The sequence below is a fragment of the Nocardia vulneris genome (genome assembly GCF_001613425.1).
GTDB classification, from domain to species: Bacteria; Actinomycetota; Actinomycetes; order Mycobacteriales; family Mycobacteriaceae; genus Nocardia; species Nocardia vulneris.
On record NZ_BDCI01000002.1, the window covers coordinates 455,793 to 571,135 of the forward strand.

General features: G+C 68.3%; 68 protein-coding genes and 2 pseudogenes (2 of these 70 cut by a window edge). 18 read left to right on the forward strand and 52 right to left on the reverse strand.

The window, feature by feature from the left end; genetic code table 11:
* The 3 genes in view from NVU01S_RS03855 to NVU01S_RS03865 are tightly spaced (at most 23 nt apart) and all read right to left on the reverse strand, a layout consistent with a single transcriptional unit that may run on beyond the window.
* On the reverse strand, positions 1-24,012 hold the 5' portion of the coding sequence (locus tag NVU01S_RS03855; RefSeq protein ID WP_043664931.1) for a non-ribosomal peptide synthase/polyketide synthase. The gene continues 1,863 nt to the left of window position 1, outside the view; the window shows 24,012 of its 25,875 coding nt (coding positions 1-24,012); the start codon lies at positions 24,010-24,012; its stop codon lies beyond the left edge, outside the window.
* 23 nt (positions 24,013-24,035) lie between these two features.
* Positions 24,036-25,364: a MupA/Atu3671 family FMN-dependent luciferase-like monooxygenase gene (locus tag NVU01S_RS03860; RefSeq protein ID WP_043664933.1), complete on the reverse strand. Its 1,329-nt coding sequence runs from the start codon at positions 25,362-25,364 to the stop codon at positions 24,036-24,038.
* The gene (locus NVU01S_RS03865) at positions 25,361-27,055 is read right to left on the reverse strand and encodes a fatty acyl-AMP ligase (protein WP_043664937.1); all 1,695 of its coding nucleotides are present in this window, start codon (positions 27,053-27,055) and stop codon (positions 25,361-25,363) included. Before NVU01S_RS03865 ends, NVU01S_RS03860 begins: the two co-directional genes overlap by 4 nt.
* A gap of 692 nt (positions 27,056-27,747) precedes the next feature.
* Between NVU01S_RS03865 and NVU01S_RS44745 the strand changes: the two are divergent.
* From NVU01S_RS44745 to NVU01S_RS03875, 3 genes and pseudogenes are all read left to right on the forward strand, one after another.
* A pseudogene (locus tag NVU01S_RS44745) lies at positions 27,748-28,749 on the forward strand (class I tRNA ligase family protein); the annotation flags it as partial.
* Positions 28,750-28,852: 103 nt separating this feature from the next.
* Positions 28,853-29,746, forward strand: coding sequence for a class I tRNA ligase family protein (locus tag NVU01S_RS44750; RefSeq protein ID WP_244467116.1), 894 nt, complete (start codon positions 28,853-28,855; stop codon positions 29,744-29,746).
* A gap of 176 nt (positions 29,747-29,922) precedes the next feature.
* Positions 29,923-32,625 (forward strand): ATP-binding protein, encoded by a 2,703-nt coding sequence (locus NVU01S_RS03875; protein WP_043664939.1) that lies wholly within the window; start codon positions 29,923-29,925, stop codon positions 32,623-32,625.
* Positions 32,626-32,643: 18 nt separating this feature from the next.
* Here the strand turns inward: NVU01S_RS03875 and NVU01S_RS03880 are convergent, their stop codons facing one another.
* Complete coding sequence (locus tag NVU01S_RS03880; protein WP_043664940.1) at positions 32,644-33,600, reverse strand: GlxA family transcriptional regulator; 957 nt, start codon at positions 33,598-33,600, stop codon at positions 32,644-32,646.
* 93 nt (positions 33,601-33,693) lie between these two features.
* Here NVU01S_RS03880 and NVU01S_RS03885 point away from each other — a divergent pair, with 93 nt between their 5' ends.
* The gene (locus NVU01S_RS03885; RefSeq protein WP_043664943.1) at positions 33,694-34,305 is read left to right on the forward strand and encodes an HD domain-containing protein; all 612 of its coding nucleotides are present in this window, start codon (positions 33,694-33,696) and stop codon (positions 34,303-34,305) included.
* Here NVU01S_RS03885 and NVU01S_RS03890 read toward each other — a convergent pair.
* Together NVU01S_RS03890 and NVU01S_RS03895 are read right to left on the reverse strand one after the other, a co-directional pair.
* Entirely contained in the window at positions 34,292-35,005 is a 714-nt protein-coding gene (locus NVU01S_RS03890; RefSeq protein ID WP_244467117.1) for a class I SAM-dependent methyltransferase, read from the reverse strand. The genes NVU01S_RS03885 and NVU01S_RS03890 overlap by 14 nt on opposite strands.
* 237 nt (positions 35,006-35,242) lie before the next feature.
* A complete protein-coding gene (locus NVU01S_RS03895; protein WP_043665159.1) occupies positions 35,243-36,112 on the reverse strand; it encodes an SGNH/GDSL hydrolase family protein in 870 nt (289 codons plus the stop codon).
* A 133-nt stretch (positions 36,113-36,245) separates the two neighbouring features.
* Here NVU01S_RS03895 and NVU01S_RS03900 point away from each other — a divergent pair, with 133 nt between their 5' ends.
* Positions 36,246-36,779 (forward strand): QsdR family transcriptional regulator, encoded by a 534-nt coding sequence (locus tag NVU01S_RS03900; RefSeq protein WP_043664946.1) that lies wholly within the window; start codon positions 36,246-36,248, stop codon positions 36,777-36,779.
* 35 nt (positions 36,780-36,814) lie between these two features.
* Here NVU01S_RS03900 and NVU01S_RS03905 read toward each other — a convergent pair whose 3' ends face one another.
* From NVU01S_RS03905 to NVU01S_RS03915, 3 genes are read right to left on the reverse strand one after another with little or no spacing between them, the layout of a single operon-like run.
* Positions 36,815-37,807, reverse strand: a complete 993-nt coding sequence (locus NVU01S_RS03905) for an ABC transporter substrate-binding protein (RefSeq protein WP_082031838.1) — start codon at positions 37,805-37,807, stop codon at positions 36,815-36,817.
* On the reverse strand, positions 37,804-39,546 hold the full coding sequence (locus NVU01S_RS03910) for an ABC transporter ATP-binding protein (protein ID WP_043664949.1): 1,743 nt from the start codon (positions 39,544-39,546) through the stop codon (positions 37,804-37,806). The genes NVU01S_RS03905 and NVU01S_RS03910 overlap by 4 nt, the downstream gene beginning before the upstream one ends.
* Positions 39,543-41,333 carry an ABC transporter ATP-binding protein gene (locus tag NVU01S_RS03915; protein ID WP_052280205.1) on the reverse strand — a complete coding sequence of 597 codons (1,791 nt, stop codon included), beginning with the start codon at positions 41,331-41,333 and terminating at the stop codon, positions 39,543-39,545. Before NVU01S_RS03915 ends, NVU01S_RS03910 begins: the two co-directional genes overlap by 4 nt.
* 123 nt (positions 41,334-41,456) lie before the next feature.
* Between NVU01S_RS03915 and NVU01S_RS03920 the strand changes: the two genes are divergently transcribed.
* On the forward strand, positions 41,457-42,086 hold the full coding sequence (locus tag NVU01S_RS03920; protein WP_052280227.1) for a helix-turn-helix domain-containing protein: 630 nt from the start codon (positions 41,457-41,459) through the stop codon (positions 42,084-42,086).
* On the opposite strand, the gene NVU01S_RS03925 is transcribed toward NVU01S_RS03920, so the two are convergent.
* The 10 genes from NVU01S_RS03925 to NVU01S_RS43115 form a co-directional block, all read right to left on the reverse strand.
* Positions 42,083-49,504, reverse strand: coding sequence for a non-ribosomal peptide synthetase (locus tag NVU01S_RS03925; protein ID WP_043664951.1), 7,422 nt, complete (start codon positions 49,502-49,504; stop codon positions 42,083-42,085). The two genes, NVU01S_RS03920 and NVU01S_RS03925, sit on opposite strands and share 4 nt — an antisense overlap.
* The gene (locus NVU01S_RS03930; protein ID WP_082859539.1) at positions 49,501-59,910 is read right to left on the reverse strand and encodes a non-ribosomal peptide synthetase; all 10,410 of its coding nucleotides are present in this window, start codon (positions 59,908-59,910) and stop codon (positions 49,501-49,503) included. Before NVU01S_RS03930 ends, NVU01S_RS03925 begins: the two co-directional genes overlap by 4 nt.
* Positions 59,897-60,742: a 3-hydroxyacyl-CoA dehydrogenase family protein gene (locus NVU01S_RS03935; protein WP_043664953.1), complete on the reverse strand. Its 846-nt coding sequence runs from the start codon at positions 60,740-60,742 to the stop codon at positions 59,897-59,899. Before NVU01S_RS03935 ends, NVU01S_RS03930 begins: the two co-directional genes overlap by 14 nt.
* A gap of 73 nt (positions 60,743-60,815) precedes the next feature.
* Positions 60,816-65,141: a condensation domain-containing protein gene (locus tag NVU01S_RS03940; protein WP_043664956.1), complete on the reverse strand. Its 4,326-nt coding sequence runs from the start codon at positions 65,139-65,141 to the stop codon at positions 60,816-60,818.
* A gap of 7 nt (positions 65,142-65,148) precedes the next feature.
* Positions 65,149-67,005 (reverse strand): non-ribosomal peptide synthetase, encoded by a 1,857-nt coding sequence (locus tag NVU01S_RS03945; protein ID WP_043664958.1) that lies wholly within the window; start codon positions 67,003-67,005, stop codon positions 65,149-65,151.
* Positions 67,002-68,024, reverse strand: a complete 1,023-nt coding sequence (locus tag NVU01S_RS03950; protein ID WP_043664960.1) for an HAD-IIIC family phosphatase — start codon at positions 68,022-68,024, stop codon at positions 67,002-67,004. Before NVU01S_RS03950 ends, NVU01S_RS03945 begins: the two co-directional genes overlap by 4 nt.
* A complete protein-coding gene (locus NVU01S_RS03955; RefSeq protein WP_043664962.1) occupies positions 68,024-69,007 on the reverse strand; it encodes a beta-ketoacyl-[acyl-carrier-protein] synthase family protein in 984 nt (327 codons plus the stop codon). Before NVU01S_RS03955 ends, NVU01S_RS03950 begins: the two co-directional genes overlap by 1 nt.
* The gene (locus NVU01S_RS03960; protein ID WP_043664966.1) at positions 69,004-70,098 is read right to left on the reverse strand and encodes an acyl-CoA dehydrogenase family protein; all 1,095 of its coding nucleotides are present in this window, start codon (positions 70,096-70,098) and stop codon (positions 69,004-69,006) included. The genes NVU01S_RS03955 and NVU01S_RS03960 overlap by 4 nt, the downstream gene beginning before the upstream one ends.
* On the reverse strand, positions 70,098-70,373 hold the full coding sequence (locus NVU01S_RS44450; protein WP_226887313.1) for an acyl carrier protein: 276 nt from the start codon (positions 70,371-70,373) through the stop codon (positions 70,098-70,100). Before NVU01S_RS44450 ends, NVU01S_RS03960 begins: the two co-directional genes overlap by 1 nt.
* Before the next feature lie 234 nt (positions 70,374-70,607).
* Positions 70,608-70,748 (reverse strand): hypothetical protein, encoded by a 141-nt coding sequence (locus NVU01S_RS43115; protein ID WP_156161426.1) that lies wholly within the window; start codon positions 70,746-70,748, stop codon positions 70,608-70,610.
* Positions 70,749-71,244: 496 nt separating this feature from the next.
* On the opposite strand from NVU01S_RS43115, the gene NVU01S_RS03975 reads away from it, so the two are divergent.
* On the forward strand, positions 71,245-71,976 hold the full coding sequence (locus tag NVU01S_RS03975) for a cyclase (protein ID WP_156161427.1): 732 nt from the start codon (positions 71,245-71,247) through the stop codon (positions 71,974-71,976).
* A 61-nt stretch (positions 71,977-72,037) separates the two neighbouring features.
* On the opposite strand, the gene NVU01S_RS03980 is transcribed toward NVU01S_RS03975, so the two are convergent.
* Positions 72,038-72,739: a GntR family transcriptional regulator gene (locus NVU01S_RS03980; protein ID WP_043664968.1), complete on the reverse strand. Its 702-nt coding sequence runs from the start codon at positions 72,737-72,739 to the stop codon at positions 72,038-72,040.
* Between the two features lie 122 nt (positions 72,740-72,861).
* Here NVU01S_RS03980 and NVU01S_RS03985 point away from each other — a divergent pair, with 122 nt between their 5' ends.
* From NVU01S_RS03985 to NVU01S_RS03995, 3 genes are read left to right on the forward strand one after another with little or no spacing between them, the layout of a single operon-like run.
* Positions 72,862-73,398, forward strand: a complete 537-nt coding sequence (locus NVU01S_RS03985) for a YbhB/YbcL family Raf kinase inhibitor-like protein (RefSeq protein WP_043664971.1) — start codon at positions 72,862-72,864, stop codon at positions 73,396-73,398.
* The gene (locus NVU01S_RS03990; protein ID WP_052280209.1) at positions 73,395-74,351 is read left to right on the forward strand and encodes an MBL fold metallo-hydrolase; all 957 of its coding nucleotides are present in this window, start codon (positions 73,395-73,397) and stop codon (positions 74,349-74,351) included. The genes NVU01S_RS03985 and NVU01S_RS03990 overlap by 4 nt, the downstream gene beginning before the upstream one ends.
* Positions 74,348-75,226: a fumarylacetoacetate hydrolase family protein gene (locus tag NVU01S_RS03995; RefSeq protein WP_043664972.1), complete on the forward strand. Its 879-nt coding sequence runs from the start codon at positions 74,348-74,350 to the stop codon at positions 75,224-75,226. Before NVU01S_RS03990 ends, NVU01S_RS03995 begins: the two co-directional genes overlap by 4 nt.
* Here the strand turns inward: NVU01S_RS03995 and NVU01S_RS04000 are convergent.
* On the reverse strand, positions 75,213-76,016 hold the full coding sequence (locus tag NVU01S_RS04000; protein WP_043664975.1) for an LLM class flavin-dependent oxidoreductase: 804 nt from the start codon (positions 76,014-76,016) through the stop codon (positions 75,213-75,215). The genes NVU01S_RS03995 and NVU01S_RS04000 overlap by 14 nt on opposite strands.
* A gap of 190 nt (positions 76,017-76,206) precedes the next feature.
* Between NVU01S_RS04000 and NVU01S_RS43120 the strand changes: the two genes are divergently transcribed.
* Both NVU01S_RS43120 and NVU01S_RS42255 read left to right on the forward strand, forming a co-directional pair.
* Positions 76,207-76,545 (forward strand): hypothetical protein, encoded by a 339-nt coding sequence (locus tag NVU01S_RS43120; protein WP_156161428.1) that lies wholly within the window; start codon positions 76,207-76,209, stop codon positions 76,543-76,545.
* Between the two features lie 365 nt (positions 76,546-76,910).
* The gene (locus NVU01S_RS42255; RefSeq protein WP_167829345.1) at positions 76,911-77,369 is read left to right on the forward strand and encodes an ATP-binding protein; all 459 of its coding nucleotides are present in this window, start codon (positions 76,911-76,913) and stop codon (positions 77,367-77,369) included.
* Here NVU01S_RS42255 and NVU01S_RS04025 read toward each other — a convergent pair.
* Together NVU01S_RS04025 and NVU01S_RS04030 are read right to left on the reverse strand one after the other, a co-directional pair.
* Positions 77,366-77,821: an anti-sigma factor antagonist gene (locus tag NVU01S_RS04025; protein ID WP_156161429.1), complete on the reverse strand. Its 456-nt coding sequence runs from the start codon at positions 77,819-77,821 to the stop codon at positions 77,366-77,368. The genes NVU01S_RS42255 and NVU01S_RS04025 overlap by 4 nt on opposite strands.
* Before the next feature lie 42 nt (positions 77,822-77,863).
* Complete coding sequence (locus tag NVU01S_RS04030) at positions 77,864-78,562, reverse strand: TetR/AcrR family transcriptional regulator (RefSeq protein WP_052280228.1); 699 nt, start codon at positions 78,560-78,562, stop codon at positions 77,864-77,866.
* Positions 78,563-78,854: 292 nt separating this feature from the next.
* On the opposite strand from NVU01S_RS04030, the pseudogene NVU01S_RS04035 reads away from it, so the two are divergent.
* A pseudogene (locus NVU01S_RS04035) lies at positions 78,855-79,283 on the forward strand (TetR/AcrR family transcriptional regulator C-terminal domain-containing protein); the annotation flags it as partial.
* Positions 79,284-79,369: 86 nt separating this feature from the next.
* On the opposite strand, the gene NVU01S_RS04040 reads toward NVU01S_RS04035, so the two are convergent.
* From NVU01S_RS04040 to NVU01S_RS04080, 9 genes are all read right to left on the reverse strand, one after another.
* Positions 79,370-80,332, reverse strand: coding sequence for a TIGR03619 family F420-dependent LLM class oxidoreductase (locus tag NVU01S_RS04040; protein WP_244467118.1), 963 nt, complete (start codon positions 80,330-80,332; stop codon positions 79,370-79,372).
* Between the two features lie 51 nt (positions 80,333-80,383).
* Positions 80,384-80,713 (reverse strand): hypothetical protein, encoded by a 330-nt coding sequence (locus NVU01S_RS04045; protein ID WP_228831871.1) that lies wholly within the window; start codon positions 80,711-80,713, stop codon positions 80,384-80,386.
* Positions 80,714-80,800: 87 nt separating this feature from the next.
* Positions 80,801-81,304: an SRPBCC family protein gene (locus NVU01S_RS04050; protein WP_043664995.1), complete on the reverse strand. Its 504-nt coding sequence runs from the start codon at positions 81,302-81,304 to the stop codon at positions 80,801-80,803.
* 100 nt (positions 81,305-81,404) lie between these two features.
* Complete coding sequence (locus NVU01S_RS04055) at positions 81,405-82,655, reverse strand: phthiocerol/phthiodiolone dimycocerosyl transferase family protein (protein WP_043664998.1); 1,251 nt, start codon at positions 82,653-82,655, stop codon at positions 81,405-81,407.
* Between the two features lie 63 nt (positions 82,656-82,718).
* Complete coding sequence (locus NVU01S_RS04060) at positions 82,719-83,210, reverse strand: DUF6841 family protein (protein WP_043665001.1); 492 nt, start codon at positions 83,208-83,210, stop codon at positions 82,719-82,721.
* A 281-nt stretch (positions 83,211-83,491) separates the two neighbouring features.
* Positions 83,492-84,583 (reverse strand): cobalamin B12-binding domain-containing protein, encoded by a 1,092-nt coding sequence (locus NVU01S_RS04065; RefSeq protein WP_052280211.1) that lies wholly within the window; start codon positions 84,581-84,583, stop codon positions 83,492-83,494.
* Positions 84,580-86,241: a PP2C family protein-serine/threonine phosphatase gene (locus tag NVU01S_RS04070; protein WP_043665004.1), complete on the reverse strand. Its 1,662-nt coding sequence runs from the start codon at positions 86,239-86,241 to the stop codon at positions 84,580-84,582. Before NVU01S_RS04070 ends, NVU01S_RS04065 begins: the two co-directional genes overlap by 4 nt.
* Positions 86,242-86,282: 41 nt before the next feature.
* Positions 86,283-86,738: an ATP-binding protein gene (locus NVU01S_RS04075; protein ID WP_043665007.1), complete on the reverse strand. Its 456-nt coding sequence runs from the start codon at positions 86,736-86,738 to the stop codon at positions 86,283-86,285.
* 35 nt (positions 86,739-86,773) lie between these two features.
* A complete protein-coding gene (locus tag NVU01S_RS04080) occupies positions 86,774-87,139 on the reverse strand; it encodes an STAS domain-containing protein (protein WP_052280212.1) in 366 nt (121 codons plus the stop codon).
* 417 nt (positions 87,140-87,556) lie between these two features.
* Between NVU01S_RS04080 and NVU01S_RS04085 the strand changes: the two genes are divergently transcribed.
* Both NVU01S_RS04085 and NVU01S_RS04090 read left to right on the forward strand, forming a co-directional pair.
* The gene (locus tag NVU01S_RS04085; protein WP_082031845.1) at positions 87,557-88,792 is read left to right on the forward strand and encodes a cutinase family protein; all 1,236 of its coding nucleotides are present in this window, start codon (positions 87,557-87,559) and stop codon (positions 88,790-88,792) included.
* Positions 88,793-88,853: 61 nt separating this feature from the next.
* Positions 88,854-90,107 carry a cytochrome P450 family protein gene (locus NVU01S_RS04090; RefSeq protein WP_082031846.1) on the forward strand — a complete coding sequence of 418 codons (1,254 nt, stop codon included), beginning with the start codon at positions 88,854-88,856 and terminating at the stop codon, positions 90,105-90,107.
* Positions 90,108-90,124: 17 nt separating this feature from the next.
* On the opposite strand, the gene NVU01S_RS04095 is transcribed toward NVU01S_RS04090, so the two are convergent.
* The 5 genes from NVU01S_RS04095 to NVU01S_RS04115 form a co-directional block, all read right to left on the reverse strand.
* Positions 90,125-90,532, reverse strand: a complete 408-nt coding sequence (locus tag NVU01S_RS04095) for an SH3 domain-containing protein (RefSeq protein ID WP_156161430.1) — start codon at positions 90,530-90,532, stop codon at positions 90,125-90,127.
* 347 nt (positions 90,533-90,879) lie between these two features.
* Complete coding sequence (locus tag NVU01S_RS04100) at positions 90,880-91,911, reverse strand: CBS domain-containing protein (RefSeq protein ID WP_052280213.1); 1,032 nt, start codon at positions 91,909-91,911, stop codon at positions 90,880-90,882.
* Positions 91,911-93,716: a GmrSD restriction endonuclease domain-containing protein gene (locus tag NVU01S_RS04105; RefSeq protein ID WP_043665015.1), complete on the reverse strand. Its 1,806-nt coding sequence runs from the start codon at positions 93,714-93,716 to the stop codon at positions 91,911-91,913. Before NVU01S_RS04105 ends, NVU01S_RS04100 begins: the two co-directional genes overlap by 1 nt.
* A gap of 351 nt (positions 93,717-94,067) precedes the next feature.
* Entirely contained in the window at positions 94,068-94,469 is a 402-nt protein-coding gene (locus NVU01S_RS04110) for a VOC family protein (RefSeq protein WP_043665018.1), read from the reverse strand.
* A gap of 52 nt (positions 94,470-94,521) precedes the next feature.
* Positions 94,522-96,198 (reverse strand): hypothetical protein, encoded by a 1,677-nt coding sequence (locus NVU01S_RS04115; protein WP_043665021.1) that lies wholly within the window; start codon positions 96,196-96,198, stop codon positions 94,522-94,524.
* A gap of 175 nt (positions 96,199-96,373) precedes the next feature.
* On the opposite strand from NVU01S_RS04115, the gene NVU01S_RS04120 reads away from it, so the two are divergent.
* Positions 96,374-97,045 (forward strand): TetR/AcrR family transcriptional regulator, encoded by a 672-nt coding sequence (locus NVU01S_RS04120; RefSeq protein ID WP_043665024.1) that lies wholly within the window; start codon positions 96,374-96,376, stop codon positions 97,043-97,045.
* A 60-nt stretch (positions 97,046-97,105) separates the two neighbouring features.
* On the opposite strand, the gene NVU01S_RS04125 is transcribed toward NVU01S_RS04120, so the two are convergent.
* The 9 genes from NVU01S_RS04125 to NVU01S_RS04165 all read right to left on the reverse strand — a co-directional run bounded on the left by NVU01S_RS04125 (position 97,106) and on the right by NVU01S_RS04165 (position 106,732).
* Positions 97,106-98,500 (reverse strand): amidase, encoded by a 1,395-nt coding sequence (locus NVU01S_RS04125; RefSeq protein ID WP_043665027.1) that lies wholly within the window; start codon positions 98,498-98,500, stop codon positions 97,106-97,108.
* Positions 98,501-98,684: 184 nt separating this feature from the next.
* Entirely contained in the window at positions 98,685-100,388 is a 1,704-nt protein-coding gene (locus NVU01S_RS04130; RefSeq protein ID WP_052280214.1) for a CocE/NonD family hydrolase, read from the reverse strand.
* Positions 100,389-100,496: 108 nt separating this feature from the next.
* Positions 100,497-101,492, reverse strand: a complete 996-nt coding sequence (locus tag NVU01S_RS04135) for an ABC transporter substrate-binding protein (protein WP_244467119.1) — start codon at positions 101,490-101,492, stop codon at positions 100,497-100,499.
* Positions 101,489-102,310, reverse strand: a complete 822-nt coding sequence (locus NVU01S_RS04140) for an ABC transporter permease (protein WP_043665032.1) — start codon at positions 102,308-102,310, stop codon at positions 101,489-101,491. The genes NVU01S_RS04135 and NVU01S_RS04140 overlap by 4 nt, the downstream gene beginning before the upstream one ends.
* Complete coding sequence (locus NVU01S_RS04145; RefSeq protein ID WP_373864181.1) at positions 102,307-103,023, reverse strand: ABC transporter ATP-binding protein; 717 nt, start codon at positions 103,021-103,023, stop codon at positions 102,307-102,309. Before NVU01S_RS04145 ends, NVU01S_RS04140 begins: the two co-directional genes overlap by 4 nt.
* Positions 103,024-103,080: 57 nt before the next feature.
* Positions 103,081-103,701: a polysaccharide deacetylase family protein gene (locus NVU01S_RS04150; RefSeq protein ID WP_307681307.1), complete on the reverse strand. Its 621-nt coding sequence runs from the start codon at positions 103,699-103,701 to the stop codon at positions 103,081-103,083.
* Between the two features lie 190 nt (positions 103,702-103,891).
* Positions 103,892-104,920, reverse strand: a complete 1,029-nt coding sequence (locus NVU01S_RS04155) for an ABC transporter substrate-binding protein (RefSeq protein WP_043665039.1) — start codon at positions 104,918-104,920, stop codon at positions 103,892-103,894.
* Positions 104,917-105,732, reverse strand: coding sequence for an ABC transporter permease (locus NVU01S_RS04160; protein ID WP_052280216.1), 816 nt, complete (start codon positions 105,730-105,732; stop codon positions 104,917-104,919). The genes NVU01S_RS04155 and NVU01S_RS04160 overlap by 4 nt, the downstream gene beginning before the upstream one ends.
* The gene (locus NVU01S_RS04165; RefSeq protein ID WP_244467120.1) at positions 105,713-106,732 is read right to left on the reverse strand and encodes an ABC transporter ATP-binding protein; all 1,020 of its coding nucleotides are present in this window, start codon (positions 106,730-106,732) and stop codon (positions 105,713-105,715) included. The genes NVU01S_RS04160 and NVU01S_RS04165 overlap by 20 nt, the downstream gene beginning before the upstream one ends.
* A gap of 81 nt (positions 106,733-106,813) precedes the next feature.
* On the opposite strand from NVU01S_RS04165, the gene NVU01S_RS04170 reads away from it, so the two are divergent.
* On the forward strand, positions 106,814-108,451 hold the full coding sequence (locus tag NVU01S_RS04170; RefSeq protein ID WP_052280217.1) for a PucR family transcriptional regulator: 1,638 nt from the start codon (positions 106,814-106,816) through the stop codon (positions 108,449-108,451).
* Positions 108,452-108,848: 397 nt separating this feature from the next.
* Entirely contained in the window at positions 108,849-110,186 is a 1,338-nt protein-coding gene (locus NVU01S_RS04175) for a cytochrome P450 (RefSeq protein WP_082031847.1), read from the forward strand.
* Between the two features lie 156 nt (positions 110,187-110,342).
* On the opposite strand, the gene NVU01S_RS04180 is transcribed toward NVU01S_RS04175, so the two are convergent.
* The 6 genes from NVU01S_RS04180 to NVU01S_RS04205 all read right to left on the reverse strand — a co-directional run.
* On the reverse strand, positions 110,343-111,182 hold the full coding sequence (locus NVU01S_RS04180; protein ID WP_043665043.1) for a hypothetical protein: 840 nt from the start codon (positions 111,180-111,182) through the stop codon (positions 110,343-110,345).
* A complete protein-coding gene (locus NVU01S_RS04185; protein ID WP_043665046.1) occupies positions 111,179-111,916 on the reverse strand; it encodes an ABC transporter ATP-binding protein in 738 nt (245 codons plus the stop codon). The genes NVU01S_RS04180 and NVU01S_RS04185 overlap by 4 nt, the downstream gene beginning before the upstream one ends.
* 16 nt (positions 111,917-111,932) lie before the next feature.
* A complete protein-coding gene (locus NVU01S_RS04190; RefSeq protein ID WP_043665048.1) occupies positions 111,933-112,412 on the reverse strand; it encodes an MTB12 C-terminal domain-containing protein in 480 nt (159 codons plus the stop codon).
* A gap of 108 nt (positions 112,413-112,520) precedes the next feature.
* Positions 112,521-113,333, reverse strand: coding sequence for an SAM-dependent methyltransferase (locus NVU01S_RS04195; RefSeq protein ID WP_043665049.1), 813 nt, complete (start codon positions 113,331-113,333; stop codon positions 112,521-112,523).
* A 331-nt stretch (positions 113,334-113,664) separates the two neighbouring features.
* Entirely contained in the window at positions 113,665-114,732 is a 1,068-nt protein-coding gene (locus tag NVU01S_RS04200; RefSeq protein ID WP_156161431.1) for a hypothetical protein, read from the reverse strand.
* A 72-nt stretch (positions 114,733-114,804) separates the two neighbouring features.
* On the reverse strand, positions 114,805-115,343 hold the end of the coding sequence (locus NVU01S_RS04205; protein WP_043665054.1) for an FAD-dependent monooxygenase. It continues 904 nt past the right edge of the window; 539 of the gene's 1,443 nt are visible here — the last part of the coding sequence; its start codon lies beyond the right edge, outside the window — the gene reads right to left on this strand; its stop codon occupies positions 114,805-114,807.

A 115,343-nucleotide genomic window follows, 5' to 3' on the forward strand; every position in this document is an offset into this window, starting at 1 on the left:
CAGCTGCGCCAGCGGGTCTCCCGCGAAGGCATCGGCGGGAGCCACTACCAATGCGGCACCGGCCGGCACGGCCAGCAGCATTTCCAGCATCGCCGCGTCGAAAGTGCGTGCGGCAACAGCCAATACCCGCGACGCTGCGTCGACCTGGAACCTCGAGCCCTGGACCGTCGCGACGGCCGCCAGGCCCATATGGGTTACGGCCACGCCCTTCGGGGTGCCGGTCGAACCAGAGGTGTAAACGATGTAGGCAGTATTGACCGGCCGAACCGACGCGCCCCGGTCGAGATCGGTGACCGGCGCGGCACTGCACCGGGACACGTCGAGCCGGTCCAGGTCGATCAGCCGCGCGTCAGCAGTGCCCCACTCGACCGCATCCGCAGTGGAACCTGTTGCTTGCGCGATGTTTTCACTGCCACCGAGAACGATCGCGGCTGCACAATCGGCGAGGATGACCCGATTGCGTTCGGCCGGATGCGCGGGATCGATCGATACGAACGCAGCACCGGTCTTGGCGACGGCCCATACCGTGCGGAACCACGCCGCCGAACGCGGAACCACCAGCGCGACCACGGTTTCCGGGCCCGCTCCCGCATCGATCAGGACCCGCGCACATCGGTTCGACCAGTCGTCCAGCTCGCGGTAGGTCCACTCGACCCCGGCGTCGATGACCGCGAGCCGATCCGCGTGCTCGACGGCGGCTCGACCGAGGATCTCGGCCAAGGTGATCGGTTCGGGCCCCGGTCCACCGGCACCCCACGCCGACAGCACCTTTCGCTCACTCGCGTCGAGCACCTCGAGCTCGCGCACCCGCACCGCGGGATCGGCGACCACCGCGTCGATGATGCGCCCGAAGCGCCGCCCCAGTGCGGCAATCGTCGGCTGATCGAAAAGGTCTCGGGCATAGCTCATCCCGATCAGCAGGCCGCCGTCCGCGTCCGGGGTATCGGACACGGTGACGGTGAGGTCGAAACGTTCGACCTCGGCACCGAGATCCATCGGCGTGCATCGGAGCCCCGGCAGTTGCGCGCCGGTCAGTTCGAGGTCGAGGTGCTGGGACGCCAGCATCACCTGGAACAACGGATGGTGCGACTGCGACCGTGGCGGATCGACGGCCTCCACGACTCGCTCGAAGGGGATGTCCGCGTGTGCGAACGCCGCGAGATCGACGCGGCGGCACTGATCCAGCAGATCACCGAACGAGGCGGACGCATCGACCTGAGTGCGCAGCACCAGCGTGTTGACGAACATGCCGACCAAGCCGTCCAATGCGGCGGCACCCCGTCCCGCGATCGGCGTACCGATCGCGATATCGCCGCTGCCCGACAACCGCGCCAGCAATGCCGCCAGAGCCGCGTGCACCACCATGAAGGTCGTCGAGTGCCGCGCACGTGCGACCCGGTGCAGGCCGGCCACCGTATCCGCCGCCACCGCAAACGAATACGTGCCACCGCGGTGCGTGGCCGCGGCGGGCCGGGGCCGGTCGGCGGGCAGCTCCAGCCGATCCGGCAAGCCCGCCAGCTGCTCGGTCCAATACGCGAGCTGGCGGCCCGAGACGCTCGCCGGGTCGGACTCCGCTCCCAGCATTTCCCGCTGCCACAGTGTGTAATCCGCGTATTGCACCGGCAGCGGGCCCGCCCACGCCGGTTCCCGGCCCGCCCGCCGCGCCGCGTACGCCAGCGACAGATCCTGTGCCAACGGCGCCAGGGACCAACCGTCCGCCGCGATGTGATGCAGCACGAGCACGAGCACGTACTCCTCGAAACCGCTGTCCAGCAAGGTAACCCGCAACGGGAACGCACTCGACAGCTCGAAACCTTCCCGCACCAGCGGCAACACGGCATTCTCGAGTTCGGCCGGCTCGACGGTCCGCACCTCGACCGGCAGCACGGCCTCGGCCACCGGCACGATCCGCTGGTACGGATTCCCGTCCCGGTCCGGGAAGACCGTGCGCAAGGTTTCGTGGCGGGCGACGAGATCACCGAGGGCGGCGATCATCGCCGGGACATCCAGCGCACCGGTCAAGCGCAGCACGAGCGGAATGTTGTAGGCCGGTGAGTCCGGTTCGAGCCGGTTGAGGAACCACATCCGCCACTGCGCGAACGACAACGGCAGATACTCGGGCCGTGCGCGCACCAGCAACCGGGGCCGGGCCGGGTCCGCGGCACCGGTCGAGCGCGCACCGAGTATCCGAGCCAGACCGGTGACGGTCGGGGTATCGAACACGTCCCGCACGCTCACCTCGGTGCCCGCCACCGCGCTCACCCGCGCCGCCACCCGGGTCGCCGACAACGAGTGTCCGCCCAGCGCGAAGAAGTCGTCGTCGGCACCGACCCGATCGATGCCCAACACCTCGGCGTACACCGCGATCACGAGTTCCTCGAACGGCGTGGCGGCGGCCCGATACGGCACGGCCGACCGGTCCGGGGCAGGCAGCGCGCGCCGATCCAGCTTGCCGGTCGAGGTCAGTGGCAGTTCGTCCAGTACCGCGACGGAGTCGGGCACCATGTACGACGGCAACCGCTGCGCGACCGACCGCCGGACCGCTTCGGGATCGAGCACGTGCCCGGGCGCCGCGGTGACATAGGCGGCCAAGCGCACTGCGCCGCTCGGCGCATCGACAGCGTTGTCTTCGGCGGTATGCGGCACGACCACCGCATGCCGCACCTCGGCCAATCCGGCCAGCACGCTTTCGATTTCGCCGAGTTCGAGCCGCTGCGCCCGGATCTTGACCTGACGATCGGAGCGGCCGGCGAACATCAACGCCCGCTGCCCGCCCGACCGCGCCCACCGCACCAAGTCGCCCGTGCGGTACATCCGCGATCCGGGCGGCCCGAAGGGGTCTGCGACGAACGACGCCGCGGTCGAGCCCCTCCGCTCGAGATACCCGCGCGCGACACCTGGTCCGGCCGTGTACAACTCCCCCACGACACCTGGCGGCACCGGACGCAGGTACCTGTCCAACACCATGACCTGGGTGCCGGTGATCGGCCCGCCCAACGACACCGGTTCGCCCGCACGCAATTCGGCGGCGGTGACCCAGATCGTGGCCTCGCTCGGGCCGTACAGGTTGTGCAGCGCACGAACACCGGCGTCGTCGGTACCGGACCACTGCCGCACCAGTGCGGGCGGACACGCTTCGCCGGCCACCATCAGTACCCGTAAACCGTTGAGCCGCTCGGCTGCCAACGTGGCGGCCACAGCCGGCGTCAGGCACGCATGCGTGACACCTTCGGCGTCGATCAATTCCGTGAGCGAGTCGCCGGCGAAGACGTCACCCGCGGCAACGACCAGGGTCGCGCCGACCGAGACCACGGACATCAACTCGAAGACCGCCGCATCGAACGTGCGGGCGGACACGGCCAATACCCGCGAGTCCGGGCTGAGATCGAACCGCAGGCGCTGCGCGGCCGCGACGGCGGCGAGACCGGCGTGGGTGACGGCGACGCCCTTCGGCGTACCGGTCGTCCCCGAGGTGTATACGACATAGGCGTTGTTGCCGGGCCGCACCGCAGCGCGCCGGTCGTGGTCGGTCAACGGTGCGTCGCGGTACCCACCGAGAGCGAGCCGCTCCGGATCGAGCACCGCGATGCCGGCCCCACGCAATTCCGCGATAGCCGATCCGGCTGCGGCACCGGCGGATTCCCCGTCGACGAGCACAACGGTCGCGGCGACGTCGTCGAGGACGAAACGGTTGCGCTCCCACAGTTGCGCGGGGTCGATGGACACGAAGGCAGCACCGGTCTTCACGACCGCCCACACCGCCCGCACCCAGGCCGCTGAGCGCGCGATCGCGAGCGCCACCACTGTTTCCGGACCGGCGCCCTGGTCGATCAGTGCCCGTGCGCAGCGGTTCGACCACCGATCCAGTTCCCGATACGTCAGGCGATCGCGCGCGTCCACGACCGCGAGGTGATCGGGGAATTCGGCGGCCACCCCCGCCAGCATCTCGTCCAGCGTCCGCGCGACCGGTCCGGGTCCGCCATCGCCCCACTCCCGCAACGACTCCCGTTCCCGTACCTCGAGCACGGCCAACTCACGCAGCACGCGCGTCGGATCGGCGACGACCGCACGCAGGATCGACTCCAGCCGCCGCGCCATGTCCGCGACCGTCGACCGGTCGAACAGGTCCGTCGCATAACCGACGGTGATCGGGACCGCACCGTTCACGTCCGGAATGTCGGCGACGGTGATGGACAGATCGAACCGTTCGACTCCGGCTTCGAGGTGCACGGGAGTGACCGCGATACCCGGCAACTGCACGGACGTCGGATCCAGGTCGAGATTCTGGAACGCGAGCATTACTTGGAACAGCGGATGGTGGGCCTGAGACCTGGGCAGGTCGACGGCCTCCACCACGCGTTCGAACGGAATGTCCGCATTGGCGAACGCGTCGAGATCCACCTGCCGCACGTGATCGAGCAGGTCCGCGAACGAGTCGGCCTCGACGATCCGCGTCCGCAGCACCAGCGTGTTGACGAACATGCCGACCACGTCGTCCAGCGCGGCCGCGCCGCGCCCCGCGATCGGCGTACCGACCGCGATGTCGTCGGCGCCGGACAATCGCGACAGCAACAGCGCCAGCGCCGCATGGCACACCATGAACACCGTCGTCTCCTGGGCCTGCGCCAGTTCGCCGATCCGGGCGAACAGTTCGGCGTCCAGCGCGAACGAATAGCTGCCGCCTGCTTGCGCAGCCACCATCGGTCGCGGCCGATCGGCGGGCAGCTCCAGCCGTTCCGGCACACCGGCCAAATGCGTTGTCCAATAGGCGAGCTGGCGCGCCATCGCAGACTCGGGGTCGGTCTCCGAACCCAGCATCTCGCGCTGCCAGAGGGTGTAGTCCGCGTACTGGACCGGCAACGGACCCCACTCGGGTGCCCGCCCGGCTCGTCGCGCCGCATAGGCGGTGGACAGGTCGCGCGCCAGCGGCGCGATCGACCACCCGTCGGCGGCGATGTGATGGATCGCCAGCGCCAGCACGTACTCACCGGAACCGCAGTCCAGCAACGTGACCCGCAACGGCAGCTCGGATGACAGGTCGAACCCCTGGCGAACGGCTTCGGCCATCGCAGTGGCGAGCTGGGCCGAATCCACCGGCCGCACTTCGACGGGCACTGCCGCCGCTTCGGCGGGCAACACTCGCTGGAACGGCGTCCCTTCGTCGTCCGGGTACACCGTGCGCAGGCTCTCGTGCCGCTCCAGCACATCGGCGAGCGCCGCGGCCAGGGCCGCCGTGTCCAGATCGCCGGTCAGCCGCAGCACCAGCGGGATGGTGTATCCCGCTGCCGCGCCTTGGAATCGGTTGATGAACCACATCCGCAGCTGCGCGAACGACAGCGGCACCCGGTCGGGTCGTGCCCGGGCAACGAGAGCCGGCTGCGCCGCACCACGGGCCGCGGCATCCAGCACCCGCGCCAGCCGCGCGGGCGTCGGCGCCTCGAACACCTCGCGCACACCGATCCGGACAGCGGCCGTCGCGGACAAGCGCGACGTCACGCGCATCGCCGACAGCGAATGCCCACCGAGCGCGAAGAAGTCGTCGTCCGCACCCACCCGGTCCACGCCGAGCAGCTCGGCGAACACGTCCGCCACCAGTTGTTCGGTCGGGGTCGCCGGCGCACGGTACGCCCGGATGACCTGCTCCGGCTCCGGCAGAGCCGCACGATCCAGTTTGCCGCTCACCGTGAGCGGCAGCTCGGTCAGCACCACACACGCGTCCGGCACCATGTGCGCGGGCAACCGTTCTCCGGCGGCGGCCAGCACTCGGTCCGGCTCGAGCTCGGTACCGACGAGATAGCCGATGAGCCGGTCGGATTCGGCGCGATGCACCACGACGGCTCGGTGCACGCCCGGCTGCGCCGCGAGCACGGCTTCGATCTCGCCCAGCTCGATCCGCTGCCCACGCACCTTGACCTGGAAGTCGTTGCGTCCGAGGAATTCCAGGTCGCCCTGCGCGGTCCAGCAGACCAGGTCGCCGGTCCGGTACAGGCGAGACCCCTTGCGATCGAACGGATTCGCGACGAAGGACGCGGCCGTCAGCGCCGACCGGTTCAGATATCCCCTCGCCTGTTGGACACCGCCGAGGTACAGCTCCCCGCGCACGCCCACCGGCACCGGCCGCAACAACGAGTCCAGCACGACCGCCTCGACACCACGGATCGGCCGGCCGAGCGTCACCGGCGCATCGGGGGCCATCGGCTCGCTGATCGTTGTGACGATGACCGTCTCGGTCGGTCCGTACGCGATGTACAGCTGCCGGTCCGGCGCCCAGCTCGAGACCAGTTCCGCCGGCACTCGTTCACCACCGGTGACCAGTACCCGCAGCGACGCCAACCCGCCCGGCGACATGGTCGCCAGCACGCTGGTCGTCACGAAGGCATGCGAAACCCGATGCCGGGCGATGATTTCCGCGAGCTGCGCGCCGCCGAAGACGTCCGGTGGCGACACCACGAGCGCGGCCCCGTTCGGATGTGCCATCAGCAGTTCCATCATGACCGCGTCGAAACCTGGCGCCGAGACCGCCAACACGCGCGCATTCGTGTCCACCCGGTACCGCGCGCGCTGCTCGGCGGTGAAGTTCGCCAAGCCATCGTGGGTGACCACAACGCCTTTCGGCGTGCCCGTGGACCCGGAAGTGTAGATCACGTAGGCGGCGTGACCGGACCGGAGCGGGCGGACCCGGTCCGCGTCGGTCACGGCGGTCGTGGAGAATTCGGCAAGGCGCGCAGACAGGTCCGGCGCGTCGAGGAGCACCCGATCGAGTGTCTCCGGCACCGTGCCCACCGTGCTCGTCACCGACAGTGCAAGGCGCACATCGGCATCGGCGGTCATGCCCGCCACCCGGTCCGATGGATGGCGCGGATCGATCGGGACGAAGGCCGCACCGGCCTTGGTCACGGCCCACAGTCCGACCAGGAATTCGATCCCTCGCGGCATCGCCAGCGCGACGGCGTCGCCCGGCCCGAGACCGTGTCCGATCAGCAACCGTGCCAACTGGTTCGAACGGCTGTCCAACGCACCGAAACTCAGCAACGTCGTATCCGATACCACCGCCGGTGCGGCGGGATCGATCGCGGCGCCCGCACCGAGCAGGTCCGCCAACACCCGCGCCGGCTCCGCCGGACGGCCGCGCACCGGCACCAGCCGAGCCTGCTCGGCCGGGGTCAACAGCTCGATCGACGCCGCCGAGACCGAGGTGTCGGCCGTGATCGCGGCCAGCACGTGCGCGAGCCGGTCGGCACAGGCCTGCACCTGCGCCTGCTCGAAAACACCGGGACGGTACTGCAATTGCGCCCGGAACGGCTGCCCCTTGACCACCACCAGCGCGAGCGGATAGTGCGCGGCGTCGTTCGACCGCAACTCCTCGACGCGCATGCCGTCGATCGCCGCGGCCTGTGCCGCGAGCGCGGCCTCGTCGACGGGATAGGACTCGAACACCAGGACCGTGTCGAACAGCGCCGAGACCCCCAGTGCCGCATGGATATCGGTCAGGCCGACCTGATGGTGCCCCAGCAGCTCCGACTGCTCCGCCTGCACCCGCTGCAACAGTGAAGCAAAGGGTTCGCCCGGGTAGTTGCGGACCCGCACGGGAACGGTGTTGATGAACAAGCCGACTGCGGACTCGATGCCGGGCAGCTCCGCGGGCCGCCCGGATACCGTCGTGCCGAACACGACGTCGGCGCGACCGGCCAGGCAGCCCAGCACGATCGCCCACGCCACCTGGAACACGGTGTTCACCGTGACCCCGGCGGACGACGCCGCGGCCAGCAGCTGTGCGGTGCTCTGGTCGTCCAATTCCACTGGGACGGAGCCCATTCGCGTCGCCGTATCCTGCGCGGCGGTGCGCGGGGCGAGCAGCGTCGCGTCGGCGCCGTCGAGCGCGTCTCGCCAGACCTGCAGCGAGGCTTGCCGATCCTGGCGACCCAGCCAGTCGAGGTAGGAGCGATACACACCGGCCGGTTCCGCGCGCACGGCCGCGCCCGGCTCCGCGTAGACCGCCAGCAGAGTGCGCAGCAGCGTCGGCATCGACCAACCGTCGAACAGCACGTGATGGTACGAGAGCAACAGCGTGTACCGATCGCCGGCCAGCGCGACCAGGGTGCAGCGCAGCAGCGGCGCGTTCCCGAGATCGAACGGCTCGGCCTTGTCCCTGTCGAGCACTGCCGCCAGGGCGGACTCCGCCGCCGCGCCTGTCATCGCGCGCAGGTCGACCTCGCGCCACGGCACCGGCACGTCGCCGAGGACGAGTTGCACGCCCGCACCGGCGGTGTCGGTGCCGAAGGCCACCCGGAGATTCGGATACTGCCGCAGCAGGAACCCGGCCGCGTGGCGCAGTCGTGCCGCGTCGACGTGTCCGGACAGGGTGATCGCGAGCTGGACCGCATACACGTCGATCGCCGACTCGGCCAGCTGCGCATGGAACAGCAGGCCGGTCTGCAACGGCGACAACGGCCATACATCGACCAAGCTCGGGTACCGCGCCTCCCAGGCCGCGATATCGGATTGGGTCACCCGCATCAGCGGGAAATCCGACGGTGTGTGCCCACCGGCGTGCGGCCGGTCCAGCCGGGCGACGACGGCATGCAGAGCTTCGACCCACAAGTGGGCCAGCGCATCGACTTCCGCAGCATCGAGCACGGCCTCGCGGTAACCGAAGGTGGCCGACAATCGGCCCTCGGTGACGACCGCCGTGATGTCGACGGTCGCCGTCGACATGGCGTGCAGATCCGCGTCGGCGAGCGGAGCACCGAGTTCGTCGGTGACGGCGAACTCGGCAGCCCCTGTCCCGCTGGCGGATCCGTTCGGCGACAGCTGACCGAGGTAGTTGAAGGCGAGCTGCGCCGGCAGCTCGGCAGGCAGTGCCCCCACGGTTTCCGGGTTGAGATAGCGCAGCAGCCCGTAGCCGATGCCGTGGTCCGGGACCGCGCGCAGCTGCTCTTTGGTGCTCTTGACCGCCGTCTCGATGGCGGGCCCGCCGGCATAGGCCGCTTCGAGATCGATTCCCGCCAGATCGATCCGGACCGGATAGACGGTCGTGAACCAACCGACCGTCGCGGTCAGATCCGCGCCCGCGACCACCTGTTCTTCGCGGCCGTGGCCCTCCAACCGCAGCAGGGTCGACGGCTCGGACCCGCCCCGACCGGCCCGCCAGCGCGTCACGGCCAGTGCCAGTGCGGCGACCAGCGCGTCCTGGACGTCGCCGTGGAAGGCGGCGGGCACCCGGGTCAGCAACGCCTCGGTGATATCGGAGGCGACCTGCACTCGCCGAACGCGCACCGCGCCTGCGGGTTCGACCGCCCCGGATCCGAGCAGCGGGTCCGGACCGTCGACGATCCGTTGCCACAGCGGCAGTTCCGCAACCCGCTGCGACGAACGCGCCGCCTCGGCCAAACCATGGGACCAACGCCGCATCGACGTGCCCACCGGCGGCATCGACACTGTGGTACCGGCACGGTACTGCTGCCACGCCGACATCAGGTCCGGCAGCAGGATGCGCCAGGAAACGCCGTCGACCACGAGGTGATGGGCGACGACGATCAGCTGTCCGGGCTGCGCCACATCTGTCGTCGTAACCCAAATTACTTGTAGCACAACACCATTGGCCGGGTCCAGCCGCGAGAGCGCGGACTGCACCGCACGTTGCACGTGCTGATCGCGGCGCTGCGCGTCGCTGTCCGGGATGACGATCGGATGCACCAGCGACGCCACGTCCACCGACCCGCTCGGCCGAGCCTCGAGCCGCCAGTCCCGCCCGTCGTGCCACAGCCGGGCTCGCAACATGTCGTGCCGGTCGAGCACCGCCGTCACGATCGCCACCAGCCCGGCACGGTCCAGTCCGGCCGGTGCGGTGAGTACCAGGGTCTGGTTGAACCGCCGGAAATCGCCGTGTTCCACCATCCACCGGACGATCGGAGTCAGCGGCAGCTCACCGAGGCCGCCGCCGGGCAACTCGGCGAGTGTCGCGGCGGGCTCGACGGCTGCGGCCACCCGCGCCAGCGCGGCCACCGTGCGGGCCTCGAAGACCTGCTTGGGGGTGAACACCACCCCGCGGTCCTTCGCCCGTGCTACGAGTTGGATCGAGACGATGCTGTCGCCGCCGAGGGCGAAGAAGTCGTCGTCGGCGCCCACCCGCTGCACGCCGAGGACTTGCGCGAAGACCGCGGCCACGATCTCTTCGGCAGCGGTCGCGGGGGCCCGGTAGGTCGTGATGGCCCAACGTGGTTCCGGCAATGCGCGCCGATCGACCTTCCCGCTCGCGGTCAGCGGCAGTTCGGCAAGCACGGTGACGACGTCGGGGACCATGTACGACGGGAGTTTCTGCGCCGCGGCCGCGCGCAGAACGGTCGGATCAGGCAGCTGCCCTGTCGCGGGGGTGACGTAAGCGGCCAGCCGCGCGGTGCCACCGTGCTCGATCTGGGTGACCACGGCACGTTCGACTTCGTCGAATCCGGCCAGCACGGTTTCGATTTCGCCCAGTTCCAGCCGCTGACCGCGGAGCTTGACCTGATTGTCGGCGCGACCGACCACGACCAAGACCCCGTCGTCGGCGCCATTCGGCAACCACCGCACCAGATCTCCGGTGCGGTACATCCGCGATCCGGTCGGGCCGAAGGGATCCGCCACGAACGCGGCCGATGTCGCGCCGACCCGGTCGAGATATCCACGGGCGACACCGGGTCCGGCGACGTACAGCTCGCCGACGACGCCCGGGGGCACCGGGTTCAGCCAGGCATCGAGAACCGCCACCCGGAACCCTGGAATCGGACCGCCTACCGAAACCTGATCACCGGCAGTCAATTCCGCACCGGCCACCCACACCGTGGCCTCACTGGGCCCGTACAGGTTGTGCACGCTGCGGATGCCCGCGGCATCGGTGCGCGACCAGCGTTGCACCAGCGCGGGCGGGCAGGCTTCGGCCCCGGTCAACAGGACTCGAAGATCGTCCAGCCCGGCCGCCTCGATCGAGAGCGCGACCATCGGCGACAGGAAGCAGTGGGTGATGCGTTGCGCGCGCAGCAATGCGGCCAACGGTGGCCCTGCGACGACGTCGTCGGGTGCGATGACCAACGCAGCGCCGACCGGTATCGCGAGCAGTAGCTCGAAGATCGCCGCGTCGAAAGTGCGCGCGGCGACGGCCATTACCCGGGAGTCGGTCGTCATCCGATGGTCCCGATGCGTAGCCGCCACGATCGCGGACAACCCCGCGTGGGTGACCGCAACGCCTTTGGGGGTGCCCGTCGAACCCGAGGTGTAGACGACATAGGCGGTGTTGTCCGGTCGCACCGCGGCGACCCGATCCGCGTCCCGGATCGGGGTGGCAGGTTGCGCCGAGAGATCCAACCGGTCCAGGTCGAGCACGGGGGTTCCGGGCAGCTCCCGATCCCCGGTTGTCGCCGCGGCACTTTCACCACTTGTGAGCACCATTACCGCCGCACAGTCGGCCAGGATGCCGCGATTGCGCTCCCGCGGCTGCGCCGGATCGAGCGAGACGAAGGCGGCGCCCGTTCGCACGACCGCCCACACCGCGCGCATCCAGTCCGCCGATCGCGGGATCGCGATGGCCACCACGGTTTCCGGACCGGCACCGTGCTCGATCAGCGCCCGCGCGCACCGGTTCGACCAATCATCGAGATCCCGGTACGTCCATTCCCGTACCGCGTCCACGACCGCCGGTCGCGTCGGAAATTCCGTCGCGGCGCGCGCGAGCACACCGGGCAACGTGTCCGACGCAGCGCAGGCACCGCCATCGGACCACTGGCGCAACAGCATTCGCTCGTCGGCCGCGAGCAGGTCCAGGGCACGCAGATCGGCCGTCGGATCAGCCGCCACCGCACGCATGGTGCGCTGGAAGCGACGCGCGAAGGCGGCGATGGTCGAGTGATCGAACAGGTCCAGCGCGTAGCCGATGGTGATCGGCACACCGCCCTCGGCGTCACCGGTCGGGCCGGACGGGAAGTCGGCCACCGTGACGGTGAGATCGAAACGTTCGACCCCGATATCGAGACTCGACAGGGGCTCGACGTCGAGCCCGGGCAAGCGCGCCAGGGCCGGGTCCAGGTCGAGGTTCTGGAAGGCCAGCATCACCTGGAACAACGGGTGATGAGCTCGGCTGCGGGGTGGGTCGAGGGCCTCGACGACGCGCTCGAACGGGATGTCGGCGTGCGCGAACGCATCCAAGTCCACCTGCCGGCACTGGTCGAGCAGGTCGGTGAACGAACCCGCCTGATCGACCCGGGTACGCAGGACGAGGGTGTTGACGAACATGCCGACCAAACCGTCCAATGCGGACGCGCCGCGGCCCGCGATCGGCGTCCCCACCGCCACGTCGGTGCTGCCCGTCAGGCGCGCCAGCAGCACTGCCAGCGCGGCGTGCACCACCATGAACACCGTCACCTGATGGGCTCGCGCCACCGCCGCCAATCCGGCTACCGTCGCGGCGTCCAGGGTGCACGAATAGCTACCGCCGCGTTGCGAAGCCACCATCGGCCGCGGCCGATCGGCAGGCAACTCCAACCGCTCGGGCAACTCGGCCAAATGCGCTGTCCAGTAGGCGAGTTGCCGTGCGGCCAGGCTGTCCGGGTCGGACTCCGCACCGAGCGACGCGCGTTGCCACAGCGTGTAGTCGGCGTACTGCACCGGCAATGGCGGGTATTCGGGAGTCCGCCCGGCGCGACGCGCGGTGTACGCCATCGACAGGTCGCGCACCAGCGGTGCGATCGACCACCCGTCGGCGATGATGTGATGCAGCACCACGACCAGCGTGTGATCGTCGGACGTACGGCGCAGCAGCGTGATTCGCCACGGCGGTCGCGCGGAGACGTCGAAGCCCTGGCGCACGATGCTCGTGATGCGCTCGGACAGACCCTGCGAATCAATTGTCTCCGTGGGCAATCCCGCGACACCGTCGAACGGCAGAATGTGCTGGCACGGTATGCCCTGTTCGTCGGGGAACACCGTGCGCAGGCTCTCGTGCCGGGCCACCAGATCACCGACCGCGGCCGACAATGCCGCGGCGTCCAGCTGCCCGCGCAGCCGCAACACCATCGCGACGTTGTACGCGGGTGAATCCGGTTCGAATCGGTTGATGAACCACATCCGAGACTGCGCGAACGACAACGGTATTCGGACAGGCCGGTCCTGCGGCACCAACGCCGGGCCCCGCTGCGCGGTGGCGTCGGCGCAACGGGCGGCCAGTACGCCGGCCAACCGGGCCGCGGTCGGCGCGTCGAACACGTCGCGCACCTCGACCGTCAGGCCCGTCGCCGCCGCCACGCGGGCCGCGACGCGCGTCGCCGAGAGCGAATGCCCGCCCAGCGCGAAGAAGTCGTCGTCGGCACCGACCCGGTCGGCGCCGAGCACCTCCGCGAAGACCGCGACGACAATCTCCTCGTCCGGTGTCGCGGGCGCGCGATAGGCCGAGGTGGCCAGCTGCGGCGCGGGCAGCGCACGGCGATCCACCTTGCCGTTGGGTGTCAGCGGGAACTCGTCCAGTACCACGATGGCCGCGGGCACCATGAACTCGGGCAGGCGATCCGCGCTGAACTCCCGGATCTCGGCCACCAGGTCGGTGATCCCCGGATCGTTGACGTAGGTACCCAACGTGGCCAACGGCTCGGTGCTCGAATAGATCTCGTCGAACACCGTGGCCTCGTCGGCACCGTGTGTCAGCACCGCATCCATCCGGCCGGCCACCGGCGCCCAGGTGACGGCCGCGGTGAAGCCCAATTCCGCGGCGAGCGTGCGGATCTCGTGCGGCAGCACACCAGTGGCGGTGCTGTCCAGGTCCAGATCGGCGATCAGCTCGTGCTCGGCCGCGCGGTCGAGGACGCGCGTGATCGCGTCGTCCACCGCGGTACCGGCTTGCGGTATGCCGACGAGTCGCAGACTCTCGGGACGCTCGGCCACCAGATGCGCGCGCAACGCCGCCAGATCACCGAAGTCGGACCAGTCGCGCTGCGGCACCGCGGCGACCGACCGCACCTGCGCCGGGGATTTGTGCAGGACCACGTCGTAGCGATATCGCGTCAGCTCGTTGTCGACCGGTGCGTACTTCAATTCGATATCCACCGCGGCCACCGCGGCGATCCGGTCCCGCAATGCGCGGAAGAACTCGGGGGCCACCAGCAATTCCTGCTCGGCCAGCAACGCGCGCCGCGCTCGCTCGCGCACGGCCGCCACCGTGTCCGCGGCATCGCTACGGGCCAGCTGGGTGCCGGTCGCGAATTGCCGCAGCAGCGTCAGGTTGCGGATATCGCCGAGGAACAGTGCACCACCGGGCACCAGCAAACCCATGGCCTTTTCGATCACGTCGATCAGGTACGCGGCGTTCGGGAAGTACTGCGCTACCGAATTCACCACCACGACGTCGAACCGGTCCATCGGCAGGTCCGCGACGTCGTCGGCGGACTGCACCCGCAAGCGCACCCGATCCGCCCAGTCGACCGCCGATTCGGCCAACCGCGCGCGGAGATTGCCGATGGTCGCCGCCGAGAAGTCGGTGCACCAGTATTCCTCGCACTGTGCCGCCAACCGCGACATCAGCAAACCCGACCCGACGCCGATCTCCAGCACCCGCACCGGTCGCAAGCCGAGAATCCGGGCCACGACCGCGTCCCGCCATTCCCGCATCTGCGCCACGGGAATCGGCTGCCCGGTGTAGCTGCTGTTCCAGCCGCCGAAATCCGCGTCCAACGCCATCGGCTCGGCCACCGCGTCCGCGGTGTCGAGGTAGCTTTCCTTGCCTGCGTACAGGTTGTCGTAGACCTGTCGCCAATGATCGATCAGCTCGGTGGCCCGGTCGTCGTTGTCGGAAACCGCCGTTTCGCGGTCGAGCACGACATAGGCGACGAGCTGTTTGTCGACCGTGTCCGCGGCTGGGGCAGAGGCGATATCGCGCGCGACGACCACGGCGCGCGCGACCGCCGGGTGCGCCACCAAGGCCGCCTCGACCTCGCCGGGTTCGATCCGGTATCCGCGCACCTTGACCTGGTCGTCGGCGCGGCCCGCGAATTCGAGCACCCCGCGGCGGGTCCACCGCACCACATCGCCGGTGCGGTACATCCGCTCGGCGACACCGAACGGGCAGGCCACGAACCGCTGCGCGGTCAACCCGAGCCGTCCCGCATACCCACGCGCCAATTGCGTTCCGGCGACGTACAATTCGCCCGCCACACCGACCGGGACCGGACGCAGTCGCGAATCGAGAATGAACACCCGCACATTCGGCACCGGAGCGCCGATCGGTACCCGCGCATCGGCGGTCCAGTCGTGCGTGGCACGGATCTCATGGGTCGATACACACACCGTGTTCTCGGTCGGCCCGTACGCGTTGGCGATGTCGACGCCCGGCCAGCGCACCCGAAATTGCGCTACCGCAGCCGAACTCAGCGCGTCGCCACCCGTCACGACCTGACGCACCGGACCGGCGTCGAGTTCGGCCCCCGCGGTCGCGAGCAACTCGAACAGGGCCGTCGTCACGAATATCGTCGTGACGCGGAGGCGGTTGACCGTGCGCAGCAACACGGTGAGATCGAGCCGGTCGGGCGGCGCGATGACGATCGCCGACCCGGCCAGCAACGCGGGCCACAACTCGTACGCCGACGCGTCGAACGCCATCGACGAGTGCAGCAGCACCCGCTCGCCCGGACCGCCGGGCCATCCGTACAGCGCCATGTTCATGACGGCCCCATGCTCGACCACCACGCCCTTCGGCCGCCCCGTCGAGCCCGACGTGTAGATCACGTACGCAGCGTCGCCGGCCGACAACGAAGGCAGCGCGGGCGTGGCCCCGAATGCCTCGCCCACATCGTCCACGCACAACGACGCGCGCCCACGCAACGGCAGCACGGCCGCCCCGGCAACGGTCGTCAGCACGAGCACCGGATCGGCGTCGTCGAAGATGAACTCGAGCCGATCACGCGGATACTCGACATCGATGGGCAGATACGCGCCCCCGGCCACCACCACGGCCAGTACCGCGGTCACCAGATCCACCGACCGCGGCAACGCCACGGCCACCACCGACCCACGCCGGACACCCCGGGCGGCCAGCATCCGCGCCAAATCGTCTACCCGCACGGCCAATTCGCGATAGGTGAGGTCGCCGTCGCCGTGCGCGACAGCCACCGCCTCCGGCGCGGTCGCGACGTGTCGAGCGAACAGGCTCGGCAGCGATACCGCCGCGGGCAATGGCGCCGCGGTGTCGTTCCAGACCCGCAGCACCTGCTCACGTTCCGCGGGCGCGAGGATATCCAGCTGTCCCAGGCGCATCCCGGGATCGGCGGTAACGGTATGCAACAGGCGCAGGTAGCGCGCGGCGAGGTCGGCCACGGTGGTGCGATCGAACAGATCAGTGGCGTACTCGATCCGGCCCGACAACGACGCAACGGCGGCGATGTCCACGGAATTCATCCGTTCGACCACGTCGACGTGCAGGTCGAACTTCGCGGTACCGGTGATCGCCGGCACGATCTCGACGGCCAACTCGGGCAGCCGCAGCTCGGGCAAGAGGTTGTTCTGCAACGCGAAAGACACCTGGAACAGTGAGTGATACGCCGGCGAGCGCGTCGGCTGCAGCAGCTCGACCAGCCGCTCGAAGGGCGCGTCCTGATTCTCGTAGGCGGTCAAGGCCTTTCGGCGGACCTGGTCGAGTACCTGCGCGAAGGCGGGGTCGCCGGACAGATCCACCCGCAGCACCCAGGTGTTGACGAAGAAGCCGATCAGATCGTGCGTCGCCGCGTGCGTGCGCCCGGCTACCGGGCCGCCGATGCAGATGTCCTCGCCCGCACCGACCTGCGACAGCAGCACCGCGAGCGTCGTCTGCAGCAGCATCGACACCGTGACCTGGCGCTCGTGGGCGAACTGGTACAGCCGCTCGCACAGCGCGGTATCGAAGGCGAATTCGAGTACGTCGCCACGATTGGTGGCGATCGGCGGGCGCGGGCGGTCGGCCGGCAGCGTGATCGGCTGCGGAACATCCGCCAGTTCGCGCTCCCAATAATGGAACTGGGTCGCCAGCACGCTGTCCGGATCGGACTCGTCGCCCAACGCCGCACGCTGCCACAGCGTGAAGTCCGCGTACTGCACCGGCAGGGGTGCCCACTCCGGCGCCCGCCCCTGCCTGCGAGCGGTGTACGCGGTCGTCAAGTCCCGCACGAACGGTGCGATCGACCAGCCGTCCGCGGCGATATGGTGCAGTACCAGCACCAGAATGTGGTCGTCGAAACCATTGCGCAACAGCGATACTCGCAAGGGGGTCGAGGTAGCGACGTCGAAGCCACGCCGCACGAGACGCGTCACGGTCTGCTCGAGTTCGCCCGGCTCCGGCGTACTCGTCTCAATGTGTGTCACGGCGAGTTCGACCGGCAGGACCTGCTGGAACGGCACCCCGTCCTCGTCCGGGAAGACCGTGCGCAGGCTCTCGTGCCGGGTCACCACGTCCGTCAACGCCGCAGCCAGCGCGTCCTGATCCAGTGGCCCGCGCAGACGCAGGACCATCGGGATGTTGTACGCCGGTGAGTCCGGTTCGAACCGGTTGATGAACCACAGCCGGGACTGGGCGTAGGACAACGGCATTCGCTCCGGCCGCGGCCGGGCCGCCAGTGCCGGACGCGCCGGACCGGTGGCAGCGCACCGTGCGGCGAGCGCCTGCGCCAGGTGAGCCGGAGCGGGGGCCTCGAACACGTCCCGGACACCCACCTCGATCCCCAGTACCGCGGTCAGGCGCGCGGCCACCCGCATCGCCGACAACGAGTGCCCACCCAGCGCGAAGAAGTCGTCGTCGACCCCGATCCGGTCGATGCCGAGCACCTCGGCGAAGGCGGCGACAATGTGCTCTTCGGTCGGCGTCGACGGGGGGCGGTGTGCCGCAACGGCGAAGACCGGCGCGGGCAACGCGCGTCGATCCACCTTCCCGTTGGGCGTCAACGGCAGTCGGTCCAGCACGACGATCGCGGCGGGGACCAGGTACTCCGGCAGCCGATCCGCGACGAAGCGCCGCAGCTCGTCGGCGCCGACGGTCTCCGAGCGCGCTCCGGCAGTTCGATCGAGCACGACGTACCCGATGAGCCGCTTGTCCACGCCCGCCGAATCCGCACTCGCCGTGCCGATCTCGCGCGCGATCACCACCGACTGCGACACTGCGGAGTGCGCGGTCAGCGTGTTCTCGACCTCGCCGGGTTCGATCCGGTACCCGCGCACCTTGACCTGGTCGTCGGCGCGGGTGACGAATTCCAGCACGCCCGCACGCGTCCACCGCACCACGTCACCGGTCCGGTACATGCGCGCACCGGACCCGAACGGACAGGCGCAGAACCGCTCTGCGGTCAAGCCCGCCCGGTTCCGATAGCCGCGCGCCACTTGTACTCCGGCCACATACAATTCGCCCGCGACGCCTACCGGTACCGGCCGCAGCCGCGAATCCAGCACGAACACGCGCATATTCCCGACGGGCACGCCGATCGGGACGCTGCCCCCACCCACCCACTCCGGGGAATCGGTGACCTCGTAGGTCGAGACGCACACGGTGTTCTCGGTCGGCCCATAGGCATTGACGACGGCGACGCCGGGCCAGCGGTCCCGGAACCGGGCGACTGCGCTGGGCCGCAGCGCGTCACCGGCCGTGACCACCCGGCCCACCCGACCGAGTTCCGTTTCCGGCCCCGCGCTCGCCAGCAGCTCGAACAGTGGTGTCGTCACATACAGTTCGGTCACATCGTGGCGAGTCACGGTCCGGCTCAGTTCCGCGATATCCGAACGGCCGGGCGGGGCGATGACGAGCGCCGACCCCGCCAGCAGCGCGGGCCACAGCTCATAGGCCGACGCGTCGAACGCCATCGAGGAGTGCAACAGGACCCGGCTACCCGGACCGCCGGGCCACCCGTACGTCGCCATGTTCACCACACCCCGGTGTTCGACCACCACCCCCTTCGGCCGACCCGTGGAACCCGACGTGTAGATCACGTACGCGCCATCGTCCGGCGACAGATCCGGCAGCGCGCGCGGCGCAACAGCTGCCACATCATCCACATACAGCACCGTCCGCTCCCCCACCGGCAGGCCGGCCGCCACGGCGCCCGTCGTGAGCACGAGCACCGGATCGGCATCGTCGAAGATGAACTCGAGCCGGTCTGCCGGATACTCGGGATCGATCGGCAGGTACACACCACCGGCGCACACCACGGCCAACACCGACGTCACCAGTTCGATCGAGCGCGGTACCGCGACCGCCACCACCGAACCCCGGCGCACTCCCCGCTCGGCCAGTACGCGCGCCGAAATGTCCACCCGCGTAGCCAATTCCGCATAGGTCAGCTCCGCGTCGCCGTAGCGCAGCGCGATCGCGGCCGGTGCGGCCGCGACGCGTGCCCGAAACGCCGCCACGATCGTGGTTTCCGTCGCCGCGGAGCCCTCGCGCGAGTTCCACTGCGCCAGTAGTTGTTCGCGTTCGGCAGCGGCCAGCAGGTCGATATCGGTGATCGCTGTCGTCGGATCCGCGCTCACCGCCCGCAGGACACGCAGGAAACGCTCGGCGATACCGGTCACCGTGCCGCGGTCGAAAAGGTCGGTGGCGTATTCGATCCGACCCGCCAGCACCGCGGGCGCACCCGCCGTCCCGGATCGCTCGATCAGCTCGACATGCAGATCGTTCTTGGCGCTGCCGGTACCGAAGGCCACGAATTCGGCGGCCAGGTCCGGCAGTTCGAGTGCGGGCAAGGCGTCGTTCTGCACCTCGAGCGATACCTGGAACAGCGGGTGATAGGCCGTCGACCGCACGGGGTTGAGCAGTTCCACCAGCCGCTCGAACGGCGCGTCCTGATTCTCGTAGGCGGACAGGGCTTTACGACGCACCTGGTCGAGCACCTGCTCGAAACACGGATCGCCGGACAGATCCACCCGCAACACCCAGGTGTTGACGAAGAACCCGACCAGGTCCCGCAGCGCGGCATCGGTGCGCCCGGCGACCGGGCTGCCGATCGAGACGTCCGCACCCGCACCGAGCCGCGATAGCAACACCGCCAGCGCCGCCTGCAAGACCATCGACGCGCTGACCCGATGTTCCCGCGCGAGCCGGTACAGCTCCTCACGCAAGGGGGCGTCGATGACGAATTCGACTACGTCACCGCGGTTGCTCAGCACGGGTGGGCGCGGCCGGTCGGCGGGCAGCGACAGCGGTTGCGGCGCCCCCGCCAATTCTGTTTCCCAATAACGACATTGCGCCGTCAGCACACTCTCGACCGTCGACTCGGCGCGCAGCAGCTCGTGCTGCCACAGGGCATAATCCGGGTACTGCACCGGCAGCGGGGCCCACTCCGGTACGCGTCCCGCGCGCAGTGCCGCGTAGGCCGTGGACAAGTCCAGTACCAGCGGGGCCATCGACAGACCGTCCGCAGCGATGTGATGCAGCACCAGCACCATGACGTGCTCGGCGGGGCCGCACCGCAGCACCGTCGCCCGCAACGGCAGATCCACGCGCAGGTCGAACCCGCGGCGAACCCGCTCCGCCACCACCTCGCGCCACCGTGCCGGAGCTACGGCGGCCACCTCGAGTTCCGGTACCGCCGCCGCGTTCGACAGCACCTCCTGATACGGCACTCCGCCGAAGTCGGGGTAGCGCGTCCGCAGCGCTTCGTGGCGCGCGACCACCGCGCCGAGCGCCGCGGTCAATGCCGCGGTGTCCAGCGAGCCGATCAGACGGAAGACCAGTGGCACGTTGTAGGTCGGCGACTGGGGTTCGAATCGGTTGATGAACCACATGCGCGACTGCGCGAACGACAACGGAATTCGCGCGGGCCGCGCCCGGACGGCGAGCTTCGGCCGCACCGGCCCCGCACCGGCCTCGCGTTCGCTCAGCAATCGCGCGACACCGACCGCGGTGGGCGCGTCGAATATGTCGCGCACACCGATCGCCCGGCCGGTCACCTCGGTCAGCTGCGCCGCCACCCGGGTCGCCGAGATCGAGTGCCCGCCGAGGGCGAAGAAGTCGTCATCGACCCCGACCCGGTCCACGCCGAGCGCCTCGGCGAAGGCCACGGCGGCGATCTCTTCGAGGGGCGAGGCCGGCGCACGGTAGGCCGTCATCGGCCGGCGCGGCGCGGGCAACGCCCGACGGTCCACCTTTCCGCTCGAGGTCATCGGCAATTCGTCGAGCACCGTGAGGGTTTCGGGGATCATGTACGCGGGCAGCCGGCGCGCTATCGCCTGCCGGACCGTGTCCGGATCGATGACATGGCCCGGCGCAGCGGTGAGATAGGCTGCCACACTCGCGGTTTCGGTCCCGCCGGGATTTCCGCCGACGGTGGTGACGATGGCCTGCCGCACCTCGTCCAATCCGGTCAGCGCGGCTTCGATCTCCCCGAGTTCGAGGCGCTGGCCTCGAATCTTGATCTGGGTATCGGTACGGCCGACGAAAAACAGTGTGGCACCGCCGGCCCCGCGCCGTTCCCAGCGCACCAGGTCGCCGGTGCGGTACATCCGCGCACCCGCCGGGCCGTGCGGATCGGCTACGAAGGCGGCGGCGGTCAGGCCGACCCGTCCGAGGTAGCCACGAGCCACGCCGGGGCCGGCGACATACAACTCCCCTGCCACACCGAACGGCGTGGGGCGCAGCCACTTGTCCAGCACCGCCACCCGGATCCCGGGTATCGGCGACCCCAGGGACACCTCGTCATTCGGGCACAAGGCCGCACTGGTGACCCAGATCGTGGTCTCGCTCGGCCCATACAGGTTGTACAGGCTTCGCCTACCGGCGACATCGCTCGCCGACCACTGCCGCACCAGCGCGGGTGGGCAGGGCTCACCCGCGACCATGAGCACGTGCAGGCCGTCGAGCCGCCGCGCATCGAGTGTGGCGGCGACAGCTGGAGTCAAACAGGCATGAGTCACATCATCGGCACACATCAACTCCGTCAAGGCCGCACCGGCGAAAGCGTCGACCGGAGCCACGACCAGCGCCGCCCCGACCGACACGACCGCCAGCAGCTCGAACACAGCCGCGTCGAAAGTGCGTGCCGCAACTGCCAATACCCGCGATTCGGCGTCGAGCCGATACTGCGCGCCGAGTGTGTCCGAAACCCCGGACAACCCGGCGTGGGTGACGGCCACGCCTTTCGGCGTGCCCGTCGAGCCCGAGGTGTACACGATATAGGCGGTGTTCTCGAGCCGCACCGGAGCGCGACGACCGGTCTCGGCGATCGGGGTCGCATCGAACTGCCCCCGTTCGAGCCGGTCGATATCGATCACCCGGATTCCGTGCCCGGCCAATCCGCCTGTTTCCGAGTCGGTTTCACTGCTGACCATCAGGATCGTGACGCCGCAGTCGGCCAGAATGAACCGGTTCCGCTCGCGGGGATGGGCCGGATCGAGCGCCACGAACGCGGCACCGGACTTGGCGACCGCCCACACCGTCCGCACCCATGCCGCCGAGCGGGTAACCGCCACCGCCACGGTGGTTTCCGGACCGGCACCACAGGCGATCAACGCCCGGGCGCACCGATTCGACCATTCGTCGAGCTCGCGATACGTCCAAGTGCGCGCCGCAGCTCGGACGGCGATCCGCGACGGATGCGCGGCCGCCGCCCGGGACAGCATGTGCGGCAGGGTGATCTGCTCCCCCGCCGCGCCACCGGCAGACGATTCTCGCACCAACCGGAGCTCCGCGGCGTCGAGCACACTTACCGAGCGCACCGCGATCTCGGGATCGGCGAGCACGCTCGCCAAGAAGCCGTCGAGGAAGCTCAGGAAGCGCCGGTGATGGGTGGCGACCTGCTCGCAGCTGTACACGCCGGGGTTGGCGAAGAAGTCGACCCTGGTGCTTTCGCCACCGACCGCCGGGTAGACGTTCACCGACAGATCGGAGATCAAACCGGGGCTCAAAACCTGCAACCGGCCGGTGATCTCGCCCAGGACGATCTTCGTGTCCAGGATCATCAGGTCGACCATCGGCCCGGCCGCCTGCGGAAGATGGCGGGCGGCAACCGATTCCGAGTCCTGCAGCATGTCCTCGTGCCGATACCGTTGCGCGCGCAGCACGTCCATCAGGGTGCGCTGTGTCTCCGCGAGCAGTGCCCCTATGCTCAGGCCGGGAGTCACGGTGATCCGGAACGGCACGACGTTCGCGGTCATCCCGCCGGACCGGCTCATGGACGCCGTGACCCGTGCGGACACCGGCAAACTCAGCACCACGTCGTCGGCGCCGGTCATGCGCGCCAGATACAAGCCGAACGCGGCGAGGACCAACACCGCCGGGCCGACCGAGCGCGTCTCGACCGCGGCGCGCAGCGCATCGTCGGTACCGGTGGACAGCACGGCGCTCACCGCGAGCGGATGCGCCTCGGCGAGTGCCACCCGATCGCCGAGGGTGACCGGCTCGGGCAACTCGGCCACATACTTCGACCAGAACACCCGATCGTCGTCGAAGCGTTGGGAGGCACGGTACTGCTCGTCCGCCGCGACGATCTCGCCCAGCCGCCGAATCGTCTGCGCCCCAGGCTCTGTGCCCTCGATCGCGGCGGTGTAGAGCCGTGCGCTGCGCGTGAGGATGTTCAGCGCGGCGATACCGTCCAGCACGATGTGGTGCGCGCGCAGGTACCACAACCACCGCCGCTCGGCGACCCGCACCAGCGCCCCGAGCACCACCGGCCCGTGACCGAGATCGATGGGCGTGCGGTAGTCGCTGTGCATCCAATCCAACGCCGCGGCAACCGGATCCGTGGCCGAGGCGTAGTCCAGATACCGGACCGAGCTGTTGGCGACCTCGTCCACCACCTGCCTCGGCTCACCGTCCACCTCGACCAGCCGCATGCGGCTGACCTCGAACTCGTCGAGCGCCCGCTGGAACGACGCGATCAGCTGCGCGGCGTCGAGTTCACCCGCGAGTTCCACGTACAGCGCGTTCGACAGCGGCGTGGCACCGGCCAACTGCTGCAACAGCCGGATGGCGCGCTGCGCCGCGGTCAGCGGATACGCGGTCGCCTGACGGGCCTGGGCATGCAGGGGTGATTCGTGGTCGAGCATCCCGCCTCCTGAAGATCCGAAGCTCACAGAGAACGTGCGCGGTGTGCGAGGGTGGCCAGCGACTCGAGCCCCGTGCGCACGGTCGGCTCGGCGACACCGAAGTCGATGAGGCAGGCGATCTCGTCGGCGCCCGCCTGATGCAGGCTCGTCACCATCGGCAGCGCCGAATCGGGCGTGCCGAACAGCCCGCTGGTGCGGTAGTACCGCTCGAAGGCGAAGTCCAGCACCTTGTTTCGCGTCCGGTCGTCCAACTCGTCGAGGGCTTGCGCGCCGCGCCGCCACAGGTCGACGGAGTCGGCGAGGTAGCTCTTGAACGGACCCTGCACCGTCCGCCGCACGGCGGTCTCGTCGGCACCGACGAAGGTGTGCACCATGACGGTGACCCGGCCGCCGTCGGCGTCGTGGCCGTGCCGGGCGCGCGCCTTGCGATAGGCGGTGATCTTGTCCGCCAGTTCGTCCACATCCTGAAAGAGCAAGGCGGTCAGCACATTCGCGCCGAGCTCGCCCGCCATCTCGAAGCGCTGCACGCCCCCGCTACAGGTCACCCAGGTGGCCAGGTCCGGCTGTATCGGGGTGGGAAAGATGCGCACCGAACGTGCTTCACCCGTGCCGTTCGGCAGCGAGATCGGTTCGCCGCGCCACAGCTGCCGGACGGTCTGCATGCCCTCGCGCATCACCTCGACCCGGCTGCGGTAGCGGTCGGGCGCCAGCACGAAGTCGTCGGGATTCCACCCCGTGGCGAACGCGACGTCGACCCGGCCGTCGGACAGATTGTCGACTACCGACCAGTCCTCGGCGACCCGCACCGGATCGTGCAGCGGCAGCACCACGCTGCCCGCCCTGATCCGCACCCGCTCGGTGACCGGCGCCAGTGCCGCCGCCAGCACGGCGGGGTTCGGGTAGAGGCCGCCGAACTTGTGAAAGTGCCGTTCCGGCAACCAGATCGAGGAGAAGCCGTGTGCGTCGGCGAAACGCGCGCTGTCGAACAGCAGCTGGTAGCGCTGCGAACTACGCTGCTGCGCGTCGCTGGCGAAGAAGAACAGGCCGAATTCGACGGCCGCACCGGCCCGGCTGTCCGGTGCACACGAGGCCACGGTTCCGGCGACGGCACCGGCATGGTTGACCACCTCGTCGACCAGATCGGCGACGCACATGTCGCCGTAGATGTCTTCGGCGGACACCTCGATGCCGAATCGGTCCTCGAGAATCGTCAACAGCTCGGCCGCCTTGACCGAGTCGAGGCCCAGCGCGGTGAGCGGCGTCCGCGGATCTATCTGCTCGAGTCCCAGGCGCTGCTGTGCCCAGCCGAGGAAGAACGTCGTGGTGTCGGCGCGGCCCTGCGGCTCGCTCATATGGCCCTCGATCCGATCTCGTTGGCGTACAGGTGGCGTAGCTGCGAGCGCCGGATCTTCCCGCTGGTCGTTTTCAGCACCTTGCCCTTGTCGACGAATATCACTCGGTACAGCGCCACGGCGTGATCCCGGCTGACCGCGGATCTGATCGATTGTTCGAGCGCGGCGACATTGTCGTCCGCGATTTCCTCGTCGAGCTCCTGCACGACGATCAAACGCTCTTCACCGTTCACCTCGGTCGACAACGCGGCGCAGCCCCCGCGCCGCAATCGCGGATGGGTGGACTCGATACTCCACTCGATGTCCTGCGGGAACAGATTCCGCCCGTTGATGATCATCACTTCTTTGAGCCGGCCGCAGACAAAGAGATGCCCGTCGGCCAGAAAACCGAGATCGCCGGTGCGCAGATATGCGGTTCCGGGCTCGCCCGCGATTTCCGCCGCAAAGGCACGCGCACTCTCCTCGGATTTGTTCCAGTAGCCGGTGGTGACGCTTTCCCCGGCCAGCCAGATTTCGCCGACCCGCCCGGGATCCGAGCGCCGCGATGTCACCGGATCGAGCACCGCCGCCGTCGCGGCCCCGACCGGGCCCAGATCGACCAATTCGCGCCCGTTCGGCGTCGCGACGACGAAACCCTTTTCCAGTTCGTCGTTCGCGAACGAACGCGTGCGCAGACCCGAGCCGGCCGGCCCACCACTCACATACAACGTCGCCTCGGCCAGTCCATAACCGGGGAAGAAACTCTCCGGACGAAAACCGCTCACGGCGAATTTGTCGGCGAATCGGCGCAGAATGATCGGATTGACCGGCTCCGCGCCGACGAACGCGACGTCCCACCGCGACAGATCCAGTTCTTCGGCCTCGGCCGCCGACACCCGCTCGGCGCAGATGCCGAATGCCAGATTCGGCCCGCCCGCAGTGGTATTCGCCTGCTCGGCCACCGCGCGCAGCCAGGTCAGCGGCTTACGCAGGAAGGTCAGCGGCGCCATGAGCGTCGCCTGGTATCCGGCGAAGAGCGGCGAAAGAATGCCCAGCACCAGGCCCATATCGTGCGACGGCGGCAGCCAGTGGACCGCCGAACTGCGCTCGGTGTGCCCGAAGGCGCGCCGCTGGCATTCCAGGTTGTGCATCAGATTGCGATGGCGCACCACCACCCCCTTCGGGCTGCCGGTCGAGCCGGAGGTGTATTGCAGATGTGCCACCTCGTCTTCGGTGGGTGGCGGCGTGTCGAGCAGCTCCCGGGCGCCGCCGCCGATCGCCGTGCTGTCGAGGATCCGCTCGTCGGGCCAGCCCAGCAGCTCACGGGCCACCGCCGCGGCCGGTTGTGGCGCGATGACGGCCGCCGCGCCACTGTCGCGGGCGATCGCCGCCACGGTCTCGGAATGTCGTTGCCCGGTCGGCACGTACAGCGGTACGGCGACGCGGCGGATCAGCAGACAGGCGAAGTAGGCGTGCACCATGTCCAGACCCGGCGGGCAGAGCAACAGGACACGGTCGCCCGGCGCACTGATTTCTTGCAACCGCGTCGCCAAGCCGACGACCCGATCCAAGAGCCGCCCGTAATCCTCGGTTTCGCGGTGCCCGTCTGCGTCGAGAAACGTGTAGCCGACTCGGTGGGGATCTTCGACACCACGACGCACCAAGATGTCCGCCAGCGTCGACGGACGTTCCGATATTTGTTCGTAACTCATCGAGCATCGACCTCCCGAGTCAGCTACAGCCACACTGGACGAACGATATTCAGGCCTGCCGAAGCCACCCCCGGCATCAAGTATCGAACCGAGCCGATCGGCCTCCGAATGCCGCCGATACCGACAGCGAAAGTTACTACACCACCGCTCGTTACACGCGCCCCGCGCACTCGACTCCGGTCCGTGGAAAGCTCCGGGAACTTTTCGTCAGTGGGACGGTAGGACCTATCGAACTGACGCGTATCACTGTTCTCCTTCCAGGGCGAGGCGCAACGGCAGCGGTCGAGTGTTCCTCCTAGTTCGTTACGGCCCCTGTCGCGGATGGGTAGGAGGTTCCGGGCGATTACGCCGAGCCACAGCAGGTCTCGATGCACAGGCCCGGCGAAAACATCGCGCCGGTCGGCACGTGTCGCGATTGTTGTTATCCAATCGTGTCGCCCGAAACGTCGGTGACGGTCCCGCACCGGTGCCGATATCGGCGTGGTGACCGGCGGGGGAAAGCATTCGCACCACCGCGGCGGTGCGCGTTACGATGCGCGCATGACGTTCCTGGGGACAGCGCTTACCGGGCCGTGCTGACCCGGTTCTGAGCGGGCACAGTCAGCACGGCGGACCCTCCTGTGGGAGGCGGTGCTCGCGTTCGACCGGCGACGGCTCGCGGGTCGATCCAGACCTTCCGCCGTGAGGTGACCATGAACGACCACAGCGCCCCTGACAGCTACGATCCGGCCGCGATCATCGACAAGTGGACGCGGATATGGCGGCAGCGCCACGTCTTCGACGCCGACGGGCGGACCAGTGGTGACGATCATTCGCGCTCCTACGTGGTGAGCATGTACTCCTACCCGTCGGGCGACCTGCACATGGGCCACGCCGAGGTGTACTCGATCGGTGACGCCATCGCCCGCTATCGACGCCTGCGGGGCGACAACGTGCTGCATCCGGTGGGCTGGGATTCGTTCGGGCTGCCCGCGGAGAACGCCGCCGTGAAACGGGGCCGGGATCCGCGCCGCTGGACCTACGACAATATCGACGTCCAAGCCGAATCCTTTGCCCAACTGGGTATCTCGTTCGACTGGCGGACTCGCCTGCACACCTCGGATGCGGACTACTACCGGTGGAACCAGTGGCTGTTCCTGCGCCTGTTCGAGCGCGGCCTGGCCTATCGGAAGGCCGCCCCGGTGAACTGGTGCCCGAACGACCGGACCGTACTGGCCAACGAGCAGGTGGTGCGCGGACGGTGTGAACGCTGCGGCACGACGGTGACGGTGCGCGAGCTGACCCAGTGGTTCTTCCGCGTCACCGCCTACGCCGAACGCCTGCTCGACGACATGGCCGAACTGCACGGTAAGTGGCCCGCCGAGGTACTGACCATGCAGCGCAACTGGATCGGTCGCTCGACGGGAACACAGACCGAAGGCCGGACGGTACCGGGGCCGACCGAGCAGGATGCCGGTGGGGCCGCGGTGACCTACCGGCTGCGGGACTGGCTGATATCGCGGCAACGCTACTGGGGCACGCCGATTCCGATCATCCACTGCACCGACTGCGGCGCGGTGCCGGTACCCGCGGACGAGCTGCCGGTTCGATTGCCGGACAACGGTTATCAGCTGCGCCCCGCCGATGGCGTGCCACCGCTGGCCACCGCCCGCGAATGGCTGACCGTGCGCTGCCCGGCGTGCGGCGGCCCGGCCGAACGCGACACCGACACGATGGACACCTTCGTCGACTCGTCGTGGTATTTTCCTGCGCTATCCGAATCCCCGATACACCGCAGGCCCGTTCGACCCCGACGGGGTGCGGCGCTGGCTGCCGGTGGACGAGTACATCGGCGGCCGCGAACATGCCACCGCCCACCTGATCTACGCGCGGTTCATCACCAAGGTGCTGTACGACATGGGACTGGTGCCCTTCGTCGAGCCGTTCACCCGGCTGACGAATCAGGGCCAGGTGCTCATGGCGGGAAAGGCGATGAGCAAGACCTTGGGCAACCTGGTGAATCTGCAGGACCAGATCGCCGCGCACGGGCCGGATGCGGTGCGGGTGACCATGCTGTTCGCGGGGCCGCCCGAGGACGATATCGATTGGGCCGATGTCGCGCCCGCGGCGGCGGCGAAGTGGCTGGCCCGGGTCTGGCGCCTCAGCGGCGATATCGCTGGCCTGCACGAAACATACTCTGCGGCAGGCGATCCCGACCTGCGCCGACGAGTACACCGGCTGATCGACGCGACCACCACCGCGATGGACGGCCGACGATTCAACGTGGCCATCGCCAGGATGATGACGTTGACCGCCACGCTGCGCAAGGCGATCGACGGCGGGCCCGGCGCGGCCGACCCGGTGGTCCGCGAAGGCGCCGAAGCCCTGGCCCGGATGCTGTCGTGCGTCGCGCCGTACACCGCAGAGGAGGCCTGGGAGCGGCTGGGCCGGCCGGCCTCGGTGACGGAATACGGTTGGCCGCGCTGTGATCCCGCCTTGATCGCCGACGACAAGGTGACCTGTGTGGTGCAGGTGGCCGGTAAGGTACGCGACCGGTTCGAGGTACCGGTCGACATCACTGCCGCCGCCCTGCGCACACTGGCGCTCGCTTCGGCAAAGGCCACCGCAGCCTTGCGCGGCGCGGACATCACCGACATGATCGTGCGCGCCCCGAATCTGGTCAACATCGTCCCGGCGAATTTGGGTTCGTAATCGGACGCGCCGGAGTTCTCGGCATTAGTATCGGAACGGTGGGGAGAAGGCTGGCGCTGATTATCGGCTCCGAATGCGCCGCGCTCCCCCACCTCGGTTTTCCTTCCCGTCTCGCCCCGGAAGTCGCTGCCGCACTTACCGATTACGGTCAGTGGCAACCAGCGATACCCAGCGGTATGACAATGGTGAATCCGACCGTCCGGAATTTACACGCCGCATTGCGAGCGGCATTCGAGTCCGCGGCGCAGCACCGGGCCACGTTGCTGCTGTGGCTGATCGGGCACGGCCTCAGCACCAATGGCGACTATTACTTTCTCGCCCACGACTCACTCGAATCCGACGCCGACGGCAAGCCCATTCTGGACTCGCAGTACGCCGTGCACCTAGCGCAGACCCTCAAGGAACGGATCAGCGGCTCGTCCAGGCTGGACGGCCTGGTGGTCGTGGTGGACACCTGCGAGGCCGCGGCGGTGGCGGACGCGGGGGCACGCAGTTGGCCGAGCCTCGTCCGGCAGGCATCCGGCCGCGTGGATCTCCTGGTCGCCAGCGACGACGGCAACGCCTACAACGGATGTTTCACCGAGACCGTGCTCGCCACCTTTCGCACCGGCGTACCCACCAGCGGCGAGAACTTACTGTCCGCGGACCTCCTGACGCCCGCCGCACAGGCCTGCGCACACCAGCAGCCGCAGCACTTCTCGTTCGCCGCGGGATCGCCGGCGGCCGTCGCCGATCACGGATTGTGGCTGGTGCCCAACGTGACTCGGGCCCGCGACGCGGTGCGCGACCGCCCGGACGCGGGCACTGTCGACGAACTCGTCCGTGGCCTGCAGATCACCAAGACACTACGGGGTCAGGTGAACACCGTGGCCGAGCACGGCCACGAGCGGTTGCGGATGCTGGTCGGACCTGGCGGTAGCGGCAAGTCCACCGCCGTCGCCCTGCTGGTGCGCCCCGACCTGCTCGGCCTCGAAACCGCGATCAGCGCAGCACATATCGGCGCCGCCGTCTTCTTGACCGGCACCAGCACACTGCGTGCGACGACCGACGAACTGGCCGTCCAGCTCGAGCGCCGGGTGGCGCTGCTCGTCGCCGCGGGAGAACTCGAACCAGCCCCCGCCCCCGTCGCCGGCGAATACCGCAAGGTGGCAGCGCGATTGGCGCACGCACTGCGGACACTGGGCGATACCGGCCGCACCACCACACTGCTCATCGACGGCCTCGATCTGCCGACCGAGCACGGGCACCGCGACGAACTGTGGACCGCGATCGAAACACTCACCAGCCATGCCGATTTCGCGCACGTCCGGGTGATCGGCACCACCCGCGGCGACACCGACGCCCCGGTGCCACCGGCCCTTCGCATGTGGCGTTTCGAACTACCGATGCCGGGTGCGAGCGATATCGGCGCCTTCCTCTTGCGGCACGCACGGGACGAGCAGGGCGACCCGTGGCCGAGGTCCCGGGTCACGCGCGCGCTCACCGCCGTCGATCCCGGTATCGTGACCGACGCGCCGTGGCCGGACCGCCCGTGGCGCGCGGTGGGCGGCTGGTTGCACGCCCGCTTGATCCTGCAGGTGGACCGGTATCTGGTGGACGCCGACTTCACCGCGGGCCTCCCGATCGGCGTCCTCGTCCGGCATCGACTCGGGCATCTGCAGTGGTCGCTGACCGGACCGCACGCGGAGGCGGTCGGGCTGCTGATCACCGTCGTGATCGCCGCGGAAACCGGACCGGTACTGCCGATCGATATAGTCCGGCGGGCGTTGCACGATCTCGGCGCTCGCGCCATCGAGGAATCGCAGGTACGCGACCTGGCGGTCGGCCTCGGCGCGTTGATCGCCCGGCGTCGCCCCGGCACCACCGGCGAACACCTCGGTGTGGCCCACACTGCGTTGAAAGACCCACTGCGCAAAGCGAATCCGCGGAAGGATGTGTCGAGCGTCCGCGCGCACCGGGCCATCATCGCCGCGCTCGTGCAGAGCGGCACCGCCGAAGCAGCGGCCTATCGGGAAGTCGCCGCCGTCCGGCACTACCTCGGTGCGGGCGATCCGGTCGGCGCCTTCGGCGCGCTGTACGCGCTGCCCTCCGCGTCGCGGGCCGAGCGGATCGAGTTGTGGGAGGCCTGGCTGCCCAACTTCACCGCGCGCCTCGGCGCCGACCATCCCGAGACCCGGCGGGTACGTGACACCATCGAGAAGTGGCGGACCCCGCCCGACCGGCCCTCGGGTCGCGGCCGCCATCGTGTCCCCCGGACCTTGATCGGCGCGGTGATCGTCGCCATCGTGCTCGGCCTGTGGGGCACCTGCACGCGGATCATGCCCCCGCCCACCGAGATCGCCGCCACCGACAAAGTAGTACCCAGCACCCCGACACCGGAAGCCCCGGTAGCGGAGCCCGAACAATCACCGGAGGCCGTACCGACCCGCACCGGACAACCGCGGTCGGCGGCTCCGAGCACGCCGCCGCCCACCACGACCCCTACCGCCGAACTTCCCGAATCGACCACCGTCACAACGAAAGTCGTCCCGATCCCGATTGTCCCGCCCACGACGACGTCGAAGCCGCCGTGCACTCCGTACAACACGACCGTCTTCTACGACATCACCCAGGTCGGGAAAGCGGTCAAGAAGTACATCCCCTTCGCGTACATGGAGTGCGACAACCTGGCGGTGGTGCAGCTCGACGACGGGATGGACGGTGCAGCCTTCACCATCCTCGACGGCCAATGCCCACCGCCGCAGGGGAAAACGGACTGCTATCTGCGGGTCGTGTTCCACCCGCCCGATGTCGGACAGTTCGACGCCACGATAAAGATCAACCAGAAGAACGGGACCCCACGCCTGAAGATCACATTGCACGGCACCGGGAAGGCGTGAGGCGACCGCACCCCGCACCTATCGCGCTTCGGCGCGGGTGGTGGCGAAGCGGCGTTTGAACTCGGTGGGGGTGATGCCGAGGTGGCGGGCGAAGACGCGGCGCAGGGTTTCGTCGCTGCCGAGGCCGCTGCGCCGGGCGGCGGCGGTGATGGTGTGGCCTTCCAGGAGCAGCTGCTGGGCACGGTCGAGGCGGGTCCGTTCGATCCAGCGGGCCGGGGTGGTGCCGAGTTCCGCGTGGAAGAGGCGGGTGAGCTGACGGGTGCTCAGCGCGGTCGCCGCGGCGAGGGTGTCGAGGGAATGGGTTGCGGCGGGGTCGGCCAGGACGGCATCCAGCGCGGCGCGCAGGGTTGCGGTGCGAGGTCGCGGGGAATCCAAGGCCGCGGAGAATTGGGATTGCCCGCCCGGCCTTTGCATGAACACGACCAGCTCCCGCGCGATCGCACGCGCGACGTCGGGGCCGTGATCGTGTTCTACCAGCGCGAGCGCCATATCGATGCCGGCGCTGACGCCCGCCGAGGTGAGGTAGCGGCCGTCCCTGATGTGCAGCGCGTCCGGTACGACCTCGATCCGCGGGTAGCGGCGCGCGAGGATGGGCGCTTGCCGCCAGTGCGTGGTGGCCCGGCGGTCGTCGAGAAAACCGAGTTCGGCCAGGACGAAGGCGCCGGTGCACACCGCGGCGACTCGGCTCGCCAGGTCGGCGAGAAGGCTTGTGGTGCCCAATATTTCATCGTCGATGGGCGCGTAGGCGAGCGAGCCGCTGCCGGGCACGATGAGGGTATCGATCGCGTCCACGTCGGCGACCGCGGTGGTGGCCAGAGTTATGTTCGCGGCGGTCGTGATCAGTCCGCCGCGCGCGGAGATCAGTACCGATTCGTACAGGTGGTCCACGCCCGCGGTGTGCAGGACCTCGACCGGCCCGGTGACGTCGAGGAGGGTGACCTGGTCGAAGACGAGGACGCCGACCCGATGCGTCATGTCCGAATCTGTGGTTCAGGTGTCCCGGATGACATGGCGGCAGTGTAGCGCGCCGCGGCATCGTGAGATGACGACGATACGAGGAGGAAAGCAATGAGCGCGATCGAGTTGCCCGACGTCGACACGGTGACGGCGCGGGCCGCGCGCGAGGTGGCACGGCAGTACTGCTCGCCCTCGTTGTTCCATCACTCTGCGCGAGCGTTCCTCTGGGCGGCGTTGCTCGCGCAAGCGGAATCGATCACGGTCGACACAGAACTGCTCTATGTGGCGTCGATGTTCCACGACATCGGGCTGGTCGATGAATTCGACAGCTACGCGGTCGATTTCGAAGATGCGGGCGGACATGTCGCCGCCGTGTTCGCCGCCGGCGCGGGCTGGTCCGAGCGGCGCAGGCGACGACTGCACGAGATCATCGTCCGGCACATGTGGGACCACGTCGAGGTCGATCAGGATCCCGAAGGGCACCTGCTCGCCCGCTCGACCGGGCTCGATATCTCCGGGCGGGACGCCGAACTGATCCCGCTACCGGTGCGCGAGCAGGTCTTGACGCTCTGGCCACGACTGGAGCTGACCGACGAGTTCACCGATTGCTTCGACCGGCAGGCCGCGCGCAAGCCCCGCAGCACCGCCGCCGCGGCGATGCGAAACGGGTTGGCACGCAAGCTGCGTGACAACCCGCTTCAGCGCTGGACTACACCCGCTTGACCTCCAGCAGCCAGACCGGCAGCAACATCCCGTCCTCGCCCTCGAACTCCGGGAAGAGTTCTTCACCGAGCAGATCCCAGAAGGCTTGCGGCGGCTTGAGTGCGGAGATCTTGTCCCGCCGCAGTTCGAGGATCTCCCACGCCGGGGCGCAGAAAACCGCCCGATATTCTTCCTCGCCGAGCGTGTACGGAGCGTAGGTGTCACTGCCCGGAGACTTGGCGAAGCAGAATTGGATCAACCGGCCACCCGGGCGCAGCACGCGCACCAGTGCGTCCCAGTGCGCTTTGCGCTGCTGTTCGTCGAGACAGTGCACGAGCGCGCTGCTCACGACCGTGTCGAACGATCCCTCGTAACCGCTGAGCACAGTCACGTCCGCGACGTCGAACGTGGCCGTCACGTTGCGCTCGGCCGCGAGGTCGCGGGCCTTGCCGATCACCGTCGGCGAGATATCCACGCCCGTCACGCGATAGCCCAGTTCGGCCAGATAGACCGCGGTATCACCACGGCCGCACCCGACGTCGAGCACGTCACCCTGCACGTGCCCGGCACGCTCGAGCTCGACCAGAATCGGTTGCGGCTTGTCGATCTCCCACGGCAGCTTCTCCATGACCACACCCGGGCCGAGAACCCCGGTGGCGTAAGCCTCCTCGAAATCGACCTTTGTCGGATCCATAGCCAGTTTTGCGTTACCTTCGGTCACGACGACCACCCCTTCACCTAGTTACGAATTCAACACTCGAACCATATCCAGAACGGAGCGGTGGCGAATGCAGCCGCGACGGACTCTGTCACCTCTCGCGAATTCCGTACGCTAATTCGTCACTGGCCGAAACCCTATGCACACCAACACATCTGCGGTGACCTGCATTTTCGCTCAGGGGCCTTGACAAAGCACAATTCGGCTGCACCCATTTTCGGCGGCTATTTCGAGCCCGGGCTAACCGCGCAGGGTGGCGAGCACCTGGCGCGCTTGGTTTTGCGCGCCGAGTGCGTTCGGATGCACCGGCGCCGCCAGGTCGGTGGGGACGGGACCTTCGAGCCATTTCGTGCCCGGCGCTTGGCACATGTCATGGCCGATACTGCTGGTGTAGGTGTCCACGTACGTCGCGCTGTGTTTCGCCGCCTGCTCCGCGAGTACCCGGTTGAGCAGCTTGGCGCCGTCTCGCAAGAACGGCACGTCACCATCGGAGATCGGCACGATCGGCCAGCAGCCCGGGCCGGTCTCGGGCAACAGCGCCGGATAGCCGACCAGCAGCACCTTCGCCTTCGGCGACCGGGCGCGGATACCGTCCAGCACCGCAGCGACTTCGGGACCGATGGCGCGGATCTGCTCGGCCATCCGATTCGTGCCGTCCTGGGTGTAGTAGTCCTTGCACGGCGAACCGTGCGGTACCGACGCGCCGCGCACCGCGCACCGGAACATGATTTCGAAGCCGGGCACATCGTTACCGCCCAGGCCGAGCGTCACCAACGTCGTGTCCGGCCGCAACGCGGCGAACTGCGGTGGATTCCCCGCCGGGAGCTGCGTGCCGGTCATGTCGCCGGTGGTCGCCCCGGCACAGCTGACATCGGTGAACGACTTCGGTTTCACCGCTGCCGCAACGAGATTCGGGTAGTTCCGGCTGGACCTGACGCAGCGCACGTCGGCCACCGGCAAGAACGATCCCGAGGTATAGGAATCACCGAGCGAAACGTAAGACGAGTAAGCGGGCGCAGCCGCGTCCGGGGCAGCCGAAACCGCCGGAGCGGCAACGGTACCCGCGACGAGGGCGAGCAGAAGAGACAGGAATGCTGGTTGCTTGAACATCGAATTCTCCCGTGCAATCCAGAGTGAATTGGCCATGGCGTGCCATCCGCCAGACTGGGACACTTGATCAATGGTGTCCCATGCCACACTAGAATTGATGATGCCGACACCGCTAGATTCCCCAGATCCCCAGTTGACCGCGTCGGATGCCGTGCTTCGCGTCGCGGTCGAAATGTTCCGGCGCGACGGCTGGATCGACGCCAGAGCACTGGCCGCCGCGGCCGGTATCGGCCGCTCGACGCTGTATCGGCGCTACGGTGATCGCAACCGGATCATCGGCGAGGCCATCTGGGCGATCGCCACCGCCGGGTTCGAGGACATCCGCCGCGAATGCAGCGGCCAGGGCGCGGACGGTATCGCCGAAATGATCCGGCGCAGCCTGCATTTCGCGGCGGGACACCCCGCCATGCGCACGTTCGTCGCGCAGCACACCGACACCGCGCTGCGGGTGCTCACCTCGCGTGATGGCGTCATCCAGCGCCGCTTCGTCGCCACCTTCGCCCAACTCATCCGCGACGACGTCGGCGAATTCGACGATATCGACACGCACTCCCTCGCCTACGCCGTCATCCGGATCGGCGAATCCTTCTACTTCCGTGAGCTGATCACCGGCGAGCCCGACGATATCGACGCCGCCGCCGCGGTAATCCGCCGCATGCTGAAATAGGTGCTCGGCGAGGAGGTTTGGTGGGGGGGCGCGGTTCATGGTCCGTCGCGCGTCAGACGGGCCCATAGCGCGGGGCCGTCGGATTCGGTCGCGATGTGGCCGGTGCCGAACAGGATCGCTGCGAGGTCGTTGAGCACCCACAGGTGGTTCAGCGGGCCGACGCCGAACCAGGCGGAGAAGTCCACCTCGCCGGTCACCGCGGCCGAGGTGTCCAGCAGCGGGTTCCGCAGTGGCGAGATCGCCCCGGCGGAGATCGAGCCGACGAACGCGATGATGATCTGCGCGGCCTGCTCGTCGAGTTTCTCCGGCGAAACCCGTTCGTATCCCCACTGGTTGCCCTTCGACGCTTGCGACGGCGGGCGCGTCAAACCGAGGGCGGTGAGGATCGGGCCGAAGCCGCGCGCGTTGCCGTAGCGGCAGTAGGAGTCCGCGCCGCAGGCCGACAAGGCCGAGACGGACGCGCCCGCGAACTCCGAGTCCCGGATGCGCTGCGCCAGCTCCCGTTCCGCCGCGTCGAGGCGGCGCGTCACCGCCCGCGCGTGTTCCCGCCGGCCGGTCACCGCGCCCAGCGTGTCGAGTTCGTCTGCCAGCGAAGGTAATTCGGGTAGCAACACGACAGGTGCGATGGCGCCGAGTTTCGGCACGATCTCATCGCTGCCGGTGCGCGGCAGGCCGACGATGAGATCCGGGGCGGCCGCGGCGATCAGCTCCACATTGCCGGGCTCGATCAGTTGGACCCCGGCTTGTTCCAGGATCGCATAGGCGGCAGCGACGAAAGGATCGGTGGCGTACGAGTATTTTCCCGCGTGGACCGGAACCACGCCCAGCACCAGGAGATTGAGCGCGGTCTGATAGTCCAACGCCAAGATTCCGGTGTCGGTGACGGGCACGGTGGTTGCGCCGTTCGCCGTTGCCACCGTGACCGTTTCGGCCGCCGGGCCGGGCCCGGGCGGCACCGCGGTGGCGCAGGCGGCGAACGGCACGATCGCTGCGAGCAGCAGCACGACGCAGAGGCGACGCCGCATCATCGGTGGCTCGCTATGCGCCAGTGCCGGGCTCGCTCGTACTGGTCACTGAGCCGCGCGAAGGCGCCGCCCGTGCGCAAAAGTTCTGCGGGCGTGCCGCTTTCGACCACGCGGCCGTCGTCGAGCGCCACCACGCAATCGGCGGCGGCCAGGGTGGCGGGCCGGTGTGCGATCACGATCACGGTACGGTCGGGATCCGCGCCCAGGTTGGCGATCGCCTGCGTGATCGCGGCCTCGTTCTCCGGATCGAGCGCGGAACCGGCCTCGTCGACGAGCACGATGCGCGCCCGCTTCAGGATCGCCCTGGCGATCGCGACGCGCTGGCGCTCACCGCCGGACAGCTGCGCACCCGCTTCCCCCACGCGCGTCTGCCAGCCGTCGGGCAGGCGCTCGATCACCTCGTCCAGGCGCGCGGCGGCGGCCGCGGCGGCGAGTTCGTCCCAGGTCGCCGCCGGATGCGCCAAACGCAGGTTGTGCTCGATGGTGTCGTCGAACAGATAGACGTCCTGGAAGACGATGGCGATCTCGTCGAGCAGGGCGGCCGGGTCCAGTTCGCGGACATCGACTCCGCCCACCAGTACCTGCCCCGCGTCGACGTCGAAGAACCGGGCGATGAGCCGGGTCACCGTCGTCTTGCCCGAGCCGGAGGGACCGACCAGCGCGGTGATGGTGCCGGGCGCGAACCGCATCGACGCCGTACGCAGTGCCGGGGCCGCGCCGCCGGGATAGGTGAAACCGACTCGGACGAACTCGATTTCGGCCGATTCGAGAGTCGTCTTCGGGGCGTCGGGCACCGGCAGCGTAGGCGTGGCCAGCAATCCTTCCAGCCGGGTGATCTTGTTGGTGAGCGCGCGCAGCGCACCGATGAGGTCGATCAGATTGCCGAGCGGTTGTAAGAACCGGGCGGCCAGCACCAGCAGCGCGATCGTCTCGGCGACCGTGTTGTGCCCGCTGAGCATCAGTTCGGCCGCGAGCGTCAGCACCGCGACGAATCCGGCCGCGACCACCGCCGTGTAGCCGAAGAACGGCCGGCGGGCACGTCGCATGCCGTCGCGATAGGTCTCCCGATGATCCTCGAGCGCGGCCCGCATCCGTGGCGTGCCGTCGGCCTGGCCCGCGGCGCGCAGGACCGGTTGGGCCTGACCGAGTTCGATCGCCCGGCCGGCCACCGCGGTCGAGGCCCGTTCCAGCTCTGTCTCGGCGTCGGCGGCGACCCGCGCCGCATGCTGCAACGCCCATCCGGCGGCCAGCGCGATCGCGCACAGCAGCAGCGCCATTCGCCAGTCCACCAGGAAGGTCACCGCCACGATCGTCGCGGGCAGCAGGGTGGATGTGATGGCAGGCCCGCCGATCGTGACGGCCAGATGTGCGGCATCGCCCACGTCCGCGGTGACCCCGCGCGCGAGCCGCGCCTTGTGCTCGGCGGTGAACCAGCCCAGCGGCAGGGTACTCACGTGACGCATCAAACGCTTTCGGAGCTGCACGCCGAGCACGCCGCCCGCCGCGAAACCCACCGGCGTAGCCACGATGCTCAACACGGCGTAGGCAACGATGCCGAGCGCGCCGGCCACCAACCACGGTGTGGCCCCGGCGATATCGGGCTCGGGACGCACCACGGCGGCCAGGATCGGCACGAGCAGGCCGAGCAGCAGTCCTTGGAGCACCGCCTGCGCCGCCGTGAGCAACCACAGCCGAGCCAGCAGCCGCGGATCCGGCCACAACCGGTACAACCGGCGAATCATGCGAGTACCCCTTCCTGCGCGGCCCACATCCGCGCGTAAAGTCCACCGTGCCTGAGCAATTCGTCATGGCTGCCCTGCTCGACCAGCCGTCCGTGGTCGAGTACGAGGATCTGGTCCGCGCCGGCGATGGTGTGCAGCCGGTGCGCGATCACGATCACGGTCTTGCCGATCGCCAAGGCGGCCAGCGCATCCTGGACAGCGGCCTCGCTGTCGGGGTCGAGCGCGGCCGTCGCCTCGTCCAAGACGACGATGGGAGCCTCGGACAGGATGGCGCGCGCGATCGTCAGGCGCTGGCGCTCACCGCCGGACAGTCCGCCGCCGCCCGCGTCGAGCAGCGTGTCGTAGCCCTGCGGCAGGCGTTCGATCACCTCGTGCACATGGGCGGCGGCCGCCGCGCGGCGCACCTGTGCGTCGTCGGCGTCGGGTCTGCCGATCCGGATGTTCTCCAGCACGCTGTCGCGCAACAGCGTTACGTCCTGGAACACCAACGACATCGAGGCGAGCAGCTCGGCCGACCGGATCGAACGCACATCGACCCCACCGATGCGGACCAGCCCCGCCGAGACGTCGTAGAACCGCGGCAGCAGGCTCGCCAGCGTCGTCTTGCCCGCACCCGACGGTCCCACGATCGCGGTCACCCGTCCGGGCGCGCAGACGGCGCTCACGTCTTCCACCGCGTTGGTCACGCCGTCGTAAGAGAAGGTGACGCCGTCGAATCCGACGCTGTACCCGCCCGGCGAGCGCGGCTCGGCCGGCTCGGGCAGGGGCGAACGAGCAAGCAGCCGTTCGATATTCGCCGCTCCCATCCGGCCCTTGCGGACCCCCTGGGTAGCCGACACCGCGGGCAGGATCGAGGCGGGCAGGCCGACCGCGACGACCAGGAACGCCACCAGATCCGCGACCGGGAGCGTGCCGCGGGCGACGAAGATCAGCCCGGCGGTGGCCACCGCCGCGAGAACCGCCATCTCCGAACCGAGCAAGCGCGACGCCGCCGAGCTGTAGCGCACCTCGTCGACCCAGTCCGCGAAGGCCTGCGCGTACTCCTCGACGGCGGCGTCGAAGCGGCGCAGCACCTGTCCCCCGGTGCCGAACGCCTTGACCACTTGAATCCCGTCGGCGTATTCCACGCCGGCGGCGCTGATGCGTCCCTCGGCGGCGATCAGCCGGTTCACATGGGTCGTCATCGACCGCATCGACACGCGGTAGCAGATCCCCATCACGGCGAGCACGCCCAGCGCGATCAGCGCCAGGACCGGATCGACGAAGAACAGGTAGCCGGCCGCCACCACGGTCACCGTGGCCGCGGCGGTCAACTGCCCGAGCGCGTGCGCGATGACCTCGTGCATCTCTTCCAGATCACCGGTCATCGCGCGCTTGACCCGGCCCGAGCCCACGGCGCGAAACCAGCCCAGCGGCAGGGCACCCAGATGCCGCACGATCCGCACGCGCAGCTCGTGCAGAATGGCCGCGTCCGCGTAGTGGCCGAGCCGGGAGGACTGCACGAACATCAGCAGCCACACCGCCGCGCCCGCGGCGCCGACACCGATCCAGGTCCGGACGGCCGCGTGCGGGTCGGCCGGGTCGTCGAGCATGACGCGGGCGATCTCGGCGACGGCGAGATAGGGCACCAGACCCGCCGCCGCGCCGAGCGCCGACATGAGTCCGCAGCCGATGAGATGCGGGCGCACCGGTGCCAGCAGCCGGGCCAGCGCACCGGGTTTCGCGAGTCCGGGTGGTCGGTCACCGTCAGCGGCGGGCGCCGCGCCGATGTTGGTTGCCGTGTCCATAGGTCTGTGTTCCTCCCAGGGTCGTCAGTGGTCGGCCGACCGGCGCAGATCCGCGTGCCAAGGTTTGCCTAACCTGTTCGCCACATGGTGGAACTTGAAGCCGACTTCATGTCAAATGAACAGATGCACGGTGCACACGGCGTCTCGATCGGCCAGGCGGCCGCCCTCTACGGCCTCGCGCCTTCGACGCTGCGCTGGTGGGAGACCCAGCAGGTGCTGCCCGCGCCGCCCCGGGTCAACGGCCACCGGGTCTACACCGAGACCGAACTCCGGCGTATCGGCTTGGCGTACCTGTGCTGCGTGGTCGGCGCGATGCCGCTCGACCAGGCCGCCGTCGTCACCGGGGGCAGCCGGGATCGGCGCTGGCAACGCACGGTGCGGCAGCACGCCGGGGTCATCGCGCAGAAGATCGAGCAGTTGCGGAGCACGCACGAGTACCTGCTGCATCTGGTCCAATGCCCGGACGACGACATCGTCGGCCAGTGCCCGGACCTCGACGACGAATTGATGCGCCACACCCCGCGCGGACGTCTCGCCACACCGGATTTCGTCGCGGCCGCCCAGTCGATCCCCGCGTCCACGCCACCCGCGGACCGTGACGAAAGCGGTTCACCGCGTGACGAAAATATCGAGCGGCCGCACCTGTGCGTCGTCTGCGCGGCCCCGGTCGCGCAAGCCGACCGGGGCCGCCGCCGCAAGTATTGCTCGCGTGCCTGTAGACAGCGGCAGTACCGGCGCAACGCGGAACGCTAGGACGCCGGCTCTGCAGCCGCGCACAGCTCCGTCAGCACGGTGGTCATTGTCGCGGCCAGCGACTCGATCGTCGCATGGTCGAACAGCTCTGCGGCGTAGATCATCTCGCCTCGGATGCCGGCGCACGCCCGGTCCGCGCCGTACTCCTCCCGGAGGTTCAGCAGGAGGTCGAAGACCGTGTGCCGCGGCGCGACCGGACGGTGCCGGACGCGCAAACCGTCCTGCTCGCCCACGGCGTCGACGCCACGCAGATAGGTCACCATCACCTGGAACAGCGGATGGTGGGTGCGCGAACGCGGCGGATTGAGCAGTTCCACCAGGCGGTCGAAGGGAAACTCTTTGTGCTCGTAGGCGCCGAGCACACGCTCCCGGACCTGCGCTATGAGATCCCGGTGGCCTGGCTCGTCCGAGAGGTCGACCCGGACCACGGCCGTGTCGATCACGCACCCGACCACGTCCCGCAGTTCCTGAGCATCCCTGCCGCTCAACGCGACTCCGATCGGCAGATCGACGCCGGCGCCGTGCCGGTGCAACGCGAGAGCCAGTGCGGTGTGCACCAGCATGTAGCTGCTGGCCCCGTGATCCCGGGCGGTGCGGGCCAGCGCACGGTGGGTGTCCGCGTCGAGGACGACCGGTACCGCGCCCGCGGTGTTCTCCCGTCGCGCGGCACGCGGGCGGTCGGCGGGCAGCACCGGCTGCTCGGGTAGTCCGTCGAGCGCGGCGCGCCAATACCGGGCCTGCCGCTCGAGTACGCTGGCGGGCAGCAGCCGCCGCCATACCGCATAGTCGGCGAACTGTGTTGCCGCACTGGGCCATCGAGGCTCCAGACCGGCGGTGCGCGCACGGTAGGCCAGCAGCAGATCGTGCTGGAGGATGCCCAGCGATTCACCGTCTCCGGCGATGTGGTGCAGTACGCCGAGCAGCAGGTGATGTCTCGGGTTCAGCCGATACAACCGGATCCGCAGCGGTGACCGCGCGGTCGGATCGAAACCCTGCGACAGCTCGGAATCCATTGCCTGTTCCGGGCTTTCGCCGTCACCGAGCACGACGAGCCGGAAGTCCGGTGGCATCGATTCGATCGGCAGGATTCGCTGCACCGGGCCGTCCGCCGTGTACGGCAGGACGGTGCGCAGGATTTCGTGCCGCACGACGACATCGGTGACCGCTGCCTCGAGCGCCGTCGCGTCCACCGGCCCGAGCAGTTCGAGGCCGGTGGCGATCAAGTAGTCGGGCCGGTGGCCCGAAAGGTAGTCCACGGTCCACAGGCGTTGCTGCGCGGGTGAGAGCGGGATCGGTTCCGGGCGCGGCACACTCGCGATGGCCGGACCGAGCTCCCCGGGCCCGCGGCTCGCCAGCACCCGCTCCAGGGTGGCCACCGTGGGGGCCTCGAACAGATCGCGCAGCGACACCGCGACACCCAGCGCGGACCGCAGGACCGCGACCACCCGCAGCGCGGACAGCGAATTCCCGCCGAGCGTGAAGAAGTCGTCGGCGATGCCGACCTCGGCCACGCCCAGCGCCTCCGCGAACGACGCCGCGATGACCTGCTGCCGAGGCGTGGTCGCGGGCAGCGGGTCCGCCGCGCGCGGCAGCGGCAGCGCGCCGACATCGATTTTGCCGGTGGGGGTCAGCGGTAGGGCACGCATCGGCACGATCGCCGAAGGCACCAGGTAGGACGGCAGTGTCGCGCCCAATCGGGTGCGCAGAGCGGCGACGTCGACCGCGCCCGGGCCGACGACGTGCGCGATCAGCGACTGGCCGAGTCCGGTCCGCCGCATCGTGACCACCGCCGCCGTCACGCCGGGTTCGCGCCGGAGCACCGCCTCCACCTCCCCCGGCTCGACGCGAAAACCGTTGACCTTCACCTGCCGGTCGGCCCGGCCGAGGAAGTGCAGCAGGCCGTCCGCGTCCCAGCGGCCGAGATCGCCGGTGCGGTACATGCGCTCACCCCGGCCGTAGGGATCGGCGACGAACCGTGCCGCGGTCTGGGCAGGCGCCCGGTGGTAGCCGTTGGCCACGGCCGTGCCGGACAGGTAGATCTCGCCGGTCACACCGGTCGGCACCGGCCGCAGAGCCGAATCGAGCAGCGCCACTCGCGTATTGTCGGCCGGACGACCGATCGGGACCGGCCGATCCGGCGACGCGGCCGCCGCGATCGGGTAGCTCAGCGCGAAACAGGTCGCCTCGACCGGCCCGTACAGGTTCGTCACTACCGGGGGGTGCACGTCGCGCCGAACCGCCGCGACGGCCTGCGGTGACAGCACGTCACCGGCGACCGCGAGCTGCGGCAGCCGGGCGAGTTCCGCCGGAATCCGTTCGGCCAGGAGATGAAACAGCCCGGTGGACAACAGCATCGAGGTGACCCGGCCAACACGGAGCACCTCCACGTAATCGTGCACATCGAGCACGCCGGGTTGCGCGATCACCACGGTACGACCGGTCAGCAGCGGCAGCCACAGCTCGTACACCACCATGTCCCAGGTGTAGGGCAGGTGCAGCAGCACACGCGCATGCCCCGCGTCGTCCCCGACTCGATCCCGCGCCCGCGTCACGATATTCCGGTGCGTCACCTCCACGCCTTTGGACGCCCCGGTCGAACCGGACGTGAACATGAGCGAAGCGATCGCGTCCGGAGCGACGGCGATATCGAGGTCGCTGTCGTCGCCGCGATACTCGTCCGCGAGTTCGCGCAGCACCAATTCGGTTCCGGTGAAACGCAACAGCCGCGCCACATGACCGGGTGGATAGCGCTCGCTGAGCGGCACGCAGACCGCGCCCAGCTTGGCGAGCGCGAGAAAGGCCACCACCAGATCGATCGAGCGCGGCAGGGCGATGCCGACCGGAACGCCGGGTCCTACGCCCCGCTCGCGCAGCGATCGCGCGAACTGATTGGCACGGGCGTTCAACTGGGTGTAGCTGAACTCTTTTCCGTCCCACCAGACCGCGACGGCATCCGGCGCTGCCCGCACGTGGGACTCGAAACACGCTGCGATACCCGCATCGTCGAGCGCGGTCGCACGGCCCTGCCCGGCGGCAAGCAGCTCGGCCTGCCGGGCGGACGCAAGCAAACCGACCCGCCCCCACAGTGGTTGCGGCACCGCGGTCAACGCACGCGCGGCGGCGAGAATCCACGACCACAGCTCGTCGAGATCGGTGAGACCGTCGATCCGCTCGAGCTGCGCGGCGATCCGAAAGGTCAGCTGCTCGGCACCGGGGACGACGACCACGGTGAGCGGAAAGTGCGTGCCGCCACGGACTTCGACGGCATCGACCGCGAAATCGGCATCCGGCTGGTCGAACAGGGCGGTGTCGAGGGGGAAGTTCTCGAAAACCAGTGAGGTGTCGAACAGGTCGGTGGCACCGGCCGCCGCGAGCACCTCGGGCAGGCCGAGATGATCGTGAGCCAGCAGCGCCACCCGCGCACGGTGCATCCGCACGGCCAGGTCCAGTGGCGTCTCACCGGGTTTCACGCGCGCTCGCAGCGGCACGGTGTTCATCAGGAGGCCGATGGCCTCGCCCAGGTCACCGCCGTCGCGGCCGGACACTGTGATGCCGAAGACGATATCGTCGCTGCCGGTGAGGGTGGCCAGCGTCAGTGCCCACAGGGTCTGTGTCAGCGAGTTGAGCGTGAGGCCGTGCTCGGCAGCCCGTTCGCGCAGCGCGGTGACGAGGGCGGCAGGCATTTCGAAGCTACGCTCGACCGGCCGGCGCCACCGCCCCCGGTCGGGCCGCGCCACCTTGCTCGGTTCCACGCCGTCCAGCGCGACCGCCCAGGCCCGCCGGGCACTGTCCTGATCCTGCGCCGCCGACCAGTCCAGGAAGCGGCGAAAGCTCACTGCGGGCGGCAATTCCACGCCCGCGTAGCCGAACAACAACTCGCGCAGCAGAATTCCCAGCGACCAACCGTCGAGCAGCGCGTGGTGGTGGGTCACCAGCAAGGTCGAGCGGCTCGCCGCGGTGCGCACCAGGGTCACCGCGAACAACGGCGCGGCGAGCGGATCGATCCGGGCATCCGCGGCGCGGACCACCGCGATGTCCTGCTCGCCGTGCTCCGCGTCGAGGAGATCGACCACCCGCCAGCGTGGTTCGAGATCGCCGCGGATCTCGTATCGCGGTCGCGTGCTCTCGTCGAGCACGAAATGCCCCAGCAGATGCGGATGCCGCCCGCACAGTTGGCGCACGGCGGCGTGCAGCCGCTCCGCGTCGAGGGTGCCGCGCAGGCTCAGCTCCACCTGGACCAGATAGGGATCGTCGCCGTCACCTCCTTCGTACAGGGAGTGGAACAGCATGCCGGATTGCAAGGGCGTCACCGGAAGCCGTCCGCCGACCGCGGGGCTTGTCGCGGCCGGGACGACAGGTCCGTTCTCCTCGGCCACCTCCGCTAGGGCACGGATTGTCTGATACTCGAACACATCTCGTGACGAGACGGACAGGCCCGCGGCCCGCGCCCGGTCCGCCAGGCGAATGGCGAGGATGCTGTCACCGCCGGACGCGAAGAAGCCCTCGTCGACGCCGACACCCTCGTGCCCGAGTACCGCGACGAACAGTGCCTGCAGCCGGGCCTCGACAGCGGTGCGCGGCGGCGTACCCGCGCCGCGGCCGCGCGCGGCCAATGCACGCAGTCTCGACTCGTCGACCTTGCCGTTCACGGTGGTCGGTATCGCGTCCACGACGACAATCGACGAAGGAATCGCATGTGCGGGTAGTTGTTTCGCGATCTGAGCCCGCAGAGCCGCCGCATCGAGATCCGTGCCCGCCACAAAGGCGACGAGCCGCCGGTCCGGCATGGCGGGCACCACCGCGGCACGCACGCCCGGTCGAGCGCACAGGGCCGCCTCGATCTCTCCTGGCTCGAGCCGGAACCCACGGATCTTCAGCTGCCGATCCGCCCGTCCGAGGTGATCCAGCGTCCCCGTGGCATTCCAGCGAACGACGTCGCCGCTGCGATACATCAGCGCGCCGGAATCCCCGAACGGGTCGGCGACGTATCGCGTGGCGGTGCGCCCCGGACTACGCAGGTAGCCCGCCGCGACGCCCGCACCGGCCACATACAGCTCCCCCGGCACGCCCGGCGCACAGGGCCGCAAGGCCGCATCTAGGACGTAAGCCGCGGTACCCGGCAGCGCAGTGCCGATGTCGCGGGCGGAGACCGGATCGGTCAGCGGGATGCCGGTACTGAAGACCGTCGTCTCGGTGATGCCGTACATGTTGACCAGGCGGGGCTGCCGCCGGTCCGACCGCGACCACCAGTCCGTCACCCGCCACGGCTCCACCGGTTCACCACCGAAGATGACGTAGCGCAGCGCGAGCCGCTCGCCGAATGTCGGACGGGCGGCGGTAGCGTCGACCAGCGTGCCGAACGCGGTCGGCGTCTGGTTCAGCACCGTAACGCGCTGTGCCACCAGCAGATCGAGGAACGCATCCGGATCGCGCGCCACGTCGGCGTCGACGACCACGAGGGTGCCGCCATGGCACAGCGCTCCCCACAGCTCCCATACCGAGAAGTCGAACACGGTGGCGTGGAACAGGGTCCAGACGTCGTTCGGGGTGAACTCGAACCAGGACTCGGTCGCCGCGAGCAGCGCGACGACATTCTCGTGCGTCACGACCACGCCCTTCGGCGGGCCCGTGGTACCGGAGGTGTAGATGACATAGGCGGGCTGCCGCGCGCAGGGCCGGGTCGCGGTCGCGACGGGCGCCTCGGCCACATCGGCCAGTCGCAGCACGGGCACGGTGGCGAGGCATTCCGGCAGCGCGACACCGTCGCCGGTGACGACCACCACGGGAGCCACATCGTCGACGATTTCCCGCAAACGCCGCTCCGGGTAGCCGGGGTCCAGCGGAACGTAGGCCGCGCCCGAATACAGCACCGCGACTACCGCGACGACCGAATCCACCGAGCGCGGCAGCGCGAGACCAACGAACTCCCCTGGGCTCGAACCATATCCGGCCAAGACGCGGGCCAGCCGCCGGGCCCGCGCGTCGAGTTCGGCATAGCTGAGCGACTCGTCGCCGTGCACGACAGCCGTCGCGCCGGGATGGGCGGCCACGGTTGCTTCGAACCGGTCGAGAAGCGTCTCGGGCGCAGCGGTGGCGACCACCGCGCCCACGGGGTCCGCCGCGAACCGCAGTCGCCCCAGCGGGAGTTCGTCCGGTGCCGTCGCCAACGCCGCGATCGCCCCGACGAGCCGGTGATGGTGGGCCGCGAGATCGGTCTCCGTGTAGCGCGACGTAGTCGATTCCAACGCCAGACCTGGCTCTGGCCCGCCGTCGTCGTGGATCCCGATGACCAGCTCGTCCGAGCTGCCGCCCGAAATATGGTGCAGCGTGGCGGTTTCGAGGCCGAACCGGATGTCTTTCTGGAACGGCAGCACGTTGACGGTGGGACCGAGGACACCGGGATCCGCACCGGCCGCGCCGAGATCGGCACGCATGTCCCCGTATTGGAAATGCTGATGGCGCAGCACGATGAGCATTTCGGCACGCAGTGCACCGATCAGCTCGCCGACCGTCGCCGACGGGTCCACCGGGATACGCAACGGCAGGAGATTCGAGGTCACGCCGAGCGCGGTTCGGGAGCGCTTCGCGGGCACGGCGAGGCGCAGGGTGACCGTGCGCGCGCCGGAATCGGCATGCAGCAGGATCGCGATCGCCGCGAGCACCCAGGCGGGCCACGCGGTTCCCGACGCGTCGGCGCGCGCCCGCAGCGCCTGCCAAACCGCAGCGCCCAGGACGCCGGATTGCCTGAGGTACCGGGCGGGCGCGGCGATCGACGGTGCCCCGGCGAACAGTGGGGCGTCGTCCGGCCCGGCCCCCGCCAGTCGCCGCGCCCAGAACTGCCGGTCCGCGGCGAACCTCGGCGATGCGCGGTATCGTTCGTCCGCTTCGACCAGGTCCGCCACTCGGTCGAAGACCGTTTCCGCGACGGGCTTCCGCTCGATCAGCGCGGTATAGACGTCGGCCACCCGCCGGATCATGGCGACCGACGCGGCACCGTCGAGCACCAGGTGATGGCCGCGGAGGAACCAGACGGTGCCTTCGTCGCCGAGATCGATCAGGTGGTGCTCGAACAGCGGTGCGCGGAACAGATCGAATGGCCGTTCCAGTGCGGCCTCCATGTATTCGCGCGCTTCGGCGAACGGATCGGAGACGTCACGAAAACTGCTGCGGCGCAGAGGCCAATCGCCGAGCTCCGCGAGCACCTGGGTGACCTCGCCGTCGGCCTGCTCATCGAAGTACACCCGCGTCGACTCCGCCCCGGCGACCACGATGCGCAGCGCTCGCTCGAACACCGTCTCATCGAGCCTGCCGCGGATGTGCACATAGCCGCCGACGACAAAACGGAGTCCGGATTCATCGAGTCGCTGTGCGGCCCAGACGTACTGCTGCGCCCGGGTGAGCGGCAGCCGGGCGGTCACCGTAGTTCCTCGGCGAGCACGTGTGGATCCCTGGCGATGGCGGCGAGCAGCCGACGCGTCTGCGCGGCGATCTCGACCACCTGTGCTGTCTCGAATACCGCCTGCTGATAACCGAACACGATCGTCAGCTCCACTTTCGGATCGACCGTGAGCGTCAGGGGGTAGTGCGCGGCATCGCGGAGTTCGATGTCCGCCCCGAACAGACCCGCACTTGCCGCCGCGAGCTGATCGGTGTCGACCGGATAGGACTCGTAGGCGAGCACGGTGTCGAACAAGGTATCCCGCGCGCCTGCCGCGGCGTGGATTTCGGCCAGGCCCAGGTGATGGTGTTCGATCAGCGCGGCCTGCGCGGCCTGTACCGCGCGCAAAAGCTCCGCGACCGACTGTCCGGCGGTGAGTCGGACCCGCACCGGCACGGTGTTGATGCACAGTCCGACAACAGATTCGACGCCGGGCAACGCGGCAGGACGGCCCGAGACGGTCGCGCCGAACACCACGTCGGCACGATCGAGCCGGTGGCCCAACTGGATTGCCCAGGCCACCTGCAGGACGGTGTTGAGGGTCGTGCCGACGCTCGCCGCGACAGCGCCGAGTGCCGCCGTCGTGTCGGGATCGATCGTCAACCGGTACGTGCCCGGCAGCACCGCGGTCTCGTGGGTGCGCGCGCCGGCGGCGATCAGGGTCGGCGTGCTCATCCCGTCGAGTTCCCGCCGCCATGCTCGGGCGGACGCGGCCGTGTCGCGACCGTGGTGCCAGGCGAGGTAGTCGCGGAAGGAACCGCCGGGGGCGGGCAGCGGTTCGCCGGTGGCGTACGTCGCCAACAGGTCACGCAGCACCAGCGGCAATGACCAGCCGTCGAGCAGGATGTGGTGATAGGTCGCGAGCAACGCGTACTCGGATTGCGCGACCCGCGCCAGGGTGAATCGCAGCAACGGCGGGCGGGCCGGGTCGAAACGTGTCGCGCGGTCCAGATCGGCCAGCTCGGTCAGCTCGGCTTCGGACGCGAGATCGACTTCGCGCCAGGGCACTTCGACCGCCGCCGGGATCACCTGACGTGCCGCGGCGGTGCTGTCGGTGACGAACGCGGCACGCAGGTTCGGATAGCGCCGCACTAGCTGACCGACGGCGTCGCGTAGCCGCGCGCGATCGACCGGCCCGCGCAGCCGCAGCACCGTCTGCACGTTGTAGACGTCGACGGCCGCATCGGCACGTCCGGCGAGCAACGCGTGGAAATACAGGCCCGGCTGTAGCGGTGCGAGCGGCCAGACATCGGTGAGTTGCCCATAATCGCGCTCCCACCGTGCGATGTCCGCACCGCTCACCCGGACGAGCGGGAAGTCCGAGGGGGTGTGCCCACCCGCGGGGCCGGTCCGCGCGTAGGCGGCGATCGCGCCGAGCGCCGCCACCCACAGCTCGGCCAGCTCCGTCACCGCACCCGCATCGAGAAGGGTACTGGGATAAGCGAATCCGGCGTGCAGTCGAGCACCGACGACGATCGCGTTCACATCGATCGCGGCCGCCGCGGCCAGGTCGGGATCGGGGTCGGCGCCCGATGCCGCGAACAGGCCCGCGTTCCGGTCGTCGACCCGACCCAAATAGTTGAACGCGATCTGCCCCGGCATCGATTCCGGCAACAGCTGTGCGGTATCGGGATTCAGGTAGCGCAGCAGTCCGTAGCCGATGCCGTGGTCGGGCACGGCGCGCAGTTGCTCCTTGACCGACTTGATCATTGCGCCGGTCTCGTCCGTCCCCGCCAGCGCCGCTTCGACATCGATGTCCCCGAGGTCGAGACGTACCGGGTAGAGGGAGGTGAACCAGCCGACCGTGCGAGACAGATCCGCACCCGCGGCAAGCTGCTCTTCACGGCCGTGGCCCTCCAGACGCAGCAACGACACCGGTGCGTCCTGGCCGCGACGCAGCCGCCACCGCGCGAGTGCCGCGGCGAACGCGGCGAGCAAGATCTCGTCCACGCCTGCGTGAAACAGGCCGGGAACAGTTCGCACCAGGGCCTCGGTGACTGTTTCGTCCACCGTGACCTCCACCGTTTCGACCTGGCCGGCCAGATCAACGGCGGGATCGAGCGAACGGGTACCGAGCAACGGATCCGGAGTGGCGCAGATGCGCTGCCACAGGCCGACTTCGGCGATCCGGTCGGGTGCGTAGGCGGCGTCGACCAGCGCGTGCGACCACCGGCGCATCGAGGTGCCCGGCGGATCCACTTGCGGCGCTCGGCCGTTCGACACCGCGGCGAGGGCGGTGAGCAGATCCGGAAGCAGGATGCGCCAGGACACCCCGTCGACGACCAAGTGGTGGGCGCAGATCAGCAACCGGCCGGGCAGGCCCGGATCGGTGCGGTCCAGCCAGACGAACTGGATCATGACCCCGGCGGCCGGATCGAGACGGTCGAGGGCGGCATCGAGCTGATCCGACACCGCGGCGTCGTCGGGTTCTCTGTCGAAGTGACTGCGGCGCAGGACTTTCGCGGCCTCGACCGTACCCGGTTCCGTCGTCTCGAACTGCCACTCTCCTGTGTCGTCGCGGAACAAGCGGCTGCGCAGCATGTCGTGCCGGTCGAGCACTGCCGCGACCGCGCCGATCAGCGCGTCGAAAGTGGTGTGCGCGGGCAGGTCGACCACGAGGGCCTGATGCACTCGACGGAAACCGCCGCGTTCGGTCAGCCAGCGCGCAACCGGCGGAAGCGGCAATGCGCCGATGCCGCCGCCGGGCAGTTCGGACAGTTGCGGCACGACGGTGGCAGAGCCGATCGGCGTTGCCGCCGCGGCGATTCCCGCCACCGTGCGCTGGTCGAAGACGTCGCGCGGCGTGAAATGCCAGCCCTTGGCCCTGGCTCGCGACGCGAGTTGGATCGAGATGATGCTGTCCCCGCCGAGCGCGAAGAAGGAGTCGTCGACGCCGGGGCCGTCGACGCCGAGCACCTCGGTGAAGATCTCGGCCACGACTTGTTCGGCCTCGGTGCGTGGCGCCTGCGCAGTTCGGGCCACGACGACCGGGTCCGGCAGCGCGGCGCGGTCCAGCTTGCCGTGTGCAGTCAGCGGAAGCGTCACCATCCGCACGATTGCCGCCGGTCGCATATAGAACGGAACACGCTCGGCGACATGCTGTTCGAGCGATTCGATATCCGGCTCCGCGCCGGGTACGGGCACGACGTAGGCGACCAGCCGCGGCGCGCCGGCGGCGCCGGTCCGGACCACGGCGGCCGCTCGCGCCACCGCCTCGTGTTCGAGCAGTGCGGCCTCGAGCTCGCCGGGCTCGATGCGGTAGCCGCGAATTTTGACTTGATCGTCCGCACGACCCAGGTATTCGAGTTGGCCGTCGGAGTTCCAGCGGGCGCGGTCACCGGTGCGATACACGCGCGTGCCCGGCGCGCCGAACGGGTCCGCCACATAGCGGGCCGCGGTCGCCGCGGGACGCGCCCGGTAACCGCGAGCGACCTGAGGTCCGGCGAGATAGATCTCCCCCGCCGCACCGACCGGCGCGGGACGCAGGCGCGAATCCAGCACGCGCACCGCCATTCCCGCCAGACCCCGGCCGATGCCGCTGGTCCCGCTCGCACCGGCGTGAGTCAGCGTCAGCTGGGTGGCGTGCACCGTCGCCTCGGTGATGCCGTACAGATTCGAGACACGGGTCCGGCCCGCCGGATCGGCATCGAACCACGGATGCAGCCGGCGCGGGTCCAGCGCCTCGCCGCCGAGCACGAGGTGCCGCACGGCGGGCAGCGCGATCTCGCCGGAGTCGAGCAGCGAATACAACGCCGACGGCGTCTGGCTCAGCACCGTAATACGTTCCCGCGCCAGCAGTTCGGCGAAATCGCGCGGCGATCGCGTCACCTCGTCGGCCACGACGACCACTGTGCCGCCGCTCGCCAGCGCGCCCCACATCTCCCATACCGAGAAGTCGAAGGCGGGCGAGTGGAACATGGTCCACACATCGGTGTGGCCGGTATCGATCTCCGCCGCGGCGGCGCGCAGCATCGCGACGACATTGCGATGCGTCACACAGACGCCCTTCGGCTGCCCGGTGGAACCGGAGGTGTACAGCACGTAGGCGAGATCGTCCGGACGCGGAGGCCGGTGCCCCGCGCCCGCCTCGGCCGTATCCGTCTCACCGAGCAGGAGATACGGGACGTCGGTCGCGGGCAGGTCGGCTCGGTCCGCATCCGTGGTGACCACGCAGGCCGGATTCGTCTCGGCGAGCACGAAAGCGAGCCGGCGTGCCGGGTTGCCGAGATCCAGCGGGACATAGCCCGCTCCCGACTTCAGCACGCCGAGCAGGGCGACGATCAGCTCGACCGAACGCGAAACACCCACGGCGACCAGGGATTCGGTACCGATGCCGCGGGCGGACAACGCCCGCGCGAGGGCAGCGGCAGCGTGGTCCAGTTCGCGATAGGTCAGCGCCCGGGAGCGATCGCGGACGGCGACCGCATCCGGCCGCGCGGCCACCTGTGCTCGGAAGAGATCCATCAAGGTGGCGTCGGGTACCGGCACGGCCGGCCGCTGCCATCGCGCGAGCACCTGCGCGCGTTCCGCGGCACCGACCGGATCGATATCCGCCACGGCGGCAGCGGGATTCGCCGTGAGCGCACTCAGCACCCGCACCAAGCGATCGCCCAACCGTGCGACGCTCGCCTGGTCGAGCAGATCGGGTCGCCATCCGGCGGTCAGATGCAGCCGGTCGGTCTGCCGGACCGTCAGGGTCAAGGGGTAGTGCGTCGCCTCCCTCGAGCGCAGGCCGGTGATCGTGAGTCCCGCGTGGGTGGCGGTCTGCGCGCGCAGTGCCGCTTCGTCGACGGGATAGGTTTCGACAACCAGGAGGGTGTCGAACAAGCCACGCTCGCCGACCTCGGCTCGGGCGGCGATATCCGGCAGGCCGAGGTGATGGTGGGCGCTCAGCGCGAACTGCTCGCGCTGCACGCGGCGCAGCAACTCCGCCGCGGACTCCTGCGGCAGCAACTGGATCCGGACCGGAACGGTATTGATGAACAGGCCGACCATCGATTCCACGCCCACCAGATCGGCGGGCCGGCCCGATACCGTGGTACCGAAGACGATATCGGCGCGGTCGGTCATCCGCGCCAGCAGTATCGCCCACGCGGCTTGCAGCACAGTATTGACCGTCACCTCCAGCTCGGTCGCCAACCCGACGAGTGCTCGGGACTGCGGTTCGTCCACGGTGAACTCGTGCTCGAGCGGCAGCACCGAAGGCGCGGACAGGTCGGTGGCACCGGCCAGCAGCGTCGGCTCGGTCACCCCCGCGAGTGCTTGCGCCCAGGCTTGTTTCGAGGCCGAACTATCCTGCTCGGCAAGCCATTCCACGTAGTTGCGGTAGGCCCGCGGCGGTTCGGGGGCGAATCCGGCGTACTCGGCGACGATCTCGCGGACCAGCAGCGGTATGGACCAGCCGTCGAGCAGCAGATGATGATAGGTGACGACCCACTGCGCTCGGTCGGTGCCGCGACGCAGGAGCAGCGAACGCAACAGCGGCGGTCGCGCCGGATCGAACGGTGTCGCGCGTTCGACGTCCAGCACCTGCTCGGCCTCGTCGTCCGACGCGTCGGCCAGCTGCACCTCCCGCCACGGCAACGCCACCTCCTCGACGACCAATTGCACCGGCGAACCCGCCGCGTCGAATCCGAACGCGGTGCGCAGGTTCGCATGTCGCGCGAGTACAGCCGCCGCGGCCGCGCGCAGCCGCGGCCCGTCGACCGCGCCGCGCACGCTGAGCACCAACTGCACCGTGTACACGTCGACCGCGCCGGGATCGAACACGGCGTGGAAGAGCATTCCGGCCTGGAGCGGCGAGACCGGCCACACGTCGGTCAGCGCGGGATACCGGCGCTCCCATCCTTCGATATCGCCTTGCGCGGGCCGCACCAGCGGGAAATCGGACGGCGTGTGCCCGCCGTGCGTACGCAAGTCACGCGCGTGCCGGGCGAGGGCGGCGAGCGCCGCGCGCCACAGCGCGACCAGTTCTTCGCCCGCGTCCTCGGCGAACAACGTGCGGGCGTAACCGAAGCTGGTCACCAGCCGCTCGCCGAAGACAATGGAATCCACTTCGACAGCGCCCAGCGCGCCCCGGCGGGCATCGGGCCGGATCACCAACCGGCCGTATTCGGGCGCGGGCAACCAGCCGATGCCGGCCAGCTCCGCCGGCACGTCCACGCCGGTGATGTGCCCGAAGTAGTTGAACGAGATCTCACCCGGTTCCCGGTGCGGCAGTCGGGCGGCGGTGTCCGCGTTGAGGAAACGGAGCAGGCCGTAGCCGAAGCCGTTGTGCGGGGTCGCCCGCAGCTGTTCTTTCACGGCTTTCAACGCGACGCCGAGGGCCGGACCGCCCGCGAACGCGTCATCGAGGTCTACGCCGGACAGGTCGAGCCGGGCGGGGACGATCGAGGTGAACCAGCCTACGGTGCGGGACAATTCGGCACCGGGCACCGCATCCTGCTCGCGGCCGTGACCTTCCAGCCGCAGCAGCACCGACCGTTCCGGTTCCCCGCGCCGGGATCGCCAGCGAGTCACCGCGAGCGCGAGCGCGGTCAGCAGCGCGTCCGCCACCCGGGCGCGGTACCGGCCGGGAATGGCGGTGACGAGCGCCGCGGTGTCCCGCTCGTCGAGTTCGACGGTGGTGTGCGCCACCTGATTCGCGAAATCACGGTGTGGGTCGAACGGACGGTCGCCGAACGCGGGATCGGGGCCCTCGACGATCTCGCGCCAGATCGGCAGCTCGTCGACCGTAGCCGCCGTCTGCGCGGTCTCGACGAGTGCGTGCGACCAGGCCCGCATCGACGTGCCGACATCGGGCAGTCGCGGTGTGCCGCCCGCCGCGACGGCGGCCCACGCGGCGACGAAATCAGGCAACAGCACGCGCCAGGACACGCCATCGACGGCGATGTGGTGTGCGGCCACGACGAGCAGGCCCGGCGCGGCCGGAGACCGCGGGCTGAGCCAGACGAACCGCACCACGTCGCCGGTGGCCGGGTCGATCCGATCGACGGCGGCGTTCAACTCGGCGGTCGCCAGCGCGAGCAGGTCCGCGTGCGCGAGATCCTCGTGCACGACCTGGCGCACCAGCGACTCGACGTCGACGCTGCCGGGCGGTGCGACCGTCAGCCGCCATTCGCCCGCATCGTCCCGGAACAGCCGCGAGCGCAGCATGTCGTGGTGGTCGATCACCGCCGTCACCGTGGAAACCAGTGCGGCCCGGTCGATTCCGACCGGCAGCTCCAGCGTCATCGCCTGGCAGAAGCGGTCGAAGTTGCCGCCGCGTTCGATCAGGAACCGGATCACCGGCGTGAGCGGCAACGTGCCGACACCGCCGCCGGGCAGCTCCGGCAGCGGGCGCAGGTCCGCACCGGCCGCGGTCGCGGCGACGGCGGCCAGGCCCGCCACCGTGCGATGTTCGTACACCTGCTGCGCGGTCACCGCGATGCCCCGCGCCCGCGCCCTGGAGACGAGCAGGATCGACATGATGCTGTCGCCGCCGAGCGCGAAGAAGGATTCGTCGACGCCGATCCCGTCGCGGCCGAGCACCTCGGCGAACACTGCCGCCAGCGCATGTTCGGTATCGGTGCCCGGAGCACGGAAGGCCACCGGCTCGAAGGCCGGAGCGGGCAGGGCATTTCGGTCCAGCTTGCCGGATCGGTTCCGCGGCAGCTCGGCGAGCGCGACGATGGCGGCGGGCACCAGGTATTGCGGCAAGGTCTCGCGCAGCCGCCGGTCCAATGCGTCGCGATCGATCCGATGTCCGGTGGCCGGAGTCACGTAGGCGACCAATCGGCCACTGCCCGAGGCTGTCTCGTCGTGGACCACGGCCACGGCCTGCGCCACCGAATCCTGCGTGGCGAGCGCCGCCTCCACTTCGCCGAGCTCGATCCGGATCCCGCGCACCTTCACCTGGAAGTCGCTGCGGCCGAGAAACTCCAGCTCGCCGTCATCGGTCGAGCGCACGATATCGCCGGTGCGATAGAGCCGCAGTCCCGCGCCCCCGAACGGGTCCGCGACGAAACGCGCCGCCGTCTGGCCTGGCCGTCGGATATAGCCGCGGGCCAGCGCCGCGCCGCCGAGATACAGCTCGCCGGGCACGCCGGGCGGCACCGGCTGCAAACAGGTGTCCAGCACGTAGGCAAGGGAATCCCACGAGGGTGTGCCGATCGGGACCGGGCCGCCGGGGCTGGCACCGATGGCGTGGCGGGTGACCGCGATGGTCGCCTCGGTCGGACCGTAGAGGTTGTCGTAACGCGCGCCCGGCGCGACAGCGGGCAGCTGGGCCGCCAGCGTGGGCGTCAGCGCCTCACCGGCGAGCAGGACCCGACGCACGCTCGAGCTCAACGGCACACCCACCGCGATTCGATGAGCAGCGAGGGTGGCGGGGGTGAATTGCACGGTGGTGACGGCGTTCTCGCTGATCGCATGCGCCAGCGCGCTCGGCTCGCCCTGTATCGCCGCCGCATCGAGTACCAGCCGAGCGCCGGTAGTGAAGGGCCACAGCACCTCCCACGCCGAGACATCGAACGACAGCGCGGTCTTGCGCAGCACGGCGTCGGTGCTGTCCAGCTCGTGCAGGTGCTGCATCCAGGCCAGGTGCGTGCACACGGCGGCGTTGGTGACGCCGACGCCTTTCGGCTGTCCGGTGGAGCCCGAGGTGAACAGCACATACGCCAGATTCTCCGGACGCAGCGGTGCGATGCGGTCGGCGTCGGTCATCGGGGCGGGCGATTCGCCCGCGAGGTCGATCTCATCGAGATGGAGCACCGGAATACTCGGCGGTGCAACGAATCCGGCGCCTCGGGTGGTGAGCACGCAGACCGGCTGGGCGAGATCGAGCAGGTGGGCGAGCCGCTCCCGTGGCTGGCCGGGGTCCAGCGGCAGATAGGCCGCGCCCGTCGCGACCACGGCGTGCAGCGCGACGATCTGTTCCACCGCGGGCTCGAGCGCGATCGCCACCAGTCGCTCCGGGCCGACACCCGAGCGAACCAGCTTGCGGGCCAATCGGTTCGATGCGCCGTGCAGATCGGCGTAGGACAGGGTGCGCTCCGGGCCGGTGAGCGCGATCGCCTCCGGTGCGCGGGCGGCTTGCGCGGCGAACAACGCGGCCAGCGTGGTGGGCGGCGCCGCGGCGGTATTTGGACGCTGCCCCACGAGCGGACCGGCCTCGTTCGGAGCGGCCAGACCGACGAGGCCCACCGGTGTCTTCGGCGTGCGGGCCAGTACTTCGAGCAGTCGGATGATCCGATCCCGGTGCGTACGGTGCGTTCCGGGCAGTGCGAGCCGCCACCCACGGGCGGCTTGGTCATCGAGGCACAGGCCGAGCACCGCCCCCTCGCCTTCGACGGCGGTGACGGTCGCCGCGCCGAGACGATCCATGGCCGCGCCCGGCAGCATCCGCACTGCGAGTGGCCACTGTCCGAACAGTGGGGCCTCGGCCCACGGATCATCGATATCCGGGATGTAGCGGTGGCGGCGCGCTTTACGCAGTTCGCGTCCGACCTGTTTGGCGAGCGCACCGAAACTCTCCTGCGGGTCCACCGTGATCCGCAGTGGCACAGTGGTTTCCCCGGCCGTGAGGGCGATCACGAACTCGCGCGTCATGGCCAGCCGGGTGCCGTAGACGGCCAGCGCGGCCAGCAGCACGGCCGGAGCGCCGCCACCACACATTCGGGCGATCCTGGTCAACTCCGCCGACGCCGCCACCTCGGCCCACAACGCGTCAGGAGTCGCCGGGTCGCGCCGATCTACGGGCACCGGAAGGGGTTCCGGCCGGAGCGCGACGGCGAGGCTGTCGGTCCAGTACTCACGGTCGGCGGCCCACGCACCCGCCTCACGGTAGCGACGTTCGTGCTCCACACGTGCTTCGACCGACCCGAACGGTGCGCCGGAATCGTCGACCGAGCCGGCGCCGTCGAGCAGATCGCGCACCCTGGCCGCCACCGCGAGCAAGCCCGGCTCGTCGACGACCAGCCGATGACCACGCTGATACCAACCGATTCGGCCCGCACCGAGCGGGAAGATCACCTGGCGGTACCACCGCGCGCCGATCATATCCATTGCGCGCGAGCGCTCTTCGCTGATCCAGTCGGCGACGAACTGCGCGGCGTCCGCTCCGTCGCAGGGCTGCACGAGGGCCGGGACGGGCGCTGCCTCGAACACCTGGACCATCCCCGTGTCATCCCGGAATACGCTGTGCAGCACCGGACATGCCGCCGCGGCGGTGTCGACGGCCCAGCACAGGGCTGCCGCGGTCACAGACCCGCTCAGTTCGAGATACAGGTCTACGCAGTTCGTTTCGGGACTGTTCCGGTGGGCTCGCGCCGCGAAGGCGGCACGCTGCGCGTCACTCGGCGCCCGCGGTCCGGTCGTCTCGGCGCGGGGCTGCTCAGCGATAGTCATGGAATCCCTGCCCGGTCTTGCGACCGAAGTGTCCGGCGGCGACCAGCGCCGCGAGGGCGGGCGGCACCCGATAGTGTTGCGCGCCGGTCTCTTGCCGCAGTACGGCGATGGTGTCGGCCACGTTGTCGAGCCCGATCAGGTCGGCGGTGCGCAGCGGGCCCATCCGGTGCCCGAGGCACTGCTCGAAGAGCGCGTCCACGGTCGCGGCGTCGGTACCGGTGCCGAGTGTGTCGGCGGCCTCGGCGATGCTCAGCATGAGCAGACGGTTCAGCACGAAGCCGGGCCGGTCGCCGACCACGATGGCGGTTTTGCCGAGTTCGGCGAGCAGACTTCGCGCCCGGTCCAGCGTCGAGGCCGACGTCTGCGCGCCGCGTACGACTTCCACCGCCTCGGTCAGCGGCGCGGGGTTCATGAAGTGCAATCCGAGCACCCGGTCCGGGCGGCCGGTGGCGGCGGCCAGCCGCGCGATCGGGATCGCGGAGGTGCAGGAGGCGAGGACGGCGTCCGCGGGGCACTGGCGATCGAGTTCACCGAACAGCCGCTCCTTGAGTTCGATGCGCTCGGTGACGCATTCGATGACGAACTCGACCTCGCCCAGCTCCTCGATGCGCGCGGCCCACCGGACCCGGCGGGCGGCTTCGCGCGCGATCCCGGGGTCGCCGTGCCCGAGCAGCAGCGCCAATCGCACCGATTCGCCGAGGCCGCGCCGCGCGCGCTCGACGGCGGCCGGATCGGGCTCGACCACCACGACGTCCCGGCCCGCCTGGGCCAGACACTGCGCGATACCGGCCCCCATGGTTCCCGCGCCGATCACCGCGACCACTGCGCTCATGACTGCATCTCGCCGGCGCTCGGTTCCGCCATGCGCACGGCGCGCCGGCACATGATTCGCTCACGATGTTCGCTCATCGGGTCACCTCGGCTTCCGCGACGCAGCGCAGGGCGATATCGGGCACTGGTTCCGCCGGAGTCGCCAGCAGTCCGCGCACCAGCCGGACGAGATCCGCGGCCATCTCCCGTACCGTCGATTCATCGAAAAGTTCCTTCGCATAAGTCAATTCCAGTGCGGTGCCATCGGCTACGCGATCCAGCGCCAGTTCCGTTACGGCAGTACGGGCACTCCGGTAGCGGATCGCCGGGTCACCTGATCCGCCTGGCGGTGCTGCCAGTGCCGCCGCGGTCCGCTCCATCAACTCGCCCCCGTCCGGCTCGTCGGCCAGCTCGATCCGGACCACACCCGTCGCCAACCCCACCGGCACCTGATCGGCGCCCGCGTACCAGCTCAGCAGCGCCACCCACGCGGCGAGCAGCACATCGTCGCCGAGGTCGGCGTCGAACGGTTGGTGAACCGTGCCCGTGGTGTATCGCACGGGAGTCTGGGCTCGCGGCCGGTCGGTCGGAATCTCCAATGGCGCACCGTGTTCCATGACCGCGCTCGCCGACGGCAGCGGAGCAGCGGCGAGTTCGTCGATCGGCCGATCCGGTGCCGATGCGACGAGTTCGGTGAGGATCTCCAGGTAGGTGGTCGCGAAACCCGCGGCCGTGCGCTGGGTGAACAGCTCGGTGCTGTATTCGAAGCAGGCCAGCATGTCCTGGTCGTCGCTGCGGTCGTAGGTGATCAGGCTGAGATCGAATTTGGCGGTCCCGGAAGGCAGCCCGCCGAACGCGTTGTGGATCGAGTGATCGAGGTCGAAGAACTCCGTCTCGCCGGTGCCGAGCGGGTTGGCGGTGCCGCTGAGTTCCTGATGCACATAGAGCACGTCGAAAAGCGGCGTGCGCGACAGATCCCGCTGATCGTCGAGCGCGTTGACCACCCGCTCGAACGGGATCTCCTGATTCTCCAAGGCGCCGAGCACGATCGCGCGCACCCGGGCAAGCAGGTCGGCCAGCGTCGCGGGCCCGGACAGGTTGGCCCGCAGCGCGACGGTGCTGTTGAAGAAGCCGATCAGCCCCTCCAGCTCACGCCGGGCGCGCCCTGTCGTCGGCGTGCCGACCACGAGGTCGCGCTGCCCGCTGCGCCGCGCGAGCAGCAGGTAGAACGCCGACAGCAAGACCACGAACAGCGAGACCGATTCGCGTTTGGCGACCACCCGGACCTGCGCGAGCAGAGCGGCCGTCACCGTGAACGGCTCCAGGTCGCCCACGAACGTCTTGCGTTTCGGGCGCGGAAAATCGGTGGGCAGCTGTAGTTTCGGGGCGTCGCGCAGCAGGCTCGTCCAGTACGCCAGTTCGTGGTCGAGGGCGCCGGAGTCGAGGAGGTCGCGGTGCCAGCGCGCATAGTCGCGATAGCGCACCGGCAGCGGCTCCAGCGCCGCGGCCCGGCCCTCCTGCCGGGCCGCGTAGAGCAGCGGGATCTCCCTGGCGAGAATGCCCGGCGTGGCGCCATCGGTGACGCAGTGATGGCAGGTCACCTGCAGCACATGGGTTTCCGGGTCCAGCGTCACCACCAGCACCCGGACGAGGGGGTCCTGCGCGAGGTCGAACGGTGCGGTCGCGGCTTCGCGGATCAGTGCGCGACCAGCGGCCACCGGGTCGGGCGCGGCCGAGACGTCGGCGATCCGGAAGAACTCGCCGAGCGACGGACGCACCCGCACCACGGGCAGCCCGTCGACTTCCACGAGGTTGTAGCGCAGCGGTTCGTGCCGTGCCGCGAAGTCCTCGAAAGTGCCCTTGATCGCCGCGAAGTCGAGCGCGCCGCGCAGGACGTTGACCACCGGGTAGTTGTACAGGGTGGTGTCCGGCACGAGCTGGTGGTGAAACCACATGCGCTCCTGGCCCGGCGACATGACCAGCTCGTCGGTGCGCGTGATCGGCGGTACGTCGCGGACAGGTGTGGCGGTCTCGGCTGCCGCGAGATCGGCTCGGTCACGCAGCATCTCGGCAAAGTCGGCCACCCTGGGCTTTTCGTAGACATCGAGGAGCTTAGGACGGAAGCCGTAGCTCTCGGCGACACGTTCGACCAATTGCACGGCGATGATCGAGTTCCCGCCGAGGTCGAAATAGTCGTCGTCCAAATCGATTTCGGACTCGGCATGCAGCAGTTCGCGCAGCACCTCGCGCAACCAGAGGGTCGGATCCGTGGGGGCGGTAGGCGCGACGGTCGTCACCTCCGGCGCAGTGGGCCGGGCCGACGACGGCAGTTCGACCCAGCACCTGGTGCCGTGCAGCGGATGTCCGGGCAAGCGCACGCGGCGGCCGTCGTCGCCGTTCACCGCGGTCCAATCGAGGTCGAGGCCGTGCTCGTAGAGGCAGCCGAGCAACCCGAGCACGCCCGATTCCGCTGTGCCGAAGACGATCCGCGCGTCGGAGCGGCTCGCCAGATCCGCGGCGAGGAAACGTCCGAGGATGCCGTCGGTGCTCGGATCCACGAAAACGACCGGGCCCTCGCGCAGCAGCGTCTGTGCGACGGCGAGCAGCCGCGCGCGGTCCACCGCCGGATCGGCTGCCGCCGCGGCCAATTCGCCCGGGTCGACAGGTGCCGTGGAGCCGAGCAGTGCACGGGACAAGAACTTGGACGCTCCCCCACTCAGCACGGCCGCGAATCGAATACCGCTCGCCCGCAACCGGTTGTGCACGGCGAGTTGACCTGCGAGCACCTCGGCGACCGCCCCGGCGGCGGGGATCTGCCCGGGCAGCGACGCGGTCTGCTGACCCACCGGCCGGGCACCGGGCGAGAGCAGCAGCGCGACACGTGGCGCGGCCAAAGGTTCCCGCTCCGCCGCGACGGCGGGACCGCGCGAATCGAGGTGTTCGGCGATTTCGGCTGTGCTGCCGGCGATCACGGCGAGGCGCTGCGCGAAGTGCCGACGGCCGTGGCCCAGGGTGAAGGCCACATCCGGCAATTCGACCGGCTGTGCCCGAAGGTGTTCTGCCAGTTCGCCGCACAGCTCGGTAAGCGCTTCCGGGGTCCGCGCGGACACCGCGACGAGATGCGGGCGTGGTGGCGCGGCCTCGAGCGTCGGCGGTTCGGGTGCCTGCTGGACAACGCAATGGGCGTTGGAGCCGCCGAGGCTGTACGAGCTGACCCCCGCCAAGCGCGGTTGCTCGCCTGCCCACGCCCGCCCTCGGGTGAGCACCTCGATACCGGCCGCCGCCAGGTCGAGATCCCCGGTGGGACGGTGGAAATGCAGGGACGGGAACAACACCCCGCCGGCGACGGACAGCACCGCCTTGACCAGACCCGTGACCCCGGCCGCGTGGTCGAGGTGGCCGATATTGGTCTTCACCGAGCCGATCGGCAGCGATTCGGTCCGTCCGGCGAACGCGGTGCGCAGACCTTCGAGTTCCACGGCGTCGCCGAGCCGGGTCGCGGAGCCGTGGGCTTCGACGTATCCGGCCTCGGCGGGATCAGCCGCCGCATTGCGCCACGCCCGCTCGATGACCCGCGCCTGCGCGGCCGCGCTCGGCGTGCTGATGGTGACCGCCGAGTGGCCGTTGTGCAGCACGGCGCTACCCCGGATGACGGCGTACACGGGCGCGCGATCGGCGCGGGCCCGCGCCAGCGTGGTCAGCAGCAGGGCCGCGCCGCCCTCACCCGGCACCGTGCCGTCGGCGTCGGCGTCGAACGCGCGCACCTGACCGCTGGGCGAGGCGATCTCGGTCATCGTCTGCGCGGTCCATACCGGGGTGCCGCCGGCGCGCACGCTGACGCCGCCCGCGAGCGCGTATTCCGCTTCGCCGCTGCGCAACTCGCGGCACGCATGATGGACGGCGACGAGCGAGGAATTGCAGCCGCTCTCGATGGCGTAGCACGGGCCGGTCAAACCGAGCAGGTGCGCGATCCGGGCGGGGGTGGCGAACGGCAGATTGCCGAGCATGCTCAGCGCGCCCGGGTCCACCGCCATCGCGTGGTAGCTCGACATCGGTGCGCTGAACACCACCGCGGCGGTCGCTTCGCGCAGGGTATCCGGCGCGTAGCCCGCGTCCTCGATCGCCGAGTGCGCCAATTCCACCGCGATCCGCTGCTGCGGATCCATCAGGGCGGCTTCGCGTTTGGACAGACCGAAGAAGGCGTAGTCGAAGCTGTGGATGTCGCTGAGGTGGCCCATGGGCAGGTAGTCCACGCCACGGTCCAGCGCCGTCGCCTCGGCTCTCGCGTCCGGCATGGGGCCGATCGAGTCGCGCCCGGCCGCGAGGTTGGCACGGAACCGCGCCAGATCCGGCGCGTCCGGGAACCGGGCGCCGATCCCGACGATCGCGATGTCGTCGTCACGAAGGGAGAATGCGGTCACGATTCCTCTACACCTCGAATGTCATCGGCGCGCTGTCCACGGGGTCGGCGGGCAGCACCGGGTCTGCTGCGAGAACACCGGCCTGCGCGGCCACGGTGTCGAGATCGAACAGCATCCCCACCGAAATGGCGCCGGGCCAGCGGGCTTCCAGCCGTACGTGCAGGGCAACCACCCGGTGTGAGTTGCCGCCCACATCCAAAAACCGTTCGTCGCGGTCGAATTCGTCGTGCACCAGCACCTCGGACCAGATCGCGCCGACCGCCCGCTCGAGCTCGGTCCAGGTGTCGCGCGAGGGCGCCGGTCGCCGCGCCGGCGCGCGCAGCAGCGCGCGCAGGGCGGCTTCGTCGAGCTTGCTGCTGCCCGGCGCGATGGGCAGCACCTCGATCGCGACGAACCGCTCCGGGACCGACTCGGGCGCCAGATGCTGAGCGCAGTAGGCGGTCAACGCGCCGGTGCTCGGCGGGATCGCCGCGCTGTCCGCCGGCACCCAGAACGCGGCGAGGAACACCGCGTCGTCGGCGTCGCGCTCGGCCAGCACCACGGCCTCGCGCACGGCGGGGTGATTCTCCAGCACGGTCTCGACCGCGGCCCGCTCGATCCGGACGCCGCGCACCTTCACCTGACTGTCGGCCCGGCCGTGGAATTCGATGTCGCCGTTCGCAGCTACCCGCGCGAGATCACCGGTGAGGTACATGCGGGCGCCGGGCTCGGCCGCGAACGGATCGGCCACGAAGCGGCTCGCGGTCAGGCCCGGCCGGGCCGCGTAACCGTCGGTGACCTGTCCGCCGCCGAGATACAGATCGCCCCGCGCACCGGAACGGACCGGTCGCAGCGTGCCGTCCACGAGATAGGCCGCCGTGCCCGCGGTGGGCGTGCCGATCGGCACGATATGGCGCTTGCTGTCCGAAACCACGTGGCAGATACAGGTAACCGTGGCCTCGGTAGGGCCGTACTCGTTGTGCAGCCGAGTGTCGGGCAAGGTCGCGTAGTGCTCTTCCGCGAGACGTACCGGCACCGCCTCCCCGCCCAGCGTCACGATCCGCAGCGTCGCGCTCCGCTCCGCCAGGCGCGGCAGCAGCAACCGGTAGAACGAGGGGGTCGAGACGAGGTGCGAAACATGCTGCCGCACAGCCAGTTCGGCGACCGCCTCGACGTCCGGCAGCATTCGGGCGTCGGGCAGCACGCTCGTACCGCCCACGGCGAGTGCCCAGGCCAACCCCATGAGCGACCCATCCCAGATCAGGCGCATCGCCGAGAAGGTGACGAGTTCGCCTTCGGTGTGCGGATAATCGCGCGATCCGATCAAGGTGGCGAGATTCGCGCGTGAGACGACGACGACCTTCGGCAGACCGGTGGAGCCGGAGGTGGTGATCACGTAGGCGGGGGCCCGCATGGGCGGCTGAGCGGGCAGCTCCAGCTCGGGTGCCGGTGCGGCCTCGGCGATGTCGAGCACCGCGAGCCCGGCCTGCGGCGCAGCCGTGCGCGTAGCGGCGACGGCTGCGGGGGTCAGCGGGTCTTGTCCGTCGATGAGCATCGCGGCGCAGTCCGTCGCCGCGAGCACCGCCTGCAACGACTGCTCGCCGCGGTCCGGTTCGATCACACACCACGCGGCAGCGGCACGCAGCGCCGCGATCATGCCCACTACGGTGTCCAGGTTCTGCCGCTGGTACACGATGACGGTCTGGCCCGGCCGCACGCCGGCGCCCACCAGCCGACGCGCGAGCGACGCTGTGGCGGTGTCGAGTTCACGATAGGTGAGCGAGCGCGACCCGACCACGAGCGCGGTGCGCTCGGGCACCCGCTCGACCTGGGACAGGATTCCGCTCAGCAGGTCGCTCGCCCGGCTGTCCACGGTCGTACTCATCGCCGCACCTCGACATGGCTGGTGCCGCTGATGGTGTCCGACGGCGGCTGGTAGGCCAACAGCATGCGGTCGCCGTGCTCGACCACCTCGAAGCCGGCGAAACGCAGTGACACCAGCATGATCCGGTTGCGCGGCGTCGCGACGAACTCCGCCGCCGGGCGCCGCCCCGCGGCCCTGGCCCGCCGGACCAGCTCGCCGATCAGCGCCGTCCCCACGCCGCGCGACATCACCCGGCACGACATCAGCAGCAGGAGCAGCACCGCGTCGCCGCCGCGGTGCTCGGTGACCGCGAGCCCGATCGTGCCGTAGCCGCCGAATCGGTCGGTCAAACTGGCGACAAGTACTTCATGCTGGGGCGAGGCGCACAGTGCGCGCAGCTCATCGATATCGAACGTGGTGCCCGTCGTATTGAGTTGGTGAGTGCGCACGGTCAGCTCGTTGGCCCGGACCAGATCGTCCTCCGTGGCCTCCCGCACCGTCATCACCAAGTCCAAGGAGGCGAGGAACGCCGCGTCCGAACCCTCGAACTCGGACCGGGACACTTCCCGAGACCGCTCCGCGCGGTAATACGAACGGCGCTCCCGCGCCTCGGAAGTCGTTGTGCCCGGCGTGAACTCGGGCAACCCGGGCAGGTCGCCGATACGGTCTGCCGAATAGCAGCGCACCTCGGGATAGGCGGCCGCCACTTCGGCCAGCTCGACCGGGTCGTTGTCCACGAACGCGATCATGTCCCGGCCGATGTTCAGTGTCTCCGCGATCCGGCGAATCGCGGCCGACTTCGGGCCCCACCCGATCTCGACGGCGGTGAACATCTCCTCGATCCCGTGCAGACGCAGATGCGCGGTGGTGACGCCCGTTTCGCCGCGACTCGCGACGGCATGCAGGATCCCGCGCTCATCCAACGTCCGGATAGCGTGCAGCGCTTCAGGTTTGGGTGCCCCGCCATCGGACTCGAGCACCACGCCCGGCCAGACCGTGTCGTCGAGATCCCAGACCAGGCATTTCACCGTCGAATCCATCACACCCTCCGCACCAGTCCGGCGCTCCAGGCGGCGACCGGACTGCTGTTCACCAGCAACGCGTATTCACCGATCGCCCGGGTCGCGGCCGCGGCTTCCAGATTGACCAGCATGTCCATCGAACCGAGGTGACCGTAGGCCGCGAGATTGCTCCGGCATGCCTTGTCGACTTGGCGGTCCAACGCCTCCTCCCAGAAGGCAAAGGCGCCCGCCGACAGGTTCTGCATGATGATCGGCCCCACCGCGTCCGCGGGAATACCGTTGCGGTCCAGCAGTTCCGTGATGATCGCCTCGAGCCGCTTCTTGCTCTCCACCGCGAGCCGGAACGAATAGGTGGGTTCGTCCGTGCACTGCTCGGTCCATGCGTCCGATGGGATGTCGCGGTAATCGATTCGGAAGAGGTCCGCGTATTTGCCGTCGCTGCGCACGATCTGGTCGACGAACTCCCAGCGCCCGGGGCCCGCGGCGGTGACCAGGACGGCGGCCGCGCCGTCCCCGAGCAGTGTCATCGGGGGCCGATAGCGCTGGGGTGTAGGGGTTTTGGCGGCGGTGACAACCAACACGGAGCGACAGTGCGAGTCCGCGCGCACCAGTGCCGCGGCCAGGGACAGCGCGGCCGACACCGAGACACAGCCGAGATCGCCGACGCCCGTGGTGAAGGCGCGTCGCGCGCCGAGGCGGTGTTGCAGCCGGGTCGCCTCCGACGCCAGCAGATACTCCGGCGCACGGCCTGTGACGAGCAACAGCGCATCGATCTCGTCGGCGCTGCGACCGGCCTCGGCCAGCACCGCCTGCGCCGCTTCGGCGGCGAGATCGACTTCCGTGCTCGCGTCTGCCGTCCGCACCGTCTCGATGCCCAAGGCCAGGGCGTGGTCCCGGCGCGGGGGCGGCAGCGCATCCAGCTCAGCCAGCCCGGATACCGCCGCCGTCGCGGCGGGAAACCAGGTCGCCACCGGCCCGAGTAGTACGGGTCCGTTCCTCATCGCGCGCCCCGCAAGACGTGCTCACCCATCGCCACTTCGGCGACCTCCTGTGCTCCCTCGATGATCTGCATGACTTTGGCGTCGCGATAGAACCGTCCGGCGCGACTGTCCGGGGCGCACCCGGCCGCCCCGAGCACCTGCACGGCACGTTCGCTCACCGACGCCGCGGCCCCTGCGGCCACATACTTGGCGGCGATGGTGGCGACAAGCGCGTCGGCCGAACCGGCCGCCCGAGCCGCCGCCGCCCGGGCACACATCGCCTGTGCGCCTTCGACTTCCGCCGAGCACCGGCCCAGCGTCGCGCGGATCAGCTGGTGCTGCGCGAGCGCGGTGTCACCCTGTTTGCGGGTATTGGCATGTGCGGCAGCGTCATCCAGACAGGCGCGAGCCAATCCGACACAGCCCCACCCGACCGTGAATCGTCCGTGATCCAGCGCGGTGCCGATGACATGGGAGAGACCGAAACCCGGCGGCGCGAGCAGGTGGGCGGCGGGTATTCGCACGCTGTCGAACCGAATATGCGCCTGCCGCGCGCCACGCAGGCCGAGCCCGCCCTCGACCGACTGGACGGAGACGCCCGGAAGGTCTCGGTCGACGAGGGCCGCGCACAGACCGCCCGCCGAGGTGCCGAGCACCAGGAAGACGTCGGCGACCTGACCGAAGGTCACCCACAGCTTCGTTCCGGACACCAGCCTGTCGCCCTCGTCCTCGTCGAAAGTTGTTGCGACGTGCGACAAGTCCGTGCCCGCACCGGCTTCGGTAGCGGCCAGCGCGGCCACCGTCCTCCCGGTGGCGAGCCGGGGCAGCCAGAGTTCGCGCTGCGCGACCGTCCCCCACCGGTCCACCGCGGCGGCGACCATACCGTGCACCGTGAGCAGTGAACGCAAACTCGTGCAGGCGCGACCGAGAGTGGCGGCGAGCAGGCCGAGTTCGTGCGCGTCGAGACCGCCGCCGCCGAAGCGCACGGGCCGGTCCGCGCCGAGCACACCGCGGCCGGCCGCGAGCGCGATCATCTCGTCGGGCAGGCCGTCCCGGTCCCAGCGGGCCGCATCGGTCTCGGCCGCCGCGACCAGGTCCGCGACATCGATCACTAGAGACCGCTCCCGGACAGTTTGCGCTCGACGAATGCCGCGGCACGTGCGGCCGTGCGAAAGTTGTCGAGCTCGAGATCCTCGACATCGACGGTGATCCCGTAGGACTGCTCCACATGGACCACGATCTCCAGCGACCGCAGCGAGTTGACCAGTCCGAGCGCGAAGATGTCCTCGTCCGCACCCAACTCCCGGGCCGCCATCGACCCGAAGTACGCCAGCAACTCCCCCGTCAACTCCGCTCGGCGCTGCGCCACCCGCTCACCGTGTTCCACCGACACTCGCTCTCTCGACGCCAACCAGACGGTGCGCCGCACAGGACCCGACCGCGTCCACGACACCATCGCCCGAGGTCACGAACAAGCCCTGGTTTCCATTGGCAATGGAAGAAAAGGGGGTGCCGCAGACCACCACTCAGCCTCGGCGGCGGTCCTCGCGCAGGCGGTCGATCGCCCTGGCTATCAGGGAGGCCCTGTCGACCAGGCCGGACTTCTGTTGTTCGAAAGCGATCAGGCGTTCGGCGGTCGTTGATCACCCCGTTGCAGCACAGCGGCGAGACTGCCCATGGCCTCGGGGTGCCCCGCGACCGCGGCACGGCGCAGCCAGAGTTCGGCTTCGTCCAGCTCGTTCTGGTTACGGATGCTGCGCAACCCAGCGCAGCGGCCGGCTCCGCCGGTCGACCCGCCCTTGAAGCAGTCGAGCGAGATCGTTCATCGCGGCGGAGTTGCCACCTCGGCGGCCCGACGGAGCCGGTCCGCCACGTTCTGCGGCTGCGGCACAGCGGGTTTCGCAGGAGCGGACCCCGAGGGGAGCAAACGAGGAGTTCGTGCCCGGCGACTTATCACATCGCCACTCGCATGCTTCGGAGTTGAAGCCCGGCCGGGTTCGATCCCCAAGCGAGCGTCGAACCTGTCGCCTGGAAGATCGACTGCCACTTCATATTCCGATCCGGGTGCGGTAGTGCCCGTTTGCGCCCCCGGCAATTCCCCACTCAAATCCCCAGTCCGACAACTTCTTCTGGGCTGTGCATGGTGCACATAATCGTTGTATCAATCAGAAGCATCCACATTTCGGATGAGGGTCTGTTACCTCGCGGCCGGCGCTTCTCGGTCGGCCGTGCTCCCGGAAAGATCGTGAGGAACGGCGATGAACAGATATTCGGCGAATTTTGTTCGTGTATCCACTATTTCGGCGCTGGTATCGCTGGCGCTGGCACCCGCGGCCCTGTTGGCCGGGCCTGCTGCGGCCGACCCGGTGACGGTCAATTTCAAGTGCCAGGCCAAGCCGCCGATCGGGGCGCCGCAGGAATCGACCATGCCGATGCAGGTTACCGGCACGGCTCCGGCTACCGCGTCGCCCAGCTCGGCGGTCGCCATCAACCTGGTCGCGGGCCAGGGACAGATTCCGGCCAATCAGGGCGGATACAAAATCAATTACGTCCGTGACCTGAAACTGGTCGCGCCCTTCCCGACCAACTCCACCTACGTGTCCTCGTCGCTGACCGGCGGCACCGTCAAGGCGACGATCGACACCAGCGGTGGCAAGGCGGCGATCAAGGTGACCGACCGGCTGCCCGGCGGCTCGACGTTCACGTTGCCCGCGCTCACCGTGAATGTCACGGCAGGCAACTCCGGTTCGATCACCACCACGCTGGCCGGAACCAGTTACGCCGACCCGGGTTTGACCATGGTGGTCAACGCGCAGGCGGGACCTTTCGCGGTGAACGTGCCGGTGTCGTGTTATCCGGACCCGGCGCCGATCTTCACCACGACCGTCATCGGATCCGGTAAGTCGTCACCGGCGCCGCAACCGGTCGAGCCGGGTTCCCCCGGCGTCTTCACGCTGCTCCCCAACCTGGGCCTGGGACAGGATCGGTAGCCGAACGCTCACAGAAATCCCCTGCACTGCGGGGGATTTCGTCTGTTCGGCGCCCAAAAGGTCACGACCCCAGGGCAGTACCTGACACCGGGTTGTTCAAGCCGGTCGCGGTCAGGGTGAGGTGCCGGATCAGAATCTCGGCCGCGGCATCGCCATCGCGGGCCAACGCCGCCTCCTCCAGGCGACGGTGCTCCTCCACACCGTCCCGATCCGGGTTACGTTGCGCCGACCAACGGCGGGTCAACTCGCTCGCGGTCCACATCCGATCGAAAGTCTCCAGCAGAACCGCATTGGCACAGCCCTCCAGCAGCGTCCGATGGAAGAGCCGATGGGCTTCGGCCCATTCGGCGCTGTAGTGGTCGGGATCTTCCGGCGGGTACGGCGGCGTGCGGGCCAAGCGGTGATGGGTGGCGCGCACCCGGGCCTCCCAGTCGAGATCGCCACGCGCGATGGACATTCGGAGCACGACCGGTTCGATCGTGCGCCGCGCCTCGGCTATCTCCTGCCAGCGCCGGTCGGACGCGGCGGGTACGGCGAAGCCGCGATTGTGCAGCCGGTCGGCGAGGCCGTCACCGACCACCCGCACCAGGGCCTCGCGCACGACAGCCAGACTCACCCCCTGTTCCTTGGCCAGATCCTGCGGCTTGAGCGCCGCCCCGGGCGCGTACTCGCCACGCATGATCGCGTCCCGCAGGTGCGCGTAGACCTGCTCGGAGAGCATCAACTTCCCCGGCGCGGCCGTGGCCTCGTCCGTCTGCGTCATGCCATGAGCATAGACTATTGGACAGATAATCGATTATTAGTGCTATTGTCGATCATGGCTGACGTTTCAGCCCCGGGTGCGGATCGTGTTCCCGCCCGTAGACGCTCTCCCAGGAAGACGCCATGAACAGCAACAACCCCTTCGCCCGCCTCCCCGAGGCCGCGGCTTTCACCGTCACCAGCACCACCGTCACCGACGGCGACGCCTGGTCGCCCGAGCAGTTCTCCGCCGGCGTGCCCGGCGGCAAGGATGTCTCCCCGCACCTGCGCTGGAGCGGTGCCCCGAGCGGTACGAAGAGCTACGCCGTCACGGTGTACGACCCCGACGCACCGACCGGTTCCGGCTTCTGGCACTGGGCCGTGGCCGATATCCCCGCCACCGTCGCCGAACTCCCGGAGGGCGCAGGCGACGACACCGGCTCGGGCCTACCCGAAGGTGCCTTCCAGTTGCCGAACGACGCCCGCGTCGCCCGCTTCCTCGGCGCCGCACCGCCGGCCGGACACGGCGTGCACCGGTACTTCGTAGTGGTGCACGCCCTCGATATCGAGACCATCGGCGTTCCCGCCGACGCCACCCCGGCCTACCTCGGCTTCACCATCGCGGGACATATTCTCGGTCGCGCGGTTTTGACCGCCACCGCCGAGACGGTCGCCGCATGACGACCGAACAGTGGCGGGTCGGCGATATCTCGATCACGAAAATCGAAGAGCTGCAAGGCTGGACGCCTGTCGAATTCCTGCTCGAGGTGTTTCCGGCCGCAACGCGGGCAGAGATAGCACGAATCGACTGGTTACGCCCGACCTACTTCGACGGCGACCGGATGAACGGCATGGTCCACTCGCTGCTGGTGCAAACGCCCACGCACAAGATCGTGGTCGACACCGGAATCGGTAACGGCAAGCAGCGCATCGCGCCCGCCTTCGACCATCTCGACACGGACTTCCTGGCGAGATTCGAGCGGGTGTGGCGGCGCGAGGAAGTCGACGGGGTCCTCACGACCCATTTGCACATCGACCATGTCGGCTGGAACACGATCCGCGAGAACGACGATTGGCAGCCGACCTTTCCGAACGCCCGATACTTCTTCGTGCGTGCGGAATACGAGCACTGGGCGGCCTTCGCGCAGGACCCGCAGGCGCATGCGGCGTACTCGGAATTCGGCCACAGCATGGTCGACGGCGCCGCCGTCTTCGCGGACTCCCTCGCCCCGATAGCGGACGCAGGACTGATCACCTGGGTCGAACCCGGCCAGACCGTAGTTCCCGGAATCTCGCTGCTCGGCACAGCGGGGCACACACCCGGTCACGTGTCGGTCCTCATCGAGGACGGCGGCGAAAGTGCCGTCATCACCGGCGATTTGATGCACGCCCAGTTCCAGATCGCACGCCCGGACTGGTCGGTGGAGATGGACACCGACAGCACGGCCGCCGCCAGCAGCAGGTGGAACTTCCTCGAGCGGTTCGCCGACTCACCGACCCTCGTGCTCGGAACGCATTTCGGCACACCGACCGGCGGGCACCTCGTCCGCGACGGCGACACCTACCGGTTGATCCCGGTACACGGCCGAGAGTTCCAGCCCGACAAGCTATCTCACGAAGGAAGCCGCCCATGAAACTCATCGCCTTCGAATCGCCCACCGGACCTCGGATCGGCGAAATCCGCGGCGCGGCAGTGCGCGACCTCGGCCCGATCGACGACTACTACGCCGATCCCGAGGCTGCCGCGAGCACCACCGCGGAGCCCGATCTCCTACTCGCCGAACTGCGCTCGGTGCCGCCTGTGCCGAAGACAGCCCGAATCTTCTGCGCCGGCATCAATTACCGCTGCCATGCCGAGGAGGCCGAGCGGGCGGGCGTCGCCGAGCCGGCGCTGCCGCTGATCTTCGGCCGCTGGCCGAGCACCCTGGTGGTCGACGGCGACCCGGTTCCGGTCCCGCCGCACGAAGAGGGCCTCGACTGGGAGGGCGAACTGGCGGTCGTGATCGGCCGAACCACTTGGTGCGCAACCGAAGACAACGCGCTGACATCGGTTCTCGGGTACACCGCCTTCAACGATCTGACCGCCCGCAGGAAGCAAACCGACACCATCCAATGGACGCTGGGCAAGAACGCCGACCGCAGCGGGCCGATCGGGCCGGTCCTGGTCACCGCCGACGACATCGGCGACCCGCACCGGCTGGACATCAGCACCCGGGTGAACGGTGAACTCCGGCAGCACGCGAACACAGCCGAACTGCTGCACAGCATTCCGCGCTTGATCGCCTACATCAGCGACACGGTGACCCTGCTGCCCGGCGACGTGATCGCCACCGGAACGATGGCCGGCATCGGAATGGCCATGACCCCGCCGCAGTACTTGCGACCCGGTGACAGCGTCGAGGTGGAGATCGAATCGATCGGCGTGCTCCGCACCCCCATCGTCGGATCGGACGCATACCGTCCAGTCGCTGTGCACGAACGGTGCGCTGCCGGGTCTACCGTCCGCTGAGTTCGGCGACGACCGGAGCGAAGCGTTCGGCGAAGTCGGCGCCGAAGATGAAGTAGGAGAAGCCGTTTTCCTCGCGGCGGCGCTGGATTTCCTCGATGGCGGCGGCCGGGTCGTCCGGGAGCACGGTCAGTGCGTCGGCGGCGCGCAGGGCGGCGGGGTCGGTGGTCGGTGGCGCCATGTGCGGTGCCACGGCGTCGCCGATGACCGGCACGGCGAGCGCGAGTTCTACGTCCCCGCGGGAGCGCACATCGCCGGCGAGCCGCTCGACTTCTGCGCGCGACTGCGGGCCCAGGGCGAAGGTGACCGTGTCGGCGATCTCGGCGGCCAGCGCCCGGGCCTTCGGACCGAGCACGGCCATCCCGACCGGGGTGTGCAGGCCGGGGCCGTCGAGTTCGCGCAGCGCCCGCACGGTCTCCCGGATCTGATCCAGTCGCTCGGTGGGCGGTACGACGGGCAGTCCCTTGTCGCGGAGCTCGTCCTCGATTCCCGGCCTGCCGGTGCCGATGCCCATCTCGAAACGACCTTCGGTCAGCACCGACAGCGAGTGCGCTTCCCAGGCGGTCAGCCACGGTGGCCGGAAAGGCGAGGCGTACACCCAGGGGCCCACCCGCAGATCGGTCAGGGCCGCGGCGGTCGCGAGCATGGCGGCGGGCGCGGGTTGGGTCAAGGGGAAGTCGGGTACCAGCAGCGTCGAGTAGCCGCTGTCGGCGATGCGGCGCACCCGATCTCGCCACGTCGGCACCTCGGTCATCAGCGGTGCCACGACCCCGAATCGAAACGGCTTCGTCATGCCTGGGATCCCTTCTGTTGATCATGTCTTTCGGTACAGACGTAACGACGCCCCGGCCGTCCGGGATTCATCGGTGCTGCCCAGCGGTACCGTGCCAGGTCGATCGGACTAGGTTCGGTGGTATGAGACCGGCCACGGAAAGCGACTCGCCGCCGCTCGTCCGAGCGGCCACATCCCGCGGTGGTGGCCGATGCATTTCTTGGTGATGGTCGTCGGCGGGGACGTCGAACGGCAACTGGCGCTCTACGGCGACCGCACGCGGCTCACCCCGTACCGCCGCTACGTGTCCGAAGCCGACCTCGAGATCGACCGGCAGGTGCTGCGCGAGCATCCGGTCGACGGCCTCTGCCCCGACGACATACCGGCCGTATTGCGTTGGGGTGCAGGCGATGCGATGGCGGCGGAGGTATCTCGTCATCGACGGCCGCTGGCACGAACGCGGCGACCGCGGCTTGCGCGCCGACATCAGCGACGAACGAGCGGCGGAGTGGACGGCGTTCGTCACCGAGCATTTCGCTCGATTGTCTGACGACGCTCTGATCACCTGCGTCGACTGCCACACCTGAACCGGTTGCGCCGCAGCGGCGCACGGCACCGTCAGCGCAGCAGACCCAAGGGTAGGACCACCGCTACGCTCAAACCCGCAGCCGCAATGGCCGAATAACCCACCCAGTGGATGAACGTGGCTGCCACCACCGGCAGGTACCGCACTGCCGGAGCATGGGGTGTCCTGTTGGTCGTCATAGCCACCGCCATACCCACTCGATCCGCGGCCATGCACGGCGATCCGAATTTTCGATGTGCCGGAAAAGGCGACAGCGCAGCGGGTTGCGCGCACACGAAGCGGGTATAGCGAGTGCTATCGCGAAAAAGGACGGAGGTCGTACAGCCACGATGACTCGAGCCCGCCACTCCCCATGTCCCCAGGATCCGCAGTTCTCGACCGGCAACGTTTACACCAGCGCTCCGCCGGGTCCACTCGAGCTCGACTTCCGTGCCGCCGCGGCGCAACTACCCGTGGTTCGGAACACGCTGCGGGACTGGCTGGAACGGTCGGCGATGACCGCGGACCAGCAGCTGGACGTCGTGCTCGCGGTGGGTGAGGCGTGCACCAACGCCGTCGAACACGGGCATCGCGGCGATGGCGCGACCATTCGGCTTCGGGCACGGTTCGAGGCGAACGTTCTGCGGGTTACCGTCCGCGACACCGGACGCTGGCGACCACCGGTGGACGACCCGGCATCATTTCGCGGGCACGGCATCGCACTGATGCGCGCGCTGATGGATTCGGTGCGAATGCGACCGGGCGACTCGGGCACGGTCGTCGAGATGGATGTGCAGGTTCGCCGCTAACCGGACTGTTCGGCTTGGGTGTGTCGATCGTCGGAGGGACGCGTGGTGCGCAGCGCCGCATGGGCCTCGGCGACCGTCGGGTAGACGCTCAGCAGGTCGGTCAAACCGGTCAGCTGCATCGGCCGCAGCGTCGCGGGATGACTCGCTACCACGGCCAGTCGCGTGCCGCGCGGGTTCGGTTGCGCGCCGGCCGCCAGCACGGTGAGGCCCGATGAGGCCATGAAGGTCACGTCCGACAGATCCACGATCAAGCCGTACGGGGCGTCCCCGGTGTCGGTGGTCTGCGCGTCGTCGATGGCGGTGGCAAACTTCGGCGCGGTCAGCACGTCGATCTCGCCGCCGACCCGTACGACGGCCACACCGTCGTGCATTTCGCGTGCTGTGGTCAGCCAGGTCCCGGCGGGACGTGCAGTTCGTTCCGGCATCGGCGTCCCTGGCTCGTAGTCGGTCACGGGGTGAGTTTACATTGTATCCTCGCCCGCACCGGGTCCGCGTCAGTCGGTGGTGAGCGTGTGTTCGAGCCGGTCCAGCAGCGCTTCGAGGGCCTCCTCGAACTCCGCGGCGCTGTGGTCCTGGGAAAGCTTGGGCTGCAGCCGGAACAAATGCGGGAACTCTGCCAGCGAACCGGCCGAGGCGCGCCCCGGCTCTGGGCCGGTCATCGGCGCCCGCGCGGCGACCTCCAGCAGCAACTGTCCGAGCAGGAACGTCGTGTACGAGCGGTAGGCGCCGACAGCGGCGTCGTCATCGAAGCCGTACGACAACAAGGTATCGAGGAACGTTTCCATCCAGCGCAGGCTCCGCAATGGCGGACGCACCCACGGCGCCTCGGGCGGGCGGGTCGCGGTCAGCGGGAACAGTTCCGGATGATCCGAGGCGATCTGCCGTACCCCGTGGGCGAGGCGCACCAGGAAATCCTGCCAGCCGTCTTCCTGCCTGCGGGCGGCGAGCTGGTCGGTGTGCAGGTCGTCGATGAGCAGGTCGACCATCCCGCTGAGCAAGTCCTCACGGCTGTGCACGTATCGATACAGGGCCATCGCCTCGACCCCACACGCCGAACCGAGGCGGCGCATGGTCAGCTTGCGCAGCCCCTCCTGATCGACGAGGTCGATGGCCAGCTCGAGGATCAGGCGACGACTCAACGGTGCCCGCGATTCATCGCGCTCGCTCGACTCCGAGTCGCGAGAGTCCGGCACCGTCGCCAAATCCTCTACGCGATCGTCGTGATGTTCGTCCACCGGGACTTCCCCTCACTGCACGCGTTGAAGCAAGACCAACGGTCAGACTATTTCACCCTCCACCCACTACCCAACTGCGCAACGGCAACGACACCCGATCCTGCGTCCATACAGCGCCTGACCTGCACAGTTTACAAGGTAAACGCCGCCAGCTACATTGTGTCGAATGTGCGGTCATGGCTCCGTCGACGGGCATGCCACCGAGACCGGCGAGGTGATCGACAGGTGCCTGATCGACGCCGCATCGTCGGACAACTGGCAGGACTTTCTGGTGCGGCTGGCGCACGGGGTGCGCCAGGTCGCGTTGGACCATCCGGAACTGTTCCCGCTCGCGGCGACGGCGCCGGCGCAGGCGCCGTGGGTGCGACCCCCGCTGGGCAGCCTGCGGTGGATGGAGACGTTCCTGAACACGTTGCTGGCGTACGGCTTCGACGACGACGCCGCGGTCAACGCCTACCGCTCGTACACGACCTTCCTACTCGGGCAGCTGCTGCTTCAGGTCGCCGCACGGGGCTCGGAGGCAACGGAACTGCACCGATCCCGCGGCGACGGCCTGACCGGCTTCCCGAACCTGTTCCGCTTGCAGCCCAAGCTTTCCCAGGACCACAGCGCCGCCGAGTTCGACGACGCGCTCGAAGCCGTCCTCGACCGGATCGAACGGATGCGCGCCGCCCGCTGACGCCACCGTCACTCGATGCCGTCGACGACCGGCCATAGCCGTCTCGTCAGAACGAGAACCGTTGCGGTGGAGCGTGTGCGGAGGGATCAGCGGAGGCTGTGCGCTCGGGTGTCGATGATCTCGGCGGCGAGCTGTTCGATCGCGTCCCAGGCGCGGTTGTCCTCGGCGATCGTGCGCGACGCGGGCGCGTTCGGCATGAACGGGTGGTGCACCGGGTCGAAGACGACCGCGGTGATCGCGCGGTCGGCCAGCGCGCGCAGATCGGTGACAATTTGATCGACCGAGCCTACGCCCAGCGGACGGTCCGGCTCGGGTACGGGCTCGGCGTGGATCGCGAGCCGGATCCGGGGAGCGACGCCGGGTGGACGTGTACCACGCTCGGCGGCAAGCGCATTCGCGGTGCGCATGCCGCTGTCCAAGCTCGCCAGGGTGGGAAAGGTCGGATGCCATACGCCGTCGTAATCCACGGCCCGACGGAGGGCCGGTGCGGCGCTGCCGCCCACCCAAAGGGGCGGACCACCGCGCTGGACGGGCGACGGCGTTGCCAAGACGTCGTCGAATGTCACGAATTCGCCTGCGAAGCCGGTGATTTCACCGCGCCAGAGCCGGGTGATGACGTTCAGGTATTCGTCGGCGATGGCACCGCGGCGGCGAAAGTCGACCCCGAGCGCGCGGTACTCGAGTTCGGCGCCGCCGACACCGATACCGAAAACGACTCTGCCGCCGCTGAGTTGGTCGATCGTGGCGATGGCCCGAGCGGTGTGCAGCGGATTTCGCAACGGCAGCACCGCAACCGAGGTGCCCACCTTGATCGTTCGAGTGAGCGCGGCGAGAAAGGTGAGTGCGGCGAAGCTTTCGTAGAAGTCCTCCGGATATGCCCGCCGCACGTCGGCGGGTTGCGCCAGATGGTCGGTGACCATCGCGAGATCGAAACCGAGACGTTCACAACCCGAACCCCATTCGGCCAGTCGCGCACCCGAGACCGCCGCACCGTAATTGGGGATGGAGACACCGAACTGCATTGCCGCCGCTTTCTGTTGGTCTGCCACGAAAGATCGCCCGCCGCGGCCGAGCAGCGAGCTGCCCGGCCGCCGGGTCGGTCAGGACGGGTGGATCCAGGAGCCGATCGGGGTCGGCGGCAAGGCGCGCACGACGGACATCACCGGGTTGCACCAGAATTGTGAGGACATGCAGACGAACGCGCCGGTCTTGTCGTAATTCCAGGCGTCGCCGTGCCAGGCCCAGGTCAGGCCGTCTTCCGACGGACTGAACGGGCATTGGTCCGGCGCCTTGCCGTTGCAGCCGTCCACGCCCCAGGGGCCGACCGGGTAGGCAGCCGCGGTCGGCGTCAGGGTCGCTCCCCCGGCCATCGACACCACGGGAACGGAGATGCCCGCCACGGCGGCGAGCAGCATTGCGGCACGTTTCATCGGAAATCCTCCTCGGTTCGTCAACCGTGATCGGCGATCACAACGCGATCATCGCCTACCCTCAGGGCAATGTTAGCAATTCTGTGGCTATTCCCACATGCGTTCTCCGCCTGCCGGGGACCGCACCGGGTCGCCATCCAGCTTCCTTTTCACATTTTCCAGGTAGAGCCTGCCGTGGGTCGGCTCATCGAGCGCGCCGTTGAGGATCTGTCTCGGCAGCGGATGTTGCTCAGGGTACCCCGTGCGAGCTGTACGCCGGAATACGGTTCCCGCGGCTACGAGTTCGAAAGTATAGGTGACGGAGTACGTGAAATACGTTCGGCCGAAAGGCTTCTCGGCCTCGAACTCGAGAACTTTCGCCCGCTCCGCACGTCGCACCACGTAGTCCAGCGCCGCTGCGGTGCCACCGATCGGGTCGAGTATATGGTCGGTGAATCGCGCACCGACCCCGACGGACCGATGCGTGTCGCCCTCCACCCACTGCGAGGACGGGATGATCTCCGGCCAGTTGTCGGGCACCGACACCAGGTCGTACACGGCCTCGGGCGCGGCTCGCACAGTGATGTCGACCGCGGTGACGATCGTGATCACGACAGTTCACCACCCGCCGTGAAGCCGACGAGCATCTTCTCGATCTCGCCGCCGTTCAGCATCGCCAGAAATGCGTCGAGGCCGTCGTCCCCTGCGGTGGTCATGTCATCTCCGGAAAGGTCGAGGGGGCGGCGGTCAAGAGCGTGTCGAAGTGTTCGCGGAGTCGTGTGGTCAGCGCGTCCGGACGCGGGTCGGATTTCGCTATCTCGATGATGAGGCGCCCTTCGAATGTGAGGATGACACCCATATGCGCCGGTGACAGCGAACGGATGTCCGATACGCCGACCGGCCGGGTGACATGCCAGACGGGACGGAAGTCCTCGAAGATGATTCCGTCCGGAGCCGGAAGTTCCGGAATCACACCCCAATTGGTGGCCAGCACGGTGCCTGGTCGGTGCGAGAAGGCTCGATCCAACGCGTCCAGATACTCCGAGGTGTTCAGATAGTGCCGGTGCAGGCCACCCGCGGCGAGATCGATCGCGAGTTTGCCGGTGATCGAGCGGGCGAGCGCTCCGGTGGTCATCCCCGGAAGTGGGGTGAAGAAGGCGTTGCCGATGACGTTCGTTCCTTCGATGGCGGACACGCGTGGGGTCAATCGACGACGCAGATCCACGGGGTAGCTGTAACGCACGTCCGAGACGTCTGCGTTGTTTACGTCCGCGACCGCTCGAAGCAGCACCGCGGAGACCAATCCGTTGATTGTCACACCCGCCCGGTGGCTCATTCGGACGAGGGTTTTCGTCTCCGCTGTCGTCAATTCGACGCGCGGATGCGCTTCGCGCGACGGGACCGGATCGAGGGCCACGAGCCCTTCAGCCGGAGATACCGGTGGCGCGGGCGCCGGGCTCGCGGCGATATCGCGTTCGGCGAGCAACTGTTCCAGCGAGCGAGGATATTGTCGAGGGCGCGCCGCATGACCGAGGACTGGGTCGGTGAAGAAAGTCCACAGATCCGCCAGCAGCCGCATTGCGTGACCGCCGTCGGCGATCGAGTGGTGCACCAGGAGCGTCACCCACGCCGTCGCGGAGTCTTCACACTGCACATGCAAGGCGGCAGTGCGATTCTCGATATCGGGCAGTGGCTCGTCGTTTCTCAGGCCGTGCTCGACGACGATCAGCGGCTCTTCGTCCACAGCGCGGAAGACGGTGCGCTCGCCGTCCAGATCGACGATCCGGCACGACAGGAGCGGGTGGGTCTTTCGCAGTATGGCGAACGCCTCGTACAGATTTCCGAGATCGAGCCGGCCGCGCACACGGACGGAGTACCCGACGCAGAGACCGCCTGCGGCGAAGAGCCTTTCGCTGCGATCCAGATCACGGACCCGCGGACGCACCAAAGGTTCGATGGTCATCGCGCCTCCCCTCTTTCGGTCACGCTGCGGTGCAGGCGGTCTCCAGAACGCTGAACAGACACGTCAGAGCGCGGTGGCGGGCGGCCAGGCTTCGGCGACCGTGTCCGCGGTCGTTACCGCGGTGTAGAGGTCGATGATCCGCCAGCCCTCGGCAAGTTTCGCGATGCCGTAGCCCACTGCCCAGCGCTCTATTTCCACGTCGTCCGCGCGCAGGCGACTCACCACGATCTCCAGGTTGACGCGCGTGCTGTTCAACACGCGGACAACGCGATCCAGGATTTTCGCGTGGTGGTATCCACGGGCGGCGAGTTCGGTTTCGTTGGCGACCAAGAATTCTCGGATCGCCGAGTCGGTCAGCAGCCAACGGCTCCGGCCCGGCCTGGGCTCGCCCGCGTCCGCGGGATCGGCCTCACCGATGTACATCGGGACCGAATAGTATTTCCGGTAGAAGAATTCATCCCCTTCGGGACGACCGGTCATGGCCGCCACGTATTCCGCGGAGTACGCCGCATAGAATAATGCGATTTCGCGGCCAAGGGCATTACTGTCGCTCATCTCATCTCCACTTCGCCCGTGCACTGAACCAATCGGAATCGACCGTTTTCGTGCAGACAGCCAACGTGATTCGATACCCGCGGCACGCCGCGGAAACGCCTCTTCCAGCGATAACCCGCCTGGACCACTGCCCTACCAGAGCCGGCGCACGACGATCTCGACATGCGCCAGATAATCGCCCAACACGATCTGATAAGTTGCCTTGTTACTAAATGGGGATCTCTTTACAACTCGATTCTGAACGAAAAGAGCTCCTCTCCGCAAAGGAGAAGAGGCGAGGATCACACCCCGGCGGAGGGCGCGGCTGCGGTCCTCTCGTCGGTGCTGGTCGTCGCGGCGGGCAGCGCCGCACCGGCCTCGGCGAGCAGGCGCCGGGCGCGAGGAAAGTCCTGCAGCGCACCGGTCAGCACCTCGAGGGTCACCCGCAGCGATACCGCGGGAACACCACGGGCGGTGAGGATTTCGGCGGTCCACACGATGAAGTCGCGGAACAGGTCGCTGTCGTCGGTGTACAGGCCGGCGGCCAGGAAGTCGACGATGTGCGCGATGTCTTCGACGGTGCGGTCCCGTTGCAGGCCGGTGTAGGACCGCATGGGCGGGAACCGGTTCTCCAGTTCGGCCACCGTCGCACCGACCAATTGCGGCGCACTGCGGGCGACCATCGTGTACTCCTGATCGGCCAGATGCGCCAGCACGGCCGTCCCGCTGCCGGTACGCCGCAGCCCACGACCTAGGCAATCGGCCGCGGCGGGTGCGTCCGGCGCCCAGGCGTCCGCGCCGAGCAACCGGGCGTAACGCCCATCCGGGCCGAATGCCGCCCCACCCACCAGCACCGGCACGCCGGTCGCCTGACAGGCGGTGATGGCGGCGTGCGCGGCGGGCAACCGAGTCGGTAGCGACGAGGACAGCGCCACCGCCACCGGGTTGTGCTGATGCAGGTGGGCGACCAAATGGTGCGTGGGCACCTGCGCGCCGAGGAAATCCACCTGCCAGCCGCGCAGCCGCAGCACCTCGGCGACGAGCCGGGCGGGCAACGCGTGCCATTCCCCGTCGACGCAGGCGATCGTGACACGACCCGCGGACGTCGTCGGCCTGCTGGCCGGATGATGCGCGAGTGCCGCGATGACGCGATCGTTGATCGCGGTGGCGGCGTGCTCCTGCGCGACGGTGATCCGGTTCGCCGCCCATTCCGTCCCGACGCGCAACTGCACCGGCGCGATCACCTCCAGCAGCACCTGCTCCGGACTCAGGCCCGCGTCGACGGCCGCCAGCACGAGATCCGCGGCCGCGTACTCGTCTCGTCCGGAAACGGCGTCCCACAGGCGATCTCGCAGTTCGGCCAGGTCGGTGCCCGGCGCGGGGTCCAGCGTCACGCGGCGCTCACCCGGTCGCCGTCGGCGGCACGAACATGGCGTGGCGCGGTGATCGCGACCACCGCGATGTCGTCGTGCTGACGCTGGCCGACCCAGTGGGCCACGCGCATGCGAATGTGCTCGACGACGGCATCGGCAGGCATCCCCGCGCAGTCGGACAGAGCTGCCGCGAGCCGTTCCTCGCCGAACATGTCCGCGCCCAACGGGCCGCCGCGTGCCTCGGTGACACCGTCGGTATAGAGCAGGCAGGTCTCCTCCGGCGCCAGCACCGTGGTCACCGTGCTCGCGCTGACCCGAGGCAGCACGCCGACCAGTTGTCCTTGTGTCGCAACCCTTTCCACCGTGCCGTCACGTCGCACGATCAGCGGTGGCAGGTGACCGCCACAGGTCAACCGCAGGCGCACCCCGGCCTCGTCGCGCCGCATCGACGCCAGCACCAACGTCGCGAAACGGGTCGGCCCGGAGGACAACAGCGCGCTGTTGAGCAGATTCAGCACGCGCTCGTGGTCCTCGGCCATGGAGACCAACGCGTGCAGGGTGTTGCGGATCTTCCCGGTGAGAATCGCCGCCTCCAAGCCTTTGCCGCACACGTCGCCCAGCACGACGAGCGATTCCCCGTCGGGTGTCACCGCCGGATGCACGTCGTAGAAGTCCCCGCCGATGATCTCGTGGTTCTCCGCGGCCCGATAGCCGCCGGCCAGTTCGATACCGTCCATCCGATGTAGTCGCGGCGGTAGCAACTCGCGCATGAGTGCACCGGTGATGCTCGCCTGCTCGGCATAGAGCCGGGCCGCGGACAGCGCGCCGCCGGCCCGCGCGGCGAACAGCTGCGCGAACACCTCGTCCCGCTCGCTGAACGCCTGTTCGCCGGTGCGGCGCAACAGCACCAGCGCGCCCGCGGGCACGCCGTGGCCGGGCAGCGGGGTGATCACGACCGAACCGACCGGGCCCGGAAAGCCCTCGGGCACAAGCCAGTTCGGTAACGTGGCCGAGTCGATCCAGCGGGACGGTACGGGCGGGAATCCGCGCAGCGCCTCGCTGAGCCCCGCCACGGTGGCCGGATCTTCCTCGAGGGTGCGGTGGCTCACCCGATCGCCGGAACAGCAGTAGGTGATCGGCAGTCGCGCGCCGACGACCGGAGCCACCAGAACCGCGGCGTCCGCGATATGTCGGGCCGCCATCCGCACCGTCGCCTCCATACAGCGTTCGACGTTCAACGACGCCAGCAGCATGTCCGATGTCTCGGCGAGGAACGCGGTCCGCTCCCGTTCTTCGCGCAGCGCCGCGTGTGCTCGGCGCAACGATCGGGCGTCGTCTTCGACCAGCCACCAGACCACCGACCGGTCGGCCAGGGGCGTGGCGTGCGCCTCGACCGGCTGGTCGTCCAATTGCCCCGACACCACTGCGCTCGACGTGGCCGTCCCCGCGGCCAGTGCACTGTGCGTCTCCGACAACCAGTGCAGTGCGGTGTCCTCGAGGCGCGCACCCGCGACGAGGGCTAGGGGCAGATCGTGCATACCGGGGCTGGTCGCCACGACGATCCCCGCAGGGTCGGCGATCAGCGCCGGATACGGCACCGTCGACAATCGAGCGCGATACTCGAGCGCGGGCAACGGGTCCCCGACCGGATGCGCCACGCCGACCGACTCCTCCAGCAAATCTCCTCCAACGAATTGACGACGCAGCCGAGCCGATCGGACTACCGCAGGCCTGCTCGATCGAAACCTTCCTGATCGGTGTCACGCGGCAGGGATGCGTCACCGAGCGGCGCGACGAATTCGACCGTGGTACCCGACTCGCCGGAAGTGACGCGGGTATCGGGCACCAGCGCACGCATCATCGCGAGACCGCGCCCGCGGTCGGTCGTCCGGTCCGGTGGTCGATCCAGCCAGTGCCCGGTATCCGACACGACCACCCGAATCACCGTGCCCGCGGTGGCCCGAAGCGAGATCGGCCCGCCGTCGCCGCCGTGACCGTGCTCGATCGAGTTGGAGCACGCCTCGTTCACGGCCAGCAGCAAATCGTAGGCGAAGTGCGGCTCGATACCGGTCTGTGCCAGCCACGACCGCAATGCCTCGCGCACCCGGCCGAGTTCCTCGGCCACCGCGCCGAACTCGAGCTGGAGTGACGGAACTCCCTGGTGCAAACCGTCCAACGCTGGCCTCGTCTGTTCGTTCGTGTCTCGTCCGCTCACCGATGATCGCTGGTGTCACCGGTCGCGGTGATCGCGTCGTCGACGCGGTCGAATATCCGCAACACTGTCGTCAACCCGGTGACTTCGACCAGCCGGCGCACGACCGGCGAGGCCACCACACGCAATTCCGCTGTCGCTTGCATGCCACGCAGCAGCACGTTCAATCCTGACGAGTCGAAAAATTTCACCGCGGACAGGTCGACGACCAGCGGTCGTGGTGCGCGGGCGACAGCCTGCTCCAGCGCCTGCGCCAGCCGCGGCGCGGTGTAGATGTCGACTTCCCCGGCGACGACCACGACGATCGCCGCGCCCTTGGAAACAACGTCGACCGCGAAACCGGGCAGTTGGTCTTTCTGACGCACTAGACGGCCTTTCTGACAGTACCGAGCACCGCGCCCAACCCGGTCGCACGCACGCCTCACCTCGACCGGCGCAGAATCCCGCCGCGACCGTGGGCACAAGACGATGCGATGCACCGGACGCGACAGGGGTGAGTCCACCCGAGTCCGCCGTCAGGGCGCATGCGCGGCTGTGTTTTCAACCACGACGCGATACCCGAGTCTAGTCACCCGGCGCCGACCCAGCCCTCCCGGTCCCTGATCGCCCGCCCCCAACGGTGTTTCTTGTCGGCTGAACGGTCGATGGAGCGCCGTCGGTCCCGGCGATAGCGTTGATGTGCAAGCAAGTTGGCCGAAGGTCTGGCCGATCCGAAGTCCCGCGTGGGCGAACGACAGACCGTCGAACTGTGACCGATCGCTGGGTCGCGGAGAGGGGATCCGATGCGAGTCCCGATGGCACTGTGCGGCATCGGACCGTCGCGGCTACCGCGCTGCGCCGTTGTCGCCGCGATGCTCGCATCGTTGGTCGTAATCGTGAGTCCGGGTGTGGCGTCGGCCCGCGACAACTGTGTGCCGACGATCGTGATCGGCGTCGCCGGAACCGACCAAGGTCCCGCGCACAAACCGCCGGAGGGTGTCGACAAGAGCGCGTTGACAGCTCAGGTGGGAGCCGAAGTCGCCGCCGCCATCGCACCGATCGCCGACAAACTCGGCCCGCTGTCGGTGACCCCGATCAACTATCCGGCGACCGGCGTCCAGTGGGGCGGCGCCGTCAGCGCGAAATTCACCTACGACATCTCCGCCTACAAACTCAGTAAGGACACCGGCTACTCGCGGGCCTACGAGTCGCTGAAAAAGCAAGCAGCCGAATGCCGTTCATCGAAGTTCGCACTGATCGGCTATTCGCAGGGCGCGCACATCATCGGCGATCTCGCCCAATCGGTATTCCACGGGCACGGGCCGGTCGATCGCGCACGGGTCGCGGCAGTCGTCCTCATCGCCGACCCCGCTTACAACGGCCCCTCGCCGCGGACAACGGAGGCGATCTACAACCAGGGAAAGTTGACACAGGACCAAGACCATTGGCAGATCGGTGGCGCGCTCGGGCAGCGCGCGGCGTTCGGGGCGACCGATCCGGTGGTGTCGATCTGCGTGTACGGCGACCCGGTGTGCGACGGCAAAGACCTGTACGGACAGGACGGCAAGCTGAAACCGGCGGACAACCAGGACATGCACCGCCGCTACATCCGGGTTGCTTTCGAAGGGACCAGCGACTTCGCGACGTGGGCCGGGATTCAGGCCGGGTATCTCATCCAGCCGGCGCGGGCTGCCAGTCCTCCGGCTCCAGCTCCGGCTCCAGCAGAGCTTCCCGGTAAGCCGGCTCCGGCACCAGCTCCGCCGTCAGCGCCTCGGGAGCCGGTGACGATCGCTCAAGTAGATGGCAAAACTGTCACCGTGACCGTCGTCGATGCCGCAGGCGCCGGCGCCCGGGCAGTGCGCTGCTGGAACGCGACCGACGCAACGCACAATTGGAAGTCGAACTTTCTCGGCGAGACCCGCGTGGACATCCCGCGCAACGGCACCTTCACCGTCACCTGTCCGACCCCACCGAAACCAGGCACGTTCTCGTTGGAGTTCTTCAACTGGCGGTGGTCGCCTGCGATCCAATGGCGTTGAGCTGTCGCAGGTGCGGGTCGATTACCAGCAGACGTCGACCCGACGCTGGTAGCGTCGGCAGATGGAGAGCGAAACTGCTACGGCGGCAGATGGATTGGCTGCTGACCCGGCCAGCCCGTTCGTGTTGTCCCCCGACTTCTACCGCGACCCGCAGGGTGCCTACGGTGCATTGCGCACTCGGGGATCGGTCAACCGAGTGGCGTTTCCCGACGGCAGTACCGGATGGCTCATCACCGGCCATGCCGAGGCGAAAGCGGCCTTCGGTCATCCGGGGATCAGCAAGCGGCTGGGCTCGGCAGGCGCGCGGGCAGCGCTCGACGCGAACAATGCCGGTCACCAGCTCCAGGCCGGTCCCTTCGAGCACATGCTCGTCTTCTACGATCCACCCGAGCACACCCGCCTGCGCTCCCTGCTCACCAAAGCGTTCTCGACTCGCGCGGTGCGCGGCCTCGCTCCGCGCGTCACCGAGCTCGCCGACGCTCTGCTCACCGAACTGGCCACCGCCGGCGAAGTCGTGGATCTACTGGACCGATACGCCGTGCCGCTGTCGATGTCGGTGATCTGTGAACTACTCGGTGTGCCCAACCCGGACCGTGCCAGGTTCCAGAGCTGGTCGACTGTCATCGTGTCCAGTGCGCACGCAGCGCGCGATCGGATGACGGCCGCGACGGAGTTCGTCGCCTACATAGATCACCTCATAGCCGCACGCACCACCGAACCAGGGGCGGACCTGCTTTCCGAACTCATCGCAGCGGGCGCGGACGGCGAACGTCTCACATCACGTGAACTGCGTAGCATGGTGCTCGTCCTACTGGTCGCAGGCTTCGAGACCACCGCGAACCTCATCGGCAACGCGGTGGTCACCCTGTTGTCCGACAACAACTCTCGCCAGCGACTGCGCAGTGACGCCACGCGTATTCCGGCGTTCATCGAGGAGATCCTCAGATTCAGGTCGCCGACCAGCGAAACCACCTTTCGCTACACAACGACACCAATCACGCTGGGCGGCATGGAGATACCTGCTGGGGAGCTGATCGTCATATCGGTGGCGGCAGCGGGGCGCGACCCTCGTCGGTTCGCTGATCCACACCAGTTCGATATCGATCGCCCCAACAACACCGAGCACCTCGCGTTCGGGTACGGAATCCATTTCTGCGTCGGCGCGCCCCTGGCCCGCATGCAGGGCTGCATCGGACTGGAGCAGCTGCTGGCGCGCTACCCCGATCTGGCACTCTCGCCCGCCGACGAACCCACCTGGCGCACAAGCTTTTCCATCCGGGGGCTGACCGCCTTACCTGTACGTCTACGCCCATGATTGGCAAGCCGCAGGTTTCAGAACTGTAGGGCACCCCAGACCCAGCCGGTGCCGCCGGGGACGGCGGGGCCGGTGACCTGGCACCAGTCGTTCTTGTTGCAATTTCCGACGAGGGTGACCTGTTGGCCTTGGCGCAGTATGCCAAGGACATCCCCGGCACCTCCTGGGGCGTCGTAGACATCGACGTCTTCGGTGACGGTCGCGACGTTCTGCTGGGAAAGGCAGGGGAACGGGCGAGTCGAACTCCAGGCAGCCGCGGAAGGCTCTGCGCCGGAACCGAGTCCACGGGCGAAACCGTCGTTCTCCACCCGGCCGGAGTAGTGCGCGAAGCCGGTGTCGTCCCAATGGATGGTGAATCGGACGTCGCGGCCGGTGATGGTGGCGTCGCTGATGTTTCCGCCCTTCAGGTTCGCACCGTTCTTCATCGCAGTGATCGCACGCCCCTGATGCGTTTGCTGAATGTCTCCCGCATTGAGGAAATACACGAGCCAACCATTGCTCTGATCGATGGTCGTCGCCTCCAGTTCCGGTCGGCGAAACGCCCGCCACCGATGTCTGCACTGAAAAGGTAGAAGCACCCCCGCCCCAGGTCCTGAGTAGCCAACTACCCCACTTCCCCCACCCCGCACTACCCGCCTTGACGACACCGAAGCGATGCCTACGCGCACAGACGCGCCGCAACGGTCGTAGCCGCGATCTGCACCCGGGCTGTCCTCCGCGTCCCCGCGGAGGGGCCAGCGGACGCGCACAACGCAGGTCCAACCCAGCGAAATCAGTTGAGCTGGCGCAGAAGTCCGGAGAACTCGCGCAGCGTATCGATGCGATCCGGCGACAGAGGCTCGGCATCGAAATGCGCGATGGTGTTCCGAATTTGGCGCACCCGATCGAGTTGATGGACAAACATCGAGCGGTCCACACTATTCCACGACAACGCCGCCCAGTTGCAGTCGGCGCTCGCACCGAGTACCGCGTCGCCAGGGTTCGTTCTCAGCAACTTTATGTAGTCCATGAACATCAGGTCTGAGATGTCGCCGGTCTGCTTCGCTCCTCGCCGCTTTTGAACCGTCCGGATCGCATCAGGATCGATCTTGGCGCCGAGACACTTCCGCAGCTGGAATTCGATCTCACCGACGAGAAAGAAGGGAAGGGCGGTGGCTTGAAAGCGTGAGGTGATGTCCGCGGCGGTAATGATCCCGGTGAACACACCGCTGTTACTCCGCACGAGCAGGTAGCCGTGCTCATAGACGCTCGGCAAGTGCGGAAAGAGGTCTTGGTGTACCTCGGCAACCGGCGCACTGGTATCCATCGCATTGCTGAGACCAACCCCCAGATTCAGCTCGTAGAGCCGTGCGATCGAACGCCACGTCACGACTCCCTTCAGGTCTGATGTGCCGTCGATGACCGGTATCTGGGAATAGTTCTTGCTGCGCATCAAATGGGTGGCGAGGCTGAGCTGATTCGTCGAGGTGATAGAGGTGATGCCGCGGGTCGCCGAGGCGAGGTCGCCAACCTTGAACGAGTGCTGCGGCAGCGTCCCGGGCGCGAGTTCGGGGTCGGCGTCCTCCTGTGCATCGACAGGCTCGATGGTATCGGCTTCCAGAATGAGGAGTTCGGTTCTGGTCCCGCACGTTGCGAAGGACGGAGACGTCGTCAGTCCCGCGTCGCGCAGCGCGTCTGCGATGGCGGGGACGCTCTGGAAGTTGCGGACGGTGAATCCGAACAGGGCGAGCAAGTCCTTCATCGGCAACGCGGTGCCCTTCAACGCCAGTAGTTGCGACATCGATGGGTGCTGCGCGTCGGCCACTATCGACGCACCTCGGCGTCTCGATGCACCGACCGCTTGCCCATGGCGTCGTCTACCAACTGCAAGAGTTGCTGGGAGCGGTCGGCGTAGAAGGTTGCAAAATCGGCGTCGCGCAACGCAATCGGGTCGATGAGGTGAGTCGCAATGACATCGTCGAACCATTCGCCTCGCATCCCGGACTCACTGGCCAGCACCGGCACGTATGACTTCGGCGATCCCACAAGACTTCTGCTGGCACGATAGGACAGCGGCGTTTTGTTGACGATGGAATTCAGGCGCGGGCCAGAACCCTGCTGCCGGCTGCCCCGATTCTTAGGAAATACCTGTCGGAGGTCGACTGCGTGCTGTAACAGCGTGCCGGAATTGAGGGGAGCTTCGCTGTAATACCAGTCGACGGCGCCCTGTTTGATCAGTAGCGCGTAGATCCCCTTGTAGGCTGCGCTGTTTCGGGTGGTCAGCGTGTCCAGTCGATCAGCGAGGAAGGCTGCCTCCGCGATCGTATCGGGGATCGCGGTCGCCGAGCGAGTCCAGCCGACAAGCTGCTCGACATCTCGAGGAAATCGGCTTTCCGTTGCGCCACCATACATCTCGCCGAGCACACCGCACCAGTACCAGCGGGTGATGCGGCTCAGCATCATCGGGTCGTCCGTGGCCTCGGTCAGGATCGCGCGTACTGCCGCCAGCGGAACGAGTTGTGTACGGTACGGGACGTCGGAGACGCGCACGATGCACTGTTGGGCCAAGAATTCACCGGTCCATTCGAATGCGTCTCGCAATCGTGGAGCCAGCCGGTCGAAGTCTGCCAGGGGCAGCTCGAGCAGATCACGTCGTTTACAAGAGACAGCCGCGGCCTCACCTTGCTGTTTGAGCTCCCATGTCCGCACCAGTGCGACCGCTTGCAAGAAATCGCTGCTGGTCAGGCCGTCCTCCGCGCCGTTCTCGAGCCGGCCGAGCGCAGGATAGCTCGACGCGAGGCGCTTCTTGATATCGTGCCAGATTTCGGGAAGCCGATAATAGGTCGAATGCTGCTGCTCGTAAGCGCGATCGCCCGCATACGTGGCGGTCAATAGTTCGAACACGTTGAGCGGTACGCCGCCGGTATTCACGCGCTCGAAGACCGAGCAGACAGCATCGGAGGTAGTGGATGACGCCAGCCTGATCATCGGAATGAGAAACCCTCGAATATTCCTGATCACACCCTCGTCGAACTGCGACCACAGATCCCAGTTGTCCGCATTGGCTTCGACGAACTTGCGCTGCCAACCGTGCACCTTCTGCGTGTCGAACACCGCGTGTAGTGGGAAGTACCCTGCCGCACACTCCAACTCGGTGCTGCTCAGGTCGAGCGAGACCTTGCGAAAGTGATCCCGGCGGACCAGTTTGTCCTCCGGCACCGAAATGATGGCGTCGTCTCGATCCGCCGGCGAACCGAGCGCCTTGACGATGTCGATGTAGTACCACCGCCGCAGTTCCTTACCGCGACTGTCGACCGTCTGTACCGGCTTGTCCAGGTACATGGCTTGAAAGAGCGATGTGAGTCGCTGTTGACCGTCCAGCAAGAGCAAGCCGGGATCAACTGCCGCAACGGATTCGGCGCCGGTGAGCGGGCGTGCACGGAACGGCGACTTCTCGCCGGTCTCCAGGGTCATGACGACACCGAGCGGGTAGTCGAGGGTCACCGTGGCGATCAATTCCCGGATCCGTTGGTCATCCCACTTCCAGACACGTTGGAAATCCGGTAGCTGCATGGTCCCGGTTCTGATGTTCTCGAGCACCTCCTGAAGCCGTGGACTGTCAAGCGCCACTTGCGAAACCCCCGTTGCTGTCGACCGAGCTTCCGAATCTCGAACGTCATATTCCACCAACTGCCGGGGACAGCGTCAAGACAACGAGCGTCTGTCAGTTACTCGACCGACACGGCCGTACCTGCCGGTCGGCACCTTTGTATCTGATCCACCCGGTCCGGTGATCTCGTCGTCGAGTTCGTAACCGCGCCGAGCTGTTTCGAAGACCGGCCGCGACAACTGCGGCCCTGTCGAGCGCCGGGCGCCGCCTGGACCGAATCGCGACGCTGACCGGTCCCTGCGGCGCCCGCAAGAGGCGACTACTCCTGGATTATGGGGAGGGGTTGCCGGCGGGGTCTTTGAACCAGGCGATCAGGGGGCCGCCGCCGCTGCCATTTCGGCACGATGTTGCGGGCTCAGCTGGATGAGCTGGATGTAGTTGCCGTCGGGGTCGATCGCGGTGGCGAACAGGCTGCCATCGCGGTCTTCGAGCTCGGCCAGCCACCGCCCGCCGAGGTCGTCGATGCGGCCGGCTATCGCGCGCGCGTCGTCCACGTCGACGTTCAGGATCGCTCGTCCCGGTTCAGGGTTGGTGTCCCCGATGTCGTCGCGGCTGTCGATGAAGACGTAGAAGCCGCCGAAATCGAGCACCTCGTAGCCCGGGTCGCCGGGCGTGCGGTCGACTTTCACCGCGAAAGCGGTTGCGTACCAGTCACGCAAGCGTGCCGGGTCGGTGCTGGACAACAGCAGACTGCCGATGGTGGGTGTGGTCATACCGAGTAGACGGCGCGCGGCGCAGAAACTGATCGGTGCTGGCCCACAGAAGTCACTCCGGCAACGCCGACCGCGGCCGCGCCAGCACAGCTTCCGACCGCACGGCGACATAACCACCGCCGACCACCAGGATGCGATCGGCCCCTTCGCTCCAGTACAGAGCCGAGTAGCTGGACCTGTCGTCGAACATCTCCGGCGGCAGCGGGATGTAGGTGCGGTCGCCCGGGAAGTAGAGCACCCCGACGTCGCCCTCGTCATTACCACCGAACTTCAGCAGCAACCCGCCGTCCGGTCCCGGCCGCACCGCCATCACATTCGTCCAGGCTTCGCCATGCCGGACCGGAGTCCCGCCGCGATGGATCTCGTGCAGGCGGCGATCGGACAGATAGAAGAATCCGTCGTCCCCCGCGGGCACCGAGGTGAACTCGACGAACGAGCGCTGAGCACCCATGTCGAACGCACGCACACAGCCGGTGCCTGCCGCGTTCAGCTCGTATCCGTTTCCGTCCCAGATCAATACGGTGCTGCCGTCGGCCAGCCGGGCGGCGCCGGTCATCGGACGCGCCGCGTCGCCGAGCACGCTCTTCACCACGGCAGCGTCCGGAATGCCGGGAATCTGTTCCCACGCACCGGATTCCGCGAGCCACAGCGGACCGGGCAGTGGGTCACCCACATTCATCCCGCCGAAGCGCAGCAGGTGCGTCTTCACCTCGTGCAACACCACGGGACGCGCACCGAGGAAATAGCATTCGTGCGCGTAGAGGTCGGCGTCGCCGGGACCTTTGGCAGGCAGCACTCGGGGCGCGTCGTCCGAGCCGTCCACCAGGATCGGCCCGAACTCGCGTGGGCGCGCTTTCGTGTCGGCGGTGGACTGCGCGAGCCATCCACCGCCGGGCGACCGCGCCGCCGCCACCCAGAATTCGTTGCGCTGCAACGCCAAACGCGGCGGCCACGCGGCGAGGTCCCACAACTCCACCGACGGCGTGCGAGCAGCACTGTGCGACAACAGGAATCCGTCGACGATGTCGTCGAGGACACTCGCGATCGGCGAGGCCGGTGCGGTTTCCACCGCGGCGGCCGGAGTCCCGTCGTTGCCCAGGTACTGCGCCCACATCAGTTCCGGATCTCCTGGGAACTCCCCGGCGGCGGGCACCGCGAGATCGGTCGCCTCCCAATACCCGAGCTTGCGGTCGACCGCCGCCCGCAAGGTCGCCACGATCCCCCGATACTTCCGCTGTTCACCTTTCGGCAAGGGCACGAGCTGCTCTTCGACCCACTCCAGCACCTCCGCGACATGATCAGCGGGCACGTAGAGGCCGGTCGTGTAGTTTCCGCCGAACCACCCCGACGAGAACTGCCCGCGCAAGTGCGGATGTGCCGCAACGACTTCGGTGAACAGCCCGTCCGGCACGTACGCCGCCTGCGGCGCGAATACCGAGTCCGGGAACACCCGGCCCGTCTCGAACGCGAGGCTCAGCGCCAGTCCGCGCTCGTATCGGTAGGGCAGCATCGAGGCGCTGAACATGACCGCCGCGACGGACACGGCGGCAGCGGCGGCCCGTCCGTCCCTGTCCAGCAACAGCTCTCGTACCTGCCGCCAGAGGCCCTCGGCATCCGGATGCACTCGATCCAACGCCGTCGGCTCGGTGGCGCTGCCGAGCAGCCGGGGCACGAACTGCTCCCGGATCGCGTCCTCGTCCACCAGATGCAATGTGCAGTCGTATCCCATGATCCTCCGCCTCGTCCTGCGCACTCACATGCAACCACGGACGCGCGCAACGGGCGAGCACGGGTCGGCGAGCAAGACCGGCGCAGATCCCCGCTGCCACCAAATGATCCGTACCAGGCCAGGAACTACTATGAGCAATTACTCGCTTTCCCTCGGCCGTCCCGGAGGTGCCTCGATGTCGGACCAGCGTCGGCTCAACCCCCGCAAACAGCCGCGCCAGTATCGGGCCGAACTCACCAGGCAGCGCATCCTCACCGCGGCCGCGCGCGTTTTCGCCGAGCACGGTTACGCCGCCGGTACCACCAATCGGATCGCCGAACAGGCGGAGATCTCGATCGGCTCGCTGTACCAGTACTACCCGAACAAGGACGCGATCCTCGTCGAGCTGATGACCCGCCATCTCGACGCGGGTGCGGCCACCGTCGAACGTCTCCGCAACGAGCGGCTGCCCGACTCGTTGGCCGAGACCATGCGGATGTTCGTGCGGGCCGCGATCGAGAATCATCTCGACGACCCGCAACTGCTGCGCGTGATGATGGAGCAGACACCCCGCTCGGCCGAGCTCTTGGCGAAGATCGCCGCGCACGGCGAAGAGCGCGTCGTCTACCTGCAGCACATCCTCGACCGCCATCCAGAGGTCCGGGTCGTCGACACCTACACCGCGGCCCGGCTGGTCGTCGCCACGGTGGAATTGGTTGTACACCACCTGATCGCGTCCCACGAGCCGATCGAAATTCCCCGTTTCGAGCACGAACTCACCGCGATGCTCTTCCGCTACCTCAGCGGAACCTCTCCAGTCGGCGATCCCGGTCCGCTCGAAGGCCGTGCAGCAGCAGACAATACGTGAAGCAGCCTGTTGTGCGTAGCAAAGCCGTTGCGCCAGAACAGCACAGAACGACGCGGGGTTCTACACGGTGGGGCGACGATCCCGCCATGGTGCCGCGAGCTCCAGTTGCGTGGCGACCTGCAGCAGCAGATCTTCCCGGCCGGGAGCCGCGACCAACTGTATGCCGACGGGGAGGCCGTCGGCGGTGACGTGCAGGGGCAGGCTGATCGCGGGTTGGCCGGTGAAGTTGGCGAAGGGGGTGAAGGGTGAGAACTGCACGCTACGCTGCAGCGCCGCCATCGGGTCCGCGGCTGCGGAGAGCAGTGCGCCGGAAGGCAGGGGTAGTTCAGCGAGGGTCGGGGTGAGCAGCAGATCGTGCTCGTCCCACCAGCTCAGGACCGCCCCGGCGAACGCGGCGACGCCCTCGACCGCGGCCTGGCGTTGCGCCTCGGTCACCTCCGCGCCGAGTACACCGAGCAGCCAGTTGAGGGGTTCGACGTCGGCCTCGGTGACCGCGCGACCCAACCGGTGCGCGAGGCCGTCGAGCAGCGCGGCCATACCCGAGGACCAGAACGTCCCGAACAGCCCGTCCAACGTCGAATCGCCTAGTGCCGCCGGGAATCCGGGCTCGAGGTGATGGCCCAGCGATTCCAGCAGCTGTCCCGAGACACGCACTGCCTCAGCACATTCCGCAGCCACGGGGGAACCGTCGAACCGGGTGCCGAGCACCCCGATGCGCAACGTGCCCGGCTCGACGCTCGAGGCCGCGAGATAGCCGTCTGTACCCGAGGTATCCCGCGAAATATCCAGCAGCAGAGCCGAATCGCGCACCGAACGGGTGACCGCGGACTCGGCGATCAGGTCGAACACCGAGTCGACCGCCTGCCCGGCCGCCCGCGAGGGCTTGAGCCCGACGAGCCCGCAACACGAGGCCGGGACCCGGATCGAGCCCCCGGCATCGGTGCCGTGCGCGGCCGGCACCATCCCGGCCGCCACCGCGGCGGCCGCACCGCCACTGGACCCACCCGAGAAAAGTGCGGTGTTCCAAGGGTTCCGGGTGGCGCCCCAGGCGACCGAATCGGCGGCGGGCACGGTTCCGAACTCCGAAGTCGACGTCCGTCCGGCGAAGATCAGCCCCGCCGCCCGCAAACGCGCCACCAGCGGACCGTCGGCCGCCGCGGGGCGGGCCTGCGCCGCGAGCGCGACATTGCCGTCGGTGCAGACCTGGCCCGCGACGTCGGTGAGCAGGTCCTTGACCAGAAACGGAACGCCGGCCAACGGCCCGGTCATGTGCACCGCGGCCGCGCGCGCCTGGTCGAAATAGCGCAGCGGTACCGCGCCGAGAACCGGATCGAGCTGCTCGATCCGATCGATCGCGGCCTCGACCAGATCGATCGGCTTCAACTCCCCTGACGCGACGAGCGCGGCCTGATCGGTCGCATCCAACCAACGGGTCAGTTCTGAAATCAAGTTCACTCCATCGTGTCTAACACTGGTTCCGACACCGGCGGATAACGGCGGCCGCACTTCGCCGTCATTCCGGCAGCTCCGCGCCCGGATTCGTTATCCGATTGGGCCACAACGGCTTGCGATAAAATGCCGCCGCGGCTACCCCTGGTTGCCCGAGGGGTAGCCGGAACCGGCGCGCGCGTACCAGAAACTACGCGTGGGGAATGACGGGAAGCAGAATGTACGGGCGCCGGTCGGCGGTCCCGACCAACGTGGTCCGACCGTCGAAAACCGGATTGTCGCGGTCCCCCGGCAGTTCATGCCAGTACGCACCGCTGCCCAGCAGCTCGCGACCGTAGGCGCGCTCCTGTACACCGGGCAGGCCGTGCGTGTAGTCCTGACCTCGCACCGACAAGCCGATCTGGTATCCGGCGGGCGCGACGATCGAGAAGGGCCAGATCTCGACATCGGCTTCGTACACGGTCCCCGGCGTCACCGGCGCCGCTTCGGTGTGCGCGTGCCACGGCCGATACGGCAGCGAACGGTCCGCGTCGAGTGTCCGCTGCGACAGGCGCAGCCAGCCCTGCGCGAGCGGTCCGTGCGGTTCGAACGCTGTGGGGAAAAGGATTTCGGCGCCGGTGGGATCGAACAGGTGCATGGTCACGAACAGATCCGCGTCGGTCGTCGTGGACGAGACGAACAACTTCAGCGCGGCCGGGCCGGTGAGCTCGAGCTCCTCATCCAGGACCGGCAACTTGAACATGACCCCCGCCGAGCGCGCGGGGGTCGTCACCTGCTGATCCGACGTCGGCACCGCGCGGGTGATCGATCCGGCATCGATATCGAGATAGCAACGGGTCCACTCGGTTCGGGCCAGTGGCCACTCATACTCCGCTCGGACGAAGAAGTCGTCCGGTGTACGCACTTTGAGCTGGACCGGGGGTTTGGTGTCCCAGCCGTTGTTCTCGCCCTTGAGGAAGTGGTCGAAGAACTGCCGTTGCAGATCCACACCGTAATCGGTGTAGAACTCCGTCCAGTGCTCCAACCCGTGCACCTCCAGCCATTTCTGCTCGGAGCCGACGCGGGCGAAACCCTCGAAGTTGCCGCGAGAGTGCAGCCCCATCCCACCCCAGTTCGAGGCAGACAACACTGGAACGGTGATCTTTTCCAGCACCGCGGAACGATCTCGGTAGTAGTTGTTCACGGTCGGGTTCGCGCGCAGCACGTCACCGATCGCAATCGCGTTGTCCCGCAACTCCTGTTCGGTCCGGATCGGCAGCCCGGACACGCGGCGTCCGGTATGCGGGTTGATCTCGGCGTCGGCCCGGCCGTGCTGCACGCTCTCCACCTGGTAGGGCATCCAGCTGGGCAGGAATTCGGTGGCGATGCCGCCGTGGTGGGTGTATTCGCGGTAGTAGTCCGAGGCGCCCTCCCACGGGCAGATCGCGGCCAGATGCGGCGGCGCGAGCTCGGCGACCTGCCACTGGTTGCTGGCGAGGTACGAAATACCCAGCAGGCCAACCTTTCCGGTGCTCCACGGCTGTGCGGCCGCCCACTCGATGCACTCGTAGAGATCTTGCGTTTCGCGGGCCGAGAAGAAGTCGATCGCGCCCTCGCTGCCGCCCGCGCCGCGGGTGTCGATGCGCACGCAGACATAGCCCGCGGGCACCCAGCGTTCGGGGTCCGGATATTCCCAGACCTGGTAAGCATTGGTGGACTGTGCGGCAACCTCGGGATGCTCGTCGATCAGGCTCTGCAGTTGACTCGTGTAGCCCACCGCGAAAGGCAGTCCTTTGCCGTAGGGACTGGCGGCGAGGAGCACGGGGTGCGGCTGATCGTCGTCCGGGCGGAAGATGTCCGCCGCGAGAGTGATGCCGTCGTCCATCGTGATCCGCACATCCCAGTCGATGCGCATACCGTGGCGCAGTTCGCTCTTCGGTGTAGACCAGATTGCAACTTAAACTGCATCAAGAAGCCGGGCGGTGGGACTCGACGTCCTCGGCGAGTTCGCCCGAGCTTGTGGTCACTCGCCGGAGAAGGCGGTGGAAACGTAGGTGCCCGCCGCGATGACATCGGCGTAGTCGAGTAGTCCGGCGTCCCGGTACGCCTGCTGCTGAGCGGTCAGCTGCTCGGCGTCCGGGCTCAGATCGGGTCGCCATCGATATGCCGGGGTCGCTTCGAGTACCGCGCGGTCCTGGCCGGTCGCCTGGGCGAGGATGGCGAGGTTCTCCGGCGACTTGACGCCGCCGTCCTGGAGATCCCGGCTCGCTCGCTGGAGCGCGCGGAAGAACGCATGCGCCGCAGGCGATTCGGTGAACGCACCGCCGTAGACGACGCCGGTTGCCGAGACGCCCGCGGCGGGTACCGCGAGCGGCACCGCGATACCGGCCTGCTCGATCCGGGTGGTGAAGGGCGCGGCCGTCAGGGCCGCGTCCACGCCGCCGTTCGCCAGCGCGGTCCGCTGGTCCGGGATGGGAATGTTGACGATCTGCACGTCGCCCAGCGCGAGCCCGGATTGCCGCAGTATCGCGGCCAATTGGTAGCCGCCCGCGGCGGCCGCGCCGCCGGACACCGCCACCTTGCGGCCGCGCAGATCGGCCACCGAGGTCACCTCGCCCGCCTCGACCAGTTTCTTCGAGACCTCCAACGCGGACGGCGAGGCTTTCGGGTCCCCGGGCGCAATCCCCATGGAGCCCACCACTTTCAGGCGCAGGCCGCTGTGCACGGCATTGAACAGACCGGCGGAGAAGCCGGCCACGACCACATCCACCTTGCCCGCCGCCGCCAGCGGAATCGCGTCCTGCCCCGCCTTCATGGTCTGCAACTCGACCGTCAGACCCTCCTCGGCGAAGTACTTCTTACCGGCCGCCACGTACAGCGGCGCGAACAAGGTCGACGGGACGTGCGCGACGGTCACCTTGCCGGCCGGCGCAACGGGTTGCGCTGCTCGGCCGCCGCAACCGGCGGCGACCAGCACCAGAACTGGAATGGCAGCTGAGAGAATACGTTTGGCGATCATTGTTTCCTTCCACTGATCTCTTCGAGACTGCGCCGCCACGGCATGGCGACGAACTCCGCGGCGGCGAGGGCACCGGTGAGGCAGGCACCGAGGAGGGCCGCGGTCAACAGGCCCGCATACATTCGTTCGGGCTGGAACAGCTGCCACGAGTTCCAGATCAAGTAGCCGATCCCGCTGTTGGCCGCGACGAACTCGACCGCGATGACGACCGCTACCCCGAGCCCCGCGGCGATGCGCAGGCCGGTGAAGACGGCAGGCAGACAGGTGGGCAACAGGACGAATCGCCACAGCCGCCAGCCGACGGCCCGATAGGCGGTGGCCGCCTCGAGGATTCGCGGATCGATCTGGCGCATACCGGCGAAGGTGTTGATCTGCAGCACGAAGAACACCGTGATCGCGACCGACAGGATCTTCGGTGTTTCGGTGAGCCCGAAGATCAAGAGCAGCAACGGCAATACCGCGACCTTCGGCAGCGCGTACAGGGCAGAGAACAACGGACCCAGCGCCGCCGCGACCGGTCGCCAGCGCCCCATCGCACAGCCGACGACGACACCGCCGCACGCACCCGAAACGTAGCCGACCGAAAGCCGGTAGAGGGTGGCGCTCACGTGCTCGCGCAGCTCGCCGCTGCCCGCGAGTTGCGTCCAGCGGGCGAGCACCGCCGACGGCGGCGGGAACAACTGAGCGTCGATGAGGTTCAGCCGCGCTGCGAGTTGCCAGCCGGCCAACAGCAGGATCGGGCAGCCGACCGCGAGGAGCAGATCCCGGCGGCGGCGATTCCGCTCGCGACGCCGGATGGCGTCGATCTCGGCGCTCATCCGGCCTGCGCCGATGCCGCCGCGTCCGCGCGCAGCGCGGTCCAGATCCGATGCCGGAGCGCGGTGAATTCGGGGGTCAGGGTGAGTTCCAGGCTGCGCGGCCGCGCGAACGGCACGGCGAACTCGGCTGCCACCCGACCCGGCCGCGCCGACATGAGGGCGATGCGGTCGCCGAGCAGCAACGCCTCATCGATGCTGTGGGTGACCAGCACGACCGTCTTGCGTTCGGCCTCCCACAGCCGCACGAGTTGCTCTTGCATCAGCAGCCTGGTCTGCGCGTCCAAGGCGCCCAAGGGCTCGTCCATCAGCAAGGCCGGTGTCTCGAGGGCGAAAGCGCGCGCCAGCGCGACCCGTTGGCGCATACCGCCCGAGAGCTGGTGTGGATAGGCCTGCTCGAAACCGGCCAGACCGGTACGCGCCAGCCACTCCCGGGCCCGCGCGGTGTACTCGGCGCGCCGCATTCCGGCCATCCGGCAACCGAAGGCGATGTTGTCCAGCACGTTCAACCACGCGAACACGCCGTACTCCTGGAAGACGAAGGCGGACGGCGGAATTCGCCCGTCCGCCGACGGCACCCGCACACGCCCCGTCGTCGGTGTGTCCAAACCACCCACAATGCGCAACAGCGTGGACTTCCCGCACCCCGACGGGCCCACGATGCAGGTCAACGAGCCGGCCGCCACCCGAAGCGAACAGTCCCGCAGCGCCCACACCGGCTGCCCTTCGCCCAGAAAGACTTTCGAAACGCCTTCCGCTACGAAGACCATGGGTCAGTGCCTCCGCTCGAACACGTCGTCGAGCGTGACCATCGTCAAGCGCCGATCCCGAATGATCTGCAACAGCTGGTCATAGACGCGGGTGACCGGGCGCTGGTTGGCATGGCCGATCACGATCGACTGCGCTCTGAAGTACTTGCGGGCGTTCGCCACCAGATCCTGTTCGGTGATGATCTGCTGGTCGCCGAGCGTTCCGTACCACATGACCGGTACCGTGTAGCCGTGATCGGCGGCGAGCGCGTCGACCCTGGCGTCGCGATAGCCGTACGGCGGGCGATAGAACGGGGTTCCGTCGACGCCGAAGTTGTTGCGCAACAACGCTTTGGTGCGCGCGAACTGAGCCGCGACCTCTTTATCCGAAAGCCGGGTCAGATCCGGGTGATCCCACGTGTGGTTCCCGAGTTGGATCTGCCCCCGGTCGACCAGCGGCTGCAGCATCGGCTTGTTGACCGTCCACGACGAATAACACGCCGTCACGAAGAAGGTGAACCGCGCGCCGCTGTCCTTCGCGAAACGGATGTAGGCCGCGACGACGTCCGAGCTGGTGCCGTCATCGATGGTGAGCGCGATGTTGTCGCCCTCTCCCGGAATCGCCGATACCACCCCGCTGGGCATCGGAATCCGTGCGACACCCGGCTGGCGGGGCGGCGGTACGGGCGGTCCGCTGTGGACCACGGGACTCGCCGCGGGACGCGGGACAGGCCGTTCTGCCTCGTCGTTGTCGAGCGAACACCCTGCGGTCAGCGAGAGCGCACCGGCCGCGAGCACGGCGAGCACTCTGCGCCGCGACCGATCTCTGCCGCCCTCACCCATGGCTGGGCAGGTAGTCGTTGGAGTAGGTCTGCGACAGGTCGATCTCGGCGGCGGCGACGGTGCGGTCGGATTGTGCGAGCACCTTGCGGACGGCCTCTGCGCCGTCGACGGAAATGGTCCCGTCGGTGGAGAAACCGTCCTTCATCTTGGCGATCGTTTCGACGTAGGTCGCCCGATCGTCCTGTGCGAACTCTGCGGGCATGCGGGCGGCGATCTCCTCGGCGGAATGCCCCTGGATCCACCGCAATGTCCGCACAATCGCCTCGGCCAGCGCGGTAGCCGTCGTGCGGTTGCCGTCGAGCCATCGGCTGCTCGAATACAGCACCGAGGCCGGGTATTTCGAGACACCGAAGGTCTGCTCGACGCCCTCGCTGCTGCGCGCGTCGAGCAACACCTCGACCTTGTCGGCACCGGCCCGCCGCTGCAACAGCGAGAACGCGGGATCCACCAGCACCGCCGCGTCGACCCGGCCGTGCGCCATCGCGGCCACCGCGGTCGCCGCCGTCCCGATCGCCTGCACGCTCACCGCGTCCGCCGCCAGACCGTGCTTGCTCAGCACGTATTTCAGAAAGAAGTCCGTGGACGAACCCGGCGCGCTGACCCCGACGTTCGCACCGGCGAGATCGGCGATGGAATGGATCGGCTTACGCGCCGCGGGCGAAACCGCCAGCACCAGTTCGGGCCGGTTCAGCATGGTCACGAACGAGGTCAGCGCCCGGCGCTTGGCCTGCATCTGAATGGTGTGGTCGTAGTATCCCGCGACGACATCGACGCTGCCGCCTTCCAACGCCTGCAACGCTTTCGAACCGCCTTGCAGGCCTTGGATATCGACCCACACTCCGGCCTCGCCGAAGTAGCCGAGACGCTGGGCCAGCACGAGCGGCAGATACACCGGCAGCGTCCGTCCGCCCACCCCGATGACGACGCGCCGGCCGCTCTCCGGTTTCCGGCCACAACCACCGACTGCGAGCACCAGCACCACCGCTGCCAGCAGCACCGCCGCACATCTCTGTTTTCTCATTCTTGCTTGCCTTTCGTAATTGCCGTGCCACGCACGGGCTGCCACCGCAGCAGATGACGTTCGGCGCGATCGGCAGCCATGTCGACGACCACCACGACCGCACACAACACAGCGATGCCCGCGAACACCCCGGTGGTGTCGAAGGTGCCCTCCGCCTGAGCGATCAGGTAACCGAGACCACTTGCCGAACCGAGGTATTCGCCGACGACGGCCCCGATCACGGCGAAACCGACGCTGAGTCGCAGACTGGCGAGAATCCAGGTCAACGCACTCGGTAACAGCACGTACCGCCACAGCTGCCGCTCGGTCGCACCGAGCATCCGCGCGTTGTCGACCAGCAACTGGTCGGCCTCCCGCACACCCTGATAGGTGTTGAAGAAGACGATGAACACCACCAGCGAAACGCCGAGCGCGACCTTCGACCAGATGCCGAGCCCGAACCAGAGCAGGAAGATCGGCGCCAGCACCACCCGCGGGAGCGCGTTGCCGATCCGCACATACGGCTCGACCACCGCCGCGACGAATCGCATTCGGGCCAAGGCGAATCCGAGCACGAGCCCGGCGATGCCGCCGATGCCCAGCCCGAGTGCCGCCTCGACCACGGTGAGGCGCATATGGCGCCAGATCGAGCCGGAGCCGAACCAGTCACTCAGTCGGACAGCGATATCGCTGGGCCGCGAGAAGAAGAATTCGTCGATGGCCCCGTATCGGGCAGCGAGTTCCCAGCCGAGTAACACGGTGACTGCGAGCCCGAGTTGCGCGATCCGGATCGCGGCGACCCGACGCCGACTCTTATTGCGCTGCAGGGACATAGGCGAAGGTCTTGCGGACCTCGTCGCGCAGGGCCGTCCAGATCGCGCGATGAATCCGCGCGTATTCCGGATGCACCCGGATCTCGAACAGGTCGCGCGGCCGCGGCAGGTCCACCCGGTAGCGGCCGACCACGCGACTGCCCGGTCCGGCCGACATCAGCACCACTTCATCGGACAGCGCGATGGCCTCGTCGAGGTCGTGGGTCACGAACAGCACCGTCTTCGCGCTGCCGGTCCACAACGTGAGCAATTCGTGCTGCATCACCTGCCGGGTCAGTACGTCCAGGGCGGCGAACGGCTCGTCCATGAGCAGGATCTCCGGATCGACGATCCAGGTCTGCGCGAGCGCCGCCCGTTTGCGCATGCCGCCCGAGAGTTGGTGCGGGAACACGCGTTCGAAGCCGGACAGGCCGACCCGGGCGAGCCACGCCAGCGCCATGCGTTCGCGCTGCGCCGCGCGCATCCCGCGCAGCCGCAGCCCGAAAGCTACGTTGTCGAGCACCGTCTGCCACGGCAGCAGCGGCTCACGCTGGAACAGATAGCCCGCCTTGCGGTTTCGACCATATAATGGCCGGCCATCGATCAGCACCCGCCCTCCCGACGGCGCCGACAGGCCCGCCACCGCGTTCAGAACGGTCGACTTGCCGCATCCGGTCGGGCCGACGATGGCAACGAATTGCCCCTTTTCGACCGTGAGGTCCAGCTCGGACAACGCGCAGTGCGCGCCGGTTGCCGTAGGGTAGGACACGGTCAGTGAGTCGAGCGATATTGCCATTCCTTCGGCGCGGATCAACACGCCCGCACGAGCGCGAAGCCCGTAGCGAAAGCCGCTGTGCCAGTGGGCTTTTCCCATTCTTTGACCATTCTTTTCCCTTCGCATGAGCAACCGATAAATCAGCGTGCCAGAAACGATGACGGGCCTCTTGTGGCGATCCGACGTTGTGCGATACGCGGTTTGTCGGTTTCGACAAACCGCGATCCTCGAGGCTTCGTTCGACAATGCCGAACGGCGTCGGGCAGATCTTCGGCCCGCTTCCGTACTGTCGGTCGACGGGACATTCGAACCAAAGGAGCAGGCGTCGTGTTCACCGGCACAGCAACGGTCGACAGTCTCGTCAGCAGCCTCGCCGCCGAGCCACTCACCGTGATCGCCGGCGACCGATTCGCCGATCGGCAGGTCTCGACCATCGAGTTCTACGATCCGGTGCGCGGCCTGCCCCGCGACGGGGCGTTCATCCTGGTCGCCGCCGACCTCGGGGCGAATTGCCTGCACGACGTGGTCTACGACGCAGCACGCCACCATGCCGCGGCGGTTGCCGTCAAAGGTGAGATACCGCCGCTGCCCGCCTCGTTGCCGCTGACGATCGTGCGGGTCCGGTCCGACGTTTCCTGGATGGACCTGGCCAGTGCGTTACGTGAACAACTGCTCGAGCACGTGCAGAGACAATGGTCCCCCGCCGAGACCGCCGCCGATCTGTTCGCCGTCGCCGACACCATCAGCGCCGCGGTGCACGCTCCGGTCACGATCGAGGACTGGCGTTCCACTGTTCTCGCATGGTCCGCGCAGCAGACGACGGCCGACCCGATGCGCACCGAATCGATCTTCGCGCGCACCGTCCCCGGCAAACACCTCCGCGCGCTGGAACAGCACGGCGTCTTCGAGCGGCTGCAGACCAGCACCGACCCCGTTTTCGTCCCCCAGGGCGTCGCCGGCGACGGCACCGCGGCCCGGGTGGCGATAGCGGTCCGCGGCGGCGGGTCCGTCCTGGGCTACGTCTGGCTCGTCGTGTCGGAGCCGCTGTCCGCCCGGCTGTCCCAGCGCTTGACCGCGGCCGCCGAACTCGTCGCCGCGCACCTGCTGGCGGCTGGACACGACACGTGCGGACGAGCGCAGCGACGTCGCCGTGAGCTGGCCGAGGCCTTGATCGCCGGCGGGCCCAGCCGAATCGCCACAGCGGAGAAGCTGGGCCTGTCCGAGGGCCCGGTGTCGGTGCTGGCGCTCGGCTTCGCACGGACCGGGCCAACGCGACGCGCGACGCCTTCCACCGGTATCTCGGCGGAAACAGCCGATTTGCGACGCATCGAGGATTCACTGGCCCATTACCTGGCCGCGGTGCACACTTCGGGCGTAGCGATCAGGGCAGATCATACGGTCTACGGAATACTCGCCTGGCCGCATCGGACGCGAAAGCAAGCATGCGCCGCAGCGCAATCCTTGGCTGCCGACTTCGCCGGACGAACCCCGCTTCCCATTTCCTGCAGAATAGCGGTGAGCCCGCCCGCCCAGTCCGTTTCGGATTTGAGCCAGGCCCGCATCCAGGCCGAGGAAATATTGCGGACGATGTGCCACCCCGCGGTCGTCTCCGATGCCGTGGCGAATCTCGACGGTACGTTACTGCCGCTGGCTTTGCTGCAGCTGGCCGATTACGCCGATTCCATCGCACTGCCCGAATTCGTCGGCGCGCTGCGAGTGCTGGCAGATCAGGACGGAGAGCAAGGGCCGCTCCTGGCCACCCTGCGGGCCTACCTCGACAGCGCGGGCCGGGCCGAGGTCGCAGCGGCGACGCTGCAGCTCCACGTCAACACCGTGCGGTATCGCATGCGGCGGATCAGGGAGGTCTGCGGCCTGGACCCCGAGGACACCGACGCGATGCTGCTCGCCCATCTCCAACTCCGGGTGGGCGAGCTACGCCGCCGCAACCACCCGGCACCCGACTGAACGGCTCACCTGTTCTCGCGCCCGATCGGTGGAACCTATTGCCCTGGTGTGAAAGTCGCGCAATCGCCTGGGTAGCGCCAGAAGACCTCGATCGTCTCCGGCCTCGGCTCCGCCCTCGCGGCGAACATTTCCACCGCGCCATTGTTCGCCGCCGCTATCGCGTAAATCGTTCCGCCGCAAGTCCGAACAGGTAACAGTTCAGTGTGTCGTCCTCCATCTCGCGGCCCGGATCGGGACGTCACGGCAAAGCCGAACAACATGACGCGCCGCCGATGATCGCAGTAGGACAAACGTTTTCGCTTGTCGCCCCCGCCGTCAGGGAAATCCGAGCTAAGGTAACGTGTCGATCGACAACGGACCTCAGCGATAGCGGTCGGATCCGCCGAAGTCCTCGACCTTGGACCTGCCGAAGAGAGGGCAAGACACAGTGGACCTTCGTGACGTCCCGTGCGGTCCCGGACGTTTGCCTGTCGTCGGACACGGTTGGCGGATCGCGCGCGATCCGGTCCAGTTCATGGTGGATCTGTCCAGCGTCGGAAAGATAGCCCGGGTCGATATCGGCAGCCGCGTCGTCTACGTCATCACCGATTTCGACCTACTGCACCAGGTGTTGATCGAGAATTCCAGCACCTACGAGCGCGGACTCCTCTTCGAACGCATTCGTCTCATATTCGGGGAATCGTTCATCGTCGCGGACGGCCAAGAACACAACGATATTCGTCGTATGCTCCAGCCCGCGTTCCATCGCACCGAGCTGGAAAGCTACGCGCACATCATGAAGCGTAACGCGGATGCGTTGGCGGATTCGTGGCAGCCGGGCCAGGTCGTCGAATTCACTTCCGTCCTGCTGCGTTTGGTCATCACCGACCTGCTGGGGTCTCTCTTCTCGCACGAACCCACTGACGAAGACATCCAACTCATCTCGGGTCTGATCAACGATATCGGCGCCGGCGCCATCGTGGGCAGTATCTTGCCGAAGCAACTGGCGAGCCTGCCATTGCCGGTGAACCGTAACTTTCGGTCGGGAGGAGCGCGACTGCGCGGCTTCTGCCGGGAGCGGCTGCTCGCACGCCGGGCCAGTGGTGTCCGCCGCAACGACCTGATCGATCTCCTGCTGGACTCGCCGGAGGCCGCGCAGCGTGGTGACGAGTTCCTGGTGGAGCAGGCCATGACCGTGCTCTTCGGCGGGATCGACGCCCTGACCGCCACGCTGACCTGGACGATGTACGAGCTGGCACAGCATCCCGCGGCGGCTTCGCGACTGCAGGAAGAGATCTCCGCCGCAGGCGATTTCAGTCCCGGCAGCCTCGACAAACTCGACTACCTGAACCAGTTCCTGAACGAGGTCACCCGATCTCATTCGGCATTGCTGCAGACGAGGCGCAGCATCACCACGGTCCAACTCGGCGGTTTCGAGTTCCCCGCCGGAACCGATATCGGTTACAGCCTCGCGGCCATTCACCGCAACCCGAACATCTTCCCCGATCCGGACGTTTTCGACCCCGATCGGTGGTCGGCCGCCGGGGTGAAACACCGGAGCTTCGCTCCGTTCAGCATGGGCAAGCAGATGTGCATCGGCAATAACTTCGCCTGGATGGCACTGCAAACCACGCTTTTCAGTCTGCTGTCGAAATGGGAGTTCCAGGCCGTCCCGATCAAGAAGCCCGGGCGCGCCATGGGGCCGATCCCGGTGATGAAGAGGCTTCCGCTCGAGGTTCGTCCGGTCTCCGGCTAGGTTTTGTCTTCTGTCGCTTGGTGTTGCTTGCGTCCGGGCTTGTTGGCTGGCTGCCGAAGTGTGACTTGCTCAGGTTGGTGTGCCTGCCGCGGGAGTTACGGGGACTTCGAGACAGAACCCAGTCGAACCATCGACTCCGTAGCCACCACGCTCGGCTCAGGGTGTGCTTGATTTGGTGAGCGTTGTTCTGCGCTGGCCGGACACGCGGCGAAGCAGGATCGGCAGGGCGGCCGTGACGACGAAAAGGGTCGCGGCGACGATCACGAAATAGAGCAGAGATCCGTTACGGCCGAAGCGCGGGAGGAAGGCGACCTCTTGGCCGGTGGCGGCGACGGCGTTGAGGAACGGGGCGTAGGCCTGCAGGGTGAGGCCGTGCGGTAGCAGATTGACCGAGTTCTCGGCGACGTAGACCCAGAACAGCAGGACGGCAATGGCGGCGGATGGGGTGCGGATCACCGACCCGACCGCGATCCCCACGCCGCACGCGGCGAACGCGTAGCTCGGGACGGTCCAGAGGAACCGGATCCCGGCGGCATCCGTGATGTCCACCGCCCCATAGATTTTGGGGAATTGAGCGGGCAGCGTGACCATGACGACGACGAGCAGCACCGTCGTCGCGATCGCCGTGATGACGCCGTAGTACATCCACCGGGCCAACGCGACCGTCCAGGAGCGGGGAAACAGGAAGGCGTTGAGATCGCTTGTCTGACCGCGCCATTGGGTGGCGTGGGCGTAGGCGGCGGTGACCATCATGACCGACACGGACAGGGTGATCACCCAGTACACGGAGTTGGTGGTGGAGACCGTGGCCACGTAACTCTGCCCGGGCAGGTCGGCGAGTCGTTCTGCGACGGCGGCGATCGCGAACGTGACGATCAGCGGCAGCGCGAAGGTGAGGGGGACGGACACGGTCCACAGAAAGCTGCGTCCCGCGGTGCGGGTCCATTCGGCGGCGATGCCGCGGCGGATCAGGGTGGCCGGACCGGGGCCGCTCATGGCGTCACTCCCGACGGGAGTTCGGTGGGCAATCCGGCGATGCGCAAGTAGGCGTCTTCGAGGCCGGTCTCACCGGGCTCCAGGGTGTTCATGAGGTGAGCGAACAGCTGGTCGGCCAACACGCGTCCGTTTCCGATGATGACGATGTGGTCGGCGTTGCGTTCGACCTCATCGAGCAGGTGGGTGGCGACCAGGACGCACGTCCCCGCATCGGCGAGGTCGCGCAGCAGTCCGCGGATCCAGCGGATACCCGCGATGTCGAGGCCGTTGAGCGGTTCGTCGAGCAGCAGGGTCTGCGGCTCGGAGAGCAGTGCGGCGGCGATGCCGACCCGTTGCAGCATGCCGAGCGAGTAGTGACCGAGCCGGCGATCGGCGACCCGGACGAGATCGACGAGCTCGAGGACGTCCTCGACCCGGCCGGTGCGCAGTCCACGGGCCCGGGCGATCCAGCGCAGGTGCCGGCGTGCGGTGTGGCGCGGGTCGAAGGCTCGGTAGTTGAGGTGCATGCCGAGCGAGGCCGGGGTGCTGTGGTGGGCCCGGACGACGGTGTCGTCGACCCGGACCGTACCGACCGCGGGCGTGATGACGCCGCAGATGCACCGCAGCAGCGTGGTTTTGCCGGTGCCGTTCAGACCGATGAGGTAGGTGAGTGCCCCGTCTGCCACGCTCAGTTCGGGGACCTCGAGGACGGTGACCCCTGGATACCCCAGGGTGAGGTCACGGATTTCGATCACGGTGCGCGGCGGGCCGTCAGAAGTCGCAGCCCATGGCCAGCCCGACGGCCTTGACTCCTTCGCAGACGGAACTGTTGGACAGCTTCCAGACACCGTCGATCCGCTTCCAGACCACGCGCGCAACAAGATCCGGTTGTCCCGCCGACTTGCTGCGCAACATGGCGGTGTGCACGTTGCCCTCGTGGGTTTCCGGACCGGTGATCTCGTTCGATCCGCGCGGCGCCCGGTACCAGCCGATGTTGTACAGGGTGCGGGCAACCACGACCGCCCGCATGCCGCCTTCCATATGGGCGGCCTTGGCCTCGTCGGATCCGGGCAGTTCGATCAGGAACGCGACCTGATCATCGAGTTCGTTGAGTGTCGGGACATCGTCGGTGATGAGATCCCCCGGCGCGGCGGCGGCGAGCGGGGCATTGACAACCGCGGCACCGGTCGTGACCACGGCGACCGTCATGATCGACGACACGACACCAGCGACAGTTGTGAGGGTCTTCATTATTTCATCCTCTTGATCGACTGGGACAGCACCTGATGCACGCTCGAATGTGCAGGCGGCCAACAACAAATTGGCGTACCCGACATTACTCCTCTTGCTACCGGATTCTCAGGGTTTGCGGCCGATGACGCCGTCCATGATCATCCGAGTTTTCGGCAAGTCGGGCCGCAGCCACTCCTGCACCGGGACCACACCGGGCTCGAGCAGCTCGAAGCCGTCCATGAAGGCCTCCGTCTGCGCCGCGGGCCGGAAGCAGACTTGCGCGGACGTGCCCGCCGTAGCTTCGAGCACCTGGAGTATCTCAGGGGAGGACGAGGTGGAACCGTGCGTGATCGCCAGCAAACTGCCAGGGGCCAACCGATCGCGGAAGGCAGCGATGATATCGCCGGGGCCTTCTTCGTCCATCACGTAGTGCAGCACACCGATGATGGTGATGGCCACGGGCTCGTTGAAATCGATCAGGGTCTGGTTCTTCAGCTGATCGAAGATCTCGTCGGGATGGCGAATATCGCCCAATAGTGCTGTGACACCGCGGGGGCCGGCCAACAGCGCGTCGCAGTGGGCGTGCACGACCGGGTCGTAGTCGACGTACACCACCTGCGCCGACGGCTCGATCTCGCGAGCCGCCTCGTGCACGTTGGGCGAGGTCGGGATACCCGAGCCGAGATCGATGAACTGCCGGATGCCGGCATCGGCGGCCATCTGGACCGCTTTGAGCACGAAGCTGCGGGCGAACCACGCCACGGTCTTGACTTCCGGTGCGCTGGAGAGCATTTCGTTGCCCATGTCTTGGTCTACCTCGCGGTAGTCCTTCCCACCCAATAGGTAGTCGTACACCCGCGCAGAGTTCAGCGCGCCGGGGTCGAACGGTTCCGGCTTTCGGTCGTTCTCCGGCGCAGGCCCTTCAGTTGCTTCGACCACGGGTGTAACCGTAGCCGATCACCCCCGCAGGTGTGTGCTCCTCCACGGATCTGACGCTCGGATGTGTTGGAATTCGTGGCGCCGTACCCAGTATCGCGCCTGCCAAACCGGCCCTTCGGTCTGCGCTGGGACGAACCGCGCTCCGGCACAACGGTGTTCGCGACGCCACCGACAGTCCGATATACGCCGATTTCGGCGTGCGAATGAGCGGATTTCGGCGTGCGGCTGCGGCTTTCGCCGCGGTTTGTTCCCGTCCCGGTGTGCACCACGTCTGCGCCTGCCCACCTCGGCTGGCGACGGCCGACAAGGGCCACTGTGACCAAAGGTCGTTTCAGAGATCTGTTTCCGCCAGGGCGACCGCGTGCGCGACCGCGGACCGCGCCCGGTCGACGGTCGTATAGCGCCCTAGACCGCAAGGCGCCGCGACGTCCAACGGCCCGCCGTAGGCCGCCTCCGCGATCGCCAGTGCCTGCCGGGCCTGCGCGAGCGGCTGCGCCGCATGCGCGAGCCCGGCGGCGACCCGCGTATCCGCGGGCAGTTCGAGGCGGGCCAGGGGCGCGTAGTACCGCGGCCGGACCGGCGCCTGTTTGCCGTCGCCGATGGGCATGTGAACGAAATCGAGATGTCTTCCCGCAGGCCAGTATCGGGCTATCGCGTTCGCCAGATCGACGACCGCCGCCGCCGATCTCGGCGCCACGGCCGGCTTGTCGTCGAGACTGCCGAAGCAGAGATGGACGCCGAAGTGGGCATCGTGAGGCGCCCGTGCGACGAGCCGGCCGATCGCTCGACCCGCCGCGGCGGCCGGGCCCTGCCGCAGGACCCCGGGCATGCGCGCACAGATGAGCGTCTCCGCGGCCAGCTCGAGTTGGAAGACGACGTTGTCGCCCAGCTTCTCGTGGATTCGGACGATCTCTCGGACGGTCGCGTCGACGATCGGGCGGTAATAAGGGAAGGCGCGGGCACCGCGCTGCGCCGAGCGCCGACGCCACACCAGCATCCGTGCTTCGAAAGCGATGAAACCGATGACGAAAGGCGTCGGTATGCCCACCTGAAAGCGCAGTCCGGGATCGGATCGCCGCATCTGCGCCAGCGCCTCGAGTGCCCGGTCGGTCTCCGCCGCGTAGCCGAGCGCGGCGTCGAGATCGGCTTCGGTCAGCGACCTGCCTTCCTTCAGCCGAAAAGTGTTGCGGGAACGCAGCGTCGACCAATCCCCGCGGCGCACGGGCGCCAGCGCCGGGATACTGTCGAGCCGGTCGATGATCGGCCTGATGTACCACTGGGCGCGATAAGGGTCCGCCTCGCCACCGGGTAGCACGCCGTCCAGATATTCACCGGCGGTGTCGACGGCGAACGCCATAGCCTTCTCTGGAGTGTCCAACTGTCCGGGCAAGCTGCCCACGAAGTGAATCCTGCGCTTAGGCTGCACCGCGTCAGTGTTGCACATCGGCTCTGCGGCAGGACCGTCCGAGGGTCATCCCGACGATGCCGGGTCGGTGCGCGCGGCTATGTGTCCGTCGGGACGGACGAGGATGAGCGTGCCAGGACGAGCGTCGTAGTCGCGGAAAGCGTGACCGTCGACGTCGATGACGTGGCGGCCGATACCTGGATCGCTCGGGCGGTGTCCAGGACCCCGCACCGACCAGACGTGGACGTCGGGAACGGTTGCGCAAGGCGCGGTTTCGCCGAAGGACACGAGGGTGTGGTGCGGCCCGCGGTAGAGGTCGAACAGCCGTAGCCGCTGTCCGGCGATATCGGTGACGGACGCGTCGGGGGCGCGGTCGCCTGGAACGAGGGTGCCGGTGGCGGCGGGATCACGGTAGGTGAGGTCGAGCTGGTGCGTGTGGTCGCGGCGGTGGGCGTCCTCGGCCCCGCTGGTGGCCCGGTGCAGCAATGCGGTGCTGATGCCGAGGACAGCAGCCGCGACGGCGCGGCGTTCGATGTCGTAGGTGTCGAGGAGTTCGTCGTCACCGGTGGCGAGTTTCCAGCCGAGGTTGTAGGCGTCCTGGACGC

What these genes read in the sequence shown, in the direction of transcription:
- NVU01S_RS03875 (WP_043664939.1), top strand. Translation starts at nt 29,923, where the DNA reads ATGACAATGGTGAATCCGACCGTCCGGAATTTACACGCCGCATTGCGA.
- NVU01S_RS04115 (WP_043665021.1), bottom strand. Translation starts at nt 96,198, where the DNA reads ATGGGATACGACTGCACATTGCATCTGGTGGACGAGGACGCGATCCGG.
- NVU01S_RS03985 (WP_043664971.1), top strand. Translation starts at nt 72,862, where the DNA reads ATGAACAGCAACAACCCCTTCGCCCGCCTCCCCGAGGCCGCGGCTTTC.
- NVU01S_RS04000 (WP_043664975.1), bottom strand. Translation starts at nt 76,016, where the DNA reads ATGACGAAGCCGTTTCGATTCGGGGTCGTGGCACCGCTGATGACCGAG.
- NVU01S_RS04160 (WP_052280216.1), bottom strand. Translation starts at nt 105,732, where the DNA reads ATGTCCCTGCAGCGCAATAAGAGTCGGCGTCGGGTCGCCGCGATCCGG.
- NVU01S_RS03930 (WP_082859539.1), bottom strand. Translation starts at nt 59,910, where the DNA reads ATGACTATCGCTGAGCAGCCCCGCGCCGAGACGACCGGACCGCGGGCG.
- NVU01S_RS04110 (WP_043665018.1), bottom strand. Translation starts at nt 94,469, where the DNA reads ATGACCACACCCACCATCGGCAGTCTGCTGTTGTCCAGCACCGACCCG.
- NVU01S_RS03950 (WP_043664960.1), bottom strand. Translation starts at nt 68,024, where the DNA reads ATGGATTCGACGGTGAAATGCCTGGTCTGGGATCTCGACGACACGGTC.
- NVU01S_RS03955 (WP_043664962.1), bottom strand. Translation starts at nt 69,007, where the DNA reads ATGAGGAACGGACCCGTACTACTCGGGCCGGTGGCGACCTGGTTTCCC.
- NVU01S_RS03945 (WP_043664958.1), bottom strand. Translation starts at nt 67,005, where the DNA reads ATGAGTACGACCGTGGACAGCCGGGCGAGCGACCTGCTGAGCGGAATC.
- NVU01S_RS03905 (WP_082031838.1), bottom strand. Translation starts at nt 37,807, where the DNA reads ATGATGCGGCGTCGCCTCTGCGTCGTGCTGCTGCTCGCAGCGATCGTG.
- NVU01S_RS03885 (WP_043664943.1), top strand. Translation starts at nt 33,694, where the DNA reads ATGAGCGCGATCGAGTTGCCCGACGTCGACACGGTGACGGCGCGGGCC.
- NVU01S_RS04085 (WP_082031845.1), top strand. Translation starts at nt 87,557, where the DNA reads ATGCGAGTCCCGATGGCACTGTGCGGCATCGGACCGTCGCGGCTACCG.
- NVU01S_RS04120 (WP_043665024.1), top strand. Translation starts at nt 96,374, where the DNA reads ATGTCGGACCAGCGTCGGCTCAACCCCCGCAAACAGCCGCGCCAGTAT.
- NVU01S_RS03910 (WP_043664949.1), bottom strand. Translation starts at nt 39,546, where the DNA reads ATGATTCGCCGGTTGTACCGGTTGTGGCCGGATCCGCGGCTGCTGGCT.
- NVU01S_RS04060 (WP_043665001.1), bottom strand. Translation starts at nt 83,210, where the DNA reads ATGAGCGACAGTAATGCCCTTGGCCGCGAAATCGCATTATTCTATGCG.
- NVU01S_RS03980 (WP_043664968.1), bottom strand. Translation starts at nt 72,739, where the DNA reads ATGACGCAGACGGACGAGGCCACGGCCGCGCCGGGGAAGTTGATGCTC.
- NVU01S_RS03880 (WP_043664940.1), bottom strand. Translation starts at nt 33,600, where the DNA reads ATGACGCATCGGGTCGGCGTCCTCGTCTTCGACCAGGTCACCCTCCTC.
- NVU01S_RS03860 (WP_043664933.1), bottom strand. Translation starts at nt 25,364, where the DNA reads ATGAGCGAGCCGCAGGGCCGCGCCGACACCACGACGTTCTTCCTCGGC.
- NVU01S_RS03920 (WP_052280227.1), top strand. Translation starts at nt 41,457, where the DNA reads ATGCACGGTGCACACGGCGTCTCGATCGGCCAGGCGGCCGCCCTCTAC.
- NVU01S_RS04130 (WP_052280214.1), bottom strand. Translation starts at nt 100,388, where the DNA reads ATGCGCATCGACTGGGATGTGCGGATCACGATGGACGACGGCATCACT.
- NVU01S_RS03915 (WP_052280205.1), bottom strand. Translation starts at nt 41,333, where the DNA reads ATGGACACGGCAACCAACATCGGCGCGGCGCCCGCCGCTGACGGTGAC.
- NVU01S_RS04190 (WP_043665048.1), bottom strand. Translation starts at nt 112,412, where the DNA reads ATGAAGACCCTCACAACTGTCGCTGGTGTCGTGTCGTCGATCATGACG.
- NVU01S_RS04095 (WP_156161430.1), bottom strand. Translation starts at nt 90,532, where the DNA reads ATGAAGAACGGTGCGAACCTGAAGGGCGGAAACATCAGCGACGCCACC.
- NVU01S_RS04045 (WP_228831871.1), bottom strand. Translation starts at nt 80,713, where the DNA reads ATGAAACGTGCCGCAATGCTGCTCGCCGCCGTGGCGGGCATCTCCGTT.
- NVU01S_RS03990 (WP_052280209.1), top strand. Translation starts at nt 73,395, where the DNA reads ATGACGACCGAACAGTGGCGGGTCGGCGATATCTCGATCACGAAAATC.
- NVU01S_RS03895 (WP_043665159.1), bottom strand. Translation starts at nt 36,112, where the DNA reads ATGTTCAAGCAACCAGCATTCCTGTCTCTTCTGCTCGCCCTCGTCGCG.
- NVU01S_RS03865 (WP_043664937.1), bottom strand. Translation starts at nt 27,055, where the DNA reads ATGAGTTACGAACAAATATCGGAACGTCCGTCGACGCTGGCGGACATC.
- NVU01S_RS03995 (WP_043664972.1), top strand. Translation starts at nt 74,348, where the DNA reads ATGAAACTCATCGCCTTCGAATCGCCCACCGGACCTCGGATCGGCGAA.
- NVU01S_RS04090 (WP_082031846.1), top strand. Translation starts at nt 88,854, where the DNA reads ATGGAGAGCGAAACTGCTACGGCGGCAGATGGATTGGCTGCTGACCCG.
- NVU01S_RS04155 (WP_043665039.1), bottom strand. Translation starts at nt 104,920, where the DNA reads ATGAGAAAACAGAGATGTGCGGCGGTGCTGCTGGCAGCGGTGGTGCTG.
- NVU01S_RS04180 (WP_043665043.1), bottom strand. Translation starts at nt 111,182, where the DNA reads ATGAGCGGCCCCGGTCCGGCCACCCTGATCCGCCGCGGCATCGCCGCC.
- NVU01S_RS43120 (WP_156161428.1), top strand. Translation starts at nt 76,207, where the DNA reads ATGCATTTCTTGGTGATGGTCGTCGGCGGGGACGTCGAACGGCAACTG.
- NVU01S_RS04150 (WP_307681307.1), bottom strand. Translation starts at nt 103,701, where the DNA reads ATGCCCAGCGGGGTGGTATCGGCGATTCCGGGAGAGGGCGACAACATC.
- NVU01S_RS03935 (WP_043664953.1), bottom strand. Translation starts at nt 60,742, where the DNA reads ATGAGCGCAGTGGTCGCGGTGATCGGCGCGGGAACCATGGGGGCCGGT.
- NVU01S_RS04140 (WP_043665032.1), bottom strand. Translation starts at nt 102,310, where the DNA reads ATGAGCGCCGAGATCGACGCCATCCGGCGTCGCGAGCGGAATCGCCGC.
- NVU01S_RS04055 (WP_043664998.1), bottom strand. Translation starts at nt 82,655, where the DNA reads ATGACCATCGAACCTTTGGTGCGTCCGCGGGTCCGTGATCTGGATCGC.
- NVU01S_RS42255 (WP_167829345.1), top strand. Translation starts at nt 76,911, where the DNA reads ATGACTCGAGCCCGCCACTCCCCATGTCCCCAGGATCCGCAGTTCTCG.
- NVU01S_RS04135 (WP_244467119.1), bottom strand. Translation starts at nt 101,492, where the DNA reads ATGATCGCCAAACGTATTCTCTCAGCTGCCATTCCAGTTCTGGTGCTG.
- NVU01S_RS03975 (WP_156161427.1), top strand. Translation starts at nt 71,245, where the DNA reads ATGAACAGATATTCGGCGAATTTTGTTCGTGTATCCACTATTTCGGCG.